Annotated in this window: 99 protein-coding genes and 1 pseudogene (2 of these 100 cut by a window edge); 39 read left to right on the forward strand and 61 right to left on the reverse strand. The window is 71.5% G+C overall.

Translation table 11 applies throughout. The features are described from left to right. The 6 genes from ACIRB1_RS01770 to ACIRB1_RS01795 form a co-directional block, all read right to left on the reverse strand. A protein-coding gene (locus ACIRB1_RS01770) for an alanine--tRNA ligase-related protein (RefSeq protein ID WP_403464200.1) crosses the window boundary here: on the reverse strand, window positions 1-790 show its 5' portion. The gene continues 341 nt to the left of window position 1, outside the view; the window shows 790 of its 1,131 coding nt (coding positions 1-790); it begins with the start codon at window positions 788-790; its stop codon lies off the left edge, out of view. A 116-nt stretch (window positions 791-906) separates the two neighbouring features. Continuing rightward, window positions 907-1,839 carry a lysophospholipid acyltransferase family protein gene (locus tag ACIRB1_RS01775; RefSeq protein ID WP_403464201.1) on the reverse strand — a complete coding sequence of 311 codons (933 nt, stop codon included), beginning with the start codon at window positions 1,837-1,839 and terminating at the stop codon, window positions 907-909. Then, window positions 1,839-2,612 (reverse strand): GNAT family N-acyltransferase, encoded by a 774-nt coding sequence (locus tag ACIRB1_RS01780; RefSeq protein ID WP_352181299.1) that lies wholly within the window; start codon window positions 2,610-2,612, stop codon window positions 1,839-1,841. Before ACIRB1_RS01780 ends, ACIRB1_RS01775 begins: the two co-directional genes overlap by 1 nt. Window positions 2,613-2,826: 214 nt before the next feature. Then, on the reverse strand, window positions 2,827-3,576 hold the full coding sequence (locus ACIRB1_RS01785; protein WP_352181298.1) for a succinate dehydrogenase/fumarate reductase iron-sulfur subunit: 750 nt from the start codon (window positions 3,574-3,576) through the stop codon (window positions 2,827-2,829). Continuing rightward, window positions 3,573-5,525, reverse strand: a complete 1,953-nt coding sequence (locus ACIRB1_RS01790; protein WP_403464203.1) for a fumarate reductase/succinate dehydrogenase flavoprotein subunit — start codon at window positions 5,523-5,525, stop codon at window positions 3,573-3,575. The genes ACIRB1_RS01785 and ACIRB1_RS01790 overlap by 4 nt, the downstream gene beginning before the upstream one ends. 1 nt (window position 5,526) lies before the next feature. After that, window positions 5,527-6,198, reverse strand: a complete 672-nt coding sequence (locus ACIRB1_RS01795; RefSeq protein WP_403464878.1) for a succinate dehydrogenase — start codon at window positions 6,196-6,198, stop codon at window positions 5,527-5,529. A gap of 119 nt (window positions 6,199-6,317) precedes the next feature. Between ACIRB1_RS01795 and ACIRB1_RS01800 the strand changes: the two genes are divergently transcribed. Further along, a complete protein-coding gene (locus ACIRB1_RS01800) occupies window positions 6,318-7,199 on the forward strand; it encodes a LysR family transcriptional regulator (protein WP_403464204.1) in 882 nt (293 codons plus the stop codon). A 271-nt stretch (window positions 7,200-7,470) separates the two neighbouring features. Here ACIRB1_RS01800 and ACIRB1_RS01805 read toward each other — a convergent pair whose 3' ends face one another. The 5 genes from ACIRB1_RS01805 to ACIRB1_RS01825 all read right to left on the reverse strand — a co-directional run bounded on the left by ACIRB1_RS01805 (window position 7,471) and on the right by ACIRB1_RS01825 (window position 13,136). Continuing rightward, window positions 7,471-8,250: an SDR family NAD(P)-dependent oxidoreductase gene (locus ACIRB1_RS01805; RefSeq protein WP_403464205.1), complete on the reverse strand. Its 780-nt coding sequence runs from the start codon at window positions 8,248-8,250 to the stop codon at window positions 7,471-7,473. A gap of 85 nt (window positions 8,251-8,335) precedes the next feature. Next, a complete protein-coding gene (locus tag ACIRB1_RS01810; RefSeq protein WP_403464206.1) occupies window positions 8,336-8,731 on the reverse strand; it encodes a DUF4440 domain-containing protein in 396 nt (131 codons plus the stop codon). 50 nt (window positions 8,732-8,781) lie between these two features. After that, entirely contained in the window at window positions 8,782-10,917 is a 2,136-nt protein-coding gene (locus ACIRB1_RS01815; protein ID WP_352181293.1) for an EAL domain-containing protein, read from the reverse strand. After that, the gene (locus ACIRB1_RS01820) at window positions 10,914-11,726 is read right to left on the reverse strand and encodes an SAM-dependent methyltransferase (RefSeq protein WP_403464208.1); all 813 of its coding nucleotides are present in this window, start codon (window positions 11,724-11,726) and stop codon (window positions 10,914-10,916) included. Before ACIRB1_RS01820 ends, ACIRB1_RS01815 begins: the two co-directional genes overlap by 4 nt. 450 nt (window positions 11,727-12,176) lie before the next feature. Then, a complete protein-coding gene (locus ACIRB1_RS01825; protein ID WP_403464209.1) occupies window positions 12,177-13,136 on the reverse strand; it encodes an SCO0930 family lipoprotein in 960 nt (319 codons plus the stop codon). Window positions 13,137-13,896: 760 nt separating this feature from the next. Here ACIRB1_RS01825 and ACIRB1_RS01830 point away from each other — a divergent pair. The 3 genes from ACIRB1_RS01830 to ACIRB1_RS01840 all read left to right on the forward strand — a co-directional run bounded on the left by ACIRB1_RS01830 (window position 13,897) and on the right by ACIRB1_RS01840 (window position 15,578). After that, a complete protein-coding gene (locus ACIRB1_RS01830; protein ID WP_403464210.1) occupies window positions 13,897-14,025 on the forward strand; it encodes a hypothetical protein in 129 nt (42 codons plus the stop codon). A 16-nt stretch (window positions 14,026-14,041) separates the two neighbouring features. Continuing rightward, window positions 14,042-14,806: a DUF4239 domain-containing protein gene (locus ACIRB1_RS01835; protein WP_403464212.1), complete on the forward strand. Its 765-nt coding sequence runs from the start codon at window positions 14,042-14,044 to the stop codon at window positions 14,804-14,806. Between the two features lie 223 nt (window positions 14,807-15,029). Then, on the forward strand, window positions 15,030-15,578 hold the full coding sequence (locus tag ACIRB1_RS01840) for a hypothetical protein (RefSeq protein WP_403464214.1): 549 nt from the start codon (window positions 15,030-15,032) through the stop codon (window positions 15,576-15,578). A 95-nt stretch (window positions 15,579-15,673) separates the two neighbouring features. On the opposite strand, the gene ACIRB1_RS01845 is transcribed toward ACIRB1_RS01840, so the two are convergent. Continuing rightward, window positions 15,674-16,180: a hypothetical protein gene (locus tag ACIRB1_RS01845; RefSeq protein WP_352181287.1), complete on the reverse strand. Its 507-nt coding sequence runs from the start codon at window positions 16,178-16,180 to the stop codon at window positions 15,674-15,676. A 332-nt stretch (window positions 16,181-16,512) separates the two neighbouring features. On the opposite strand from ACIRB1_RS01845, the gene ACIRB1_RS01850 reads away from it, so the two are divergent. Next, on the forward strand, window positions 16,513-17,181 hold the full coding sequence (locus ACIRB1_RS01850; RefSeq protein WP_403464216.1) for a class F sortase: 669 nt from the start codon (window positions 16,513-16,515) through the stop codon (window positions 17,179-17,181). 36 nt (window positions 17,182-17,217) lie between these two features. Here ACIRB1_RS01850 and ACIRB1_RS01855 read toward each other — a convergent pair whose 3' ends face one another. Together ACIRB1_RS01855 and ACIRB1_RS01860 are read right to left on the reverse strand one after the other, a co-directional pair. Continuing rightward, complete coding sequence (locus tag ACIRB1_RS01855) at window positions 17,218-18,060, reverse strand: polysaccharide deacetylase family protein (RefSeq protein WP_403464217.1); 843 nt, start codon at window positions 18,058-18,060, stop codon at window positions 17,218-17,220. Window positions 18,061-18,151: 91 nt separating this feature from the next. Further along, a pseudogene (locus ACIRB1_RS01860) lies at window positions 18,152-18,259 on the reverse strand (amino acid--tRNA ligase-related protein); the annotation flags it as partial. Window positions 18,260-18,418: 159 nt separating this feature from the next. Between ACIRB1_RS01860 and ACIRB1_RS01865 the strand changes: the two are divergent. Further along, window positions 18,419-18,880 (forward strand): universal stress protein, encoded by a 462-nt coding sequence (locus tag ACIRB1_RS01865; protein ID WP_352181283.1) that lies wholly within the window; start codon window positions 18,419-18,421, stop codon window positions 18,878-18,880. A 25-nt stretch (window positions 18,881-18,905) separates the two neighbouring features. Here the strand turns inward: ACIRB1_RS01865 and ACIRB1_RS01870 are convergent, their stop codons facing one another. Next, entirely contained in the window at window positions 18,906-19,721 is an 816-nt protein-coding gene (locus tag ACIRB1_RS01870) for an alpha/beta hydrolase (RefSeq protein WP_352181282.1), read from the reverse strand. A gap of 57 nt (window positions 19,722-19,778) precedes the next feature. On the opposite strand from ACIRB1_RS01870, the gene ACIRB1_RS01875 reads away from it, so the two are divergent. After that, window positions 19,779-20,267: a MarR family winged helix-turn-helix transcriptional regulator gene (locus ACIRB1_RS01875; protein WP_403464219.1), complete on the forward strand. Its 489-nt coding sequence runs from the start codon at window positions 19,779-19,781 to the stop codon at window positions 20,265-20,267. Window positions 20,268-20,276: 9 nt separating this feature from the next. Here the strand turns inward: ACIRB1_RS01875 and ACIRB1_RS01880 are convergent, their stop codons facing one another. Next, the gene (locus tag ACIRB1_RS01880) at window positions 20,277-21,416 is read right to left on the reverse strand and encodes a CapA family protein (RefSeq protein WP_403464220.1); all 1,140 of its coding nucleotides are present in this window, start codon (window positions 21,414-21,416) and stop codon (window positions 20,277-20,279) included. 223 nt (window positions 21,417-21,639) lie between these two features. Here ACIRB1_RS01880 and ACIRB1_RS01885 point away from each other — a divergent pair, with 223 nt between their 5' ends. From ACIRB1_RS01885 to ACIRB1_RS01895, 3 genes are all read left to right on the forward strand, one after another. Then, on the forward strand, window positions 21,640-22,185 hold the full coding sequence (locus ACIRB1_RS01885) for a sigma-70 family RNA polymerase sigma factor (protein WP_352181279.1): 546 nt from the start codon (window positions 21,640-21,642) through the stop codon (window positions 22,183-22,185). Between the two features lie 156 nt (window positions 22,186-22,341). Next, entirely contained in the window at window positions 22,342-22,857 is a 516-nt protein-coding gene (locus ACIRB1_RS01890; RefSeq protein ID WP_352181278.1) for a hypothetical protein, read from the forward strand. A 141-nt stretch (window positions 22,858-22,998) separates the two neighbouring features. After that, a complete protein-coding gene (locus tag ACIRB1_RS01895; RefSeq protein WP_352181277.1) occupies window positions 22,999-23,649 on the forward strand; it encodes a zf-HC2 domain-containing protein in 651 nt (216 codons plus the stop codon). On the opposite strand, the gene ACIRB1_RS01900 is transcribed toward ACIRB1_RS01895, so the two are convergent. Further along, window positions 23,636-24,457: a helix-turn-helix transcriptional regulator gene (locus tag ACIRB1_RS01900; RefSeq protein ID WP_403464222.1), complete on the reverse strand. Its 822-nt coding sequence runs from the start codon at window positions 24,455-24,457 to the stop codon at window positions 23,636-23,638. The genes ACIRB1_RS01895 and ACIRB1_RS01900 overlap by 14 nt on opposite strands. Before the next feature lie 127 nt (window positions 24,458-24,584). Here ACIRB1_RS01900 and ACIRB1_RS01905 point away from each other — a divergent pair, with 127 nt between their 5' ends. Further along, a complete protein-coding gene (locus ACIRB1_RS01905; RefSeq protein WP_403464223.1) occupies window positions 24,585-25,301 on the forward strand; it encodes an SDR family oxidoreductase in 717 nt (238 codons plus the stop codon). On the opposite strand, the gene ACIRB1_RS01910 is transcribed toward ACIRB1_RS01905, so the two are convergent. The 3 genes from ACIRB1_RS01910 to ACIRB1_RS01920 form a co-directional block, all read right to left on the reverse strand. Then, on the reverse strand, window positions 25,302-26,165 hold the full coding sequence (locus ACIRB1_RS01910; RefSeq protein WP_403464224.1) for an Fpg/Nei family DNA glycosylase: 864 nt from the start codon (window positions 26,163-26,165) through the stop codon (window positions 25,302-25,304). A 74-nt stretch (window positions 26,166-26,239) separates the two neighbouring features. Continuing rightward, the gene (locus ACIRB1_RS01915) at window positions 26,240-28,315 is read right to left on the reverse strand and encodes a SpoIIE family protein phosphatase (RefSeq protein ID WP_352181273.1); all 2,076 of its coding nucleotides are present in this window, start codon (window positions 28,313-28,315) and stop codon (window positions 26,240-26,242) included. Between the two features lie 94 nt (window positions 28,316-28,409). Further along, on the reverse strand, window positions 28,410-29,819 hold the full coding sequence (locus ACIRB1_RS01920; protein ID WP_403464226.1) for a DUF6777 domain-containing protein: 1,410 nt from the start codon (window positions 29,817-29,819) through the stop codon (window positions 28,410-28,412). Between the two features lie 136 nt (window positions 29,820-29,955). On the opposite strand from ACIRB1_RS01920, the gene ACIRB1_RS01925 reads away from it, so the two are divergent. Next, on the forward strand, window positions 29,956-31,377 hold the full coding sequence (locus ACIRB1_RS01925; protein ID WP_403464227.1) for a lipase maturation factor family protein: 1,422 nt from the start codon (window positions 29,956-29,958) through the stop codon (window positions 31,375-31,377). Here the strand turns inward: ACIRB1_RS01925 and ACIRB1_RS01930 are convergent. From ACIRB1_RS01930 to ACIRB1_RS01965, 8 genes are all read right to left on the reverse strand, one after another. Next, a complete protein-coding gene (locus ACIRB1_RS01930; RefSeq protein WP_403464228.1) occupies window positions 31,365-32,204 on the reverse strand; it encodes an amidohydrolase family protein in 840 nt (279 codons plus the stop codon). The genes ACIRB1_RS01925 and ACIRB1_RS01930 overlap by 13 nt on opposite strands. Beyond that, entirely contained in the window at window positions 32,201-32,515 is a 315-nt protein-coding gene (locus ACIRB1_RS01935; RefSeq protein WP_328931550.1) for an L-rhamnose mutarotase, read from the reverse strand. Before ACIRB1_RS01935 ends, ACIRB1_RS01930 begins: the two co-directional genes overlap by 4 nt. Next, window positions 32,512-33,501: an aldo/keto reductase gene (locus tag ACIRB1_RS01940; RefSeq protein WP_403464229.1), complete on the reverse strand. Its 990-nt coding sequence runs from the start codon at window positions 33,499-33,501 to the stop codon at window positions 32,512-32,514. The genes ACIRB1_RS01935 and ACIRB1_RS01940 overlap by 4 nt, the downstream gene beginning before the upstream one ends. Continuing rightward, the gene (locus tag ACIRB1_RS01945; protein WP_403464231.1) at window positions 33,498-34,253 is read right to left on the reverse strand and encodes an SDR family NAD(P)-dependent oxidoreductase; all 756 of its coding nucleotides are present in this window, start codon (window positions 34,251-34,253) and stop codon (window positions 33,498-33,500) included. Before ACIRB1_RS01945 ends, ACIRB1_RS01940 begins: the two co-directional genes overlap by 4 nt. Beyond that, a complete protein-coding gene (locus ACIRB1_RS01950) occupies window positions 34,250-35,590 on the reverse strand; it encodes an L-fuconate dehydratase (RefSeq protein ID WP_352181267.1) in 1,341 nt (446 codons plus the stop codon). The genes ACIRB1_RS01945 and ACIRB1_RS01950 overlap by 4 nt, the downstream gene beginning before the upstream one ends. 61 nt (window positions 35,591-35,651) lie before the next feature. Next, window positions 35,652-36,680 carry an ABC transporter permease gene (locus tag ACIRB1_RS01955; protein ID WP_352181266.1) on the reverse strand — a complete coding sequence of 343 codons (1,029 nt, stop codon included), beginning with the start codon at window positions 36,678-36,680 and terminating at the stop codon, window positions 35,652-35,654. Continuing rightward, window positions 36,673-38,166, reverse strand: coding sequence for a sugar ABC transporter ATP-binding protein (locus ACIRB1_RS01960; protein WP_403464234.1), 1,494 nt, complete (start codon window positions 38,164-38,166; stop codon window positions 36,673-36,675). Before ACIRB1_RS01960 ends, ACIRB1_RS01955 begins: the two co-directional genes overlap by 8 nt. Then, window positions 38,163-39,248: a sugar ABC transporter substrate-binding protein gene (locus tag ACIRB1_RS01965; protein ID WP_403464235.1), complete on the reverse strand. Its 1,086-nt coding sequence runs from the start codon at window positions 39,246-39,248 to the stop codon at window positions 38,163-38,165. The genes ACIRB1_RS01960 and ACIRB1_RS01965 overlap by 4 nt, the downstream gene beginning before the upstream one ends. Window positions 39,249-39,411: 163 nt before the next feature. Here ACIRB1_RS01965 and ACIRB1_RS01970 point away from each other — a divergent pair, with 163 nt between their 5' ends. The 4 genes from ACIRB1_RS01970 to ACIRB1_RS01985 all read left to right on the forward strand — a co-directional run bounded on the left by ACIRB1_RS01970 (window position 39,412) and on the right by ACIRB1_RS01985 (window position 45,234). Then, a complete protein-coding gene (locus ACIRB1_RS01970) occupies window positions 39,412-40,140 on the forward strand; it encodes a FadR/GntR family transcriptional regulator (RefSeq protein ID WP_403464236.1) in 729 nt (242 codons plus the stop codon). Window positions 40,141-40,203: 63 nt separating this feature from the next. Further along, window positions 40,204-40,674: a hypothetical protein gene (locus ACIRB1_RS01975; protein WP_403464237.1), complete on the forward strand. Its 471-nt coding sequence runs from the start codon at window positions 40,204-40,206 to the stop codon at window positions 40,672-40,674. A 7-nt stretch (window positions 40,675-40,681) separates the two neighbouring features. Further along, window positions 40,682-43,558, forward strand: a complete 2,877-nt coding sequence (locus ACIRB1_RS01980) for a hypothetical protein (RefSeq protein WP_403464239.1) — start codon at window positions 40,682-40,684, stop codon at window positions 43,556-43,558. 494 nt (window positions 43,559-44,052) lie between these two features. Next, window positions 44,053-45,234, forward strand: coding sequence for a WD40 repeat domain-containing protein (locus ACIRB1_RS01985; RefSeq protein ID WP_403464879.1), 1,182 nt, complete (start codon window positions 44,053-44,055; stop codon window positions 45,232-45,234). Here ACIRB1_RS01985 and ACIRB1_RS01990 read toward each other — a convergent pair. The 6 genes from ACIRB1_RS01990 to ACIRB1_RS02015 form a co-directional block, all read right to left on the reverse strand. After that, complete coding sequence (locus tag ACIRB1_RS01990) at window positions 45,198-45,806, reverse strand: hypothetical protein (protein WP_403464240.1); 609 nt, start codon at window positions 45,804-45,806, stop codon at window positions 45,198-45,200. The genes ACIRB1_RS01985 and ACIRB1_RS01990 overlap by 37 nt on opposite strands. A 297-nt stretch (window positions 45,807-46,103) precedes the next feature. After that, window positions 46,104-49,121: an alpha-mannosidase gene (locus ACIRB1_RS01995; RefSeq protein WP_403464241.1), complete on the reverse strand. Its 3,018-nt coding sequence runs from the start codon at window positions 49,119-49,121 to the stop codon at window positions 46,104-46,106. Window positions 49,122-49,348: 227 nt separating this feature from the next. Next, on the reverse strand, window positions 49,349-50,593 hold the full coding sequence (locus ACIRB1_RS02000) for a glycosyl hydrolase (protein ID WP_403464880.1): 1,245 nt from the start codon (window positions 50,591-50,593) through the stop codon (window positions 49,349-49,351). A gap of 54 nt (window positions 50,594-50,647) precedes the next feature. Continuing rightward, window positions 50,648-51,550, reverse strand: coding sequence for a carbohydrate ABC transporter permease (locus ACIRB1_RS02005; protein ID WP_403464242.1), 903 nt, complete (start codon window positions 51,548-51,550; stop codon window positions 50,648-50,650). Next, window positions 51,547-52,434 (reverse strand): sugar ABC transporter permease, encoded by an 888-nt coding sequence (locus tag ACIRB1_RS02010; RefSeq protein WP_352181257.1) that lies wholly within the window; start codon window positions 52,432-52,434, stop codon window positions 51,547-51,549. The genes ACIRB1_RS02005 and ACIRB1_RS02010 overlap by 4 nt, the downstream gene beginning before the upstream one ends. Window positions 52,435-52,441: 7 nt before the next feature. Then, window positions 52,442-53,734 (reverse strand): ABC transporter substrate-binding protein, encoded by a 1,293-nt coding sequence (locus ACIRB1_RS02015; RefSeq protein WP_403464243.1) that lies wholly within the window; start codon window positions 53,732-53,734, stop codon window positions 52,442-52,444. Window positions 53,735-54,005: 271 nt separating this feature from the next. Here ACIRB1_RS02015 and ACIRB1_RS02020 point away from each other — a divergent pair, with 271 nt between their 5' ends. Further along, complete coding sequence (locus ACIRB1_RS02020) at window positions 54,006-55,013, forward strand: LacI family DNA-binding transcriptional regulator (RefSeq protein WP_403464881.1); 1,008 nt, start codon at window positions 54,006-54,008, stop codon at window positions 55,011-55,013. A gap of 70 nt (window positions 55,014-55,083) precedes the next feature. Continuing rightward, on the forward strand, window positions 55,084-55,887 hold the full coding sequence (locus ACIRB1_RS02025; RefSeq protein WP_403464244.1) for an SAM-dependent methyltransferase: 804 nt from the start codon (window positions 55,084-55,086) through the stop codon (window positions 55,885-55,887). 77 nt (window positions 55,888-55,964) lie between these two features. On the opposite strand, the gene ACIRB1_RS02030 is transcribed toward ACIRB1_RS02025, so the two are convergent. After that, on the reverse strand, window positions 55,965-56,513 hold the full coding sequence (locus tag ACIRB1_RS02030) for an ATP-binding protein (RefSeq protein ID WP_403464246.1): 549 nt from the start codon (window positions 56,511-56,513) through the stop codon (window positions 55,965-55,967). A gap of 213 nt (window positions 56,514-56,726) precedes the next feature. Between ACIRB1_RS02030 and ACIRB1_RS02035 the strand changes: the two genes are divergently transcribed. Then, window positions 56,727-56,978: a DUF397 domain-containing protein gene (locus tag ACIRB1_RS02035; RefSeq protein ID WP_352181253.1), complete on the forward strand. Its 252-nt coding sequence runs from the start codon at window positions 56,727-56,729 to the stop codon at window positions 56,976-56,978. Window positions 56,979-57,137: 159 nt separating this feature from the next. Beyond that, entirely contained in the window at window positions 57,138-58,043 is a 906-nt protein-coding gene (locus ACIRB1_RS02040) for a helix-turn-helix domain-containing protein (RefSeq protein ID WP_403464248.1), read from the forward strand. A 21-nt stretch (window positions 58,044-58,064) separates the two neighbouring features. Here ACIRB1_RS02040 and ACIRB1_RS02045 read toward each other — a convergent pair whose 3' ends face one another. Continuing rightward, window positions 58,065-59,615, reverse strand: a complete 1,551-nt coding sequence (locus ACIRB1_RS02045) for an alpha-L-fucosidase (protein ID WP_403464249.1) — start codon at window positions 59,613-59,615, stop codon at window positions 58,065-58,067. Window positions 59,616-59,639: 24 nt separating this feature from the next. After that, complete coding sequence (locus ACIRB1_RS02050; RefSeq protein ID WP_403464250.1) at window positions 59,640-61,505, reverse strand: family 20 glycosylhydrolase; 1,866 nt, start codon at window positions 61,503-61,505, stop codon at window positions 59,640-59,642. A 327-nt stretch (window positions 61,506-61,832) separates the two neighbouring features. Here ACIRB1_RS02050 and ACIRB1_RS02055 point away from each other — a divergent pair, with 327 nt between their 5' ends. Next, window positions 61,833-63,179 (forward strand): amidase, encoded by a 1,347-nt coding sequence (locus tag ACIRB1_RS02055; RefSeq protein WP_403464252.1) that lies wholly within the window; start codon window positions 61,833-61,835, stop codon window positions 63,177-63,179. A gap of 16 nt (window positions 63,180-63,195) precedes the next feature. On the opposite strand, the gene ACIRB1_RS02060 is transcribed toward ACIRB1_RS02055, so the two are convergent. After that, the gene (locus tag ACIRB1_RS02060; protein ID WP_352181248.1) at window positions 63,196-63,678 is read right to left on the reverse strand and encodes an N-acetyltransferase; all 483 of its coding nucleotides are present in this window, start codon (window positions 63,676-63,678) and stop codon (window positions 63,196-63,198) included. 54 nt (window positions 63,679-63,732) lie between these two features. Further along, window positions 63,733-63,906 (reverse strand): hypothetical protein, encoded by a 174-nt coding sequence (locus ACIRB1_RS02065; protein WP_019057549.1) that lies wholly within the window; start codon window positions 63,904-63,906, stop codon window positions 63,733-63,735. Between the two features lie 478 nt (window positions 63,907-64,384). On the opposite strand from ACIRB1_RS02065, the gene ACIRB1_RS02070 reads away from it, so the two are divergent. Beyond that, window positions 64,385-64,960 (forward strand): HD domain-containing protein, encoded by a 576-nt coding sequence (locus ACIRB1_RS02070; protein WP_403464253.1) that lies wholly within the window; start codon window positions 64,385-64,387, stop codon window positions 64,958-64,960. A 25-nt stretch (window positions 64,961-64,985) separates the two neighbouring features. Continuing rightward, window positions 64,986-65,801: an SDR family oxidoreductase gene (locus ACIRB1_RS02075; RefSeq protein WP_403464255.1), complete on the forward strand. Its 816-nt coding sequence runs from the start codon at window positions 64,986-64,988 to the stop codon at window positions 65,799-65,801. A 13-nt stretch (window positions 65,802-65,814) separates the two neighbouring features. On the opposite strand, the gene ACIRB1_RS02080 is transcribed toward ACIRB1_RS02075, so the two are convergent. From ACIRB1_RS02080 to ACIRB1_RS02115, 8 genes are all read right to left on the reverse strand, one after another. Beyond that, entirely contained in the window at window positions 65,815-66,048 is a 234-nt protein-coding gene (locus ACIRB1_RS02080) for a hypothetical protein (protein ID WP_352181245.1), read from the reverse strand. A 73-nt stretch (window positions 66,049-66,121) separates the two neighbouring features. Then, window positions 66,122-67,615 (reverse strand): SDR family NAD(P)-dependent oxidoreductase, encoded by a 1,494-nt coding sequence (locus tag ACIRB1_RS02085; RefSeq protein WP_403464256.1) that lies wholly within the window; start codon window positions 67,613-67,615, stop codon window positions 66,122-66,124. Between the two features lie 105 nt (window positions 67,616-67,720). Continuing rightward, entirely contained in the window at window positions 67,721-69,046 is a 1,326-nt protein-coding gene (locus tag ACIRB1_RS02090; RefSeq protein ID WP_403464257.1) for a wax ester/triacylglycerol synthase family O-acyltransferase, read from the reverse strand. A 155-nt stretch (window positions 69,047-69,201) separates the two neighbouring features. Then, window positions 69,202-71,517, reverse strand: coding sequence for a GH92 family glycosyl hydrolase (locus tag ACIRB1_RS02095; RefSeq protein ID WP_403464258.1), 2,316 nt, complete (start codon window positions 71,515-71,517; stop codon window positions 69,202-69,204). Between the two features lie 29 nt (window positions 71,518-71,546). Continuing rightward, a complete protein-coding gene (locus ACIRB1_RS02100; RefSeq protein WP_403464259.1) occupies window positions 71,547-74,162 on the reverse strand; it encodes a PA14 domain-containing protein in 2,616 nt (871 codons plus the stop codon). 178 nt (window positions 74,163-74,340) lie between these two features. Continuing rightward, window positions 74,341-75,561, reverse strand: coding sequence for a glucose-1-phosphate adenylyltransferase (gene glgC / locus ACIRB1_RS02105; protein ID WP_352181240.1), 1,221 nt, complete (start codon window positions 75,559-75,561; stop codon window positions 74,341-74,343). Window positions 75,562-75,613: 52 nt separating this feature from the next. Continuing rightward, complete coding sequence (gene glgA / locus ACIRB1_RS02110) at window positions 75,614-76,765, reverse strand: glycogen synthase (protein ID WP_352181239.1); 1,152 nt, start codon at window positions 76,763-76,765, stop codon at window positions 75,614-75,616. A gap of 39 nt (window positions 76,766-76,804) precedes the next feature. After that, complete coding sequence (locus tag ACIRB1_RS02115; protein WP_352181238.1) at window positions 76,805-77,542, reverse strand: (2Fe-2S)-binding protein; 738 nt, start codon at window positions 77,540-77,542, stop codon at window positions 76,805-76,807. A 227-nt stretch (window positions 77,543-77,769) separates the two neighbouring features. Here ACIRB1_RS02115 and ACIRB1_RS02120 point away from each other — a divergent pair, with 227 nt between their 5' ends. Next, window positions 77,770-78,915: a DMT family transporter gene (locus tag ACIRB1_RS02120; RefSeq protein WP_403464261.1), complete on the forward strand. Its 1,146-nt coding sequence runs from the start codon at window positions 77,770-77,772 to the stop codon at window positions 78,913-78,915. On the opposite strand, the gene ACIRB1_RS02125 is transcribed toward ACIRB1_RS02120, so the two are convergent. Next, complete coding sequence (locus tag ACIRB1_RS02125; protein WP_403464262.1) at window positions 78,905-80,125, reverse strand: transglycosylase family protein; 1,221 nt, start codon at window positions 80,123-80,125, stop codon at window positions 78,905-78,907. The two genes, ACIRB1_RS02120 and ACIRB1_RS02125, sit on opposite strands and share 11 nt — an antisense overlap. Before the next feature lie 318 nt (window positions 80,126-80,443). Between ACIRB1_RS02125 and gndA the strand changes: the two genes are divergently transcribed. Continuing rightward, window positions 80,444-81,883 carry an NADP-dependent phosphogluconate dehydrogenase gene (gndA, locus tag ACIRB1_RS02130; protein WP_403464263.1) on the forward strand — a complete coding sequence of 480 codons (1,440 nt, stop codon included), beginning with the start codon at window positions 80,444-80,446 and terminating at the stop codon, window positions 81,881-81,883. Window positions 81,884-81,956: 73 nt separating this feature from the next. On the opposite strand, the gene ACIRB1_RS02135 is transcribed toward gndA, so the two are convergent. Together ACIRB1_RS02135 and ACIRB1_RS02140 are read right to left on the reverse strand one after the other, a co-directional pair. Continuing rightward, on the reverse strand, window positions 81,957-82,310 hold the full coding sequence (locus ACIRB1_RS02135) for a VOC family protein (protein WP_384283987.1): 354 nt from the start codon (window positions 82,308-82,310) through the stop codon (window positions 81,957-81,959). A gap of 484 nt (window positions 82,311-82,794) precedes the next feature. Beyond that, window positions 82,795-83,139 (reverse strand): GNAT family N-acetyltransferase, encoded by a 345-nt coding sequence (locus ACIRB1_RS02140; protein ID WP_352181233.1) that lies wholly within the window; start codon window positions 83,137-83,139, stop codon window positions 82,795-82,797. 260 nt (window positions 83,140-83,399) lie between these two features. Here ACIRB1_RS02140 and ACIRB1_RS02145 point away from each other — a divergent pair, with 260 nt between their 5' ends. Beyond that, window positions 83,400-84,851: a purine-cytosine permease family protein gene (locus tag ACIRB1_RS02145; RefSeq protein WP_403464264.1), complete on the forward strand. Its 1,452-nt coding sequence runs from the start codon at window positions 83,400-83,402 to the stop codon at window positions 84,849-84,851. A 6-nt stretch (window positions 84,852-84,857) separates the two neighbouring features. On the opposite strand, the gene ACIRB1_RS02150 is transcribed toward ACIRB1_RS02145, so the two are convergent. After that, a complete protein-coding gene (locus ACIRB1_RS02150; RefSeq protein ID WP_403464882.1) occupies window positions 84,858-86,762 on the reverse strand; it encodes an ABC transporter ATP-binding protein in 1,905 nt (634 codons plus the stop codon). 162 nt (window positions 86,763-86,924) lie between these two features. On the opposite strand from ACIRB1_RS02150, the gene ACIRB1_RS02155 reads away from it, so the two are divergent. The 3 genes from ACIRB1_RS02155 to ACIRB1_RS02165 all read left to right on the forward strand — a co-directional run bounded on the left by ACIRB1_RS02155 (window position 86,925) and on the right by ACIRB1_RS02165 (window position 91,743). Beyond that, a complete protein-coding gene (locus tag ACIRB1_RS02155) occupies window positions 86,925-87,857 on the forward strand; it encodes a YbhN family protein (protein ID WP_403464265.1) in 933 nt (310 codons plus the stop codon). Between the two features lie 389 nt (window positions 87,858-88,246). After that, on the forward strand, window positions 88,247-89,359 hold the full coding sequence (locus ACIRB1_RS02160; protein ID WP_352181229.1) for a mechanosensitive ion channel family protein: 1,113 nt from the start codon (window positions 88,247-88,249) through the stop codon (window positions 89,357-89,359). A 164-nt stretch (window positions 89,360-89,523) separates the two neighbouring features. Continuing rightward, a complete protein-coding gene (locus ACIRB1_RS02165; protein ID WP_352181228.1) occupies window positions 89,524-91,743 on the forward strand; it encodes an NADP-dependent isocitrate dehydrogenase in 2,220 nt (739 codons plus the stop codon). A gap of 80 nt (window positions 91,744-91,823) precedes the next feature. On the opposite strand, the gene ACIRB1_RS02170 is transcribed toward ACIRB1_RS02165, so the two are convergent. Continuing rightward, complete coding sequence (locus tag ACIRB1_RS02170) at window positions 91,824-92,165, reverse strand: DUF5713 family protein (RefSeq protein ID WP_403464266.1); 342 nt, start codon at window positions 92,163-92,165, stop codon at window positions 91,824-91,826. A gap of 84 nt (window positions 92,166-92,249) precedes the next feature. On the opposite strand from ACIRB1_RS02170, the gene ACIRB1_RS02175 reads away from it, so the two are divergent. Beyond that, window positions 92,250-93,062 carry an N-formylglutamate amidohydrolase gene (locus ACIRB1_RS02175; protein ID WP_403464267.1) on the forward strand — a complete coding sequence of 271 codons (813 nt, stop codon included), beginning with the start codon at window positions 92,250-92,252 and terminating at the stop codon, window positions 93,060-93,062. Window positions 93,063-93,128: 66 nt separating this feature from the next. Next, window positions 93,129-94,352 (forward strand): cytochrome P450, encoded by a 1,224-nt coding sequence (locus tag ACIRB1_RS02180; RefSeq protein ID WP_403464268.1) that lies wholly within the window; start codon window positions 93,129-93,131, stop codon window positions 94,350-94,352. 64 nt (window positions 94,353-94,416) lie between these two features. Here the strand turns inward: ACIRB1_RS02180 and ACIRB1_RS02185 are convergent, their stop codons facing one another. Genes ACIRB1_RS02185 through ACIRB1_RS02195 form a run of 3 tightly spaced genes read right to left on the reverse strand, consistent with a single transcriptional unit; the run spans window position 94,417 to window position 97,036 of the window. Then, complete coding sequence (locus tag ACIRB1_RS02185; protein WP_403464269.1) at window positions 94,417-94,968, reverse strand: hypothetical protein; 552 nt, start codon at window positions 94,966-94,968, stop codon at window positions 94,417-94,419. Continuing rightward, on the reverse strand, window positions 94,965-95,603 hold the full coding sequence (locus ACIRB1_RS02190) for a sigma-70 family RNA polymerase sigma factor (RefSeq protein ID WP_352181223.1): 639 nt from the start codon (window positions 95,601-95,603) through the stop codon (window positions 94,965-94,967). The genes ACIRB1_RS02185 and ACIRB1_RS02190 overlap by 4 nt, the downstream gene beginning before the upstream one ends. Then, window positions 95,600-97,036 (reverse strand): S8/S53 family peptidase, encoded by a 1,437-nt coding sequence (locus ACIRB1_RS02195; protein ID WP_403464270.1) that lies wholly within the window; start codon window positions 97,034-97,036, stop codon window positions 95,600-95,602. Before ACIRB1_RS02195 ends, ACIRB1_RS02190 begins: the two co-directional genes overlap by 4 nt. Before the next feature lie 110 nt (window positions 97,037-97,146). On the opposite strand from ACIRB1_RS02195, the gene ACIRB1_RS02200 reads away from it, so the two are divergent. Next, window positions 97,147-99,750 (forward strand): CHAT domain-containing tetratricopeptide repeat protein, encoded by a 2,604-nt coding sequence (locus ACIRB1_RS02200; RefSeq protein ID WP_352181221.1) that lies wholly within the window; start codon window positions 97,147-97,149, stop codon window positions 99,748-99,750. 117 nt (window positions 99,751-99,867) lie between these two features. On the opposite strand, the gene ACIRB1_RS02205 is transcribed toward ACIRB1_RS02200, so the two are convergent. Continuing rightward, window positions 99,868-101,775 carry a LuxR C-terminal-related transcriptional regulator gene (locus ACIRB1_RS02205; protein WP_352181220.1) on the reverse strand — a complete coding sequence of 636 codons (1,908 nt, stop codon included), beginning with the start codon at window positions 101,773-101,775 and terminating at the stop codon, window positions 99,868-99,870. A 97-nt stretch (window positions 101,776-101,872) separates the two neighbouring features. Between ACIRB1_RS02205 and ACIRB1_RS02210 the strand changes: the two genes are divergently transcribed. Further along, window positions 101,873-102,970 carry a M12 family metallopeptidase gene (locus ACIRB1_RS02210; protein WP_352181219.1) on the forward strand — a complete coding sequence of 366 codons (1,098 nt, stop codon included), beginning with the start codon at window positions 101,873-101,875 and terminating at the stop codon, window positions 102,968-102,970. Window positions 102,971-103,115: 145 nt separating this feature from the next. Here ACIRB1_RS02210 and ACIRB1_RS02215 read toward each other — a convergent pair whose 3' ends face one another. Next, window positions 103,116-104,000, reverse strand: coding sequence for a rhodanese-like domain-containing protein (locus ACIRB1_RS02215; protein WP_352181218.1), 885 nt, complete (start codon window positions 103,998-104,000; stop codon window positions 103,116-103,118). A gap of 387 nt (window positions 104,001-104,387) precedes the next feature. On the opposite strand from ACIRB1_RS02215, the gene ACIRB1_RS02220 reads away from it, so the two are divergent. From ACIRB1_RS02220 to ACIRB1_RS02240, 5 genes are all read left to right on the forward strand, one after another. Next, window positions 104,388-105,308 carry an ABC transporter substrate-binding protein gene (locus ACIRB1_RS02220; protein WP_352181217.1) on the forward strand — a complete coding sequence of 307 codons (921 nt, stop codon included), beginning with the start codon at window positions 104,388-104,390 and terminating at the stop codon, window positions 105,306-105,308. A 129-nt stretch (window positions 105,309-105,437) separates the two neighbouring features. Further along, window positions 105,438-106,466, forward strand: coding sequence for an ABC transporter substrate-binding protein (locus ACIRB1_RS02225; protein ID WP_403464271.1), 1,029 nt, complete (start codon window positions 105,438-105,440; stop codon window positions 106,464-106,466). Next, on the forward strand, window positions 106,463-107,236 hold the full coding sequence (locus tag ACIRB1_RS02230) for an ABC transporter permease (protein ID WP_403464272.1): 774 nt from the start codon (window positions 106,463-106,465) through the stop codon (window positions 107,234-107,236). The genes ACIRB1_RS02225 and ACIRB1_RS02230 overlap by 4 nt, the downstream gene beginning before the upstream one ends. Further along, window positions 107,233-107,994 carry an ABC transporter ATP-binding protein gene (locus ACIRB1_RS02235; protein ID WP_352181214.1) on the forward strand — a complete coding sequence of 254 codons (762 nt, stop codon included), beginning with the start codon at window positions 107,233-107,235 and terminating at the stop codon, window positions 107,992-107,994. Before ACIRB1_RS02230 ends, ACIRB1_RS02235 begins: the two co-directional genes overlap by 4 nt. Continuing rightward, window positions 107,991-109,055: a phosphotransferase enzyme family protein gene (locus ACIRB1_RS02240; RefSeq protein ID WP_403464273.1), complete on the forward strand. Its 1,065-nt coding sequence runs from the start codon at window positions 107,991-107,993 to the stop codon at window positions 109,053-109,055. The genes ACIRB1_RS02235 and ACIRB1_RS02240 overlap by 4 nt, the downstream gene beginning before the upstream one ends. On the opposite strand, the gene ACIRB1_RS02245 is transcribed toward ACIRB1_RS02240, so the two are convergent. Beyond that, window positions 109,052-109,501 carry a GNAT family N-acetyltransferase gene (locus tag ACIRB1_RS02245; RefSeq protein WP_352181212.1) on the reverse strand — a complete coding sequence of 150 codons (450 nt, stop codon included), beginning with the start codon at window positions 109,499-109,501 and terminating at the stop codon, window positions 109,052-109,054. The genes ACIRB1_RS02240 and ACIRB1_RS02245 overlap by 4 nt on opposite strands. 47 nt (window positions 109,502-109,548) lie before the next feature. Here ACIRB1_RS02245 and ACIRB1_RS02250 point away from each other — a divergent pair, with 47 nt between their 5' ends. After that, window positions 109,549-109,923 carry a hypothetical protein gene (locus ACIRB1_RS02250; RefSeq protein WP_403464274.1) on the forward strand — a complete coding sequence of 125 codons (375 nt, stop codon included), beginning with the start codon at window positions 109,549-109,551 and terminating at the stop codon, window positions 109,921-109,923. Here ACIRB1_RS02250 and ACIRB1_RS02255 read toward each other — a convergent pair. The 3 genes in view from ACIRB1_RS02255 to ACIRB1_RS02265 are tightly spaced (at most 15 nt apart) and all read right to left on the reverse strand, a layout consistent with a single transcriptional unit that may run on beyond the window. Next, window positions 109,902-111,035 carry an LLM class flavin-dependent oxidoreductase gene (locus tag ACIRB1_RS02255; protein ID WP_403464275.1) on the reverse strand — a complete coding sequence of 378 codons (1,134 nt, stop codon included), beginning with the start codon at window positions 111,033-111,035 and terminating at the stop codon, window positions 109,902-109,904. The two genes, ACIRB1_RS02250 and ACIRB1_RS02255, sit on opposite strands and share 22 nt — an antisense overlap. 15 nt (window positions 111,036-111,050) lie before the next feature. Next, window positions 111,051-112,130: an LLM class flavin-dependent oxidoreductase gene (locus ACIRB1_RS02260; protein WP_352181209.1), complete on the reverse strand. Its 1,080-nt coding sequence runs from the start codon at window positions 112,128-112,130 to the stop codon at window positions 111,051-111,053. Next, window positions 112,127-113,064, reverse strand: the 3' portion of a protein-coding gene (locus ACIRB1_RS02265) for an NtaA/DmoA family FMN-dependent monooxygenase (RefSeq protein WP_352181208.1). Its footprint extends 436 nt past the window's final position; the window shows 938 of its 1,374 coding nt (coding positions 437-1,374); its start codon lies beyond the right edge, outside the window; its stop codon occupies window positions 112,127-112,129. The genes ACIRB1_RS02260 and ACIRB1_RS02265 overlap by 4 nt, the downstream gene beginning before the upstream one ends.

Genomic DNA, 113,064 nt, shown 5'->3' on the forward strand with positions numbered 1-113,064 from the left:
CACAGACGACCCGCAGGGACCGCTCGTCCAGGTCCCACAGCGTCGGCAGGACCCGCATCCACGGCTCGAACACATCCGTGTCATAGACCGACCGGCACCCCTGAAGGACGGACGCCAGCCGCTCCAAGCCCATCCCCGTGTCGACGTTGACCTGCCGCAGCGGAACCAGCCCACCGTCCTCGCCCCGCTCCAGCCGCATGTGCACGTGGTTCCAGATCTCCACCCACCGCGGATCACCGGTCGGACTGCCCTCGGGCGGCCCGTCCCCGGTCCAGTAGAAGATCTCCGAGTCGGGCCCGCACGGCCCCACCGGCCCGTTGGACCACCAGTTCTCGTCCCGGGTCGACTCGACCGGCACACCCAACTCCCGCCAGATGCCCAGCGATTCGAGGTCGGGGCCGACCTGTTCGTCACCGCCGAAGACAGTGGCGTAGAGCTTCTCGCGCGGGATTCCGAAGCCGTCCCGCAGCAGTTCGTACCCCCACCGCAGGCTCTGCGGATGGCTGTAGTCGCCCAACGACCATGAGCCGAGCATGTCGAACACGGTGAGATGGGTGAGGTCGCCGATCTCGTCGAGGTCCGTCGTCCGCAGACAGCGTTGGACGTTGACCAGCCGCCGTCCCTGCGGATGCGGGCGCCCCTTGAGGTACGGCGTGAGCGGGTGCATGCCGGACGTGGTGAAGAGGACCGGGTCCGACGGCGGCGGCAGGAGCGAGCTCCCGGTGATCGGCTCGTGCCCGCGTTCGCGGTAGAAGTCGAGGAACGTACGGACGATGTCGTCGGTGTTCATGGCGGTGAGTCCTTCGGGTCGGGTGGGGACCGGAAGGGACCGCGGGGAGCGTACGAGGGGACTGGAAACGACACACCCGGCGGTCCGTTTCCGGCCGCCGGGAGAGGTCGGTGAGGTCAGGCGTCGGCAGCCGGCGAGTTGGTCGCTCGCGCGGTCGCGGTGCCGGTGTGCCTGATGGTCCTCATGGACGCAACGCTAACAGGACGCCTGCGGCCCGTCCTGCGGATTTTCACCGGGGTCTGCGCCACCGACGTGCAGTGGTCCCGGTGCGGGGACCGGCCCGGCACCACGGCCTGCGCCGCCTGGGCGAGGGAGCGGCGGTCGGGGTGGCTGCCGGGCAATATGGTCGGCCCCACCTCCACCTCGGCGACGAGCCCGCGCGTCGACACCACCCGCCACACCGAGGTGAGCAGGGAGTCGCTGCCGACGAAGGCGGGGGCGGTGCTGGCGGTGCCGTCGGTCAGGTAGTGCAGGCCGACCGGCTGGACGGGGACTCCGGCGTCCAGCGCGGCCTGGAAGACGGCCCGCCGGAAGTGCCCCTGGGCCCGGCCGCACCAGGTGCTGCCCTCGGGGAAGACGGCGACCGCTCCCCCGGCGCGCAGGGCGCCCGCGATGGAGGCGACCGTCTCCGGGAGGGCGCGCAGCCGGTCGCGGTCGATGAACAGGGCGCCGCTGCCCGCGGTCAGGGTCCCGGCGACGGGCCAGTGCCGGATCTCCGCCTTGGCCAGCATGCGGGCGGGGCGTACGGCGGCCAGCAGCGGGATGTCGAGCCACGAGATGTGGTTGGCGACCAGGAGCAGTCCGCCGGTGGGGGTGGTGGTGCCGGTGATGCGGAGCCGGATGCCGGCGGACCGGACGATCGTCCGGCACCACCAGCGCACCGCCACGGCGGGAATCCGCTTGCCGACGGGGGTGAGCGCGGCCCCGGCGGCCACCACGACCAGGACGGTCACGAAGCGCAGCACGGCGCGCGGTACGGCCGTGACGGACCCCTTCGACTCGATGCACGACCTGGGGGTGCAGGGCGCGCTGGGCAGCCAGACGCTCATCACGCCGGGACGAGCGAGAGGAAGTGCCGCAGATAGCGCGGGTTGACCCGGCGCATCGACAGCAGGACGTACAGGTCGGCGACCCCGAAGTCCGGGTCGTGGGCGGGCTCGCCGCAGACCCAGGCGCCGAGGCGGACGTAGCCGCGCAGCAGCGGCGGGAGTTCGACGCGGCCGGCGGGGCGGGTGACGCCTTCGGCGCTCCAGGGCAGCAGCGGGCGTACCCGGAACTCCTCGGGGGCGAGGTGCTTGGCGCTGACCCGGTCCCAGGTGCCGGCGGCGAGGGCGCCGCCGTCGGCGAGCGGGATGGAGCAGCAGCCGGCGAGCCAGTCGTGGCCGCGGTCGACCATGTAGCGGGCTATGCCGGCCCAGATGAGGCCGATGACGGTGCCGTCGCGGTGGTCGGGGTGGACGCAGGAGCGGCCGACCTCGACGAGGCCCGGGCGGATCGAGTCGAGGGGGGCGAGGTCGAACTCGCTCTCCGAGTAGAGCCGTCCGGCGACGGCGGCGCGCTCGGGCGGCAGTAGCCGGTAGGTGCCGACCACCTGCCCGGTGACCGTGTCGCGGACGAGGAGGTGGTCGCAGTGGGCGTCGAAGGCGTCGACGTCCAGGCCGGGCTGGGGGCTGGACAGGTGGGCGCCCATCTCCCCGGCGAAGACGTCGTGCCGCAGCCGCTGCGCTGCACGCACCTCGTCCTCGTCACGGGCGAGCGTGACGGTGTAGCGGGTGGGCGCGGCGGGCTGCGGGGGACGGTCGAGCGTGGATACGCCGGTCATGGCTCTCTCCTGGTCACGGGCCGGGGACGGCTCGGCGGCGAGCGGAGCCGCCTTACCTGTTGTGCCGACGCCGGCTGTCCGTGGCGTGACCCGCGAAGAGAGAGACGATGTGGGGTTGTTGAATGCCAGGGGTGCTTGGCGGAGCCGGGGTTGAGCACCACTCCGGCTCCGCCCGTCCGCACCCTGCCGGCGAACGTTCGGTGAGCTGGGACGTCTAGCGCTTGGCCACCTTGCGCGTCGCCCGCAGCCACTCCTTGTTCATCCCGGTGATGGACACCAGCGGGATGCCCTTGGGGCAGGCGGTGGCGCATTCGCCGGCCAGCGTGCAGCCGCCGAAGCCTTCCTCGTCCATCTGCGCGACCATGTCGAGGACGCGCGTCTCGCGCTCGGGGGCGCCCTGCGGGAGGACGTTGAGGTGGTTGATCTTGGCGGAGGTGAACAGCATCGCCGCACCGTTCGGGCAGGCCGCCACACACGCCCCGCAGCCGATGCACTCGGCATGCTCGAAGGCGAAGTCGGCATCCGGTTTCGGAACCGGGGTCGCGTGGGCCTCGGGCGCGGCGCCGGTGGGGGCGGTGATGTAGCCGCCGGCCTGGATGATCCGGTCGAAGGCCGAGCGGTCCACCACGAGGTCCTTGACGACCGGGAAGGCGGAGGCGCGCCACGGTTCGATGTCGATCGTGTCGCCGTCCTCGAAGGACCGCATGTGGAGCTGGCAGGTGGTGGTGCGCTCCGGGCCGTGGGCGTCGCCGTTGATGACGAGTGAGCAGGCACCGCAGATGCCCTCGCGGCAGTCGTGGTCGAAGGCGACCGGGTCCTCGCCCTTGAGGATGAGTTCCTCGTTGAGGGTGTCGAGCATCTCCAGGAACGACATGTCCGTGGAGATTCCGTCCACCTGGTAGGTGGACATGGCGCCTTCGGCGTCGGCGTTCTTCTGCCGCCAGACGCGCAGGGTGAGCTTCATGCGTAGCTCCGCTGAGTGGGGTGGACGTACTCGAAGACCAGGTCTTCCTTGTGCAGTACGGGAGCTGAGCCCGTACCGGTGAACTCCCAGGCGGCCGCGTAGCTGAACTCCTCGTCCCTGCGCTCCGCTTCGCCGTCCGGGGTCTGGGACTCCTCGCGGAAGTGGCCGCCGCAGGACTCGGCGCGGTTGAGTGCGTCGAGGCACATCAGCTCGGCGAGTTCGAGGTAGTCGACGATGCGGTTCGCCTTCTCCAGCGACTGGTTGAACTCCTCGCCGGTGCCCGGGACCTTGATCCGCCGCCAGAACTCCTCGCGGATCTGCGGGATGCGTTCCAGGGCCTTGCGCAGTCCGCTGTCGGTGCGGGCCATGCCGCAGAACTCCCACATGAGTTCGCCGAGTTCGCGGTGGAAGGAGTCGGGGGTGCGGTCGCCGTCCACCGCGAGGAGCAGGTTGAGCCGGTCCTCGGTCTCCGCCAACACCTGTTGTACGACGGGGTGCTGGACGCCGATGTCCTCGTGTCCGGGGTTTCGCGCGAGGTAGTCGTTGATGGTCGCCGGGAGGACGAAGTAGCCGTCGGCGAGACCCTGCATCAGGGCGGAGGCGCCGAGGCGGTTGGCGCCGTGGTCGGAGAAGTTGGCCTCGCCGATCGCGAACAGGCCCGGGACCGTGGTCTGGAGGTCGTAGTCGACCCAGAGGCCGCCCATCGTGTAGTGCACGGCCGGGTAGATCCGCATGGGGACCGTGTACGGGTCCTCGGCGGTGATCCGGGCGTACATGTCGAAGAGGTTGCCGTACTTCTCCTCGACGGCCTTGCGGCCCAGCCGCCCGATGGCGTCGGCGAAGTCGAGGTAGACGCCCTGTCCGCCGGGGCCGACGCCGCGCCCCTCGTCGCACACGTTCTTCGCGGCGCGGGAGGCGATGTCGCGGGGCACGAGGTTGCCGAAGGACGGGTAGATGCGCTCCAGGTAGTAGTCGCGCTCGGCCTCGGGGATCTCGTTCGGCGGGCGCCGGTCGCCCTTCGCCTTCGGCACCCAGATACGGCCGTCGTTGCGCAACGACTCGCTCATCAGGGTGAGTTTGGACTGGTGGTCGCCGGTGCGCGGGATGCAGGTGGGGTGGATCTGGGTGAAGCACGGGTTGGCGAAGAGCGCGCCGCGCCGGTGGGCGCGCCAGACCGCGGTGGCGTTGGAGTTCATGGCGTTCGTCGACAGGTAGAAGACGTTGCCGTAGCCGCCGCTGGCGAGGACGACGGCGTCCGCGAAGTAGGTGTCGACGCGGCCCGTGATCAGGTCGCGGGCGACGATCCCCCGGGCCTTCCCGTCGATGACGATCAGGTCGAGCATCTCGGTGCGCGGGTGCATCTCGATGTTCCCGGCGGCGATCTGCCGGGACAGGGCCTGGTAGGCGCCGAGGAGGAGCTGCTGCCCTGTCTGGCCGCGGGCGTAGAAGGTGCGGGAGACCTGGACGCCGCCGAAGGAGCGGGTGTCGAGGAGGCCGCCGTACTCGCGGGCGAAGGGCACGCCCTGCGCGACGCACTGGTCGATGATCTCGACCGAGATCTGCGCGAGGCGGTGGACGTTGGACTCGCGGGCCCTGAAGTCGCCGCCCTTGACGGTGTCGTAGAAGAGGCGGTGGACGGAGTCGCCGTCGTTGCGGTAGTTCTTCGCCGCGTTGATGCCGCCCTGGGCGGCGATCGAGTGGGCGCGGCGCGGGGAGTCCTGGTAGCAGAACTGGACGACGTGGTAGCCCTGTTCGGCCAGCGTGGCGCCCGCGGAGCCGCCGGCGAGGCCGGTGCCGACGACGATCACCGTGTGTTTGCGCCGGTTGGCGGGGTTGACGAGTCTGGCCTCGAAACGGCGGGTGTCCCAGCGCTCGTTAACGGGTCCTGTGGGGGCCTTGGTGTCGGTGACGGGTTCCCCCGTCGTGAAGTCCGCGTATTCAAGGGTCATTTCAGCTCACCACTCCGGTCATGACGCCCACGGGTACGGCGATGAAGCCGGCCGTGAGCAGCAGCGCGAGGACATTGGCGATCGTCTTCAGGGCGCGGTCGCGGCTGCGGCTGCCCGCGCCGAGGGTCTGGGCGGCGCTCCAGAAGCCGTGCCGGATGTGCAGGCCGAGGGCGAGCATCGCGACGATGTAGATGGTGTCGCCGTACCAGGTGGAGAAGGTGTCCACGACGTTCTGGTACGGGTGGCCCTGCTGGAAGCCGCCGGAGTGCACGGTGCCGGTGGTCAGGTCGAGGATGTGCCAGACGATGAACAGCGCCAGGATGATGCCGCCCCAGCGCATGGTGCGGGTGGCGTAGGTCGCCCGGGGTTTCCTGTGCACGTACTTGCTGGGGCGCGCCTTGATGTCGCGGCGGCTGAGCTGGTACGCGGAGACGACGTGGGCGACCACGGCGACGACCAGCGCGACGCGGATCAGCCAGAGGGTCCACTCGTAGTGCATGAAGGGTTCGCCGACGGTGCGCAGCCAGTGGGCGTAGTGGTTGAACTCGCCCGCGCCGAAGAAGATCTTCAGGTTGCCGATCATGTGGACGACCAGGTACAGCAGCATGATCAGGCCGCTGACCGCCATCACTGTCTTCTTGCCGACGGAGCTGTCCCACACCGTGCGCGCCATCGACGGCCGTCGGTCCGTCCGCGTTGCCAGAGCCATGTCTACGGACGTTAGGCGCCCGGGGCCGATCGGTCCAAGACATGGTCTGCCTGGTTTCCATAGCCTGGGGCTATCGTGGGTGGATGCAGTTCACGCAGCTCCAGTACTTCGTGGCGGTCGCCGAGACCCGGCACTTCACCCGGGCCGCCGATCTCGTCCATGTCGCCCAGCCGTCGCTGTCCCAGCAGATCAAGGCGCTGGAGCGGGAGCTGGGCGCGGATCTGTTCCTGCGGGCCCGGGGCAACATCACGCTCACCGACGCCGGCGAGGCGCTGCTGCCGCTGGCCCGGCGCATCCTGGCCGACGCGGACACGGCCCGGCACGAGGTGCAGGAACTGGCCCAGCTCCGCAGCGGCCGGATCAGGCTGGGCGCGACCCCGAGCCTCTGCACGGGCCTCCTCCCGGACGTCCTGCGCGCCTTCCACGACCGCTATCCCGGCATCCGGCTGCTGATCGAGGAGGGCGGCTCCCACGACCTGGTACGCGAACTCGCGCGCGGGGCGCTGGACCTGGCGCTGGTGGTCCTGCCGCTGCCCACCCCCTCACCGGCGTTGACGACGGTGGAACTGCTGCGCGAGGACCTGGTCGTCGTCTCCTCCCCCGAGGCACCGGCCCCCGGCCGCGGCCGGACGGTACGCATCGCCGACCTGGAGAGCGAACGCCTCGTGATGTTCCGCCACGGCTACGACCTCCGCGAACTCACCGTCGCCGCCTGCCGCGCCGAGGGCTTCGAACCGGACTTCGCGGTCGAGGGCGGCGAGATGGACGCGGTCCTCGGCTTCGTCCGCGCGGGCCTCGGGGTGGCCGTCGTCCCCCGCATGGTCGCGACGAAGTCCGGGCGCGGCCTGCGGGTGACGCCGCTGGCGCGGCCCGGGCTGCATCGGACCATCGCCCTCGCGCATCGCAGCGATGTGGCTCCGCCGAGGGCTGCGCGGGAGTTGCAGCGGATGTTGTTGGAGCGGTGAGGGGGGCGGGCGTTGGGGGGCGCGGGTGGGGTGGTCGGCGAGCGCGTCCCGGAGGGCCGGGGCGGCCGTGAGCGGGGCGCAGCCGTGAATTGCCGTGACCCGGGAAGCGGGACGCGGGGGTGTTCACCTCGGCCGCGGCGGGTGTCCCGCAGCGAGTGCCGCTGCCGTCGCCCACACCCGGAACGTGTGCGACGGCGGGGCGGCTGACCGCGAGGGCCGGGGGCGTCGGCGCCGCGCCCCGGACCCTCAGGTCAGCCGGGTGCTCGCCGCGTCACCAGGTCGGGATCAACCCGCCGTCGATCACCACGTCCGTGCCGGTCAGGTTGGCCGCTCGGGCGCCGGCGAGGAACAGGACCACGTCGGCGATCTCGGCGGGTCGGGAGAAGCGGCCGGTGACCGTGGTGGCCGAGGCCTGGGCCACGATCTGCTCCGGGGTGAGGCCGGCGGCGGCCGAGACCGTCGCGGCGACGCCGGTGCCGCCCAGCCACAGGTCCGTCTCGACCGGGCCGGGGCTGACCGTGTTGACGCGGATGCCCTTCGGGCCGACCTCCTTGGACAGGGCCTTGGAGAACGCGACCAGGGCGGCCTTGCCCGCGCTGTAGTCGATGACCAGCGGGTCGGGCAGGGTGGCGTTGACCGAGCCGATCGTGACGATGGAGCCCTGTCCGGCGGAAAGCATCAGGGGCAGGGCGGCGCGGGTGACGCGTACCGCCGTGAGGAGGTTCAGGTCGAGGGTGCGCGCCCAGTCCTCGTCGGTCACCGAGAGGAAGCCGCCGGTGCGCGGCGGTGCCGTACCGACGTTGTTCACCAGGATGTCCACGCGGCCGTCCGCCGCCTCGATCAGCCGCTCGGCCGCACCCGGTTCCGCGAGGTCCACCGGCACCCAGGTGACGGAACCCTCCTTGACCAGCGCGTCCAGCCCCTCGGTCGTCGTACGGGACCCGGCGACGACGCTCGCCCCCGCCCCGGCCAGCGCCTGGGCGACGGCCAGCCCGATGCCCTTGCTGGCGCCTGTCACCACGGCGGTCCTGCCCTGTAGTTCGGTACTCATCGAGCCCAACTCCTTCGGTGAGACGCGGGACGCCGTGCGGCCGCCTTGGGGGCATCCTCCCCCGCCTGCGCCTCCGGCACAGGTCCTACTCGATGTCCGGCGGCACCGGCGTCCCCTGGTGGTAGAACATCCGCCAGCCCGTCTCCTCGTCGCGCTTGCGCCACAGGGAGGTGCGGCGGGCCCTGCGGCCGGCGAAGTCGGTCTCGTAGCGGAGCTGCACCAGGCCCGGGGCCAGGACCATGCCCGTGATGCCCGACGGGGCGTAGCGGGGACCGTCCGCCGCGCTGCCCGCGTGCTCGGGGAGCCACGCGAGCATGTGCTCGTACGTGTAGTGCCTCCCCGAGGCGCCGATCTCGACGTACTCGGGGTCCAGCAGCCGGACGGCCTCGCCGCGGGAGGCGCGGACGGCCGGGTCCAGAAGGGCCAGTTCGCCCGCGATCGCTTCGTTCACGGCGTCCGACGCGTGCGCTTCGTCATTCATGCGCACATGATCACCCTCGAACCCGGGCCTCCCGCAAGCGACTTACGGCCTCATCCGGTCGCGTCCACCAGCGCCAGGTCGTGCAGCCGCTCCGGCGGGCCGGGGCGGGCGTAGTACCAGCCCTGGGCCGTGTCGCAGCCCAGTATGCGGAGCTGCTCGGCCTGCGCGCCGGTCTCGACGCCCTCGACCGTCACCGCGAGGTCCAGGCTGTGGGCGAGGGAGACGATCCCCTCGACGATCTTGAGGTCGACGGGGTCGGCCGGGAACTGCTGCATGCTCTGGGTGAAGGAGCGGTCCAGCTTGAGGATGCTCACCGGCAGCCGGCGGAGGTTGGCGAGGTTCGAGTAGCCGGTGCCGAAGTCGTCCAGGGCGATGTCGACGCCCATCTCGGCGAGCCGCCGCAGCGGCTTCAGCAGGTCGTCGTCGGCGCCGATCAGCGCGGACTCCGTGACCTCCAGGCAGAGCGCGTCCGGGGCGACGCCGGTGCGCTCCAGGATGTCGACGGTGTCCTGGACCAGGCCGGGGTGGGTGAGCTGGCAGGGCGAGAGGTTGACGTTGATGCGCAGGGGGACGCCGTCGCCGTAGGCCTCACGCCAGGCGCGGGCCTGGCGGACGGACTGTTCGAGGACCCAGCGGCCCAACGGGACGATCAGGCCGGTGTGTTCGGCGAGCGGGATGAAGCGGTCGGGGCCCAGGACGCCGTGCTGCGGGTGCAGCCAGCGGACGAGGGCCTCGGCGCCGCGCACGCTGCCGTCGCCGAGGTGGACCAGCGGCTGGTACTCGATGAAGAACTCGTTGCGGTCGAGGGCCGCGGGCAGTGCGGTGGTCAGGCCGTGGCGGGTGATCGCTCGGGCGTCGGCCTCCGGGTCCGCGAGTTCGAAGCGGTTGCCGCCCGCGGACTTGGCCCGGTACATCGTGATGTCGGCGCTGCGCAGCACCTCCGCCGGGCCGCGCTCGCCGGCGGGGCCCTCGACGATGCCGATGGAGCCGCGCACGGTGAGGTCACGGCCGTCGATGCTGACTGGGGTGATCAGCGCGTTCATGATGCGGCCCGCGAGTTCGTCGACCTCGCGCTCGGTGTCGGGTCCCGTGGTCAGCGCGACGAACTCGTCGCCGCCGAGCCGGGCGACCATCTCGCCGGGTGCCGTCGCGCAGGACTGGAGCCGGTCGGCGACCTCGACCAGGAGCCGGTCGCCGGCCGCGTGGCCGAGGCTGTCGTTGATGGTCTTGAAGCCGTCGAGGTCGAGGTAGCACAGGCCGAACCGCTGGTTGTTGCCCGCGCCGAGCGCCTTCTCCAGGCGCTCGAAGAACAGGGTGCGGTTCGGGAGGCCGGTGAGCGCGTCGTGGGTCGCCTCGTAGCGCAGCCGCAGGTTCAGCAGCCGCCGCTCGGTGGTGTCCTCCATGAGGGCGAGCTGGTACTGCGGGTTGCCGTCGGCGTCGCGCAGCAGGGAGACCGTGAGGTTGGTCCACAGGACCGTTCCGTCGGGCCGGTAGAACGCCTTCTCCACGTGGTAGTGCTCGCGCTCGCCGCGGACGAGCTCGTCGTAGAGCGTCCAGGTCTGGGGCGCGTCGTCCGGGTGGGTCCACTCGCGGACGTTGCGGCCGCCCATGGTCTGGTCGGAGATGCCGAACATGCGCAGCAGCGCGCCGTTGACCTGGAGGATGTTGCCTTCGAGGTCGGCCATGCCGATTCCTATGGCCGCGCCCTCGAAGACCGCGCGGAAGCGGGCCTCGGTCGCGTGCAGGGCCTGTGCGACGACGCCCTGGGCCTGGAGGGCGGCCACGGAGATGGCCTCCTGCTCGGCCAGTGTGCGTTCGCGGAGTTCCTGGGCGAACCCGGCGGCCATCGCGTGCTGGAGGCGGGCCGAGCGGATCCGCAGGTCCTCCGGGGAGCCGTCGCCGCCGCAGTAGAGGACCAGGTAGGCGTCCACGCACTCCAGGGTGCGGGTGAGGGCGTCGGGGTCGGTGCAGTGGGCGGCGACGAGGGCGGCGCCGACGGCCTTGCCCTCCTCGGCCTCGAAGGTCCTGGCCCGCAGCGCCTCGCTCAACCGCCGCGCCAGCGGCAGGAGCAGCTCCTCGAACTCGGGCCGGGTCAGCGAGGTCGAGGTCGCCGGGAACACCGCCCGGCTCCAGATGGTCGCGAACCTGCGCAGTCTGCCCTCCGGCCCGTCCGGCTCCGCGATCACGCCGTGCGTCCTACGCCGGCGAATCCCGAGAAGGAATACGGATCTTCGTCCTCCGGTGCGGTGTCCGGCCGCCAGTCCGGCATCGGCACCAGTCCGGGTTCCACCATGTCGTACCCCTCGAAGAACCGCGCGATCTCGTCGCGCGAGCGCATGATCAGCGGATTGCGAATGTCCTTGTACACGTCCACCGCGCCCTCCGCCCGCTCGGGTGGCAACGGGATTCCCTCGTACGAGGCATGGGTCAGGATGAGCAGGCTGCCGGGCGCGAGCGCCTCGCGCAGCTGGGCCACCGCTCCGTACGGGTCGTCCGCGTCTTCCACGAAGTGCAGTATGGCAACGAGAAGGAGGGCCACTGGCCGATTCAGGTCGATCAGCGCCCGCACCTCGGGGCTCGCCAGGATCTCCTGCGGCTTGCGGAGATCGGCGGCGACGACGTCGGCCGTCGCGTTGTCCGAGAGGACGGCCTGGCTGTGCGCGACCGCCACCGGGTCGTGGTCGACGTACATCACATGGGCGCCGGGGCTGGCCTTCTGGGCGACCTCGTGGACGTTTCCGAAGGTGGGAATTCCGGAGCCGATGTCGAGGAACTGGGTGATGCCCTCGGCGGCCGCGAATCGGACCGCGCGGCGCATGAACGCCCGGTTCGCCTGCATGATCTTGGGAAGTCCCGGGAGGAACTCCATGGCCTTGCGGGCCGCCTCCCGGTCGACCTCGAAGTTGTGCGAACCGCCCAGGTAGTAGTCGTAGATACGCGAAACGCTCGGCACCGAGATGTCGATGCTCCGTGGTGCCCAGGCGGGACGCTCCATGTATCTCTCCAAGGCGTAGGCGATCCGGTGTTCGAGCTGAGGCTACTGATCGCCCGCCAAAGGGTCGAGCGGAAACGGAAATTGACCATCCGTTCCCGATGATTGCCCCTGGCACGTGCCGAATTGATGTGCGGGGACACGCGGAGAAGCGCGGAGAATGCCGGAATTGGCGTTGGGAATAGGGCCTGTCCGGCGGATCGGATCGCAGGAGACCTGGGGCGCCTCATCAACGCGGCAGATGTGCGTGCCACGCCCCGCGTCTGCGACAGGAGCCGTCGGACAGGCCCTGAGCCAAAGCGGTCCGCCCCCTCCGTGCGGTGCGGAGGGGGCGGACCCGGGGTCGTACGCGCTTGCTGTGTTGTTCGGCACTCTCTTCGCTTGCCCGCGTCCCTCCCTTCCGCGTCTCGGTTGCCGAGTGGGCGGGGCGATCGAACCCTGGGGAGGTTCTCGCTACTCCGCGGGCGCGCCGACCGGCTTGCCTTCAGGGGAGACGGCGTACCAAGTGCCGCCCACGCCCTGACCGTTGGTCTGTCCGGCGGCCGTGTCACCGGAGAAGGTGTAGATGGGCCAGCAGTTGACGGTCATCTGCTTGACGCCGTCGGGGCGGGTGAAGCCCATGAGGCCCTTCTTCTGCACACCCTTGGTGTCGTTCGCCGAGACGATGCCGACGGCCGGCCACTTGTCCGCGCAGGCGCCGAGGCAGTTGGAGACCGACTTCGGCCATGCCTTGTCCTTGAGGAAGCGGTAGACCGTGTGGCCGTTCTTGTCGACGACGATGTCACCGAGCTTGGCGTCCTTGCGGACGGAGAGGCCGGGCAGCGAGGAGAGGGTCGCCTTCTTGCCGTCGGGGGCGAGCGCGTACCACTTGCCGCCCACGCCCTGGCCGTTGACGTCACCGGCGTTGACGTCCTTGGCGTAGCGGTAGGCGGGCCAGCCGCCGATGGTCAGCTGCTTGGTGCCGTCGGTGCGGGTCACCTCGCCGAGGAGGGACTTGTCGATGCCGGCACCGGCGGTGGCGTCGCCGGCGGGGACCGGCGGCCAGGCGGTGGCGCAGTCGCCGTCGCAGTTGGACTTGGGGGGATTGGCCGTGTCGGCGTCGAAACGGTAGAGGGTGAGGCCCGCGCCGTCGCTCAACACCTTGCCGAGATCGGGGTTGTTGGCAACGTTCAGCTGGCCCGCGGGCTCCGCGGCGGCGGCCTGCTGGCCGTCGGCGCCGTAGCCGTTGCCGGCACCGGTGCTGGGGCTCGCCGTGGCACCGACGCTGCCGTAACCCCCGGCCGCCGCCGTGGCACCGACATTCTGGGCCGCGGAGGAAGGAGTGGCCACATTCCCCGAACCGCACGCCGCCGTCAACGCCATGACGGACACGGCCGTCGCCGCGAGTGAGGCGCTCCGCCAGGAGGTCTTCATCGTCAACTCCCCATAATCACCTGGATGTTGCAGCGCCCGTCTGTGCCGCCGCACGGTCCTAGGTACGGGTGGGGACCACGGAAGTGTTCAACCGGCGCACAAATTTCTTTCCGACACCTGTGACGCACGCACGCCGGCTCGTATGCGCGTGCGCATCCGGCGGCGGCCGACGATCGGTTCGTCAAACCGTCGCACCATGGCATCCACTCCTTCGGGGCATTCCCCGCGCGCACCGGCGCGCCCCGGCCCGCGAGGCCTCATGATCTCCGTCGTGCATGGACCCGAACCGACCCGAACCGCCCTCGCCGCAAGGGTGTTGACCCTGGTGACGCTGACGTGGCTGCTGACGGGAGCTCCGGCGGGCCTGGCAGCGGCCGACGCGTGCGCGTACGCCTCGACGGGGCCGGACGGCACGGAGGCGGTGGCGGTCGCGGGCGGCGACTCCTGGCCGATCCCCCCGGGCTGCCGGAAACCGACCCCGCCGCCCTGCCCCTCGCCGACACCCACCCCGCCGCCACCGCCACCACCCCCGCCCAAGCCGAGTCCACCGCCCCCGCCGAAACCCACCCCGACGCCGAAACCGACCCCGAAGCCCCGGCCCACGCCGAAACCCGTGCCGCCGCCCGCCCCGGCGCCTCGCCCGGCACCGCCGGCCCCGCGGGTCCGGCCGGCCCCGGCTCCGACCCCCACGCCCACACCCACACCCACCCCGACTCCGAAGCCTTCGCCCAGGCCCAGCCCGCATCCCTCGGCGTCCCCGGTGAGTTATCCGAAGTACCACGCCCAGCCGCGCCAACGGCCGACACCCGGCCGGACCTCGCCGGTCGTCTACGTCCTGCTCATCACCGTGCCCGCGGTGATCGCCATCGTCGCGCTGCGTCCGCGCTGATCCCCGGAGGAACCTCTTGTCGGAATGGCTTGTTCTCGTCCTCGCGATGGCGGCGGCCTGTGTGGTCGTCGTCATCGTCACCTTCGTGCGCGAACGCACGGCGTCCGAGGACGAGGACCCCAGCGAGACCCCGGACGTCATCGAGTACATGACGATGTGGATCGGCGTGGTGTACGCCATCGTCCTGGGCCTCGCGATCGCCGGTGTCTGGGAGGCCCGCAGCGCCGCCCAGGACCATGTGCAGGCGGAGGCACAGGCGCTGCACGAGATCTCGGAGCGGGTGCGGGCGTATCCCGCCGACCAACGCGACCGGGTCCGGGCCGACGTCGACGCCTACGTCTCACAGGTCGTCAACGTCGAGTGGAAGACGATGGCGGACCACGAGAAGCTCACCCAGCGGGGCACCGACCTCCTGGAGCGCATCCGCGCGGACGTCACGGACTACCAGCCGAAGACGGACTTCCAGGCACAGGCCTACCAGCCGCTCGTCGACCAGGTCGGCGCCCTGGACCAGGCGCGCAACGCCCGTCAGGACTCCACCGGGGCGACCATGCCCTCGGTGGTGTGGTTCGGGCTGCTCGCCGGAGCGGTGATCACCATCGGCATGGTCTTCGCGCTACAGATCAGGCGTACGACACGGGAGCTGATCCTCGCCGGGCTGTTCTCGGCGCTGATCGCCTTCCTGCTCTTCCTGATCTGGGACTTCGACGCGCCGTACAGCCGGGGCATCACGGCCTCGGCGCAGCCGTTCCTGAACCTCTTCCCGCACATCAAGGACTGACGGCCCCTCATCCGGAGCCACCCGCCGGGGGACGTCCGCCACGCCGGGGACGTCCCCCGGTCGCACGCACGGTGTCCCCTGTGCGGCCCACACGGTTGCCCCATTCGCGCGACTGAGATCGCGGGAGCGCACACATGTTCCTAGCGTTTCGGTCATCGAGGTGCATTTACGGCGCTAGCGGAAAAGGTCCGCTGCTGCTCCTCGGGGACCCGGAGGAATCACCATGCGCGCGATACGCGTCGCCTCGGCCGCACTGCTGGGCATCAGCGCCCTCGCCCTCTCGGCGCCGGTCGCCGCCGCGAAGGGCGACGGCAACCACAACATCACGCCGTTCGGCTTCACCGTCCTGCCCTCGACGATCGCGGCCGGCGGCCAGGTGACCCTGCAACTCGACCGCGACCGGGGCGGTTGCAGGGGCTCCGCGACGGTCTCCTCCGGGGTCTTCGACACCGTGCGGATCCCACCGGGGCAGTCCTCGGCGACGGCGATGGTCGACTGGGACGCCAGGCCGGGCGCGGTGTACCAGGTGACGTTCACGTGTGACGGCGCGAGCGGCTCCACGGGTCTGACCATCGCGTCGGGCCGCACCAACAACAACATCCAGCCGCTTCAGCCGGCCCAGCAGATTCCGCGCGGGGTCCACGCGGGTGAGGGCGGCAGCATCGCCGGCTTCGACCTCAAGGAGCTCGGCATCGGCGCGGCTCTCATCGCGGGCTCGGTGGGAGCGGCGTACCACTTCTCCCGCCGCCGGACCGGCGAGGACGGCGCCTGACCGCTCCGCCACCCGCACAGGCCTTCGCCCCGGAACCCGCGAGGTTCCGGGGCGAAGGCCTGTTCATGTGCGCCTGAACTCCGAAGGGGAGGAGGTCAGATCCCGCGCTCGGTGCGGCGGCGCATCCAGAAGACCCCGCCGCCCACGACGGCAGCGGCGACCAGGCCGCCGCCGATCGCCATGTCGGTCGGCGTCGCCCCGGCGCTGCTGCTGCCGCCGAGTCCGCCGCGGACACCGCCGATGACGGTGTAGGCGTCGTCACGGGTGAGCGAGGAGCCGTTGGAGCAGCGGACCGTGATGCTGTACGAGCCCGGGGTGGCCGACCGGCTGATCCGGGCCGTGCCGCTGGACGTCGTACCGGAGCCGCCGAGCAGGGACAGGTTGGCGGGGCGTTCGAACCCCGGTGAGGTGGCCATGGCGTTGCCGCCGCTGAAGCAGCCGTCGACCGTGACGGTGAGCTGTCCGCCGCGGGCGATCACGCTGGGCAGGGCGACGATGTTGCTGGGGCTGGCGCCCATGCCGTCCGCGACGGCCACCGGGGCGGCGAGCCCCAGGACGGCCACCGCGGCACCGGCGGCAGCCAGGGCACGAGTTGTACGCATGTCATCCTCCGCGGAAGGCGCCCCGGGACCCGTCCCCGGTCGATCGGCGAGAAAACGCCTCCCAGACAGACCCTCAGATGCCGTGCACGCGCCCGCATTTCGAGAATGGTCCGTCCTGGTGAGAGGACACACCCGGGGGAAAGCACACAATCGGATATTGCCGCAGGTCACACACCGTCAGAAAATTCCTGTGACGGCCAACTCATATGGCGCACATAAGGATGCCCGGGCCACCCGTTCGCCCTTTCCCCGTCGCCGGTTCCGGCTTCGGGACTTAGCGTTCTCATATGCGCGATTGACGTGGCGACGGCCGCGTCGAGAGGGGATGGCGAATGTCTGCGTCCGAGCTGTCCGAGCTGGAAGAGGAGGAGCGGCAGAGGAAGCGCGCCCCGTGGGGAGTGATAGCGCTTGTTCTGCTGACCGGTCTCGCGCTCATTCGGAATGGTTCGGGGGAGTTCGACGTCGGGCCGCCCCAGCCGGCGACGGCGGCGGCCGCGGACGCCCGCACCGCCCGGAGCACGTTCGGCAAGGTTCCGGCCCCGCTGCCGTACTCCGTGCCCGACCGGGTGCGGATTCCCGCGATCCGGGTCGACGCCCCCGTCCTGCCGGTGGGCCTGGACGCGGACGGCTGGGTCGGCGCTCCGCCGCCGGAGGACCCGAATCTGGCGGGCTGGTTCACCGGCGCGGTCTCCCCCGGCGAAAAGGGCACCGCGGTCGTCGTCGGCCATGTCGACAACAAAATGGGCCCCGCCGTGTTCTACGGACTCGGGGCCCTCAAGAAGGGAAATCGCGTCGAGGTCGCGCGCAAGGACGGAAAGACCGCCGTGTTCGAGATCTACGGCATCGAGGTCTTCGAGAAGAAGGACTTCCCCGGCGACCGCGTGTACGCGTCGAAGGGAACTCCGGAACTCCGCGTCATCACCTGCGGCGGCGGTTTCTCCAAGCAGAACGGCTACAACGGGAACGTCGTCGTCTTCGCCCGCCTGGTCGAGGTCCGCTGAGCGTTCCCGGCCGGGCGGGCGAGGTCCTGTCGTCCGTCAGACGGTGGTGCGGCGGCGGGGCAGGGCCATGTGGTAGCCGGAGTCGAGGAGGTGCGGCAGGTATCGGCGCAGCGCCTTCACGCTCTGGGTCCGGTCGCCCCCGGCGTCGTGCGAGAGCACCACGACGCCGGGGGCCGCGCCGTCCTCCACCGCGTTGACGATGTGGCGGACGCCGGGGGTGTCCCAGTCGAGGGTGTCGACGGTCCACGCGAGGGGTTCCATGCCCATCTCGGAGCCGAGCTGGAAGGCGGCCCGGTTCCAGGCGCCGTAGGGGGCGCGGAACCACTGGGGGCGTTCGCCGTAGGCGTCCTCGATGACGTCGCTGGTGCGTTCCATCTCGGAGCGGATCTGACGCCTGGTCATCTTGGTGAGCAGCGGGTGGGACCAGGTGTGGTTCCCGACGACGTGGCCCTCGTCGGACATGCGGGCCAGCAGGTCCCGGTTCCAGTCGGCCATCTCGCCGCAGACGAAGAACGTGGCGCGGACGTCGTACTCGGCGAGGGTGTCGAGGATGTGCGGGGTGTAGCGGGGGTCGGGTCCGTCGTCGAAGGTCAGGAGCATGGTGTTGCCGCGTCCGGACATGCGCAGGAACGGTTCGTGCCGCACCGGGACCCGGGCGGGGGCGGCGTGGGGTGCGCCGTAGCCGGCCACGGGCCGGAGGCGGTAGGAGGAGGGGGTGCGCCCGAGGCGCGGCGGGGGCCCGGCAGCGGGGGCGACGGTCCGGACCGGGGCGTCGTCCGAGAGTCCGGAGTACAGCAGACCGGCGGTGCCGGCCGCGCCGACGGCGGCGGCGCCGGCGAGCAGGGCCCGTCGGCGCGTGAGCAACTGATCCTTCTTCATGACTCATCAGTCGCCCGTGCGGGACCCGGCGCCCCACGGCAACACCGGTGCGGCGGCAGGAAAACACCCGCCCGGCCCAGCGCCGGCGCGCTCAGCGGCGCCGGACGAGGGGGAACGGCAGGATCTCACGGATCGTCAGGCCGGTGACGAACATGACGAGCCGGTCGACGCCGATGCCGAGTCCGCCGGTGGGCGGCAAGCCGGTGCCGGGCGGTCGTATCGGGCCCTTGGTGGCCTTGGTCCTGGCGGCCCTCGCGGTGGCAGTCATGCTTCCGACTGTAGGAAGAGGGTGGGCGGCGCGCCCGTCGGGCGCTCCCGGGCGGGTTCGGGACCTGGGGATTCCGATAGCCTCACGGCCGTGACGGAACAGCACTCAACTCAGTTCGAGCGGGGCACGGACGGGCCCAAGGTGATCGTGGCCGGAGTGGACGGCTCCGACTCCTCGCTCCGGGCCGCGTCCTATGCGGCGGGCCTGGCCAGGCGTCAGGGCGCGCTCCTCGCCCTCGTGTACGTGCAGCCGGTCCTGGCGGCCGGGGCGGCCATGGGGGCACCGGTCGCCGACACCACCGACGAGATCGCCGAGAACCTCGTCGCCCAGATCCGCCACGAGACCGAGCGCGTGAAGGAGATATTCGACATCCGCTGGGAGTTCCACACGTTCCGCGGCGATCCCTACGGCGGCCTGGTGAAGGCGGCCGACGAGCTCAAGGCCGACGCGGTCGTCGTGGGCGCCTCCGAACAGGCCGGCCACCGGATCGTCGGGTCGGTCGCGGTGCGGTTGGTGAAGGCGGGGCGGTGGCCGGTGACGGTGGTGCCGTAGACGGCGTGGAGATCGCCGGGAGCTGTCAGAGGGAGCTCAGGAACTGCCCGAGGATGGTGTTGAACTCCTCGGGCTTCTCCATGTTCGGGTAGTGGCCGACGCCCTCGACGGTCGTGGCGCGGCCGTTCGGGACGGTGTCGACGAGGCGGTCCGCCATGGCGATGCTGTCGGGCCAGTCGACGGCGCCGTGGATGGCCAGTACCGGTACGTCCAGCCGCGGGACCCGGGGCCACGGGTCGCCCAGGGGCACGTACCAGTCCTTCTCGCCCGGGGTGTGCTTCGCGATGGTGTGGGCGGTCAGGGCGCGCAGGCGTCGCAGGACCGAGGGGTCGACCTCGTCCGGTGTGCGGTGCGGGCCGGCCACGCCCTCCGTGAACCGGTCGAGCCAGCCCTCGATGTCGCCGGCGGCGAGGAGCCGGCCGGCGCGGGCGGTGTGTGCCAGCAGCTCGGGGTCCTTGTACTCGAACGCGCTGGTCCCGCCGCCGCTGACGACGAGCGCGCGGACCAGTTCGGGGGACTCCAGCGCGGTGTCGGTGGCGACGCCCGCGCCCATGGAGAGGCCGACGAGGACGGCGGGGCCGAGGTCGAGGTGGCGCAGGAGGGCCGTGAGGTCGTCGGCCCAGCGGAAGGGTGCGCTCGCGTTGGCGGAGAAGCCGTGGCCCCGGATGTCGGGGGCGATGACGCGGAAGCGGGCGGCGAGCGCCGGTATCTGGTCGTCGAAGACGCGGTGGTCGGCGAAGCCGGAGTGGAGGAGGACCACGGGGTCGCCGGAGCCCACGTCACGGTAGGCGAGGTCCCCGTCGGCAGATGCGAAGAAGCTCAGTTCCGAAGCAGCTGTCATGACAACCAAGGTGTCATCTTGACCGGAGTTTCGCAACCCAGGTGTCATGATGTGCTCGTGAACGACTCCGCCCCCGCACCCGACCCGGCCGCCCTCTCCCCCGACGAACTCGGCCACCGCCTCACCGAGGTGTTCGACCTGGTCGGCCCGCTCTACCGGCGCGCGGCGCGCAAGGTCGAGCAGGCCGAACCGGTCGAGGGCGTGTCCGCGGGCGTGCGCGCCGTCCTGAACCTGCTGCGCCTGCACGGACCCATGACGGTCCCTCAGATGGGCCGCGACCAGGCGCTGAGCCGGCAGTTCGTGCAGCGCATGGTCAACGACGCGGCGGCGCACGGCTGGGTCGAGAGCGTCCCGAACCCGGCACACCAGCGGTCCTCCCTGATCCGGCTCACCGACACCGGCCGCTCGACCATCACCGCCGTGCTGGGCCGCGAGCACTACCTGATGCGCCAGGTCGGCGGCGGGCTGACGGATGCCGAGGTCAGCGCGTGCGCGAAGGTGCTCACCCGGATGCTGGAGACCTTCGCGCACGTCGACGTCGACTGATCCCCTGGGCTACTTCCCCATCACCAGCCCGTCCTTCGCCGCGCCCCGGCTCAGCGCCACCTCGCGGATCCGGTCGCGGTCGCCGGTCAGGTCGGCGCCCTGGCCGATCGCCTGGCCGATGTCGACGACCCGGCCCGCGTCGATGTCGAACAGCTGCGGGACGAACTCCGCCTTCGTCACCTCCCAGCGCCCTCCGTGCCGGGCGGGCGGCACGAACGTGAAGCGGCCGAGGGTGCTCAGGTTGCCGCCGGGGTCCTGGGTGCCCGCGTTGTCGTACATCTCGCCGGTGATCTGGTCGCCGAGCCCGTAGACCACCCAGGTGCCGTTGACCTTCTCGTACGGCTGCGGGGCGTGGGCCTGGGTGCCGAGGATCAGGTCGATGTCGGGGCGGCCGCCGGTGCGGGCGGCGGTGAGTTCCCTGGCCAGCGCGAGCTGTTGGGGGTCCGGGGCCTGCTGACCTGCCGTGCCCCAGCGCAGGGAGACGACGACCACGTCGGCGCCGGCCCGGCGGGCGGCCCGGGCGTCGGCGAGGACACGGGCGGGGTCGACGAGGTTGACGGCCCAGGGCTCGGCCGGCGGGAGCGGGACACCGTTCGTGTCGGCGGTGTACGCGAGGTGGGCGACCTTCGCCGGACCGGCGCGCAGCAGCGTGACCGCGCGCGCCTCGGCGTCGGTGCGCGCCGTCCCCGCGTGCCGTACGCCCGCGCGGTCGAGGGCGTCGAGGGTGCGCTGGATGCCGGCGGGACCGGCGTCGAGACTGTGGTCGGACGCGGTGGAGCAGCTGTCGTAGCCGGTCGCGGCGAGGCCCTGCGCCTCCTCGGGCGGGGACATGAGGCTCGCGGGACCGGCGGGGTCGCCGTACCCGTTCTCGATGTGACACAGCGCCAGATCGGCGTGGGAGACGAGGGGTTGGACGGCGGCGAGCATCGGCCGGAAGTCGTAGCCGGTGCCGCCCGCGTCGAAGCGGGCCCGGTCGAGGACGGCGCTGTGCGGGAGGATGTCCCCGGCGGCGACGAGGGTGAAGCCGCGGGCGGCGGGGGGCGCCGGGCGGCCGGTCGCCCCTGAGTCGTGGTGCTGGGCCTGACAGGCGGCGGCCGCGGTGAGGACGCCGGCGAGGGCAACGGCCACCTGCTGTCTGCGTGCGATCATCACTTCACCCCACTGTGGTCATATTTACCCACCAATAGGTATGAACTTCACCGGCCCCGCAAACGACTTCCGGCCCCTGATGACCCGTCCGGTGTGCGCGGGCGGCGGATCACCGGGGAGCGCGGACCGTTCGTCGCACCGTTCGTCGACGCGATCGACCGTCCGCCGCAAGCCCCTCGTGCGCCCCCTGTCCCCGGGCCGCCCCCTGCGATGCCATACGGCCATGACGGCCGGACCCACGCTCAGAGACGGAACGACCGCCGAGCACGAGCTCGCCGCACTCCAGCGCGAGCACGGCAGGCCGCTCTTCGCGCTGCTGCTCCGGCTCTGCGACGGCGACCGCCAGCGCGCCGAGGACCTCGTCCAGGAGACCCTCGTCCGCGCCTGGCAGCACCCCGAGGCGCTGCGCGCCGACGACTTCGAGTCCGTCCGCCCCTGGCTGCTGACGGTGGGCCGGCGGCTCGCCATCGACGCGCGCCGGGCCCGGCAGGCGCGACCCCCCGAGGTCGGGGACGCGGTGCTGGAGAACGCCCGCGTCTGCGCCGATCACGCGGAACGGTCGGCGGCGACGCTCGATGTGCGGGAGGCTGTGAAGACACTCACTCCGGAGCACCGTGAAGTCCTGGTGCTCGTGTACTTCCAGGGGGCGAGTGTGGCGGAGGCCGCGGCGGCACTCGGGATTCCGCCCGGTACGGTGAAGTCCCGCGCGTTCTACGCCCTGCGTGCCCTGCGCCGGGTGTTGCCGGGTTACGCGGCCGACCTGCGGTGAAACCAATCCATTGGTCAAACCTCCGTAAAGCGCCTTGCTCAGCACCCCTGTTGAGTAATCGGCTGTCCTCATCCGTGTTCCGGACTGGGGGGCGCGGGGTTCCTCAGGGAGCCCCGCGCCGGGCGACGCGCACGCACCGGAGGAAGGCAGGAAGGGATGCTGCACAGAGGTCAAGAGAGCACGGACGGCACCGGTGGCGGTGAACTCACCGTCCCCATGGCCTGGTTGTACGCCGAGTACATCGCCGACGAGTTGCTGCGGACCGGCGACCTGATGCCGCCGACGTCCTTCGAGTTCCGTGCGGGACGGGACGCGCTGGCGCTGACCATCTTCCTGTCCGACACGGACGGCGAGCTGTCCGGAATCCGGGTGGTGACCCAGCTGGAGACCTGGCTTTCGCTGACGGCGTACGACCAGCCGTGGCAGGACTGGGTCGGAGAACGTATGTCCAGGTTGACGGCCGAGACACGCGAAGCCGGTGTGGACTCACCGGACTTGGCGCTGGCGGAGGCGGCCTGGCGGTGGCTGGAGGAGACCGAGCTGCTCGCACCGGATCTGGACGCGGTGCCGGGAGGCGGTCCGGTGACCGGTGAGGACGACGGACCGAAGGTCTGGACGCCCGCCTGGCGACTGGGTCTGCCGCTCGGCCATCTCGCCATCCATCTTTTTTGAAACAGGACCAATCCGCGGGCCAGGCCGCTCCGAACCCGTAGGTGGCGATTCTGTGTGTGCCTTGAGTGATTCGGCTGGCTGGTGCGTACCGATGGGAGCAAGGAGTAACCCCACCCGCACCTAACGGCACGAGGATTCGGCATGAGGTCCCTGGAAAGGCATCGCGACGTCGGCGCGTACGCGCTAGGCGTGCTGGACGAGGCGGACGCCTTCCGCTTCGAGGATCACCTCATGGAGTGCACCAGTTGCGCGGCTCATGTGACCGAATTCGGTCCCGCCTCACGGCAGTTGATGCTGTACCGGCGTGCGACGCCGCGCTCTGTGCACCCCATGGCACAACCCGGCCCGCGCCTGCTGGACCGGTTGCTCGGCGAGGTGACCTCGCGTCGGCGGGCCGGACGGCGGCGGTTTCTGTACGCCCTGGCCGCGTCCGTGGTCCTCGCCGTGGGCGGGCCCGCGGTGGCGACCCTGGTCGGGCACGGCGACGGGGCCGTACAACTCACCGCGACCGACGCGAAGTCGGGCGTGTGGGCGCAGATCACGGCCGCCGACGAGAACTACGGCAGTGATGTGTCCCTCAAGATCAAGGACGGCGCGGGACCGCGCTCGTGCCGTCTCGTGGTGGTCGGCCGCGACGGTTCCGAGCAGACCGTGACCAGTTGGAACGTCCCCGCGCACGACGCGACGATGATCACGATGCAGGGTGGCGCGGCGATGCACCCCACCGAGATCGACCACTACGACGTGCGGACCGAGGACGGCCGGCAGCTGGTGCGGCTCACCTCGCACTGACGTCCCGCTCCCCGCCCGCCAGTTGGCGCAGGGCCCGCGCGGAGGGGGTTCCCGGGTCCGCGGTGACGAAGACGACCTGCTGGTCGTCGTGCGGGACGGTGAGCACATCGCAGTTCACCCGCAGGCGGCCCGCCTCCGGGTGGGTCAGGGTCTTGGTGCGATGCCCCGGGGCGTGCACCGGACCGGTCGCCCAGATCTCCCTGAACTCCTCGCTGCCGGCGCGCAGTTCGGCCAGCAGCCGGGCGAGCGCCGGGTCGTGCGGATAGCGGTCGGCGGCGCGCCGCAGCCGGGACACCACGATGGCGCCGAACTCCTCCGCGCTGGAACTCTCCGGCGGCTGCCCGAGGAACCGCCGGCGCGCCAGGTTCGGCCGCGCGTCGAAGTCGCCGCCGAACACGGCGGCGGCCAGCGGGTTCCCGGCGATGACGTCGTAGGTGGCGTCCGTGACGATGGCCGCCGTGTCCGGGATCCGGCGCAGCAGCGCCGCCACCTGCGGGCGCACGGTCCGCACCGGCGCGGCGAGCGGGGTCACCTGTGTCCCCGCCAGCCGGAACAGATGGGTCCGCTCGGCCGGGGTCAGCCGGAACACGCCGCTGAGGGCGTCGAGAACGCGGGGCGAGGGGCGGGGCCCGCGCGCCTGTTCGAGGCGGGCGTAGTAGTCGACGGACATGTGGGCCAGCTCGGCGACCTCTTCCCGCCGCAGCCCGAGGGTTCGCCGGGACGTTCCACCGGGCAGCCCCACATCGGCGGGCACCAGCAGCTCCCGCCGCCCCCGCAGAAACCGGGCGAGCTCTTGCCTACCGGTCACGGTGTCTCCTTCCCACAGCCTTCCGAGGGCCGCCCGGATGTTCTCCGGCGGCTCTCCGGCCGCTCTCCGGCTGACAGGGATCGGTTGTCCCTGGTTCGGCGGCCCCGGCTGCGGAATCGTCGTCCCCATGAACGATTCCACAGCACTCGTCACAGGGGCCAACAAAGGCATCGGCAAGGAAATTGCCCGTCTGCTGATCGCCGAGGGATTCACCGTCCACGTCGGCTCGCGCGACGCGGGCCGGGGCGAGAGGACGGTGGCGGAACTGGGCGGCGGCGCCCGGCTGCTGACCCTCGACGTCACGGACGCGCACAGCATCGCGGCGGCGGCACGACAGGTGGACGCCCTGGACGTCCTGGTCAACAACGCGGGGATCATGGCCGGCGGCGACCCCGCGCCGGAGGCGGACCTCGACGACTTCCGCCGTACCTACGAGACGAACGTCTTCGGCGTCCTGGCCGTCACCAACGCCTTCCTCCCCGCCCTGCGCCGCTCCCCGCACCCCCGCATCGTGAACGTGTCCAGCGGCACCGGCTCCCTGACCTGGAGCGCCGACCCGGACCGCGAGTTCGCCCGCCACGCCGGCGCGGGCGCCGCGTACCGCTCCTCCAAGTCGGCCCTCAACGCCCTGACCCTCTTCTACGCCCAGTCCCTCGCGGCGGAAGGCTTCAAGGTGAACGCCCTGGCCCCCGGCCTCCGCGCGACCGACCTCAACGAACGGGCCGCCGCGAGCGACGGGGACCCGGCGGAGGCGGCGCGGGGTGCGGTGGACCTGGCGCTGCTGCCGGACGACGGGCCGACGGGGCGGTTCATGTCGTGGGACGGGACCCCGGTGCCCTGGTAGCTACTTGAGCAGTTTCGACATCCGCCGGTCCGCCAGCGGCTTGCCGCCCGTCTGGCAGGTCGGGCAGTACTGGAGGGAGGAGTCGCTGAAGGAGACCTCCCGGATGGTGTCGCCGCAGACCGGGCACGGTTCGCCGGTGCGGCCGTGGACGCGCAGGCCGCTCTTCTTCTCCGCCTTCAGCCGGCCCGCCGCCACGCCTCGGGAGCGTTCGACGGCTTCCGTCAGCGTGGTGCGCAGCGCCGTGTAGAGCGTGTGCGTCTCGGCCGGGGTCAGGGACGACGCCAGTTTGAACGGGGACATCTTCGCGGCGTGCAGGATCTCGTCGCTGTACGCGTTGCCGACCCCGGCGATCAGGGTCTGGTCGCGCAGGGCGCCCTTGAGCTGGCGGCGTTCGTCCTTGAGCAGGCCGGTGAAGGCCTGCTCGTCGAAGTCGTCGGCGAGGGGGTCGGGGCCGAGGCGGGCGACGCCCGGGACCTCCTGCGGGTCGGCGACGACGTACACCGCGAGGCGCTTCTGCGTGCCCGCCTCCGTGAGGTCGAAGCCCTCGCCGGTCTCCAGGGCCACACGGAGCGCCAGCGGGCCCTTGCCGGGGCGGGGCGGGCCGTCCGGGAGGCGGTCCTTCCAGTGCAGCCAGCCCGCGCGGGCCAGGTGGGTCACGAAGTGCGGGCCGCCGTCCGTCTCGACGTCCAGGAACTTGCCGTGCCGGTGCACGGCCACCACCTCGTGTCCCTCCAGCGCGGTGAGCGGAGGGTCGTACGTCTTCAGGACGCTGATGGCGACGGGCAGCACCCGTACGATCTCGTGGCCGACGAGGTGTTCGGTCAGGAAGTCCTTCAGCGCTTCGACCTCGGGGAGTTCCGGCATACGTCCAGGGTGCCATCAGGGACGCCCGGGGTCAGCTCCGGTCCGTCCCGTACCGGCCTCCGGGACCCGGACGGTCAGCTCGGGTCCGGCACCAGGAACTCGCACCACACGCACTTGCCGCTCCCCCGCGCCTCCACGCCCCACACGTCCGTGAGCAGGTCGACGAGGAGCAGCCCGCGCCCCGAGACCCCGCTCTCGCCCGCCTCGCGCCGGCGCGGGAGGGCGCTGGAGGAGTCCTCGACCTCGACCCGCAGCCTGCGTTCCGTGCCGTTGAAGACCCTGAGGGTGACGATCGCGGAGCCCTCGGTGTGCATCAGCGCGTTGGTGATCAGCTCGTCGGCGACCAGCTCGACCTCGTCGGACCGCTCGCCCACGCCCCACGCGCGGACCGCCGCCCGGATCATGTGCCGCGCCTCGGTGAGGGCCTCGGCGTCACCCGGACCCACATGCTGCTGGAGCCGCCCGCCGGACTGCGGCGCGTCGAGCCCGCGCCGGCGCAGCAGGAGCAGCGCCACGTCGTCCTCGCCGCCGCGCTCCTCGGCCACGTCGATGAGCAGATCGGCCAGGTCGCGCACGTCGTCGGGCCCGGAGGCGATGAGCGCGGCGAGGGTCTGCATGCCGTCGTCGAGGTCGGCGCCGGGCTGTTCGACGAGGCCGTCGGTGCACAGCAACAGGGTCTCGCCCGGGTCGAGTTCGATGGTCGAGACGGGATATTCGAGGCGCCCGAACTCGGCGGAGAGCCCGAGCGGCAGCCCGCCCACGACGGTCATCCTGCGGGACGTCCCGTCCAACTGCCGGACCAGCGGGTCGATATGACCGGCCCGGACCACCTGCACCACTCCGGTCGACAGGTCGACCTCGGCGTAGAGGCAGGTGGCGAAGCGCTCGGTGTCGAGTTCGTGGAGGAAGACGGACGCGCGGGCCATCACGGTGGCCGGGGTGTGCCCCTCGGCCGCGTACGCCTTGAGGACGATGCGCAGTTGCCCCATGACGGCGGCGGCGTGCGTGTCGTGCCCCTGGACGTCGCCGATGACCGCGCCGACCCGCCCGCCCGGCAGCGGGATCAGGTCGTACCAGTCACCGCCGATGTCCCGCCCGAGCTTCGCGGACCGGTACCGGACGGCGACGTCGGCGCCCGGCACGCTGGGGATCGCACGGGGCAGCATCGCCTGCTGGAGGCCCTGCGCGAGGTCCTTCTCCTGCTCGTAGAGCATCGCGCGCTGCATGCTCTGCGCGATGCTGCTGCCCAGCGCGACGAGCACGTTCCGCTCGTCCACCGAGAAACTGCGCCGGTCGTTGTAGAGCAGGCCCATCGCCCCGATCGGCCGCCCCTGCGCGATCAGCGGCAGATACGCGGCGGCCGTGATGTGCAGCTCCGTGATGTGCGGCCACAGCAGCGGGTACCGCTCGGCGAACTCCTCCGGGGACTCGATGAACGCCGGGGCCAGGGTCCGTACGACCTCCCCCATCGGGTACGGCTCGTCGATCCGGGTGACCTCGGTGCCGGGCACGAAGCTGCCCTCTGGCCCCTCCGCGACCAGCCGGATGCGCCCGGCCTCGACCAGGCCCATGACCAGGCTGGTCGCGCCGAGGTGGACGAGACCGTGGGTGTCCTTGAGGACGTCGATGACGTCCTGGACGGTCCGGGCGTGCGCGAGGGCGGCGGTGGTGAGCTGCACGACGTTGGTCTGCCGGCGCAGCGCCGCGTCCTGGGCGGCCTGTTCCCGGCGGGCCGCGCTCTCGGCGAGTTCCCGTGTGGCGTCCCGGACGATGCCGATGATCCGGCGGGGGCGGCCCGTCTCGTCGCGCCGGATGTAGCCCTGGGTGTGGGTCCAGCGCAGGGTGCCGTCGCGCAGCCGCACCCGGAAGTAGGCGCCGTAGTTCTCGCTGCCGTCCTTCATGGCCTGGGAGACGAGCCCGTCGAGCCGGTAGCCCTCCGGCGGCGGGACCCGGATCGCCAGCGTCTCGGGGTGTCCGTCGTATTCGTCGGGGCGCAGGTCGAAGACCTCGTGGGCCTGGGCGTCCATGTGGAACAGGCCGTTGTCCAGGTCCCAGTCGAAGCTGCCCATGCGGTTGAGCGCCAGGATCGGGTCCGGGTGGGCGGGCCAGTCGTCCGGGAGTGACAGGGCGCTCGCTCCCCGATCAACCATGCGGCCCACCTTGCCAGGATTCGCCCGATTCTTCGACTTGTCCGACTGCTCCGGTCTTCAACGTGTCCCACTGTTCCGGCGACACCCGGCGCGCTCAGCCGCCGAAGACGCTCGTCGGGCTGTCGAAGATGCTGCCGGTGGTGGTGTCGTCGGGGATCAGCCCGCCGCCGTCGGGCAGGTCGGGGGTCTCCGGGACGGACGGCGGTCCGATCTCGTCCGACGCGTCCTGATCCTGGGACGGTTCCGGTACGACCGTCCCGGCGCCCGGGGTGGCGCCGCGCTGCGACGGGGTGAGCGTGGTGCCGGGCGGACTGGTCGTCGGGGTGGCCGTGACGGTGGCGGCGGGGCAGTCCGCGGCACCGGGGGACGCGGGCGCGTCGCCGGGCCCGCCCGGGGTGACCGTGACGGTCGGGGTCACGCAGTCGGGGGCGGTGGGACGGTCGCCGGGCGACACGCTCTCGTCCCTCGGCGAGGGGCTCGTGCCGTCGCCGGGGCTCCGGGAGGCACTGGCGCTGTCGCTCGGACTGTCACTCGCACTGTCGCCAGGGCTGCTGCTCGGGCTGCTGCTCGGCCTCCGCGAGGGGCTCGTGCTGGTGCCGGGCGACACAGCGGACCCGCTGTCGTGCGGTCGCGGAGACGGCCGGGTGTGCGACGGCGTAGGCGTCGGCAAAGCGTGCGGCGGCCGGGGCACGGCATGGTCGTGATGCGGTCCGCGATGCCCGAGGGGCCGTTCGATCCAGGTGTTGTCGACGATATTGATGATCGTGATGTTGGTGATCACCTGGGGCGCGGGCCTCACCACGACCACCTCGGCGGGCCGGAACCCGGACCAGGCCCGGCCGCCGCCGCTCCCGACGGAGCCCTGACCCGCCCCGCCCGCCTTGAGCGGGTTGCCACAGGCGCAGCGGACCCGGGGCACGCCCCGGTTGTCCACGAGGACGGCGGTGCCCGTCTGGAGGACCGACTGGAACCCGGTCACCCGCGCGTCATGGAACCCGTGGTTGGTGACCCGGGTGTCCGCGCGCAGCACGACCGAGGTCAGTCCGCGCAGATAGCCGGGGACGTCGCCCGGCGAGATGCCCTCGGCCTGCGCGAAGGCGCGGGCCTTGGCCCGGTCGGCGGTGAGATAGGAGATCTGCCGCTCGACGTCACAGCTGCCGGTCCGCGCGGTGCCGCCGTAGAGGCCGGGCGTGGCGCCGGAGACGGCACGCGGGGGGCCCGTCGGCGTGGACGCGGTCCGCGCGGGTGTGGACTGCGCGGGAGTCGACCGCCCGGGTGTGGACTGCGCAGGTGTGGACTGCGGCGTTCGGGTGACCCGTGGCGGTGAGCTCGCGGCGGTCGCCGTGGAGTCCGTGAACGGGTCGGGGCCCTGTGCCGCGACGGGCTGGAGGAAGACCGCGCCGCTCGACTTCGTGTCCTTGCCGCCGTCGCCGCCGCAGCCGGCGACGAGGAGTGCCGCCGACAGCGCGCAGGCCGCGGTGATGGTTCCGGTGGATGTGCGCACCAGGTTCTCCCGCCTCAAGCCGGGTGATTCGCGACTATTGTCTGCTTCACTCACTTGGGTTACGCAACCGGAGGCATGGAACACGGAGAGTGAGACCCGTTTCAGGCGCGCCGACGGAGGGAGGAACACCCCGGTCATGGGATGGTTCACCGCACCCGACTATTGGCTGAGCCGGCTGGTCTTCCAGCGGGCCCTGGCCGGCGTCTACCTGGTCGCGTTCCTGACGGCGGCCGTGCAGTTCCGCGCGTTGTTCGGCGAACGCGGCATGCTGCCGGTCCCCCGCTTCGTCGCCCGCGCCCCGTTCCGCCGGGCCCCGAGCGTCTTCCAACTCCACTACACCGACCGCTTCTTCGCGGCCTGCGCGTGGACGGGCTGCGCCGTGTCGGCAGCCCTTGCGGCCGGACTCGACTCCCACCTGCCGCTCTGGGCCGCGATGTTGCTCTGGGCGGTCCCCTGGGTCCTCTACCTGTCGATCGTCAACGTGGGCCAGACCTGGTACGGGTTCGGCTGGGAGTCACTGCTCCTGGAGGTCGGCTTCCTGGCCGTCTTCCTGGGCAACGACACGGTGGCCCCGCCGGTCGTGGTGCTGTTCCTGCTCCGCTGGGTCCTGTTCCGGGTGGAGTTCGGCGCGGGCCTGATCAAGATCCGGGGCGACGCGTGCTGGCGAAAGCTGACGTGCCTGGACTTCCACCACGAGACACAGCCGATACCGGGCCCGCTGAGCTGGTTCTTCCACCACCTCCCCCGCCCACTGCACCGGATCGAGGTGGCCGCCAACCACGTCACCCAACTCCTCGTCCCCGTGCTCCTGTTCACCCCTCAGCCGGTCGCGACGGCCGCCGCGTCCCTGATGATCGCGACGCAGCTGTGGCTGGTCCTGTCCGGCAACTTCTCCTGGCTGAACTGGATCACCATCGTGCTGGCCGTCTCCGCGGTCAGGTTCCCGCACACACCACCGCCCACGGCCGACCCGCCCCTCTGGTACGAGGTCACGATCATCGCCGTCGCGGCCCTCCTCCTCTGGCTGAGCCACCGCCCGGTCCGCAACATGGTCTCCCGCCGCCAGATCATGAACCGCTCCTTCGACCCGCTCCATCTGGTCAACACCTACGGCGCGTTCGGCACCGTCGGCCGCATCCGCCACGAGGTGGTGGTCGAGGGCACGGCCGACGCCGTACCCCACGAGGAATCCGGCTGGCGGGAGTACGAGTTCAGGGGCAAGCCGGGCGATCCCCGCCGCTGGCCGCGCCAGTTCGCGCCCTACCACCTGCGGCTGGACTGGATGATGTGGTTCGCGGCCCTCTCCCCCGGCTACGCCGAGCCATGGTTCGGCGCCCTGGTGGAACGCCTCCTGGAGAACGACCGCGACACCCTACGGCTCCTGCGCCGCTCGCCGTTCCCGCCCGACACTCCCCCGCGCTACATCCGCGCCCGTCTCTTCCGCTACCGCTACACGACCTGGCGGGAGTTGAGGGAGACGGGCGCGTGCTGGGAGCGGACGTTCGTACGGGAGTATCTGCCGCCGACACGGCTCGCCAGGGCGGCTCAGAGGCCGTAGACGCGCGTGGCGGTGCCCTCGAAGACCTCGGCGCGTTCGGCCGCGCCGAGTGCGCGGGTCAACTCCCGTGCCGCGTCGGCGACCTGGCCGTAGGTCGCGGCCAGGGTGCACACCGGCCAGTCGGAGCCGAACATCAGGCGGCTCGGGCCGAAGGCGTCGAGCGCGGTGTCCGTGTAGGGCCGGAGGTCCTCCGTGCGCCAGGTCTTCCAGTCGGCCTCGGTGACCAGGCCGGAGAGTTTGCCGTACGCGTTGGGGAGCGCGGCCAGGGCACGGACGGAGGTCGCCCAGGGCTCCTGGTGGCCCGAGGCGATGGGGGGTTTGCCCAAGTGGTCGAGGACGAAGGTGAGCTGGGGCAGGGACTTGGCGGCCTCGACGGCGGCCGGGAGCTGGTGCGGCAGGACGACCAGGTCGTGGACGAGTCCGGCGTCGGCCAGGGCGGTGAGGCCGCGGCGGACGTCCGGGCGCAGCAGCCAGTTCGGGTCGGGCTCGCTCTGCACCTGGTGGCGGATGCCCTTCAGGTAGTGGCCGCCGGGGAGTTCGCGGAGGCGGGCGAGTTCGTCGGCGATGTCGGGGCGGGTGAGGTCGGTCCAGCCGACGACTCCGGCGATCAGGTCGTGCGTGTCGGCGAGGGCGAGGAACTCGGGGGTCTCCTCGGCCACGGTGACCGTCTGCACGAGGACGGTCCGGTCGACGCCGGCCGCGCGGGCCTCGGGTGCGAGGTCGGCGACGGTGAAGTCCCGGCGCAGCGGCTGGAGTTCGGGTCCGGTGATCCAGTCCTGGTCGCGGACCGAGAGGTCCCAGACGTGATGGTGGGCGTCGACCGTCATGGCAGCTCCCACACGACGGGCAGGCCGGCGTCGGCCCCCTGGCTGGAGTAGTCGTGGACCACGTCGAGGAGCTGGGTCATGCGGGCCTGCCAGGCGACGTTCACCGGGAGCTGGTCCAGCTCGGCGAGGAGTCGGGCGTAGTCGTCGCAGTCCAGGACGTGGAAGAGGTCGGTGCCGCTGCGCCAGATCGTCCAGGAGGTGGCACCGGCGGCGCGGATCGCTGCGGTGAGTTCCTCGGGGACCTCGCGGTGGGCGTCCTCGTAGGCGGCGATCCGGTCGGCGCGGACCTTGGTGTGCAGGGCCACTCTCATGACGGCTCCTCCGTGGGGATCGGGGCGTCGGTGGACAACAGCCCCGTGTCCCGCAGTTCCTGCCAGAAACCGGCGGGCACGGGTGTGGCGAACTGCCGGGCGCAGTCCAGCACTTCGGCCTCCGAACGGGCGCCGACCAGGACACTCGCCACGGCCGGGTGGGCCGCGCAGAAGGCGAGGGCGGCGGCACGCAGGGTGATGCCGTGGCGCTCGGCCACCGCCTTCATCCGCAGGGCGCGGTCCAGCAACTCGCGTGGAGCCTGGGCGTAGTTGTACGTCGCGTCGGGCTTCGGGTCCGCCAGCAGACCGGAGTTGAAGGCCCCGCCGATCACCACCGACGTGCCGCGCGCCACCGCGGCCGGGAGCAGTTCGGCGAGCGCGCTCTGGTCGAGCAGCGTGTAGCGCCCGGCGCACAGCACCACGTCCACGTCCGTGTCCTGGACGAACCGGGTCAGCATCCCGGCCTGGTTCATGCCCGCGCCGATCGCTCCGACGACACCCTCCTGGCGGAGTTTCTCCAGCGCCGGATAGCCCTCGCGGAAGGCTTGTTCGGCGTGGTCGTCGGGGTCGTGGAGGTAGACGATGTCGACACGGTCGAGGCCGAGCCGTTCGAGGCCGGCGTCCAGGGTGCGGCGTATCCCGTCGGCGCTGAAATCCCAGACCCGGCGCCGCTCGGCGGGCACGGCGAACCCGTTGGCGAGGTCGTCGCCGGTCACCGTCTCCACCCGTTCCAGTCGCCGTCCGACCTTGGTGGAGATCGCGTACGACGACCGCGGGTGCTCGCGCAGCGCCGCGCCGAGCCGTCGCTCGGACAGGCCGAGGCCGTAGTGCGGTGCGGTGTCGAAGTAGCGAATCCCCTGCTGCCAGGCCGTGTTGACGGCCTGGTGTGCCTGGTCGTCGCTCACCTCGGTGTACAGGTTGGCGATCGCGGCCCCGCCGAAGCCCAGCCCGCTGAGCTCGACCCCACTGCCGCCGAGGGCGCTCACCGGCCCACCGGCCGCAGCCGCAGCCCCTGCATGCCGCCGTCCACGGCGAGGGAGGTGCCGGTGGTGGCGCCGGACAGCGGGCTCGCCAGGTAGGCGATGGCGCCCGCGACTTCGGCCGCCTCGACGAGGCGTCCCGAGGGCTGGCGGGCGGCGAGGGCGGCGCGTTCGGCGGCCGGGTCGGACGCCGAGTCGAGGAGGCGGCCGACCCAAGGGGTGTCCGCCGTACCGGGGTTGACGCAGTTGACGCGGATGCCCTCGCGGAGGTGGTCGGCGGCCATGGCGAGGGTGAGGGAGTACACGGCGCCCTTCGTGGCGCTGTACAGGGCGCGTTGGGGCAGTCCCGCGGTGGCCGCGATGGAGCAGGTGTTGACGATCGCCGCGTGGGCCGACTCGCGCAGGTGCGGGAGGGCCGCGCGGGCGACGCGGACCATGCCGATGACGTTGACGTCCAGGACCCGGTGCCACTCCTCGTCGTCGTTGTCCTCGACGGTGCCCTGGGCGCCGATGCCCGCGTTGTTGACGACCACGTCGAGTCCGCCGAGGTCGGTGACGGCGGCGGCGACGGCCCGGCGGACGGAGGCGTCGTCGGTGACGTCGGCGCGGTAGCCGAGCAGCGGCTTCTCGACGGAGGAGGGGTCGAGGTCGAGCACGGCGACCGAAGCGCCGCGCTCGGCGAGGAGTTCGGCGGTGGCCCGGCCGATGCCGGAGGCGCCGCCGGTGACCAGGGCCCTGATCCCCTGGAAGTCGGTCATGCCGCGTGTCCCTTCTGCCGGTCGAGGTCGGCGGCCCAGAAGGTGCCGCCGGGGAACGTGTACCGCGCGATCGACTCGGGCCGCATGGCGGCGGAGAAACCGGGCGCGGTGGGTGCCCTGTAATGACCCTCGCTGATCACCACCGGATCGAGGAAGTGGTCGTGCAGATGATCGACGTACTCGATGACGCGGTCGTCGGTGGTGCCCGCGACGGCGAGGTAGTCGAACATCGAGAGGTGCTGGACGAGTTCGCACAGGCCGACGCCGCCCGCGTGCGGGCAGACGGGGACGCCGAACTTGGCGGCGAGCAGCAGGATCGCCAGGTTCTCGTTGACGCCGCCGACGCGGGCCGCGTCTATCTGGAGGATGTCGAGGGCGCCCGCCTGGAGCAACTGCTTGAAGACGATGCGGTTCTGGACGTGTTCGCCGGTGGCGACCTTGACCGGGGCGACGGCGGCGCGGATGGTGGCGTGGCCCAACACGTCGTCGGGGCTGGTGGGTTCCTCGATCCAGTACGGGTCGAACCCGGCGAGCGCCTTGGTCCAGCGGATCGCCTCGGCCACGTCCCAGCGCTGGTTGGCGTCGATCGCCATGCGGATGTCGGGTCCGACGACCGAACGGGCCACCCGGCAGCGGCGGATGTCGTCGTCGAGGTCGGCTCCGACCTTCAGCTTGATCTGCCGGAAGCCGTCCGCGACGGCCTGCGCGGCGAGCCGGGTGAGCTTCTCGTCGTCGTAGCCGAGCCATCCGGCGGAGGTGGTGTAGGCGGGGAAGCCGCGCTCCAGCAGGGTGTTCCTGCGGCCTTCCGCGCCAGCCCTGCCGCGGCGCAGGATGTCGAGGGCCTCGTCCGGGGTGAGGGCGTCGGTGATGTATCTGAAGTCGATCTGGCTGACGAGCCATTCGGGGTCGGCGTCGGCGAGGAGCTGCCAGAGCGGTTTGCCGGCGCGCTTGGCGGTGAGGTCCCAGGCCGCGTTGACCACGGCGCCGATCGCCATGTGCATCACGCCCTTCTCGGGCCCCAGCCAGCGGAGTTGGCTGTCGCCGATCAGCTCGCGGTTCAACGTCCCCGGGTCCGCGCAGAGTTCGTCGACGGACCGGCCGATCACATGGTCCCGCAGCGCGTCGATCGCGGCGACCTGGACATCGTTGCCCCGCCCGATGGTGAAGGAGAACCCGTGCCCCTCGTGCCCGTCGGCCGCGTCGGTGCGCAGCACGACGTACGCGGCCGAGTAGTCGGGGTCCGGGTTCATCGCGTCGGAGCCGTCCAGCTCGCGCGAGGTGGGGAAGCGGATGTCGTAGGTGTCGACCGCGGTGACGCGGGCGGGGGTCGGGGACACGGAGGGCCTTTCGGTCGGGGACAGGTTTCCGGTGCCGTGCGGGTGCCGGAGGCCGGTGGGGTCAGTCCTGGGCGCGGCCGGTGGTGACGCGGGCGATCATCAGGGCGACCAGGATGATCCCGCCGTAGATGGCCTGGATCCAGAAGGACGGGACCTGGGCGAGGGTGAGCAGGTTCTGCACGACTCCCAGCAGGAGGACGCCCGTCAGGGCGCCGAACATGGTGCCCTTGCCGCCGTCGAGGCTGATGCCGCCGATGACGGCCGCCGCCATGACGGTGAAGATCATGTTGTTGCCCTGGTTGGCGCTGATCGCGCCGACGTAGCCGGTCTGCATGATGCCGCCCACCGAGGCGAGGACGCCGGCGACGACGGAGACGCCGAGCAGCATGCGGTCGACGCGGATGCCGGCCGCGCGGGCCGCCTCCTGGTTGCCGCCGATCGCGTAGAGGGCGCGGCCGACGCGGTGGTACTTGAGCACGAATCCGGCGATCGCGAAGCAGACCGCGGCCAGCCACACCGACATCGGGACGCTGAGGAAGGTGGTGGTGGCCAGGGTGAAGAAGGAGTCGGGCATGCCGAACAGCGTCTTGCCCTTGGTGGCGCCGACCAGCAGCCCGCGCAGCACGATCAGCATGGCGAGGGTGACGATGAAGGCGTTGAGCTTGAACTTCACCACGAGGATGCCGTTGAAGGCGCCGATGATCCCGCCCACGACGAGGACGGCGACGAGGGCGAGCGGGGCCGCCCACTCGGTGCCCCAGCCGGACTCGGCGGCCGGCAGGACCAGCAGGGCGCCGATGGCGGGCGCGATGCCGACCACCGACTCCAGCGACAGGTCGATCTTGCCGGTGATGAGGATCAGCGACTCGGCGAGGACCACCATCGCGAGGGCGGCGGAGGCGCCCAGGATGGAGATCAGGTTCCGTTCGGTGAGGAACGAGTCGTTGACGATCGCGCCGAGCACGAGGAGTACCAACAGGGCTGGTACGAGGGCGAGTTCACGGGCCCGGCGGAGCAGGACCGTCCGGGCCGAGCGCGCCCCCGCGGTGCGGGGGGCGGTGGGCGCCGGGGCCGCCTTGGTGTCAGCCATGGTCCACTCCTTCGATGGAGGCGATCAGCTCGTGGTCGCGCCAGCCCGCCGGGTGCTCGGCGACGACACGGCCGTGGAAGAGGACGAGGACGCGGTCGCAGCGCCGCAGGTCGTCGAGTTCGTCGGAGACGACGAGCACGGCGGTGCCGTCGTCGCGGGCGCTGTCCATGCGGGCGAGCAGTGACTCCTTGGACTTCACGTCGACGCCCGCGGTGGGGTTGATGAGGACCAGCAGCCTGGGGTCGGAGGCGAGCGCGCGGGCCATGACGACCTTCTGCGCGTTGCCGCCGGACAGGTCGGAGACGGGCTGTTCGGGGCCCTCGGTGTGGATGTCGAGCCGGTCGATCAGCTCGGTGGCGAACGCGCGCTTGCGCTCGCCGCCGACGAACCCGAAGCGGCCGAGCCGGTCCAGGACCGTCATCGTGGCGTTGTCGCCGATGGACATGCCGAAGACCAGTCCCTGTCCGTGCCGGTCGCGCGGCACACAGCCGACCCCGGCCTTTAGTGAGGCCTGCACATCCCCGAACGGCAGCTTCTCACCGTCGAGTTGAGCGGTTCCGCCGGTCGGTGTGTACAGCCCGGTGAAGGACTCGGCCAGCTCTATCTTGCCGCTGCCGCTCGACCCGGCGAGGCCGACGACCTCGCCCTCGCGGACGGTGAGGTCGACGTTCTCGTACGCGTCGGAGGTGAGCCCGTGCGCCTCCAGGAGGACGGGCGCCTCGGTGTCCAACTCCCTCAGCTGGACGTCGAGTTCGTCGATGGACTCCCCCGCCATGGCCTCCACGAGCGCCCGGCGGGGGAGTTCGGCGACCGGTGCGGTCGTGATCCAGCGCGCGTCGCGCAGCACGGTGACCGTCTGGCACACCTCGTACACCTCCTGGAGGTGGTGCGAGATGAACAGGAAGGTGACGCCGGACTCCTGGAGCGCCCGCATGCGGGTGAAGAGCCGCTCGATCTCCCGGTTGTCGAGCTGGGCGGTCGGTTCGTCGAGGACGATGAACCGGGCGCCGAAGCTCAACGCCCGTGCGATCTCCACCATTTGGCGGTCCTCGACCTTGAGGTCGGCGGTGCGCGCCTCGGGGTCGACGCGCACGTCCCAGGTGTCGAGGAGTTCGGCGGCCTCCGTGCGGAGCCTGCGCCAGCTGATGACACCGCCCCGGGACTGCGGCTGCCGGTTGATGAAGAGGTTCTCGGCGACCGTCAACTCGGGTACCACGGTGGGCTTCTGGTAGACGCACGCGACCTTGGCGCGCCAGGCGTCTCGGTCGGTGAGCGGGGGCGCGGGCTCGCCGTCGAAGCGGACCGTGCCCTCGTCGGGGGCCTGGAGTCCGGTGAGGACGGTGACGAGGGTGGACTTGCCCGCGCCGTTGCGGCCGACGAGGGCGTGGGACTCGCCGGGCAGCACGGTCAGCCGGCCGTCGGCGAGGGCGACGGTCGGGCCGTACCGCTTGACGATGCCCCGCGCCTCAACAAGTGGGGTACTCATTTGACCGTGTTGCCCCAGAGCTTGGGGTCGTCGACGTTGTCCTTCGTGACCAGGGGCGCGGGGAGCTGGTCCTCCAGGATGCCGCTGGGCAGCTTGACGATCGTGGAGTCGTGGTCGGTGGGGCCGGGCTTGAAGGTCTTCCCCGCCATCGCGGCCTTGATGTAGTACATGCCGTACTTGGCGTAGGCGTCGGCCGGCTGGGAGACGGTGGCGTCGATCTCGCCCTTGCGGATCGCGTCGAACTCCTGCGGGATGCCGTCGTTCGAGACGATCGTGATGTGCCCGGCCTGGCCCGCCTTCTTCAACAGGCCCTTGGACTTGAGGGTTTGCAGCGTGGGCGCGAGGTAGACGCCGCCCGCCTGCATGTAGATGCCCTTGATGTCGGGGTTGGCGTTGAGCAGTGTGTCGAGCTTCGAGGCCGCGGTGTCGGACTCCCACTTGGCGGGGATCTCCAGGACCTTGAGCTTCGGGTACTTCTTCTTGACGCAGGCCCTGAACGCCTGTGACCGGTCACGGCCGTTGACCGAGGCGAGGTCGCCCATGATCTGCACGACCTTGCCGCTGGTGATGTGCGCCCCGAGGTAGTCGCAGGCCTTCGCGCCGTACGCGACGTTGTCGGCGCGCACGACCATCGCGACCTTGCCCTTGTCGGGCGCCACGTCGACCGCGACGACCGGCACGCCCTTGCGGTCGGCCTGGTCGAGGCCGGCTTCGATGGCGGCGCTGTCCAGCGGGGCGACGACCAGGCCCTTGACGCCCTGGTTCAGCTCGTTGTTGATGTCGGTGATCTGCTGCGAGGGGTCGCTGTTGGAGTTGACCGTCTTCAGTGCCTGCACACCTTCGGACTTCGCCATCTTCGGCACGTAGTCGTTGTACGACTGCCAGAACGGCGAGGTCAGCAGGGGCAGGACCACCCCGACCTTGCCCGTGCCGCCCCCGCCGGCGCTGGACGCGCCGGTGTCCTTGGTGCTGCCGCACGCCGTGAGCGCGAGGGTGCCGCACGCGGCCGCCGCCGTCGCACGCACCGCCCACGCGGTCAGTCGTCTGCCTTGCCGTCCGTTCCGCACAGTGCTGCCGGCCATCTGTCGGGCTCCTCATCGAGCGTGATCGAGCAGTTGCCGGAATATTTATCAGACCACTTCGGCCCTACAACACCCTCAGGAGCCAAATTTTCGCGGTTTCGAGCCGTAGTGGTCGGACCACATCTGTGAATAGACTGCGCGGACCGGCGACAGGAGGAGTGGCGTGGACGAGATCCTGCCGAGCGAGACGGAACCGGAGGCCGCCGTGCCGAAGGGCACGGTGACGCAGCGCGCCATCGACTCGATCAAGGCCCTGATCGGCGAGGGCCGCCTCGAACCGGGCCAGCGGCTGCCCACCGAGCGCGACCTCGCGGCCCAACTGGGCATCTCCCGCAGCTCGATGCGCGAGGCGATCCGCGCGCTCACGGTGCTGGGCGTCCTGGAGGCACGGCACGGTTCGGGCATCTACGTCACGCGGCTGGAGGCCGGCGACCTGCTGGAGACCTTCGGTGTCGTCGCCGATCTCTCGCGCGGCCCGCAGCTGGTCGAACTCCTCGAAGTCCGCCGCATCCTGGAGTCGACGGCGACCGCCCTGGCCGCCGCCCGGATCACCCCGGACCAGCTGGCCGAGGTCGAGAAGCACCTCACGGCGATGAACGCCACCGACGACCCCGAGGAGATCCTCGCCCACGATCTCGCCTTCCACCGCGAGATCGCCGCCGCCGCGGGAAACGACACCATGGCCGCGATCCTGGAGGGCCTGTCGTCCCGCACGTTCCGGGCCCGGGTCTGGCGCGGCTACCAGGAGGAGGGTGCCTTCGCCCGCACCCGCCGCGAACACTCCGCGATCCACCGGGCGTTGGTCGCCCGCGACCCGGAGGCGGCCCGCGCGGCGGCGGCCTCGCACGTGGGCGAGGTAGAGGTGTGGCTCAGGATGCAGCTGGGGTCCTGACCGTCACCCGTACGGCCACCGTGCCCGCGGAAACCCCCTCACGACCGGCGCCCAGGTCCTACCATGACCGTCTCGCCAGGGGGACGAGGGCACGTACGGGGGACGGCGATGGACGGCACGGTGGAAGTGGTCCTGTCCGTGACGGGTGAGGAGTCCGCGTACCTGCGGGCGACCGAACTCCGCGATCTGTGGCAGTACTTGACGGACCGTCCGGAACTCCGGGGACGCGTCACCAGACACACGACGGACGAGACGGACACGGGTCGTCTGGGCCCGCTGACCGACGCACTGGTCGCCGCGCTCGAACCGGGCGGCGCCTTCACGGTCCTCGCCGGAGCCGTCGTGGCCTGGATCAAGTTCCGGCCTCGCACCGAGTCGATCAGGCTCACCGTCCGCCGCCCGGACGGCAGTTGCGTGGAGATCGAGCTGAAACGGCAGCAGGCGAAGGAGTACGACGCCGTCGACAGGATGGTCCGGGCGGCCCTCCAGCCGCCACCGGACCCCTCGACCGCCGCCTCGGACCACGCCGGGTGAGCCCGGCATGGGCGCCCCGTCCGACCCCGTACGCCGGCTGTTCCTGGGCTACGAGGGGACACGCGCGGTCGTCGTGTCCGCCTCCCCGCCCGACGGCAGCGCCGACTTCCCGTACCGCCCGTCGGTGCACCGCTCCGCCGACACACTGGCCCGGCTCCTGGTCGAGCGCTGCGGTCTCGCCCCGGACCGGCTCCTGCGGCTGACGGACCCAAGGCGCCCCGACGACGTCCTCGGACCGGTCGGACGCCTCGCCCGGGAGGCCTCGGGCGGCCTGCTCCTGCACTACGTGGGACACGGGGTGCAGGCACCTCGCCGCCGGGACGACTCCCTTCTCCTGGTGACCGCGGACGCGGCACGCCTGACGTACGGCAGTCCCTCGCTCGGCAACACGGCGCTCCGGTTCGAGGAGCTGATGAGCGCGCTGGAGCCGGTCGGTGACGCGCCTCTGATCGTCGTACTGGACTGCTGCTTCTCCGGACTCCCGCTCAGCACCGGGGAGTTCGCCGGGAGCAGGCTGCATGCGCTGGCCGGGCGGGCGGGGCGGCCGAGTCTGCTGCTGACCTCGGCGGACGACGAGCAGCAGGCCCACGCGCCCGGCGGCGCCGACCACACGGCCTTCACCGGGGACGTCATCCGCTTCCTCGACGGCGGCGCCTCCCCCGGGCATCCGCTGCTGACCGTCGGCCATCTCCTCGACCACACGCGACGCCCCCGCCCCGAGGGCCGGTCGGTGTCCACCCCGCAGTCGTCCGCCCACAACCGCGTCGAGCGCATCGTCCTCGCCCCCAACTCCGCCTGGACAGCGGCCGATCCGGGCCAGGACGGCGACTGCGAGGCCGCCGACTACGGCCACCCCGAGTGCCCCTATCCCGGCCTCGCGCCGTTCGACTCGTCCGGCGTCCAGTGGTTCTTCGGTCGTACGGCCGAGGTCGACACCCTCGTCCGGCGGGTCGTCGCCCGGCGCGGTCAGGGGCCGTTGCTCCTCACCGGGGCCTCCGGCATCGGCAAGACCTCCCTTCTGCGGGCCGGGCTGCTGCCCGCGCTCGCGGTGGGCAACGTCGCTCCGGAGACGAGGAGTTGGCACCAGCTGACCCTGACCCCCACGGACCGTCCGCTCCAGGCACTGGCCGGCGCCGTCCTGGAACGGGACGCCGGACCAGCCGAAGTGGACAACCTGGCCCGGCGGTTGGCGGCCGACCCGCACACGCTGGTCGAGGCGCTCCGGGTCCGGGCCGAGCGGCTCGACGCACAGCACGTCCCGGCCCACCACCTGGTGGTCGTGGACCAGGCGGAGGAGATGTTCCGGTACAGGGACGACACCGGGACGGCCGCCGGGAAGGCGGAACGGGATGCCTTCGTCGCCTGCCTGATCGCCGCCTCCGTGACAGCCGAGGGTCCTTTGACAGAGGCACCGGCAAGTGTCGTCCTGTCCGTGCAGCACAGTGACCTCGGCGCGCTGTTGCCCTACGAGTCCCTGGAGCCGGCGCTGACACCGGGTGCCGGCCTGTTCGTCGTACGGCCCCTCGCCGCACGCCATGTGGACGAGGTGATCACCGGTCCGGCGCGCGCGGCGGGGCACGTCATCAGCGCCGGGCTGCTCGCCCGGCTACGGGCCGACGTGGCGCTGCACCGGGAGGCGCGGGCCGACTTCGACAGCGGTGTCCTGCCCCTGCTGTCGCACGCCCTGCGCGGCACCTGGGAGGAGCACCGCGGCCGTACGCTGCGCACTGCGGACTACGCGCGCACCGGGGGTCTCGGCCGTTCCATCGCCCATGCCGCCGACGCTTTCTACGAGAGCCTGACCAGTGACGAGGACCGCAGGACGGCCAGGGAGATCCTGGTCGAACTCGTGCACTGGACAGGCGAGACGGAGCAGACCGTCAAGCGGCTCCGCACGGAGGTGCTCGGCTCGTACTTCCCCGCCGACCGGCAGCGCGCCTTCCGCACCGTGCTCGGTCTGCTGAAGCAGCACCGCCTGGTCACCGAGGACGAACACCACGTCCAGCTCGTCCACCGTTCCCTGCTGATGAACTGGGCCGCACTGGAGCAGTGGGTGGAGCAACTCCACGACGGCGAACCGCTGTTGCGGCTGCGGCTGGAGCGGACCGCGGCCGACTGGGAGGAGCAGCGGGCCGACCGACTGCTGTGGCTGGGGCAGGAGTTGGCGAGCGCGCGGGACTGGGCGAACCGCCAACAGGGTCGGATCAACAGCACCGTTCAGGATTTCCTGGCCGCGTCCGCCGAGTACGAGCGGCGGCGCAGGGTGCGCCAAAGGGTGGTCTCCGGGCTGGTGGTGCTCGCCGTCCTGATCGCCTCGGGCGCCGGTTTCGGCTTCAAGGCGCTCCAGGCGGACTGGCAGCGGCAACGGGAGCGGTCCGTCCGGACCCTGCTCGCCGACGCCGGGTCGGCGCGTGCCACCGACCCCGCGCTGGCAGCCCAACTCGCCCTCGCCGCCTACCGGATCGAGCGCACCGACGCCACACGGGACGCCGTACTGACCGCCGCCTCCACCCGCTCCTCGGTCCAACTCACCGCGCGGGGGCCGGACATCACCTCACTGTCCTTCGACCGCACGGGGACCCGTCTGGTAGCCGCCGGTGCCGGACACGTGCGGATGTGGCCCGTCGACAGCGGCGGCCCGGCCGGACCGCCCACGCGCCTCTCCGGCACGAGCGGCACGAACCTCGCCGTGTTCCGCCCGACGGCAGGGCACTCGCCCTCACCACACGGGACGGGTCCACCCGCGAGGGCATGGTCCAGGCCCACGTGGCCCTGCGCCCCACGTCCACCGCCGCACACCCCACCGGACAGGCGGTCACCGGTGTCTTCAACGCGCCCGTCATGGGCCTGGCGTTCCGCCCCGACGGCCGCCGGCTCGCCCTGAATCTCTACCCCGGGTTCACCCTGGTCCTCGACACCACCCACGGCACCTCCGTGCCCGTCGCCTGGCCGCACACGCTCATCGCCGGCGACTCCGCGCCCATCGTCTACGGCGGCAAGGGCCGATGGCTGGCGGTCGGCGCCCAGAACGGCAACGTCGTCGTCCTGGACGCGACCACCCCGCGCCCCGCGCTGCTGAGACTCCACCAGGCCGACAGTCCCGTCAGCGCACTGGCCGTGAACCCCGCCGGGACGCTCCTGCTCGCCGGCCACCGGAACGGAACGGTGTCGCGCTGGCGGATCGGCGACGACGGCAGGACCTCGGTCGCGCTCCCCCACCGGACCTCGCTCACGGGCAAGGGCCCGGTGGTCGGCCTCGCCTTCACGGCCGACGGCCGGGAGTGGGCGGTCGCCTACCGCGACACCGGCGTACGCGTCTTCGGCACGGGCGACGACCGGCTGACCGCGCGGGTGAGCACCGCCGACCCTCTCACCGCGATGGCCGTCTCCCCGGACGGCCGCGCCCTCGCCACCGCCTCCGGCCCCCGGCTCGCGCTCCACCGCCTGCCCGATCCGCTGGCCCGCACCCAGCCGGGCGGCCTGACCGCACTCGCGGTCCGCCCCGACGGCGCCCTGATCGCGGGCGGCGGACGCACCGGTCCCGTCTCCCTCTGGTCCCCGGGCCCGGACCGTTCGCTACGGCCCGTCGGCGCCCTTTCCCACGGCGGTGCTCGTCCGGGCACGCTCAACGCCCTCGCCTTCGGCGGCCGGGACGGTGCGCTGCTGGCCGGCGGGTTCGGCTCCGGCACGGTGCTGCTCTGGAGACCCACCCGCTCCGACGCCCCGGTAGCGCGGCTCGTGACCCGGTCGTCCGAGCTGGCCGTCTCCCTTGCCCTGAGCCGGGACGGCACCCTGCTGGCCGCGGGCACACCGGACGGCCGGGTCTACCTCTGGAACCTGTCGGACCCCGAGCACATCGCTGACCCGACCGGCGTCGACGGCCACTCCGGCGCGGTCACGGGACTCTCGTTCCTGGGCGGTACGCATCGCCTGGCCATCGGCTCGGACGACGGCGCGGTGGACGTCTGGAGCCTGACGGACTGGACCCTGCCCGCCCTGGACCTCAAGCTCGCGGGCACCGGCTCGAAGACCGGCCGCGCGCTGGCGGCGAGCGCGGACGGGACGGTGCTGGCGGCGGCGGGAGAGCGTGGCTCGGTGACGGTCTGGAGCCTGAGCGCCGGTGCCGCCCGGTCGACCGCCCACCTCGACGCGGACACCGGCGCAGGCTCCGGCTCCGGCGATGTCGTCGCCCTGGCCCTCGGGGTGGGCACCCGCCCCGGCTCCCCGCTCCTCGCGGCACTCGGCGACGACGGCGCCGTACGGCTGTGGGAGTCCCGGCAGCCGGGGATGTGGACCGGGAAGGGGACCGTGGGCGGTGGCGAGGACCGCGCCACGGCCCTCGCGGCCGCGTCCGCCGCGGGCCCGGATCTGGTGACGGCGACCGGCGACGGACGGCTCCAACGGTGGTTCGTGGACGCCAACTCGGCCGCCGCCCAGGTGTGTTCGGCCCGTGGCGCGTCGACGACCGCGCGGCTGTGGCGGACGGCGTTCCCCGCCGGCCCGCCCTGCCGCTCCGACGGCGGTCAGCGCCCGGCGACGGCGTCGTCCACCTTGCGGTAGGCGACCTCGGCGATGTGCTGGGCGACGTCCGAGTCGGCCGCCTCACCGAAGGTCATGATCGCGAGGCTGATCACGATGCCCCGGGGATGCAGCAGATAGACCAGGTCGGTGTTCTGGCGGAGCCCGTAGGCCGACGTCTCCACCCGCCCCGCCACCGTGCGCTCGCCGATCGCCGGGAACGCCAACGGGCTCATGTCACCGGTGAGTTCACCCGCGACCAGCCGATGGCAGTCCCGGAAGACGTCCGCCTCCAGCTCCACCTCCTCGCGCGCGTCCTCGATCCTGCGCGGGGTGAGCACCTCGTACACCAGCGACACGGGCTGGAACCGCTGCAACCTCGCGTCCACGGACGGCTGTAGCGGCGGCTTCCGGTACGCGTTCACGCGGTCCATCGCCGCGCACCCCGTCGAACCGGCGGAGGTCGCGGGCGCCGAGGCGGGCGGGGCAAGGGACTTGGAGAAGCCCTCCAGGTCGGCGGCGACGAGGAGGGCGGAGGTGAGGTGCAGCGGGGTGCCGGAGATCAACACCGTCGGTGTTGCCGTCGGTGTTCCCGTCACCGGTGTCGTCGCCATGCCCGAGGATTCCCTTGCCGGCGGGTCCACGGACGGGACGTGACCCCCTCGCGAGCACGCGGCCAGCGCCAGCGAACCGGCCACCGCCGCGCACATCAACCCCCGGCGCATGGTGTCTCCCCCGCGCCATTCCCCCGGCCCGCCGGTCGTGGTCCCCGACAGCACCTGGCGCGAGTCGAGACGATACGCACCGAAAAGGGCGCCCACCATCGATTCCGCCGGATTGTCCGCGGCACACGGGCCGTGCGTCCAACATCACCGCCCGTGTGCGCGACACTCCTCGGCGTACGGCCCGCCTCAGCTCCGCCGCAGCCTGAGGGTCCGCAACTCGAAGGGCCGCAGGGCCAGTTGGATGTGGTCCCCGTCCCACTCGGGCGCGGCCGCGTCGGCCGACGGCCGCTCCAGCAGGTCTACGGCCTCCACGGCGTCGAACGCGAAGCCCACCGTCAGGGTCGCCTTGGCCCGTCCCCCGTGCGCCTCGTGGAAGCGGACCACGACGTCACCGCTCCCGTCGTCGGCCAGCTTCACCGCGGTGACGACGACCGCGTCCCGGTCCACGCTCACCAGCGGCGCGACCTCCTGCCCTCCCTCGACCCGCCGCTCCGGCAGGTTGATTCGCCACCCCTCGCGCACCGCGTCGCCGATGCCCGCGCCGGGCACCAGCGCGTGCCGGAAGCGGTGGACGCCCTGGTCGGTCTCGGGGTCGGGGAAGCGCGGGGCGCGGAGCAGGGAGACGCGGACCGTGGTGGTCGTGCCCTTGTCGCCGTCGCCGCGGACGGTACGGGTCACGTCGTGGCCGTACGTCGAGTCGTTGACGACGGCGACGCCCCAGCCGGGTTCCTCAAGGTGGACGAAGCGGTGGTTGCAGGCCTCGAACTTGGCGGCCTCCCATGAGGTGTTGGTGTGCGTGGGCCGGTGGAAGTGCCCGAACTGGGTTTCGGACGCGTACCGTTCGGCGTGCACGTCCAGGGGGAAGGCGAGCTTCAGGAACTTCTCGGTCTCGTGCCAGTCCACCTCGGTGTCGATGAGCAGCCGCCGCTCACCGGGCGCGAGGGACAGCACCTGGGTGACCCGGGACGCGCCGAAGGACCGTACGATCCGCACGGCGTTGTCGGCCTCCGCCACGACCTCCTCCGCGTCGGTGAGGTCGGTGACGGTGTTGCGGTAGAACTCGTCGACGTCCCAGGCGTCCCACATGTTCGGGAAGTCCGGGTGGAGTTGGAGCAGGTTCGCGGCCCGGCCGGGGGCGATCGTCTCGCGCTCGGCCTCGATGTCGTAGGCGGAGACGACCAGGCCCCGGGCGTCGATCTCGACGCGCAGGAGTCCGTTCTCCAGCACGTGCCCGCCGCCGACCCGGGTCGCGAGTGCCGTCTCGCCCTGGACGGCCGGGGTCCGCGCGCCGCCCGCGAGGACGCCTTCGCGGCTGTGCGGCGCGGAGTTGAAGAGGAGGGGGGTCGTGCCCTCCCCCGCCAGGGCGCGCTGGGCCGCGTCGATGACGGCGTTCAGCTCCGAGGCGGTCCGCTCGTAGGTGCGGCGGGCCTCGCGGTGGACCCAGGCGATGGAGGAGCCGGGCAGGATGTCGTGGAACTGGTGGAGCAGGACCGTCTTCCAGATCCGGTCCAAGTCCTCGTACGGGTAGGGGAATCCGGTCCGTACGGCGGCCGTCGCCGCCCACAGTTCCGCCTCGCGCAGGAGGTGTTCGCTGCGGCGGTTGCCCTGCTTGGTCTTGGCCTGGCTGGTGAGGGTGGCGCGGTGCAGTTCGAGATACAACTCGCCGACCCAGACGGGGGGTTCGGGGTATTCGGCCTCGGCCTTCTCGAAGAACTCCTTCGGGGTCTCCCAGACCACGGACGCCGAGCCTTCGAGGTCGTGCAGCCGGGCCGCCTTGGCGACCATCTCGCGGGTGGTGCCGCCGCCTCCGTCGCCCCAGCCGGTGGGCGCGAGGGAGTGGCGGGCGACGCCCTTGTCCTTGAAGTTGCGTGCCGCGTGGGCGATCTCGCGGCCCTGCATGGAGCAGTTGTAGGTGTCGACGGGCGGGAAGTGGGTGAAGATCCGGGTGCCGTCGATGCCCTCCCAACGGAAGGTGTGGTGCGGGAACTTGTTCGTCTGCGACCAGGAGATCTTCTGTGTCAGCAGCCACTTGGAGCCCGCGGCCTTGATGATCTGCGGGAGTCCGGCGGCGAAGCCGAAGGTGTCGGGCAGCCAGGCCTCCTCGTTCTCGATGCCGAACTCGTCGAGGAAGAACCGCTTCCCGTGCACGAACTGCCGGGCCATCGCCTCCGAACCCGGCATGTTGGTGTCCGACTCGACCCACATGCCACCGGCCGGCACGAACCGCCCGTCCGCCACCGCCTTCTTGACCCGCGCCCACACCTCGGGCCGGTGCTCCTTCACCCAAGCCCACTGCTGGGCCTGCGACATGGCGAAGACGAAGTCGGGCTCGTCCTCAAGGAGGGCCGTCATGTTGGAGGTGGTGCGCGCGACCTTGCGGACCGTCTCGCGCAGCGGCCACAGCCATGCCGAGTCGATGTGCGCGTGTCCGATGGCGCTGATGCGGTGCGCGGACGGGACGGCGGGCGAGGCGAGGACGGCGGCCAGCTGTGAACGGGCGTGCTCCGCCGTGCCGTTGACGTCCTGGAGGTCCACGGCGTCGAGCGCCTTCTCGATCGCCCGCAGCAGGTCCCAGCGGCGCGCGGAGTCCACCGGCAGCTCGGCCATCAGCTCTCCGAGGACCTCCAGGTCGAGGACGAGGTTCCAGACGTTCTCGTCGAGGACGGCGAGGTCCATGCGGGTCAGCGTGTACTGCGGCTCGCTGCCCGCGGTCTCCTTGTCGCCCAACTGGGTGGGCAGGAACGGGTGGTAGTCCAGGACCACCGGGTTGGACGCGGCCTCGATGTGCAGCCGCACCTCCTCGCCGCCGGCGACGGGGGCGCCGATCCTGACCCACTGGTTGCGCGGGTTGAGGCCCTTCACGGGGGTGCCGTCGGGCCGGTAGACGAGGCCCTCGCACTGGAAGCCGGGCATGTTCTCGTCGAAGCCGAGGTCGAGCAGCGCCTCGACGGTCTTCCCGGCCCACTCCTGGGGGACGGTCCCGGTGACGCGGAACCAGCTGGTGCCCCAGGGAGCGCCCCACCGGGCACCCACCGCGATCGGTTCGGGTGTGCCCGCGAGCCCCTCGGCCACGGGCACCGGCTCGTCGGGCGCGTGCCAGACGGCCACCTCCAGCGGCACGGACTCGGGATACACGGCGGGACGGATGCGCTCTTCGAGGACGCGCTTGAGGCGGGCTTCGACCAGGCTGCGGTCGTCATGCATGCGGGGTGCTCCGTAGCTCGGTTGCGGGTGGGGTCAGGGGTGCTGCCAAGCGGGTGTTACCAGGCGTAGGTGACGGTCACGGGGGCCGACGCTGTGTAGAGCTCCCCTGTCGCGCGCGGTTCGAACCTCGTCTCCCGGGGCGGCGCAGGCGGTCGTGGGGAGTCGGGGCAGCCGGGTGGCCGCGGCTCCGGCGATGAGCGCGGTGCGTCGGGTGGGTTGTCCGGGGTTCACGCGCCGGTGCCTCCTTGTGGGGTGGGAAGTACCTGGCCGGGAGTGACGACTTCGGTGATGCCGCGCGCGCCGAGGTGTTCCTTGTCGTCCGCGCGCACGTCGAGGACGGTCGTCGGACGGGCGCCGTCGGCGACGAGCCGGAAGTAGGCGTCGAAGACCGGTCCGCCCGGAGCGCAGCCCGAGCGGACCGACGGATCGGCGGGCACGACGAGGGCCGTGGTGCGGGTGGCGGGCGTGTACGCGGGCTCGCGGGCCGCCTCGGCAAGGACCAGAGCGATGTCCTTGGCCTGCCGGTAGTTGGTCAACAGGCCGAGCCCGTATTCGAGTTCGGGGAAGTCGGCGAGGTCGCGGGAGACGTCGTGCGAGCACCACCAGGTGATGCCCCACAGGTCGGGGCAGTCGAGGGCGTTGGCGATCGTCGCGGAGGCGAAGCCGGCCGCGTGCTCGGCGGGGACGAGCGGTTGCGGGGCGCCGACCTCCTGGAGCCACACGGGCCGGTGCGGTTCCCCGGCCCACGCCTTGCTCAGCTCGATCAGGTACGCGGCGTGGTGCTCTGAAGGGACCGAACTCCGGCCGTGGCGTTGGGCGGTGCCGTTGAAGACCCAGGAGTGCACGGCGGTCATCGCGCCGTGCCGGGCGGCCTGCGCCGGGGTGAACGGCATGTCGTCCTGGTACCAGGTCGCGTCGTACTCGGCGTGCAGATGCGGCTTGCCGGGCGCCCCCTCCGCGCAGGCCGCGAGCATCCGCGTCAGCCAGGCGTCGATCTGGTCCTCCGTCGCCCGGTCGGGGTCCGGATGCGGGCCGGCCGAGAACTGGTTGACCTCGTTGCCGAGGGTCATGCCGACGAAGTGGGGGTGGTCGGCGAGGGCGGCGGCGAGCGTGCGCAGGTAGGCGGCCTGGCCGTCGAGGACGTCCGGGTCGGTGAAGAGGTTGCGCCGGTGCCAGGTGCGGGTCCAGGCGGGCAGGTAGTCGAAGCTGCTCAAGTGCCCTTGCAGGCCGTCCACGTTGACGTCGAGCCCGCGCTCACCGGCCGCGTCGACCAGCTCGACCAGCTGTTCCACGGCCTTCGTCCGGATCAGGGTCCGGTTGGGCTGGAAGTACGGCCAGAGCGGGAAGACGCGGATGTGGTCGAGGCCCAGCTCGGCGATCGAGTCGAGGTCGGCGCGTACGGAGTCGAGGTCGAAGTCGAGCCAGTGGTGGAACCACCCTTGGCTGGGCGTGTAGTTGACGCCGAAGCGCACGGCAGAAGACATCGGGTTCCTGGTTCTGTAGTGCGTACCTGAATGCGGTGTACGTCAGCCCTTGACGGCGCCTTCGCCCACGCCCCGGAAGAAGTACCGCTGGAGACAGGCGAAGAGGGCGATCAGTGGTGCCACGGCGATGACCGTGCCGGCGGCGACCAGGCGTTCGTCGTTGGCGAAGGTGCCGTGCAGATAGTTGAGGCCGATGGTGAGAGTGAACTTGGACGGGTCGCTGAGCACGATGAGCGGCCACAGGAAGTCGTCCCAGGCACCCATGAAGGCGAAGATCGCGACGACGGCGATGGTGCCCTTCACGGACGGCAGCGCGATCCGCAGGAACCGCTGCCACACGTTGGCGCCGTCGACGAAGGCCGCTTCCTCTATCTCGTAGGGGAGGTTGAGGAAGGCGTTGCGCATCAGCAGGACGTTCATAGCGCCGATGCAGCCGGGGAGGACCACGCCGATCAGGGTGTTGTTCAGGCCCAGCTCCCGCATGGTGGTGAACTGGGCGATGATGATGCCCTCCACCGGCACGAGCACCGCGAGGATGAAGACGAGGGTGGCGACGCGGCGGCCCCGGTAGCGCAGCCGGGCCAGCGCATAGCCCGCGAGGGCCGAACCGACGCAGTTCGTCACGACGTTGCCGGCGGCGACCTTCAGCGAGTTGAAGGCGTAGTCCCAGACGGGGATGGTGTCGGCGACCCGCTTGTAGTTGTGCAGCGTGGGGTGTTCGGGCAGGAAGGTCGGGGGCGAGCTGTAGATGTCCTCGGTCGGGCCCTTGAGCGAGGTGGAGAGCTGCCACACGAAGGGGCCGACGGTGATGGCGAGAACGATCAGCAACAGGACGTAGCGCAGGGCGAGTTCCCAGACGCGGATGCGGCGGCCGTGCTCGTCGGTGATGCGGGGTTCGCGAACAGCCGTCTCCTGGACGGGCCGTGTGCGCTCGATGACGCTCAAGCGTCCTCCTTCCGGTCGGCCCGCAGCACGAGCAGCATCAGAGCGACGGTGACGACGAAGACGACGACCGAGAGCGCGGACGCGTAGCCGACCCGGCCGGTGAGGCCGGTGCCGGTGCGCTGCACGAGCATCACGAGGGTGGTGTCCTCGCCGGCCGGTCCGCCGCTGGGGCCCGCCATCAGGTAGACCTCGGAGAACACCTTGAAGGCGGCGACCGAGGACAGGGCCCCGACGAGGACCATGGTGGAGCGGACGGCGGGCACGGTCACCGTGAAGAAGCGGCGCACCGCACCCGCGCCGTCCACCGAGGCGGCCTCGTGCAGTTCGCGCGGGACGCCGGCGAGCGCCGCCAGGTAAATGATCATGTAGTAGCCGAGGCCCTTCCAGACCGTGACCGCCATGGCGCTCAGCAGCAGCAGCCACTGGTCGCTGAGGAACCCGACCTTGCCGACCCCGATCGTCTCCAACAGCGAGTTGACCAGGCCGCGTTCGTCCAGCAGCCACACCCAGATCAGTCCGACGACGACGATCGAGGCGACGACAGGGGTGTAGAACGCGGACCGGAAGAAGGTGATGCCGGGGATGTTCTTCTGCACCAACAGGGCGAGCAGCAGCGGGAGTACGACGAGTGCGGGCACCACCCCGACGATGTACAGGGTGCTGTTGCGCAGGCCGGTCCAGAACATGTCGTCGTGCCACAGCTCGCGGAAGTTGGCGAAGCCCACGAAGTGGCCGGGGATCAGGGTGCGCCGGTCCGTGAAGGAGTTGATCACGGTGGAGGCGAAGGGGTAGAGCACGAAGGCGCCGACGATCAGCAGCCCGGGTGCGGCGAACAGCCAGGGGCTGGTGGGCAGTTGGCGCCGCACGCGGGACACGTCGGCCATGGCTTCCTCAGCCCTCCTGCTGGAGCAGCGTGTCGCACGCCTTGACAGCGTTGTCGAGAGCCGTCTTGGGGCTCTCCTTGCCCTGAAGCGCCTTGGCGACCTCGTTGCGCAGCGCGGTCTTCATCTGCTCGCTGAACAGCACCGGCGTGTAATTGACCGCGCTCTTCAGGGACTTGGCGGCGGCGATCCGCACCCGCGTCTCGTCGGTGCCGTCCTCCTTGGTGAAGTACGGGTCGTCGAGGGAACCGGCGGTGCTCGGGAAGATGGCGACCTTCTTCGCGAACGACATCTGCTGCTCGGCGTCGGTGACGTAGTGCGCGAAGGCGACGGCGGCGGGCGTGTGCTTGGTCCTGGAGTTCACCATCACACCCATCACGTACATGTTGACGTGGCCGGTGCTGGTGATCTGGTCGGTGATGCCGATGTTCTTGTACAGGGTCGGTGCCTGCTTCTTGAAGTTGTCGAGGTCCAGTGCGCTGCCGGGGTTCATGGCGACGGCGCCGGTGAGGAACTTCTTGCCGGACGACTCGGGGGTGGCGGTGAGCGCCTGCGGGTCCAGGGCCTTCGCGTCGTACAACTCCTTGTACTTGGTGAGGAGTTGTACGCCCTTCGCGTCGTTGAAGGCGAAGGCGGTGCCGGCTTTGTTCATCAGCTCGACGCCGTAGCGGCCGAAGTCCTCGACGGTGGGGACGTTGGCGAGGGTGGCGACCTTGCCGTCGGTCTTCTTCGCCAGCTGGAGGGCCTGGGCGAAGAGTTCGTCGTACGTCTTCGGCGGCTGGTCGGCGTTGAGTCCGGCCTGCTTGAAGAGGGACTTGTTGTAGAAGAGGGGGCCGGTGTTGAGGTACCAGGGGAAGGCGTAGGTGCCGGTCATGCCCGGTATCTCGTGGCTGGCCCACGCGCCGGGCAGGTACTCGCTCCGGTACTTCGCGGCCGACTTGTCGAGGTCGAGTGCGAGGCCCGCCTTGGCGAGCGGGGCGACGAGGTCCGGGGAGACGTTGACGACGTCGGGCAGGGTGCCGCCGGCGGCGTCCGCGCTGATCTTGTCGGCGTAGCCCTCGGCGGGCTGGTCGATCCACTTCACGTGGGTGCCGGGGTACTGCTTCTCGAAGCCGGAGATCACGCCCTCGAAGTACGACTTGAAGTTGGCGCGGAGGTTCCAGGTCTGGAAGGTGATGTCGCCTTCGACCTTGCCCGAGGCGTCGGTCGAACCACCATCGTCTCCCCCGGAACCGCAGGCGCTCAGCGGCATGAGGACTACGGCGGCGGCAGCGGCGGCGAAGGCTCTGCGGGAGATGCGCACGGCGAGTGGCTCCTTTGCCGGTGGGGTTGGCTGATCGTGCCGGGGCAGACCTTGCACGGTGTTCACGGGGCTCGTCAATGGATTCCACTCAGCTAAATTCATTAGTTGGCCTGATCCGGACAACGTCACTGGTCAGCGAGGTGTGTTCGCATTCTTGCGGTGGATCACTAATGCGCTTTAGGGTGTGTGGACTCAAGCGCATTAGTGCGCGGCACCGACGGAATGGAGACCGGGCTTGTCAGGCAAGCGGTCGCCCGCGCGCCGGCCGACGATGAAGGACATCGCGCAGCGCGCCGGCGTGTCCGAGAGCGCGGTCTCCTTCGCGCTGAACGGCCGGCCCGGCGTCTCCGAGATCACCCGCGACCGGGTGCGCCGGGTCGCGGAGCAACTGGGCTGGCGGCCCAGCACGGCGGCACGGGCGCTGTCCGGCGAGGGCGCGGCGACGGTCGGTTTCGTGCTGGCCCGCCCCGCGGAGACCCTCGGCGTCGACTCGTTCTTCCTCCAGCTCGTCTCGGGCATCCAGGAGGTGCTGGCCGAGCGTCATCTCGGTCTGCTCTTCCAGATGGCCGAGGACGTCGACGACGAGTGCGCGGTCTACCGCCGCTGGTGGGCCGAACACCGTGTGGACGGCGTCCTGGTGGCCGATCCGCGCACCGCCGACCCGCGGCCCGACCTCCTTGAGGAACTCGGCCTGCCCGCCGTGGTGATCGGCGGCGCGCCCGACGAACACCACCCCGGGCTGTCGACGGTGTGGGCCGACGACGCGGGCGCGATGGCGTCGGTCGTCGACGAGTTGTACGCGCGCGGTCACCGCCGTATCGCGCACATCGCGGGACTGCCCGGCCTCGCGCACACCGAGCGCCGCATCCGCGCCCTGCGCGCCGAGGCCGCCCGCCGCGGGCTGACCGAGGTCCACTCGGTGACCACCGACTACTCGGACGCGGCGGGCGCCGCCGTCACCCGCCGGATCCTCGACGTCGCCTCTCCCCCCACGGCGTTGATCTACGACAACGACGTGATGGCCGTCGCCGGAGTGGCCGCCGCGGCCGAACTCGGCCGCTCCGTACCGGCGGACGTGTCGGTGGTCGCCTGGGAGGACTCCGCGCTGTGCCGCATGGTCCGGCCGTGGCTGTCGGCGCTGTCCCGGGACAGCGTGGAGTTCGGGCGCACGGCGGCACGGGAGTTGACGGCTCTGCTGGACGGCGGTCCGGCGCGCACGGTGCGGGTGCCGGTGCCGCGACTGATCGAGCGGGACAGCACGGGTCCCGCGCGGGCCTGAGTGTGCCGTAGCTCCCGGTTCGAGTCCGAATCGCCGGACACCGCCGGGTACTTCGTGTGAGGCTTTGCCCATGACCTCCGAAGACCCGCTGGCCGACCGGCTCCAGCTCGACCGGCCGCACTCCGCCCGTGTGTGGAACTTCCTCCTGGGCGGCAAGGACAACTACGCCGCGGACCGCGAGGCCGGCGAAATGATCGTCCAGATGTTCCCGGACATCGCGCTCCTCGCCCGCCTCCAACGCCGGTTCCTGGTAAAGGCGGTGCGCTACCTCGCCGAGGAGGCGGGCATCCGCCAGTTCCTCGACATCGGGACGGGCCTGCCCACCGTCGACAACACGCACGAGGTCGCGCAGCGCATCGCGCCCGAGAGCCGCATCGTGTACGTCGACAACGACCCGCTGGTGCTGGTGCACGCGCAGGCGCTGCTCACCAGCACCCCGGAAGGCGCCTGCGCCTACCTCGAAGCGGATGTGCGCGATCCCGAGCGGATTCTCGAAGTCGCCGCGAAGACACTGGACTTCAGCCGGCCGATCGCGTTGACGATGCTCGGCATCCTGGGCCAGATCCCGGACTCGGACGAGCCCGAGGCCGTCGTGAGCCGTTTCCTGGAAGCCCTGCCGCCGGGCAGCTACCTGGCGCTGAGCGACGGCACGGACACCAACGCCGCGCTGAACCAGGCGATTTCGGTGTACAACGCCAACTCCGCCAGCTCCTACCACCTGCGCGGCCCCGAGCGGATCGAGGCGTTCTTCACGGGCCTGGAGGTCATCGAGCCCGGCATCGTGCCCACCTCGCAGTGGCACCCGGAGCCCGTCGACGTGGGCCGTGACCCGTCCGACGTGGACGCGATCTGCGGGATCGGCCGCAAGACCTGAGCGACAACACGCGTGAGGGGCACCGGAGTCACCGGTGCCCCTCTTCGCTGTGGGTCTCTGCGGGCCGACGCCCGGCGTCAGATCCGGAACAGCGCCCAGACCGTCTTCCCGCCGCTCGCCCGCAGGCACCAGCCCCACGACTCGCTCAGCGCGGACACCACTTGGAGCCCGCGCCCGGATTCCGCGAACTCGTCGGGGTGACCCTCCACGGGTACGCGGTCACTGTCGTCGGTCACGGCGCACACCGCGTACGGCAGCCGGTCCCACACCGCGACCCACAGTGAAGGCTGGGGCTCGGCAAGGGAGTTGGGCGCCCGGCCGTAGCGCAGCGCGTTGCTCACCAGCTCCGACACGGTGACCGCCACGTCGTCGAGGACTTCGTCGCCGGTCCGGTCGGCCAGTGTCGTGCGCGTGAACTCCCGTGCCACATGGGCGGATCGGGGCAGCGGCGGCACGACCAGGACGGAACAGAGCGCGGGGTCGCGCCCGTCCCCGGCGGCGGGGACCAGGGTGATGGTCCGTCCCGGCTCGGGCGGGCCGGCCTGATCGACGGCCCGGCACAGCCACTCCCAAGTCCCCTCGATCCGCAGGGTGTCGACCGGTCGTACGACTTGCTCTGCGGACATCGCGACCCCTGAGACCCCTGGGAAGAGAACAACTGCGCGGCTGAACCTGTCCGGAGCATCGTCCTCCGGCTGCCCCTGCGAACGCAAGTGCATCGGCAATTGCCGCTGCAATTGCAGACGATCTTGCAAGCGGTCCGGGTGAGGGCTATCGTCCTCGGCACCACCAAGGGATGCAATGGAAGCTGCAATTGCATCCGATCTTCCGGGGGAGCGATGAGGCGTCAGATCGAGCACGAGAACGGCATGTCGGCGACTCTGCTGAGCGGCGCCCAGTGGCGCAAGAGCCACCACAGCAACCCCGAGGGCAACTGCGTCGAACTGGCCGCGCTCTCCGACGGTCATGTCGCCGTACGCAACTCGCGCCATCCCGAAGGTCCGGCGCTCGTCTACACCAGCGCCGAGATCTCCGCGTTCGTCCGCGGTGTGAAGGACGGCGACTTCGACGGCCTACTCCCCGGCCGCTGAGGTCAGGCGAACCCGCGGACTTGCCGGAAGGTGCCGGACACAGGCCGGCACCTTCCGGCTCCTCACTCCCCGCAGTTATCCGGAACCTCGGTGCTACGATCCTCTTTTGAGTCCCGAAAACTTGCGGACGGTGTCGGCGCGACCGCCGAGGGGATGAACATGACGTCAGCTCAACCGGAATACGCTCCCTCGGGTTCGGATGTCCTGAGCCTTCAGCGCGGCGGTCCGACCGTCCAGCGCATCATGCTGGGCACCCGCCTGCGCCGCCTGCGGGAGTCCCTCAACATCACCCGGGACACGGCCGCTTCGGCGATACGCGCCTCCGACGCCAAGCTCTGCCGGATGGAACTGGGCCGCGTCGGCTTCAAGGAGCGTGACGTCGCCGACCTGTTGACCCTGTACGGCCTCCAGGACCCGGACGTGCGCCAGGAGTTCCTGGACTCGGCCCGCCGCGCCAACGAACCCGGCTGGTGGCGTGCGTACGGCGACGCCTTCCCGACCTGGTTCGAGCAGCACCTGGGTCTGGAGGAGGCCACCTCCCTGATCCGCACGTACGAAGTCCAGTTCATCCCCGGCCTGTTGCAGACCGCCGCGTACGCCGAGGCCGTCATCCGGCTCGGGCGTCCCGTCGACACCCCGGACTCGATCCAGCGCCGCGTCGAACTCCGCATGACCCGGCAGGAGTTGCTCACCAGGCCCGGTGCGCCGAAGCTCTGGGTCGTGGTGGACGAGGCCGCGCTGCGCCGTCCGCTCGGCGGGACGGAGGTGATGCGCGGGCAGCTGCGCCATCTCATCGAGACCTCGGCGCTGCCGAACGTCACGCTTCAGGTGCTGCCGTTCCACGTGGGCGGCCATGCCGCCGCCGGCGGTCCGATCACCGTGCTGCGCTTCCCGGTGCCGGACCTGCCGGACATCGTCTATCTCGAACAGCTCACCAGCGCCCTCTACTTGGACAAGCCCGACGAGGTCGACCGTTACCTCGCGGTCATGGACCGGCTGAGCCTGGTGGCCTCGCCGGCCCCCGAGTCGGTGGAGTTCCTGGAGAAGCTCCTCAAGGACATGTGAGGACGGGCGGGCCCCGGCCGCTCAGACCCGCGACCGGTACAGCCCGAACTCCGCGATCCTCACGGTGTCCCGGGCCGCCGTCACCCGGACCCGCCACCGCCGGGCGCGCACCGGCGCGGCCAGCAGCAGGATGCGGCTCGCGCCGATCGTCCCGGCACGGGTGACCTCCGTCCACGCCCCGCCGATGTACGCCTCGACGACGAAAGCCTCAACCTGCTGGCCGTGGCGGGCGGTGTCCTCCGCCAACCGGACGCGGTCCACGGCCCGTTCGGTACCGAGGTCGACGGTGACCCGGCCGGGCGCGAGCGTCGTCCGGGCACCGCGCGCCAGGTCCTCGGGCAGCTCCCGGTCCACCCGCTCACGGAACTCCCGCAGGCGTGCCACGTCCCGGGCCGCCAGCACGCCGTCCGTGTCCGGCGGCACATTGAGCAGCAGCACCGCGTTGCGGCCGACCGACCCGAAGTAGATGCCGATCAATTCGTCGACGCTCTTGGGGAGTTGGTCCGGGTGGTAGAACCAGCCGTCGTGGATCGACACATCGCACTCGGCGGGCCACCACTGGAGGTAGTCGGTGTCCGGCAGCGCCGAGACGAGTGCGCTCCGGCTGCCCTCGTCGGGGGTGTCGTACGACAACGCCCAGTCGGTGCGCCCGTACTGCTCCTCCTTCACCGGCAGGACGCTCCACTCGTCCTCCCGCGCGGTGCCGCCCTCGTTGCCGACCCACCGCACGTCCGGTCCCGTCACGGCGATCGCCGCGTCCGGAGCCAGTGATCCGACCAGCGTGTACCAGCTGTCCCAGTCGTAGTCCTCGACCTGGCCGGGCGGGATGCGGCCCTGGGCGCCGTCGAACCAGACCTCGTCGATCGGACCGTACTCGGTCAGCACTTCGTAGAGGGTGTTGAGCATGTGGGCGCCGTAGTCGGTGGCGTCCAGGGTGAAGAAGGCGTCCGGGGAGCGGTCGTCGCCGTCGACGAGGGCCGGGATCGTGCGGGCGGTGCGGGCACTGCCGTTGGCGTAGACGCCATGGAGGTACTGGTTCTCGTCGGCGGGCGAGAGATAGACGCCGGCCTTGAGGCCGTACCGCCGCATGCTGTCGGCGAAGGCACGCAGTACGTCGCCCTGACCCGCACGCCAACTGCTGTACGCGACCGTGTGGTCGGTGTAGCGGGAGGGGTAGAGGACGAAGCCGTCGTGGTGCTTGACGGTGAGGATGGCGAGCTGGAAGCCGCCGTCGCGCAGGGCGCGGGCCCACTGATCGGTGTCGAGGCCGGCCGGCTGGAACACGTCCGGGTCCTCGTCGCCGGTCCCCCACTCCAGGCCGGTGAAGGTGTTCACGCCGAAGTGCAGGAACGCGGTCCGCTCCAGCCGCTGCCAGGCCACCTGCCGTGCGGTGGGCCGGACGCGGGAGGCCTTGCGGACGAGGTCGGCCTCGGTGTCGTCGGGGCTGACGGGGATGCGATAACGGGAGTCGGCGGACGGGGGCCGGGGTGCCGCGAGGGCGGAATCCGTGGCGGCACCGGTCGCGGCGAGCGCGGTGGCCGAGAGGACGAAGAGGCGCCGGGAGAGGGCCATGGGGGGTGGGACTCCTCTGGTCGGTCAGTGGGCGGTCAGGTGCCAGACGGCGGGCCGTTGCTGGTCAGGCGGGTACTGCACGAGGCCGCCGTCGTCCGCGACGCTCAGCGCCATCCGTGTGATGGCGTTCACGAGCCGGTAGCCGCCCGCCGCGGACTCCACCTCCCAGCGCTGCATGGTGTTCGTGGCGGCGCAGGGCTGCGGAGTCGCCGAGACTCCGGGCTGGAGCGGCACGTTGAGGGTGAGCTTGCCGCCCCGCACCTCGAGGCAGCCGTCGGCGGTCCGCACGGTCGCGTAGCCGTCCGGGGTGCGCTGCACGGTGGCGTCGAAGGAGGTGCCGCCCGCCGTCCGGAAGGTGTATGTCCCGTCCGCGACCGGCACCCGGGTCAGGTCCCGCCGTCCGGGTGCGTGCCCGACTGCCGTGCCCCGTGCGGTGAATGCCGCGTACGTGGCGTCGGGATGCGGGTCGCCCCAGGTGACCTGGGCGAGGTGGCGGAGGGCGGGCTCGGTGTCGGCCGTGACCTCGTTCTCGGTCTCGCCGCGGCCGTTGTCGGGCCAGAGGCTGATCTTCGCGCCGGTGACGCCGTCGCTGGAGGTGAGCTTCTCGCCCTCGAAGCTGCGCGGGTCCCAGCTCTGGTCGTAGAGCGCCTCGGTGTCGCTGTGGAAGCCGCCGCGGACGAGGTAGAGGGAGTAGGCCGCGTTCATCAACGGGTAGCCCTGGGCGATGAGTTCGCTGGGTTTCTCGGTGACGTCGAGCCAGTGCTCGACCGTCGTGCCGGGCGCCACCGGGACGGTGTGGGCGCCGGTGAGTCCGTCGTTCCAGATGCGCAGCTTCCTGCCCTTGCTCGCGGCGTACGCCTGGACGCGGTTGATGAAGTCGATGTAGGCGTCCTGCGGGGTGGCGTTCGCGCCGTACTTCTCCTGGGCGTAGCGCAGCATCTGCGGGTACTTGGAGTAGTCGGAGCCGAGCATGTACTCATCGGCGCCCATGTGCCAGGACGACGCGGTGAAGACCCGCGCGTACTCGTCCATCAGGCTCGTGTAGTAGGCGAAGGCCGCCGGTTGCGTGACGTCGAGCCGGGCGGGCTGCTTGGTGCCGTCGCTGTCGGTGAGCTGGAGATCGGGGCGGTTCTCTATCCACGGGTCCATGTGGCCCGGGGAGTTGATCTCCGGGATGATCTCGACGTGGTACTTGTCGCCGAGCGCGACGAGGCGGCGCATCTCGTCCGGGGTGTAGTAGCCCCAGGTGTTCGCCTCGGGGTGCGCGGCGCTCTTCACCTTGAGTTCCAGGAGCAGTTGATCGAGCTTGTGGTACGCCATCTCGCGCACCAGGTTCTCCAGCCAGGGCAGGGAGATGTGGACGTAGCAGGCGCAGACGCCGACTCCGCGTTCCTTGTAGCGCGGGATGTCGACCGTGCGTCCCGCGGGGATGTGGTCGCCCTGCGCGAGGAGTTGGAGGAGGGACCGGGTGCCGTAGAAGGCGCCGGTCTCGGTCGCGCCGGTCACCGACAGCCGCGCTCCCGACCGGAGTTCGTAGCCCTGCGCGCCCAGCGAACGCCGGGTGGAACGGACATGGATCACGATGTCGCCGGGCCGGTCGGCACCGCCGCCGCGCACCACGGGCACCGCTCCGTGACCGGCCGCCTTCAGGTCGTCGGCGAGGGTGTCGGCGACCCTGCGCTCGCTCATGCTGTCGGCCACGAGCCGGGTCCCGGGACGGAAGTCGTAACTCCCGCTTTCCGGTGTCCAGTTGGAGAGTGCGGGCACGGTGACCGGCACCGCCCGCTCCTGCCGCGCCCCGGCCGCCGACGCGGGTGCCGGTACCGCGAGCAGTGCGCACACCGCCACGAAGCCGATGAACCGGAACCGTCTCTTCCTGCGCTCAGCCATGCCACTCCACCGGTCGCGAATGATCGGACGACTGATGATTGGACCGCGCTTTGGGGCTGTCAATGGGCACTGGGAGCAGCCCGGTTGGGCCATTGATCGGATGACCAGCAGGTCAGTCGGCACCCTCCCGGTACCGGCCCGCGAAAAGTCCAACAAGACGGCCCCGAATGTCCAAGACCGGCGGCCCTCGGTGTCCCACCGCCAGCGGCCCTGGTCGCCCCGACCGATGGCCCCGGGAATTCCCCACCTGGTCACCCCTCGACGCACCGGCCCGCCCGAGGCACAGTTCTCCCTACATACTCGCGAGTAGTGAGAAGGAGCGCGCCCGTGACCAGCTGGGTCGGCCGTACCGCCGTCGAGATCGCCACCGCCGTACAGGAGAAGCGGGTCACGCCGCGTGAGGTGGTGGCCGAGCATCTCGCGCGGATCGAGCGGCTGGACGGGCGGGTCGGGGCGTTCCGGGTGGTGCGGGCGGAGGCGGCGCTCGCGGAGGCCGACGCGGTGGGCGCGCGGGAGGACCTGGCCCACCTGCCCCTGGCGGGCGTGCCGGTGGCCGTCAAGGACAACCTCCCGGTGACCGGCGAGTCCAACCGGGTCGGGTCCGCCGCGGCCCCGGACACCCCCGCCGACCACGACCACGTCACCGTGGCCCGGCTGCGGGCGGCGGGCGCGATCGTCGTGGGCCTCACCAACGTGCCCGAGCTGTGCATCTTCGGCACGACCGAGGGCGTGCACGGGACCTCCCGCAACCCCTGGGACACCACCCGCACCGCGGGAGGTTCATCGGGCGGCAGTGCGGCCGCCGTGGCCGCGGGCATGGTGCCGATCGCGCTCGGCAACGACGGCATGGGCTCGCTGCGCATCCCGGCGGCCAACTGCGGCCTGGTCACGATCAAGCCGGGGTCCGGGGTCGTACCGGCCGGCATCGGTGACGGCGACTGGTTCGGAATGTCCGAGAACGGACCCCTGGCGACGACCGTCGAGGACGCCCGGCTGATGTTTTCGGTCATCGCGGACATCGAGGTCGTGCGCCCCGACGGGCCGACCCCCCGGAAGATCGCCGCCTCGGTGCGCAGCCCGCTCACGGGAGTGGCCATCAGCAAGCCGTATACAACCGCCGTACGGGAGGCGGCCGGGCTGCTGAAGGGGGCCGGGCACACCGTGCGGCGGGCCGATCCGCCGTATCCGCTCTCCCTGAGCACGACCTCGCTCGCGCACTGGACGGCGGGCACGTCGGTGGACGCGGCGGGGCTTGACCCGCGGAAGCTGACGCGGCGGAGCCGGGTGCACGCGGCGATCGGGCGGCGGTTCGTGGCGGGCGTCCGTACCGGCAGGGCCCGGGAGCAGCTGCGCGAGCGCCTGGCGCCGTTCTTCGCCGAGCACGACATCCTGCTGACGGCCGCGCTGGCCCGCCGCTCCCCCAAGGCCGGGCCGTGGCACGAGCGCGGCTGGCTGCGGAACGTGCTGGCGAACACCAACTACTCGCCGATGACGCCCCCGTGGAACCTCACCGGCTGGCCCGCGATGTCGGTCCCGTTCGGCACCCTGCCCTCCGGGGCGCCCTGCGCCGTACAGCTGGTGGGGCGGCCGGGTACGGAGGCGGCGCTGCTGGAGGTGGCCGAGGAGCTGGAGAAGCTGCGGCCGTGGCAGCGGACCGCGCCGCTGGACGCGTAGGTGTCGCCAGGCGTCCCTACAGGGCGCGGTGCATGACGTGCAGGCCGACGCGGCCGTCGCGGGGATGGTCGTAGGCGTCGGGCACCGTGCCCAGGATCGTGAAGCCGAGGGAGAGCCAGAGGCCGACGGCGGGGTTGGTCTCGACGACGGCGTTGAAGACCATGCCGCGGAAGCCCTGGTCGCGGGCGGCGGTGAGGATGTGTTCGGCGAGGGCGCGGCCGATACCGCGGCCGCCGTGGTCGGGGTCGACCATGAAGCCGGCGTTGGCGATGCGGTCGGCGGGGCCGCCGTAGTTCGGGGTGACGTAGGCCGAGCCGACGACCGTGCCGGTCTCGTCCTCGGCGACATATACGCGCTTCGGGGGGCTCGTCCACAGGGCCCGGGCCGCCTCCTCGGAGGTGTCCCGGGCCCAGGTGTAGGTGTCGCCGGCGGCGACGATCCGGTGCCAGAAAGGCCAGATCCGGGGCCAGTCGTCGGCCTCGGCTTCTCTGATCAGCATGGGCGCGATCCTGCCACGCCCATGCTGTCGGCGATCGCGAAGGGTCCTGTGGGGTCAGTCCACGCTGGGCAGGATGTGGGGCTCGGCGAGGTCGTCCTCGTAGCCCGCGAGTCGGATGGGGGCGGACCGTGCCCACACGGCCAGGCTGCCGAGCTCGTCGGACCGGCGGCCCGCACGCTCCGTGTGTTCCTTGGGGCGTTGCTCGCGATTCGTCTTCTCCGGTGTCACCGCGCACTCCTTATGTGTCGGGTCACCCTCGGGGCGCACCGGCCGGTCATCGGTCCGGTACCTGGCCCGCTCGGGCGTGGGTTCAAGGCAGTTCGGACGCGGTGGCGCCGGTTACTCGTGTGAGAGCAGGCCAGTGTGACCGGCTTGCCCCGGGACGGACCATGGGTGTGGGTGGGACCCCTTGTCGCTGTCCGTCCGCCTCAGGTTAACCAAATGAGCGGGCCGCCGCTCGATGGGGCCGAAAACATGGTGTAACCATTGCAAGTCTCCCCGTGTTCTTCGGCCATGACCTGAACCGGTTTGTTACATCATGCGCGGTTTGATGACCCCCCGCATGGCTGAGGCCCGCGCACACCCGAGCGAGAACATGACCTACGTCACTCAAGGCGTCGCGCAGTTCAGGTCCCGTTGGCTGTGCCGAAAGCTCGCCATGATCCCCTGGGGTTCCGCACAGGCTGTCTCGCGGGAGGACTGACGCATGGAGTTGCGCAGCGTCGAGGAGCTGATGGATCTGCTGTACGCCTGTCGGGGCGCCTGGGACACCCCCGACCGGAGCGGTGACCCGGTCGATCTGCACGACCACGCGTTGCAGACGGCCGCGTTGCTGCGCCGAAGCCGCCCGGCCGACAAGGAACTTCAGGTGGCCGGCCTGGTCCACGACATCGGGCATCTGCTGCGGCCCGGCGACGACGCCGGGCACGCGGACCACGCGGCGGACGCCGTCCGCGCCCTCCTCGGCCGGCGCGTCGCCCGGCTCGTCCATCTGCACGTGCCCGCGAAGCGCTACCTCGCCACCTCGTCCCCGGACCGCGACCTCTCCGCCCAGAGCGCCCTGACCCTGCGCGCGCAGGGCGGCCCGATGTCCCCCGCCGAGGCCGCCGCCTTCGAAGGCGACCCGCTCGCCGAGGACGCGGTCACCCTGCGCCAGGCCGACGACGCGGCCAAGGTCGTCGGCCTCGACGCGGGAGTCCTGGAGGACTGGCGCACGGTCCTGGGCATCGTCGCCGCACGGAACTCACATACCCCCAACTCCCGTCTGGGGGCTGTCGACTGACGGTCCGTCATGAGATCGTACGGCGATGACGTCGTCGTACGGTCTGCGGGGCCGGGCCGTTCTGGTCACCGGCGGCACGCGCGGGATCGGGCGTGCCGTGGCCGAGGCGTTCGCCGGGGCCGGGGCGCTGGTGTGCGTGAGCGCGCGGGACGCCGGTGAGGTGGCGCGTACCGCCGAGGAGCTGGGCGGGGTCGGCCTGGCCGGGGACGTCGCCGACCCGGACCATCCGCGGAAGCTGACCGCGTACGCGCTGCGGGCCTTCGGGCGGATCGACGTGCTCGTGAACAACGCGGCGACGAACCAGCCGTACGGCCCGCTGATGGAGGCCGATCCGGACGCGTGGCGGACGGCGTTCACGGTGAACGTCGAGGCGCCGCTGCGGCTGGTGCAGTGCGTGTGGCGGGCGTGGATGCGCGAGCACGGGGGCGCGGTGGTCAACGTGTGCACGGAGGGCGCCGGGCATGTCGGGCCGAACGTGGGGGCGTACTCCACCAGCAAGGCGGCCCTGCTGCACCTCACCCAGCAGCTCGCCGGTGAACTCGCGCCCGGGGTGCGGGTCAACTCCGTCTCCCCCGGGCTCGTCCGCACCGGGATGGCCCGGTTCGTGTGGGAGCCGGGCGAGACGGAACTCGCCGCCGGCCTGCCCCTCGGCCGGATCGGCGAGCCGGCCGACATCGCCCGGGCCGTGCTGTGGCTGGCCTCCGACCAGGCCGAGTGGATCACGGGCGCGGAGCTGCTGGTGGACGGCGGGACGCGGGTCAGGGCGGCGCACACCTCCGGGGGCTCCGGTGGATACGCCGTCCATGACCGGCTGAGGTCGGGCCGGCCGCCTCAGCTGTGACCGCCCGGGTCCCTCACGGGAACAGGGCGATCCCCACGAGGATCAGCAGCACGATCCCGGCGACGAGCGCCGCGGTGGCCCATGTGCCCCGGTGTTTCACCGTGGTCGTGGAGCCGCCGCCGCGCGGCCGGTCCTCCGGTAGTACGCGGTGGGCCGGGCGGTCGCTCGCGTAGAACTCGTCGTCGGTCGGATAGTGGTTGCGCGGGTCGTCGAAGGCCCTCGGATCGACGCCGTGTGTACTGGCCATGAGAACTCCTCGCGCGGTCCTCACCAGGGCCGGGACCCCGACCGGCGACCGGGCCCGCGTCCGGGGTGGCGGGTTACCACTTGCCGGGCGCGTAGTCCTTCAGGAAGACGCCGTACAGGTCCTCGCCCTGCTCGCCGCGCACAATCGGATCGTAAACCCGCGCCGCGCCGTCGACCAGGTCGAGCGGTGCGTGGAAGCCCTCCTCGGCGAGGCGGAGCTTGTCGTAGTGGGGGCGTTCGTCGGTGATCCAGCCGGTGTCGACCGAGGTCATGAGGATGCCGTCGCTCTGGAACATCTCCTGGCCGCTGGTGCGGGTCACCATGTTCATCGCGGCCTTGGCGGCGTTGGTGTTGGGGTGTCCGGCGCCCTTGTAGCCGCGGCCGAAGACGCCCTCCATGGCGGAGACGTTGACGATGTACGCGCGTCCGCTGGCCGCGGACTTCGCGGCGGCGGCCATGGCCGGGCGGAGCTTGCTGATCAGGATGAACGGCGCGGTGTAGTTGCACAGCTGGGTCTCCAGCAGCTCCACCGGGGAGATCTGCTCGATGGTCTGCACCCAGGTGTTGGTGTCGACGACGTCGGGGACCAGGCCGCCGGCGTCGATGGCGGTGCCGTCGAGGTGCCGGGCGACGCTGGCGTTGCCCGCGACCAGCGCGAGGTCGGCGACCTGCTGGGCGTCGAGGCCGCTGATGCCGACGGGCAGCGCGGCGAGGCCGTCGACCGCGCCGGAGCCGAAGGCGCCGATGACGTGGTGGGCGGGGAGCTCACCGGCGGGCAGCGGCGCGCTCTCGCCGTCCACGAGGGCGGCGTACGCGGAGGGCAGCCGCCGTACGGTCTGGGTCGCGTTGTTGATGAGGATGTCCAGGGGGCCCGCCTCGGCGACCTGGTCGGCGAGGGCCACGGCCTGGGCCGGGTCGCGCAGGTCGATGCCGACGACCTCCAGGCGGTGCAGCCAGTCCGCGGAGTCGTCCATGGCCTTGAAACGGCGGATGGCGTCCTTCGGGAACCGCGTGGTGATCGTGGTGTGGGCGCCGTCGCGCAGCAGCCGCAGCGCGATGTACATGCCGATCTTGGCGCGACCGCCGGTGAGCAGGGCCCGCTTGCCGGTGAGGTCGGCGTGGTCGTCGCGCTTCTCGCGGTTCAGGCGGGCGCAGTCGGGACAGAGCTGGTGGTAGAAGTAGTCGACTTCCACGTACCGGGTCTTGCAGGTGTAGCAGGAGCGCGGGCGCTGGAGTATCCCGGCGATCCGGCCCTCCTCCGTCACCGACGACGGGAGGAGGCCCTCGGTCTCGTCGTCGATGCGCTGGGCGGAGCCGGTCGCGGTGGCCTCGGTGACCGCCTTGTCGTGGGCGGTCTTCGCGGCCCGGCGCTCCTGGCGGCGGCGCTGCTTGACGCTGCGGTAGATGCCCGCGGTGGCGCGGCGGACGGCGATCGCGTCGGGGTGGTCGACGTCGATCTTCTCCAGTTCGTCGAGCACGCCGAGGCAGACGGCCAGCCGCTCGGGGTCGATGCCGGGCCCGTACACGACCTCGTCCGGGGTCATCGAGCCGTCCTCTGTCACCGTCATCGCGCTGCCGTTTCCTTGGGTCATCCGCGGCGCCGCTCGATCGCGCACACCGTCGAACCGGGAATTTTACGGAGCGCCGGGCCGCAGCACCAAACCCGCTCCAGGTCACGACCCGCAGGCGGTGATGAGCGTCTCCACCTCCTCGGTGAGCGCACGGGCGAACACGTCGAGATCGGGTACGGCCTCGGCGTCGGCGACGAGGCCGTAGTGGACCTGTCCGCGGAACGTCGAGACGGCGACCGCGAGGGACTGGCCGCGGGCCAGCGGGGCGAACGGGAAGACCGCCGTGACGGGGTTGCCGCCGAGCTTCAGGCCGATGCCGGGGAGCGGGACGCTGGTGACGAGGATGTCGAACCAGAGCCGGGCGGCCTGCGCGGCGAGGGGTCCGCCGAGACGGTGGCCGAGCGCGGGGACGTGGTCGGCGAGGAGGGCGACGGCACCGGCGCCCCGGTTGGGGCCGGCGTCCTTGTTGCGGTCCATGGCGGCGCGCACGGAGTCGAGCCGGGCGAGGGGGTCCGGGTCGTCGACGGGCAGCCGTATCAGATAGCCGGAGAGCCGGTTGCCCTGTGGCTGCGCGGAGCGCGGGCGGCGTTTGGAGACGGGGATGAGGGCGCGGGGCGCGACGCCCTCGCTGCCGTCGCCGCGTGCGTCGAGCCAGCGGCGCAGGGCGCCCGCGACGACCGCGATGAGCACGTCGTTGACGGTGCCGCCGACCACTTTGCGGACGCGGTGCACATCGTCGAGGTCGATGACGACCCCTGCGGTGCGGCGGGTGCCCGAGGGCTCGGCGGCCAGGGCCGAGGACGAGCGGACGTCCAGGGTGGAGCGGGCGACGGATGCCCCGATGTCGAGGGCCCGCCCGACGTCGGACAGGGCGCCGCGGACCAGGTCCGGCAGCCTGCGCACGTCGGGGACGCGTCCGCGCGGGGGTTCGGCGGGGCGCGGTCGGCGCTCGGGCAGGTCCATCGGGTCGAGGATCGCGGCGGCGAGGGTCAGCGCCCGCAGTCCGTCGGCCAGGGCGTGGTGGAACTTGAACAGCACGGCGAAGGAGACGCCGTCCTGGCCGGGCAGCACATGCGCTTCCCACGGGGGCCGGCCGCGCTCCAGCGGGCGTTCCATGAGCCGGCCGGCGTCTTCCTGGAAGTCGGCGGTCGGGGCGTGCAGCCGGACGTGGTGGAGCGGGTCGAAGTCCGGGTCGGCCTCGCGGGTGGCGCTCCCGAAGGACAGCGACAGTGGCTGCCACACGTCCCGGATGCGCATCCGCAGCCCGGGGACGGCGGCGGCGCGGGCGGCGAGGAGGTCGGCGGCGTGGGCTCCCGCGGTCGGCGAGTGCGCCGAGAAGACGCCGAGTGCGCCCAGGTGCATCGGGTTCAGGTCGGACTCGATGTTCCAGAACGCAAGGTCGAGAGGAGCGAGCAGGTCAGAAGTCAATTGCTTGCCTCGCGTCGACTAGGGGTGAACCAGCAGTCAAGCGCCGCCAGGCGATTACGGTCAAGTACGATCAAGCTACACACAGTTAACGGCAGGTTAAGTCGTGCCCCGGTCCCGCCCCTCTGGGAGGGGCGGGACGCTGGGGACACACGGGATCACTTCAGCGCGGGTGGCGCCGCCTGGGGTGACGTACCCCACTCCGACGGGTGCGGGCCGACCGTGAAGGCCAGCGACCGTACGGAGCGGAGTGCGCCGGTCGTCAGATAGGTCAGGTCGTACGACGTCCCGTCCGTCCGGGCGCCCTGGATGTAGCGGTCGGTCGCCGAGGTGCCGGGCGCCTTGATGGTGAGGGCGCCGTGCGGGTAGTAGCGCCGGTCCAGGGTCAGGTCGACCCGGTCGAAGACGGGTGTGGACAGGCCCCAGGTGTCGTAGCCGGGCTGCACCGGGAAGATCCCGATCGACGACAGGACGTTCCAGGCGGACATCGTGCCCAGGTCGTCGTTGCCGGTCATGCCGGTCGGGCCGTCCGTGAAGAGGGTCAGCGCGGCGTGGACGACGTCGGTCGTCTTCCACGGCTGGCCGGTGGACAGGTAGGTGTACGGGGCGATGAGGTCGGGCTCGTTCTGCGGGTTGTACTTGTCCGCGTTGTAGTAGTCGTACGGCCCGTTGACCCACACCTCGCGCGCGGTCTTCGCCGGGTCGGCCAGCAGCCGGTCGTAGGCGAAGAAGGAGTCGAGCCGGGCGTTGGCCGCCTGCCGGCCGCCGATGAGGTCGACCATGCCGGGCAGGTCCTGCGGCACCAGCCACTGGTACTGCCAGGACGTGCCCTCGTGGAAGCCCTCGCTCTGCGCGGGGTCGGCCGGGCCGACGAAGGCGCCGGAGGCGTCGCGGGCGCGGAAGAAGCCGGTCGAGGGGTCGAAGACGGTGCGGTAGTTCTGGGCGCGGGCCGCATAGCGCGCGGCGTCGGCGCCGTGTCCGAGATCGCGGGCCATCTGGCCGAGCATGGCGTCCGACAGCGCGTACTCCAGGGTGGCCGAGGCCCCGTGGTCGTAGTCCGAGTCACCGGGCTTCGCGTGCGGGCGGTCCTTGAGGTACGGCGCGAACCCGTTGGCGAGGTACTCCCTGTTCGCCTCCCGGCCCACGGCCGCGGAGTCGGTGGGCGGCACGCCGTCGGCGTTCTGCTTCAGCGCCCGGTACGCGCGCTCCTCGTAGCCCTTCAACAGGCCCTGCTGGTAGGCGTTGGTGAGGAACGGGGTGACCGGGTCGCCGGTCATGATGTTCGTCTCGACCGTGCCGTAGCCCCACTTGGGAAGCCAGCCGCTCTCCTCGTCGATCTTGATCACGGAGATCGCCATGTCGCGGGCCTCGCGGGGTGCGAGCAGGGCGAGGAGCTGGGACTGGGTGCGGTAGGTGTCCCACAGGGACCAGTTCTGGTAGTACGTGAAGTCCCGTGCCCGGTGGACCTGTTGGTCCCAGCCGGTGTAGCGGCCGTCGGCGTCGCTGCCGATGTTGGGGGCGAGGAAGGACCGGTACAGGGACGAGTAGAAGGTCCGGCGCAGACTGTCGGAACCGCCCTGCGCGCGCACGTCGTCGAGCCGGTCCTCCCAGGCCCGTTGGGCGCGGTGGCGTACCGCGTCGAAGGAACTCCCGCCCTCCGCGCGGAGGTTGACGGCCGCGCCGTGCGCGTCGACGTACGACAGGGCCGTGGTCGCCTCGACCGTACGGTCCCTGGTCGTGTCGAAGCGGACGTACGCGCCGCCGCTTCCGCTCTTCGAACCGGCGGTCACCGTCGAGCCGTTCCAGGTGCCGTACGTGGTGAAGGGCCGGTCGAAGTGCGTCACCGTGTAGACCGTGTACGGCTTGGTGTCCTGGCAGAAGCCGCGCCCGGTGATGGAGGTGCGCACGGTGCGGTTGTCGAGGACCTCGACCTTCGAGGTGACCCCGGAGTGCAGCGACTGGGCCGCGTTGAGCAGGACGTTGGCCTTGTCGGTGGCCGGGAAGGTGTAGCGCTGGACGCCGGTGCGGGCGGTCGCGGTGAGTTCGGCCTCGATGCCCGTCTTCAGGCCGACCTGGTAGTAGCCGGGACTCGCGTGCTCGTCGTCGTGGCCGAACTCGGCCGCGTACTGGGCGTAGTCCGTCTGCGTCACGTCTCCGGTCGTGGGCAGTACGGGCAGGTCGCCGCCCAGCCCGCAGCCGACGCCGGAGAGGTGCACGAGGGAGAAGCCGCGGATGTGGTTCTGGGAGTAGTCGTAGCCGGTGTTGTGCCCGGTGTCCGGCGAGAACTGCACCATGCCGAAGGGCACGGCGGCGCCGGGATAGGTGTTGCCGTCGTTCTCGGTACCGATGAACGGGTTGACCAGGTCGGTGAGTCGACCATGAACAGGGGATTCGGCCACGGCGGGGACGGCGAACAGCGCGGACGCTGCCACCGCCCCCGCCATGCCCAGGCGCAGGCGCCGGGTCCATCTCATGCGGGTGGGCCTCCAGTGGACGGAAGGGGTCAGGTCGTGGGGCAGTTGGCGGGGGTCGCCCGCGAGGCGTCGCGGATCAGGGCCTGCTGGGCGGCCTTCACCCGCTGCGCGTCCGGCTTGAGCACCCGGCGGTCGTAGGTCATCAGGCCGTTCAACTCGCCCTCGACATCGGATATCTGGGTGTAGACGGCGCCGTTGCTCCCCTGGCAGGCCAGGGCGTGCACCTCGGCGAGCTTGGTGAGGTAGTCGTCGGTGTAGGCGGCCGGGTCGACGTCGACGTACGACTGCTGGACCGACCAGGCGTGACCCGGCACCGCGAGCCCGAGACCGCCGTACTCGCCGCTCACCAAGGCGCGTCGACCGTCCGGATGGGGCGGCAGGGCCGGGCTGGGATAGCCGTGTTCGTCGATGATGTCGCCGGTGCCGCCGTCGACGCCGAGGTTGATGCCGGACATGCTGTTGACGAGCCGGGTCGGGTCCCAGGCCTTCGCCTGGTCGGCGATGCGGGCCTCGTCGTACTGGCCCCAGCCCTCGTTGAACGTCACCCACATGACGACGGACGGGCTGCTGATGTGCTCGTCGATCATCTGCTTCATCTCGCGCTCGTACTCGGCGCGGGCGGCGGCCGACGGGTTCACCCCGGCGGTCATCGCGGGCATGTCCTGCCACACCATGAGGCCGAGCCTGTCGGCCCAGTAGAACCAGCGGTCGGGCTCGACCTTGATGTGCTTGCGCACGGCGTTGAAGCCCAACTCCTTGTGGACCCTGAGGTCATGGGCCAGCGCCTGGTCGGTCGGTGCCGTGTAGAGACCGTCCGGCCAGAAGCCCTGGTCGAGCGTGGCCATCATGAAGACGGGCTTGCCGTTGAGGACCGTGCGCGGGACGCCGTTCACCTTCTCCACGGCGATGGAGCGCATCCCGAAGTAGCTGCCGACGCGGTCCTTGCCGACGGTGACCTTGAGGTCGTAGAGGAACGGGTCGTCGGGTGACCACAGGCGTGGGTTCTTCAGGGTCAGGGTCAGCGGGCCGCCGGTGCGGCCGTGTGCCGTGGCCACCTCGCGCTTTCCGTCGTACGCCGTCGCCGTGATCGGTACGCCGGCGCGAACTCCCTTCGCCTCGACGGTGAGCCGGCTCTTGGCGACGTCGGGGGTGAGTTTGAGGGAGTCGACGTGGTCGGTGGCGACCGGTTCCATCCACACCGTCTGCCAGATGCCCGAGGTCGGGGTGTACCAGATGCCGCTCGGGTCGAGGCGCTGCTTGCCGACCGGGGGGTTCTCGCCGTCGGCCGCGTCGGTGGGGTCGTAGACGCCGACGATCAGTTCCTGGGTGCGGCCTGGCTTCAGGGCGTCGGTGACGTCGGCGCCGAACTTGTCGTAGCCGCCCTGGTGTTCGGTGACCTTGGTGCCGTTGACGTAGACCTCGGCGCGCCAGTCGACGGCGCCGAAGTTGAGCATCAGGCGCTTGCCCGAGCCGATCCTCCAGTCGGCGGGGACGGTGAAGGTGCGGCGGTACCACATGCGGTCCTCGTGGCGTTCGAGGCCCGAGAGCTGGGACTCCACCGGGTACGGGACGAGGATGCGCTCGGCGAGGTTTCTGCCGACCGGTGGCCGCTCCCCCGCCGTGGCCGCGGCGAACTGCCAACTGCCGTTGAGGTTGCGCCAGTCGGTGCGGGTGAGCTGTGGGCGCGGGTACTCGGGGAGGGCGTTGTGCGGGCCCACCTGGTCGGCCCACTGGGTGCGCAGTTCGTAGGTGGAGTGGTTCGGGCCGGTGCTCCAGAAGCCGTTGATAACGTTGCCATCGGCCGAGGAGAGGCCGGCGTCGCCGTCGTAGCGGATGTCCGCGGTGCCGGATGCGGTGCCGGTCTTGTTGCCCACGACGGGCTGGGTGAGCGGGATCAGCAGGGTCCGCGGGTCGGCCGGGTCCAACGTGGCTGTTCCCAGCGGCCACTTGGCGCCGCCGATCACCGCTTCGAGGTGGTCGGTCAGGTCGGCGGGGGGTGCGGCGAGGGGCTGGGCGAAGTCGAGTTTCAGGGTGCGGCCGGTGCTGGTGACCGTGGCGGCGATGGCGCCGTCGTAGTCGTAGCCGTCGGGGAGCCGGAAGGCCGACTGCGGGATGGCCACCTTGGTGCCTCCGGGTTCGGTCCAGCGCACGTGGAGGTTGGAGCCGCCGTAGTGCTCGAAGTACTCGACCTTGATGTCGTAGGCCGTGCCGGCGGTCAACTCGACGGGGGCGGCGGTCTGTTCGGTGTCCCAGTCGTCGACCCAGTGGTCGATGACGAGCTGTCCGCCGATCCAGAGGCGGAAGCCGTTGTCGCCGATGATCGAGAAGGTGTGGGGGCCGGTCTTCGCCGGGATGACCTTGCCGGTCCAGCGGACGCTGACGTCGTCGGACCGGCCGGTGGTGAAGGCGAGCCGGGGTTCGAGGTTGTCGAAGTCGAGGTTCGGGTCGACGCCGGTGGCCTTGAGGTCGGCGAAGTCGAAGGCGCCGGGGGCGGACTGGGTGTAGTACTCGCCCTTCAGGCCGTGGATCTCGGCGGGGGCGTCGGCCGCGGCGGCGTTCGCGGCGGGGAGGGCGGCCAGCCCGGCGATGCCGAGGGCCAGGGCGAGCAGTAGCGCGAGTCGGTCTCTGAGTCGTCTGATGCGCACGGAGGAACCTCCATAACAACGTTGTCATGGGCAGCAGTTGGCATGACAACACGGATTCCGCGTCCCGTCCAGGCCATGACAAGCACCGGGTGGGGCGGGGACCCGGCGGCCACCCGGACGCGGCTCAGCCCCGGTGCGGCCGCGCGGCACCGGGGCTCCGAACCGCCACCACGCGCGGTTATGTGACCAGTTGGTTCTTCCCGAGGGCGATGACGCCCCCCTTGGAGACCGTGTACAGGTCGGCGTCCCGCTCCGGGTTGACGCCGATCGTCGCGCCCGGCGGTACCTCGACGTTCTTGTCCAGGACGGCGCCCCGAACCACCGCGCCCCGGCCGATGTGGACGTTGTCGTGCAGGATCGAGCCCTGGACCACCGCCCCCGGGTCGACCACCACACCCGGCGAGAGGACGGACCGGGTGACCTGGCCGCGGATCAGGCAGCCGGAGCTGATGATCGACTCGCTGGCCATGCCACCGGCGTTGAAGCGGGCCGGGGAGAGCTGGCCGGAGTGGGTGTAGATGGGCCAGTTGCGGTTGTAGAGGTTGAAGGCGGGGCGCTCGGCGATGAGGTCCATGTGGGCGTCGTAATAGGCGTCCAGGGTGCCGACGTCCCGCCAGTAGCCCTGGTCGCGGCTGGTCTCGCCGGGGACGTGGTTGGCGCTGAAGTCGTACAGGGCGGCCTCGCCCCGGTCGGTGAGCGCGGGCAGTATCGACCCGCCCATGTCGTGCACGGAGTCGCTCTCCTCCGCGTCCCGCTGGAGCGCCTCTATCAGCGCCTTGGTGGTGAAGATGTAGTTGCCCATCGACGCGTACACGCACTCCGGGTCGTCCACCAGACCCGGCGGATCGGCGGGCTTCTCCAGGAAGCGCTCGACCGTCTGGCCGTCCGAACCCGGGGTGATCACACCGAACTGCGAGGACTCGGCGCGCGGGACCCGGATGCCGGCCACGGTGACGCCCGCGCCGCTCTCCATGTGCTGGGCGAGCATCTGCCGGGGGTCCATGCGGTACACGTGATCGGCTCCGAACACCGCGACGTACTCGGGGCGTTCGTCGTAGATCAGGTTCAGCGACTGAAGGATCGCGTCCGCGCTGCCGAGGTACCAGCGCGGGCCCAGGCGCTGCTGGGCCGGGACCGGTGTGACGTAGTTGCCGAGCAGGCTCGACATGCGCCACGTGGTGGTGATGTGCCGGTCCAGTGAATGCGACTTGTACTGCGTGAGGACGCAGATGCGCAGAATGTCTGCGTTGACGAGATTGGACAGCACGAAGTCCACGAGGCGGTACGTGCCGCCGAAGGTGACCGCGGGTTTGGCCCGGTCGGCGGTCAGGGGCATCAGCCGCTTGCCCTCACCGCCCGCCAGTACGATCCCGAGCACCGAAGGTCCGCCACGACGCATGGCCGCTCCCCTCACCCTGATATGACCCCAGCCTGCCCCTGAGCAGCGCGCACTAAGCCTGTTTGGCGATCTCCGCGTAGAGCCGCGCGGTGCGCAGCGCCACGGCGTCCCAGCCGAACTCGCCCACCGCGCGCTCCCGCCCGGCCTCGCCCATCCGTTTCGCGGTCTCCGGGTCGGCGAGCACGGAGTCGAGAGCCCGCGCGAGGCCGGCCTCGAAGTCGTCGTCCACCGGCACCAGGAGCCCCGTCTCCCCGTGTGCCACCACTTCGGGGATGCCCCCGACGCGGGAGGCGACCACGGCCGTGCCGCAGGCCATCGCCTCCAGGTTCACGATCCCCAGGGGTTCGTACACCGAGGGGCAGGCGAACACGGTGGCGTGGGTGAGGAGTTGGATCACTTCCGGGCGGGGCAGCATCTGCGGTATCCAGTGGACGCCCGCGCGGACGCGGCTCAGCTCCTCGAAGAGTTCGCGGAACTCGCGGTCGATCTCCGGGGTGTCCGGCGCGCCCGCGCACAGCACGACCTGGGCGGCCGGGTCGATGTCCCGCACGGCGCGCAGCAGATGGGGCACGCCCTTCTGACGCGTGATGCGGCCCACGAACAGCACGTAGGGGCGGTCGGGGTCGATGCCGAGCCGGGTGAGGACGTCCGTGCCGTGGTCGGGACGGTAGAGCGTGGTGTCGATGCCGTTGTGGACCACCCGCACCTTCGCCGGGTCCAGCGCCGGGTAGCAGGTGAGGATGTCCTCGCGCATGGCGCCCGACACGGCGATGACACCGTCGGCGGCCTCGATCGCGGTGCGCTCGGCCCAGCTGGAGAGGGCGTAGCCGCCGCCGAGCTGCTCGGCCTTCCAGGGGCGCAGCGGCTCCAGCGAGTGCGCGGTCATCACGTGGGGGATGCCGTGGAGCAGCTTGGCGAAGTGGCCGGCCAGGTTGGCGTACCAGGTGTGGGAGTGGACGAGTTCGCGGCCTTCGAGGGCGGCGGCCATGGAGAGGTCCACGGAGAAGGTCCGCAGGGCGTCGTTGGCGCCGTCGAGGGTGGGCCAGGAGCGGTGGCGTACGACGCCCTCGGTGCGGCCCTCACCCCAGCAGTGCACGTCGAGGTCGACCAGGGGCCTCAACTCCCGGGCGAGGAACTCGACATGGACGCCCGCGCCGCCGTACACATCCGGCGGGTACTCCCGGGTCAGCAGTCCCACTCGCACCCGAAACCCCTTGTTCTCGGCGGCAGATTGCCCTCATGGTCACCCAGAAGCCGCGTTCGGGGAAGAGCCCGGCGGTCGTGTGAAGCAGCAGTCCCCGCACACCCCGCCACCGGGAATCCGATAGTAGAGGCAGCAACTCCGGCGCCGGAAGGAGCTGTCGGTGAACGCTCCGGTGCCGGCGAGGAGCGGGTGGGCGAAGAGTTCCCCGGTCAGGGCACGCGCGCGCGTGGCGACGTCCGTACGGCCACGCGCGCGTGCCCAGCGCTCCAGTTCCCGGGCCGTGCCCGCGAGCGCGGAGGCCGCGTTGCCCCACAGGAGTCCTGCGGCCGTGCGGTGGCGGGCCGCCAGGGCCGTGACCAGCGGTTCCAGGTGGGCGTGGAGGACGGTGTCCGCGAGGGTCGCGGCGTCGCCGGGCAGGGGGCGCACCTCGGCCAGCCACAGGTCGTCCGGGGCGCTCGCTTCGGCGTCCCAGTGCAGCAGGCGCGGGTCGAGGTCGGGGACACGGCCGTAGAGGACGGCGCTGCCGAGCGCCACCGACCACAGCCGGGCCGCGAGACCCTGCTGGGCGATCGAGGCGGCGATCCGCGGCTCGGGGGCGTGGATGCGTTCCGCGACGACATGGACGCGAAAAGTCAGTGGATCTCCGTAAACATCCGATGCCGGGTTTTCGTAGGCCCGCGCGAGCGTCGGCAGCGGGCCGTGCGGGGCTCCGCCCGTGCGTAGTACGAAGTAGCCGCCGAGTGGGCGGAGCGCGGCGAGTTCGGGGTCGAGATCCACGAACAGCAGTAGTACCAAGGCTCTCGGGGGCTTCCCCCAGGGGGTGTCGCCCGGTGTCACCCACCTTGGGGAGGACAACGGGCCTTTCGTACTCCATCGGCAGTACTACCCAATCGGTGCTCAGGTACGACGACGGGAAGAACATCGCACGGGATCGTGTTGGGTATGAAAGCCGACCGTTCGACGCGTGGTGCCAGAGGTGCCCGCCTGACGCAGAGGAGCTGCCAATGAGCGCCCTCGCGTTGTCCATCCTGCTGTCGCTCGTCTCCGCCGTGGCGTACGCCGGCGGGGCGATCGTGCAGGAGCGCGTCGCGGTGTCCTCCCCCGAGCAGGAGTACGCGCCGCTGCGCCGCCCCAGCTGGTGGGCGGCGGTCGGACTGAACGGCACCGGCGGTCTGCTGCACGTGGTGGCGCTGGCCTACGGCCCGCTGAGCCTGGTGCAGCCGCTGGGTGCCCTGACGATCGTGTTCGCGCTGCCGATGGCGGCGCTCTTCGTCGGCCGCAGGGCCGGGTCCACCGCCTGGCGCGGCGCGATCATGGCGACGATCGGTCTGGCGGGTCTGCTGTCCCTGGTCGGCGCGTCCGACAGCCACTCGCTGAGCACCGCCCAGCGGGTGTCCGTCGCCGTGTTCACCGGCGCGGTGGTCGTGACCCTGATGATCGCGGGCCGCGCGGCACACCGGCACCCGGCGGTGCGCAGCGTGCTGCTGGCGACCGCGTCCGGCATCGCCTTCGGCATGTCCTCGGTGTTCACGAAGACGGTGACGGTCGACTGGGACGACAGCGCGGTCTCCGCGTCCGACATCCCGTTCCTGGCCGTGATAGCGGTGTTCGCCGTCGCCGGTCTGATGCTCTCGCAGGCGTCCTACCGGGGCGCGGGCCTCGCGGCCCCGCTGGCGGTCCTGACGGTGGTGAACCCGGTGGTGGCGGCCGCGGTCGGCATCACGATGTTCGGCGAGACCTTCCGCTACGGCACGACGGGCACCCTCCTCGCCCTGGCCGCCGGAGTGGTCGCCGCGGGCGGTCTGATCCTGCTGACCACGGAGCGGCTGGAGAAGACGGTGCCGCCCGACACCGCCGCGGCTCCGCTCGCGCCCTCGCCCGTCGAGGAGTTGCTCGACGCCCTCCCTGGCCAGCCCGTCGACGTGAGCGTGAACGTCGGCGCGCCGGACACGGACATCACCGCCGGCATCTCGGGCGACGGGATCCTGGTCCCGGCCCGGACGGCGGGTCCGGCCGGCGAGGGTTACGGAACCGCGGAGCCGACCGGCTCCGATGAGGCGGAGGCGGTCGGCTACTTCGGCCCGTTCCACGCCGGCCTGTACGTGATGCTCCCGGTGCCCGGCCGGCACCGGGAGCGCGTCAAATCCTGACCCCGCCGGCCCGCAGATAGGCGAGCGGGTCGATGTCGGTACCGAAGCCGGGCCCCGTCCGCACCTCGAAGTGCAGATGCGGGCCCGTGGTGTTCCCGGTGGACCCCGACCGCCCGATGCGCTGCCCCTCGCCGACGGACTGGCCGTCCCGCACGGAGATCGCGGACAGGTGCGCGTACTGCGAGTACCGCCCGTCGGCGTGCCGGATCACCACCTGGTATCCGTACGAGCCCGCCCACCCGGCGCTGACGACTGTCCCGGGCTCGATGGCCTTCACCGAAGTGCCGGTGGGGACGAGGAAGTCGACGCCCGTGTGGTAGCCCTTCGACCAGTGCGAGCCCTCCGCGTGGTAGGCGGTGCCGATGGGCGCGTCGACGGGCGCGATCAGGGAACCGCCCGTCGACTTCTTGGTGGTCTTCTCGGCCGTGTGCGACGTGGCCTTCTTCTTATGGGACTTGGTGGCCGACGGCTTGGTGGCCGGTTTCGTCGTCGAGTGGGACGTCGGGTCGGCCTTGGCATGCAGGCTCAGCCGCTGTCCGGGCAGGATCAGGTCCGGGTCACTGCCCACGGTGGTGCGGTTCGCGGCGTAGAGCCCGTGCCAGCCGCCGTCGACCCGCTCGGCGTCGGCGATCCCGGACAGGGTGTCGCCGCGCACGACCGTGTACATCTCGGCGGTGCCCGCGCGGGACTGCGGGGTGGTCTGCGGCTGGACGTCCTTCACGGACCGCTTGACCGCGGTCTGCTTCCTGCCCTCGGCCTTGCTCTTGTGCGCCGCGGTGCTCTCGGTCTTCGTGCCCCCGACGTGGATGTCGGGGGTGCCGCCGCCCCGGGTGAGCCCGGCACGCACCGAGCACACCGGCCAGGCGCCGGGACCCTGGCCCTTGAGCACCTTCTCCGCGACGGCGATCTGCTGGTCCCGGGTGGCCAGGTCGGCGCGGCGCGCGTACGCCGTACCGCCGTAGGCCTCCCAGGTGGACTGGGTGAACTGGAGCCCGCCGTAATACCCGTTGCCGGTGTTGATGCTCCAGTCGCCGCTGGACTCGCAGGCGGCGACCTTGTTCCAGGTGCTCACATCGGCCGCCTGGGCGGTGCCGGCGCCCGCGCCGACGAGCGGGATCGCGATGCCCGCGCCGCCCGCCGTGACCGTGAGCAGCGAGGCCCGGTTGATCCTGTTCGGCTGATACCGGCGGTGCCGGCCGCGTACGGCCATGGAGAATCCCCCTCGACATGCGTCAGGAGGGCCAAAAGTAAGCGCCCCGAACAGGCCATGACAAGGTGGCAACCGGCCGCTCTGGGGCTCAAGTGACCGGTATTCCACGCCCGTTGGAAACGGGTGGGGCAGGTGGGGTTGAGCGGGCGTTTCCGCGGAAGGAGCCCGGGAGGAACAGCGACACGAGGCGGACAACTCCGTACGGCCAGCACGTGCGGTCGGGGTACCGGCGGGCCAGGATGGTCGGTGGGGCAATACTGGCGAGCCCGACCGGTATCACCGATGTCAGGACCTTCCTGATCTTTAGGAGCCAACCGAATGAGCACATCAGCGCAGATCGGCGTCACGGGTCTCGCGGTCATGGGCCGCAACCTCGCCCGCAACTTCGCGCGCAACGGCTACACGGTCGCCGTGCACAACCGGACCGCGTCCCGCACCCGCGACTTGGTGGCGGAGTTCGGGAGCGAGGGCGACTTCATCGCGGCGGAGACGGCCAAGGACTTCGTGGCGGCCCTGGAGCGCCCGCGCCGTCTGGTCGTCATGGTGAAGGCCGGTGACCCGACGGACGCGGTGATCCAGGAGTTCGCCCCGCTCCTCGAACCGGGCGACATGATCATCGACGGCGGCAACGCGCACTTCGCGGACACCCGGCGCCGGGAGCGCGACCTGCGCGAACAGGGCATCCACTTCGTCGGCATGGGCGTCTCCGGCGGCGAGGAGGGCGCGCTGCACGGGCCGAGCATCATGCCGGGTGGCCCGAAGGAGTCGTACGACTCGCTCGGTCCCATGCTGGAGAAGATCTCCGCGAAGGCGAAGGACGGGGCGCCCTGTGTGACGCATGTGGGTCCCGACGGCGCGGGGCACTTCGTGAAGATGGTGCACAACGGCATCGAGTACGCCGACATGCAGCTGATCGGCGAGGCGTACCAGCTGCTGCGCGATGTGGCCGGGTACTCCCCCGCGCAGATCGCGGACATCTTCCGCACCTGGAACACGGGCCGGCTGGACTCCTACCTGATCGAGATCACCGCCGAGGTGCTGTCCCACGTGGACGAGGCCACCGGCAAGCCGTTCGTGGACGTCGTCGTCGACCAGGCGGAGCAGAAGGGCACCGGCCGCTGGACGGTCCAGATCGCCCTCGACCTCGGGGTCCCGGTCTCCGGCATCGCCGAGGCGGTCTTCGCCCGCTCCCTCTCCGGCCACGCGGCGCTGCGCGAGGCCTCACAGGGGCTGGCCGGACCCTCGGCCACCCCGCTGGGCGAGGCCGAGGCGGCGGCCTTCGCGGACCGGGTCGAGCAGGCGCTGTACGCGTCGAAGATCGTGTCGTACACGCAGGGCTTCCACGAGATCGCGGCGGGCAGCGAGGAGTACGACTGGAACGTCGACCTCGGCGCCGTCTCCTCGATCTGGCGCGGCGGTTGCATCATCCGCGCGGCCTTCCTCGACCGTATCCGCGCCGCGTACGACGCCCGCGCGGATCTGCCGAGCCTGCTGTCCGACAAGACGTTCGCGCAGGAGATCGCCGGGGCGCAGGACGACTGGCGCGAGGTCGTCGTCGCGGCCACCCGGCAGGGCGTCCCGACGCCCGGCTTCTCCGCGGCCCTCGCGTACTACGACGCACTGCGTGCCGAGCGGCTGCCCGCGGCGCTCACGCAGGGGCAGCGGGACTTCTTCGGGGCCCACACGTACCGCCGGGTGGACCGGGACGGGGCGTTCCACACGCTGTGGGGCGGGGACCGGTCGGAGGTCACGGCGTAGGGGTGTCGCCGGGCGGGGAGCGCGGGCTGTCCGGGACCCCTGGGGCGTGAGGCCCCGGGGTGTCGGAGTGCGGTCAGGCGGGTTGCCACAGTTCCAGGCGGTTGCCCTCGGGGTCGGTGACCCAGCCGAAGCGGCCGACGCCCTCCATGTCCTGCGTCTCCCCGGCCACGTCCGCTCCCTTGGCGCGCAGCTGCGCGAGCATCGCGTCGAGGTCGCGGACCCGGAAGTTGAGCATGGTCTGCTGGGTGCGGGACCCGAAGTAGTCGGTCCCGGACTCGAACGCCGCGAACACCGTCGGTCCGGCTTCCGGGTGCCACAGGCCGTGCTCGTCGGTGTCCAGACCGAGGCAGTCCCGGTACCACGCGCTGAGCGCCTCCGGGTCGGTGGCCCGCAGGAAGTATCCGCCGATTCCGAGTACACGTTCCATGGGGGCATCCTGCCAGGGGCGGGAGCGCGCCGCGTGGCGTACGCGGGGTGAGGGCGCGGAGGTACGGCCGAGCCGGGCAGGGATGGGCTGCCCGGCTCGTCGTGTCCGGTGCGCTGGTGAAGCGGGTCAGGTGAGCGGTGGACCCGGCTCCGGGGCCGGCACTGGTTCCGGACCGGGGCCCGGCGGGATCGGGGACGGGGAAGGGTCCGGGGTGGGCGGGGGACCCGGCGGGGGCGTGGGAAGCGGGACCGGGGGCTCCGGGTCGGGGACCGGCGTGGGGCCGGGGCCCGGAACGGGGGTCGGGCTCGGTGGTACCGGGTCGGGGTACGGCTGCGTCATCGTGTCCTCCAGCCAGTGGCGTTGTCGGCTCTGGACTACTCCCCCGCGTACCCCACACCCGTCCCGCCACTCACCCGAGTGGACTCACCCGGGCCCCGCCGAGACCCCGCGCCCCGACCCGACCCGACCCGCAAGCCGTGCCGGCCTAGAACCGCCCGGGATGCGCCCGAAGCCACTCCATCGCCGCCCGCCGCAACGCCGGGTCCGCGGCCGGTGCCTCGTCAGGATGGCGTTCCGCCCACTTGACGACGTAGGGGCAGAGCGGGGCGACGACGATGCCCTCGCGGGCCGCGATGCCGTAGAGCTCGCGGGCCAGGGAACCCGCGATGCCCTTTCCCTCGTGGGCCGGTTCCACGAGGGTGTGGACCGGGACGAGGGCGCGCGCGGGGTCTTCCAGGACGAAGTACTCGATGTGGCCCACGACTTCACCGTCGCCGACCGCCTCCAGGCGGCCCGCCGCCCGGTCGTCGCGGATCTCGATCTCGCTCATGGGCATCCTCCTGGTGCGATGGTCCGGCCGTACCGGCCACTTGAGCGTAACCGACGATGATCACCGGGTCGCCGGGGTCCCAGGGCGGTCGGGGACCCCATGGGACGCTCCTGCGCCGCGGCCCTTCCCTCCGGGCCGACGGAGCCGGCGGAGCCGGGGGGACACGGCCTCGAACAGTTGAAAGCTTCGGTTGCGGTTGCCCCGGCGCGTGCGGGGGATGAATGTGGCCACAGAGGCTGGAACAGCACCTGGGAGGCGCCGTGACCACCGCATCTGAGCCCCGGGTGTCGGGGCTGGAGATACGTTCCATCGACTACGTGCCCCTGAACGAGCGCCACGGCAAGCTGTGGCACCTCGGCCCCCTGTGGTTCATGTCGAACGCGCAGATCGCCACCCTCGCCGTCGGGCTGATCAGCATCACCGAGGGCGGCAACCTCATCTGGTCGCTCATCGCGATCGTCGCGGGCACCCTGCTCGGCACCTTCTTCATGGCCTTCCACTCGGCCCAGGGCCCGCAGCTCGGGCTGCCGCAGATGATCCAGTCGCGGCCCCAGTTCGGTTACGTGGGCGCCCTGTTGGTGTGGCTGTTCGCGTATGTGCAGTACGCGGGCTTCAACGTCTTCAACACGATCCTCGCCGGCGAGGCCCTGCACACCACGGTGCACGGCAACACCAAGATGTGGGTGGCCGTGGTCACGGTCGTCGGCTTCGTGATCGCGCTCGTGGGCTACGACATCATCCACAAGGCGGAGCAGTTCCTGACGTACAGCTTCCTGGTCGTCTTCGGGATCTTCACCGTGGGCGTGCTGGCGACCCTGCACTATCCGGCCGGCTCCTTCGACCTCGGCGGTTTCTCCTGGACGCCGTTCCTCGCGCAGTTCGGTGTGGTCGCGGGCTACCAGATCAGCTGGGCGATCTACGTCTCGGACTACTCGCGCTACCTCCCGCCGGACGTGACCGTCCGCAAGACCTTCTACTGGACCTACTTCGGTTCCGCGCTCGGCGGGGTCTGGCTGATGACGCTCGGTGCGCTGCTCGCCGCCTGGGCGGGCAAGGACTTCGACACGATCCGGTCGATCGACGCGGCGGGCGACAAGGTGTTCAGCGGCTTCGGCGCGATCGTCCTCCTCTTCGCCACCCTGGGCCTGGTCTCGGTGACCGCGCTGAACATGTACGGCGGTTCACTGACCCTGATCAGCGCCATCGACTCGTTCCGGAAGGTCCGGCCGACCGTGTCCGTCAGAGCGGTGACGATCGGCCTGACCGCCGCGCTCTCCCTCATCGGCGCGATGGCGGCGACCGCGAACTTCCTGACGAACTTCAACAACTTCCTGCTGCTGGTGCTCTATCTGTTCATCCCGTGGACCGCGGTCAACCTGATGGACTACTACGTGGTGCGCCGCGGCCACTACGCCATCGCCGAGATCTTCAACCCCCACGGCATCTACGGCCGTTGGGGCTGGCACGGGATCATCTCCTACCTGGTGGGCTTCGGCGCGATGGTGCCGTTCTTCTCCGTCGGCACCCTCTACGTCGGCCCGATCGCGGACGCCATGAACGGCGCCGACCTCTCCCTGTTCGTCGGACTGCCGGTCGCCGCGCTGCTGTACTGGTGGCTCAGCCGCTCGATCGACGTCGAGGCGGAGATCCGCGTGGCCGAGGCCGAGGCCGAGCAGTTGGAGCAGGCGGCGCGCCAACACCGCGAACCCTGACGCCCCTTACGCGGTCACCTCGTCACAACTCCGCTCCTGGACCGGTCCGATCTCCGGCTGCTTCTCGAACTGCGTGCGGTACAGCTCCGCGTATCGCCCGCCGGTGGCGAGGAGTTGGTCGTGCGTGCCGCGTTCCACGATCTGTCCCGCCTCGACGACGAGGATCTGGTCGGCGGAGCGCACGGTCGACAGCCGGTGCGCGATCACCACGGCGGTACGGCCCTGCAACGCCTCGGCCAGGGCCTCCTGGACGGCCGCCTCCGAGGTGTTGTCCAGGTGGGCGGTGGCCTCGTCGAGGATGACGACACGCTGGCGGGCCAGCAACAGCCGGGCGATGGTCATGCGTTGGCGCTCGCCGCCGGAGAGCCGGTAGCCGCGTTCCCCGACCACCGTGTCCAGGCCGTCGGGCAGCGACCGTACGAGGTCGTCGAGGCGGGAGCGGCGCAGCGCGTCCCACAACTCGTCCTCGGTGGCGGCGGGTTGGGCCAGCAGGAGGTTGGCGCGGACGGAGTCGTGGAAGAGGTGGCCGTCCTGGGTGACCATGCCGAGGGTGGCGCGCAGGGAGGCGGCGGTTAGGTCGCGGACGTCGACGCCGCCGACGCGTACGGCGCCTTCGTCGACGTCGTAGAGCCGGGGCAGGAGCTGGGCGACGGTGGACTTGCCGGCGCCGGAGGAGCCGACGAGGGCGACGGTCTGGCCGGGTTCGGCGCGGAAGGAGACGCCGTGCAGGACCTCGGCGCCGCCGCGGGTGTCGAGCGAGGCGACCTCTTCGAGTGAGGCGAGGGAGACCTTGTCGGCGGAGGGGTAGGCGAAGCGGACCTCGTCGAACTCGACGGCGACCGGGCCCTCGGGCACCTCGCGGGCGTCGGGCCTGTCCTCGATCAGCGGTTTCAGATCCAGCACCTCGAAGACGCGCTCGAAGCTGACGAGGGCGCTCATCACCTCGACGCGGGCTCCGGCGAGGGCGGTGAGCGGGGCGTAGAGGCGGGTCAGGAGCAGGGCGAGGGAGACGACCGCGCCCGGCTCCAGGGTGCCGTGCAGGGCGAACCAGCCGCCGAGGCCGTAGACGAGGGCGAGGGCCAGGGCGGAGACCAGGGTCAGGGAGGTGATGAAGACGGACTGGGCGGTGGCGGTGCGGACGCCGATGTCCCGGACGCGGCTCGCGCGGGCGGCGAACTCGACGGACTCCTCCTCGGGGCGGCCGAAGAGTTTGACGAGGGTGGCGCCGGGGGCGGAGAAGCGCTCGGTCATGCGGGTGCCCATCGCGGCGTTGAGTTCGGCCGCCTCGCGCTGCATACGGGCCATGCGGCTGCCCATCCGGCGGGCCGGGATCACGAACACCGGGAGCAGGACGAGCGCGAGCAGGGTGATCTGCCAGGACAGGGTGAGCATGACGACGAGGGTGAGCAGCAGGGTGACGACGTTGCTGACCACGCCGGACAGGGTGTTGCTGAACGCCCGCTGGGCGCCGATGACGTCGTTGTTGAGCCGGGAGACGAGCGCCCCGGTGCGGGTCCGGGTGAAGAACGCGACCGGCATGCGCTGCACATGGTCGAACACGGCCGTCCGCAGGTCGAGGATGAGCCCCTCCCCCAGCGCCGAGGAGAGCCGCCGGCCCAGGATGCCGAGGGCCGCCTCCGCGACCGCGATCAGCGCGATGAGCAGGGCCAGGCGGACGACGGTGCCCTCGTCGCCGCCCGACACGATCGCGTCGACGACGTGTCCGGCCAGGACGGGGGTCGCGACGGCCAGCAGTGCGGTCACCACCCCGAGCAGCACGAACCGTGCGATGGGGCGGCGGTGCGGTCGGGCGAACTCCGCGATGCGGCGCAGGGTGGCGCGCGCGAAGGGGCGGCGTTCCTGTTGGGCGGTCATGACGCTGTGCAGCTGGGTCCAGGCCGTGCTCTCCATGCTCATGGAAGAGACCGTAAGACCTCAAGCGTCATTGAGGTCAACGTATGGGGCGGATCCTTGGGCGGGACGGAGTGCGGGGGCTCGTGTAAGGGCGCGTGTAAGGAACTGTCCCCGCTGCCGCAACCCGCAGTTGTCGTGGCCTGGGGACCCTCTCGGGATGTGAGACATGTCCGCGTCCGGCAGATCCTGTGCCTGCTTCCGCTGCTCCTGGTCACCGTCGTCGCCGTCCAGCACCGCTCCGTACTCGTCGAGGGCTTCGGCCAGCTGCGGGCGGCCGAGTGGCCCTGGCTGGTGGCGGCGGCCGGTGCCACCTGTCTGACCTGGGTCGCCGCCGCCTTCACCCGGCAGGGTGCCGTGGTCGAACGGCTGCCCGCGCGGCGGCTGCTGGCCACGCAGTTCGCGGCGGGCGCCGCCAACCATCTGTTGCCCACGGGGCTCGGCGCGGGCGCGGTGAACCTGCGCTTCCTGACGGTGTGCGGCATCCCGCTCGCCCGTTCGTCGGCCGCGCTGGCCCTGTTCCTGCTCGCGGAGTCGATAGCCCGGGTGACTCTCCTCACCGGTCTGCTGATCGCCTTCCCCGACGCCCTGCGCCTCGGCACTCTCCTCCCCGCGGGAGCGGTCGGCCCCCTCCTCCTCGTCATCTGCGCGGCGCTGTGCGCGGCGGTCCTCGTCCTCGTCCTGGTACGGCGGCTGCGGACGGCGGTCCTGTCGTTCCTGCGTACGGCGTTCAGCGAGGCCCGTTCCGTGCACACGCGGCCGGCGCGGGCGCTCGCGCTGTGGGGCGGTTCGCTGGCGTTCCCCGCGTTGCAGGCGGCCGGACTCGTGGCCGTGGGGCGGGCGTTGAACCTGCCGGTGCCGCCCGCGCAGATGGCGCTGGCCTATCTGGCGGCGACGGTCGCGGTGGCGCTGGTGCCGACACCGGGCGGGATCGGCTCGGTGGAGGCCGCGTTGATCGTGGCGCTGGTGGCGGCGGGCGGACCGGTCGCGGTGGCCACGGCGGTGGTGCTGGCGTACCGGATCATCACCGTCTGGATCCCCATCATTCCGGGCGCGTTGACGCTCGGCGCCCTGGTCCGGTTGAGAGTCATCTGACTCCCGGCCCCCGCTCCGACGGCAGGCCGACCGCCCGGCTGTCCGCACCTCACCGCCCGGCGAGCGTCACCCGCACCGGCCCACCGCTCCTACAGCACCCCGACCGCGGCGGCCCACGGCTCCGACCGCGACCAGGCCGGACTGGCCGAACTGGCCGAACTGGCCGAGGGAATCGTCCGAAAGCCGTGCTCACAGCCCCGGACGGGGTACGAACTCGCCGTCCGGATACGGCAGGATGAGCGGTCGCGCCGGTGCGGTGAACCGTTCCGTCCGGTGCGACGGCAGTTCCGGCAATGCCCGCACTTCGAGCAGGTGGACAACGTGACGACTCTTCACATCCGGCCGTCGGTGGCCCTCTTCGCCGCCGTTTCCCTCCCCGGCGGTGACCGATGAACCGCACGCCGACCCTGGACGACTTCATGCTCGCCGGAACCGCGCTCGCGTGCGGCCTGCTGGCGGCGTTCCTGCTGCGGATACTGCTGCGCTGGCTCGGCAAGCACGCCGACCGCACCCGCTGGAGCGGCGACGACGTGCTGGTCGACGCGCTGCGCAGCGTGCTGCCGTGGTCGGCGGTCATCGGCAGCGCCGGGGTCGCCGGGGCGGTGCTGCCGCTGACGCACACGGTCCAGCACCAGGTGAACCAGACCCTCAAGGTGCTGATCATCCTGGCCGTGACGGTGGCGGCGGCCCGGGTGACGGCGGGACTGGTCCGGGCGGTCACCAACTCCCGTTCCGGGGTGGCCGGTTCGGCGACGATCTTCGTCAACATCACCCGGATACTGGTCCTCGCCATCGGCTTCCTGGTGATGCTCCAGACACTGGGCATCTCGATAGCGCCGCTGCTCACGGCACTCGGCGTCGGCGGTCTCGCCGTGGCGCTCGCCCTCCAGGACACGCTCGCCAACCTGTTCGCGGGCATCCACATCCTCGCCTCGAAGACCGTGCAGCCCGGCGACTACATCCGGCTGAGCAGCGGCGAGGAGGGGTACGTCGAGGACATCAACTGGCGTCAGACGACGGTACGGGCGCTCTCCAACAACCTCGTCGTGATACCCAACGGCCAGCTCGCCAAGACGAACATGACCAACTTCATGCGCCCCGAGCAGCAGTTGACGATCCTGGTGCAGGTGGGCGTCGGCTACGACAGCGACCTGGAGCATGTCGAGAAGGTGACCATGGAGGTCATCGCCGAGGTCATGACCGACATCACCGGCGCGATCCCGGAGCACGAGCCGGCGATCCGCTTCCACACCTTCGGCGACTCGCGGATCGGCTTCACGGTGATCCTGGGGGTCGGCGAGTTCAGCGACCAGTTCCGCATCAAGCACGAGTTCATCAAGCGCCTGCACAAGCGGTACCGCGACGAGGGCATCCGCATCCCGGCACCGACCCGCACGGTGGCACTCCACCAGGGGGCGCTGCCACCGGGGGCGGTCGCCATACCGCACCAGCGGGTCTCCGAGGACGAGCCGGGCGAGGTTCCCTCCACGCGAGTCGACTGACCCGACCGCTCGGGGCGGGCCGTCGCTCCGGTGCGACATCTCATGATCCGCTCCCGCCCGCGCGGCCGGGTGTTCGCGCGGTGCGGACGGACCGCTGTCGATCGGGACCCGAGCACGAGATATCTTGATGTCGAGCAATGTTGCAGACGTGGAGCGGAGCACCGGTGACTGACTCGACCATCATCTATACGCACACTGACGAGGCCCCGGCCCTGGCGACGTATTCCTTCCTGCCGGTGGTCCAGGCGTACGCCTCGCAGGCGGGTGTCGCCGTGACCACGCGGGACATCTCGCTGGCCGGGCGCATCATCGCCGTGTTCCCGGAGTACCTCACCGAGGACCAGCGGATCCCGGACGCCCTGCACGAGCTGGGCGAACTGGCGAAGACGCCCGAGGCCAACATCATCAAGCTGCCGAACATCTCGGCGTCCATCCCGCAGCTCAAGGCCGCCGTGGCCGAGCTCCAAGAGCAGGGCTACGCGCTGCCGAACTACCCGGACGACCCGAAGACCGACGAGGAGCGGGACATCCGGTCCCGCTACGACAAGGTCAAGGGCTCGGCCGTGAACCCGGTCCTGCGCGAGGGCAACTCCGACCGGCGCGCCCCCGCCTCGGTCAAGAACTACGCCAAGACCCACCCGCACCGCATGGGCGCCTGGTCCGCGGACTCGAAGACCAACGTGGCGACGATGGGCGAGAACGACTTCCGCTCCACCGAGAAGTCCACGACGATCTCCGAGGCCGGTTCGCTGCGCATCGAGCTGGTCGCCGAGGACGGCACCACCACCGTGCTGCGCGAGTCCGTACCCGTCCTCAAGGACGAGGTCGTCGACGCCTCCGTGCTGCACGTGGCCGAGCTGCGCTCCTTCCTCACCGCGCAGATCGCCCGCGCCAAGGCCGAGGGCATCCTGTTCTCCGTGCACCTCAAGGCCACGATGATGAAGGTCTCCGACCCGATCATCTTCGGCCACGTGGTCCGCGCCTTCTTCCCGAAGACCTTCGAGCAGTACGGCGCCACGCTCGCCGCCGCCGGTCTCTCCCCGAACGACGGTCTCGGCGGCATCCTCAAGGGCCTGGCCGCGCTGCCCGAGGGCGACGCGATCAAGGCGTCCTTCGAGGCGGAGATCGCCGAGGGCCCCGCGCTCGCGATGGTCGACTCCGACAAGGGCATCACCAACCTGCACGTGCCGTCCGACGTGATCGTCGACGCCTCGATGCCGGCCATGATCCGCACCTCCGGCCACATGTGGGGCCCGGACGGCGCCGAGGCCGACACCCTCGCGGTGCTCCCGGACTCCTCCTACTCCGGCGTCTACCAGGCGGTCCTCGACGACTGCCGTGCCAACGGCGCCTACGACCCCTCCACCATGGGCTCGGTGCCGAATGTCGGCCTCATGGCGCAGAAGGCCGAGGAGTACGGCTCGCACGACAAGACCTTCGAGGTCCCGGCCGCCGGTACGGTCCGCCTCGTCGACCAGGCCGGCGAGGTCGTCCTGGAGCAGGCGGTCGCCAAGGGCGACATCTTCCGCGCCTGCCAGACCAAGGACGCCCCGATCAAGGACTGGGTGAAGCTGGCCGTCACGCGCGCCCGCGCCACCGGCAGCCCGGCCGTGTTCTGGCTGGACGAGACCCGCGCGCACGACGCGCAGCTGATCGCCAAGGTCAACGCCTACCTGCCGGAGCACGACACCGAGGGCCTGGACATCCGGATCCTCGCCCCCGTCGAGGCCACCAAGCTGTCGGTGGAGCGCATCCGCCGCGGCGAGGACACCATCTCGGTCACCGGCAACGTGCTGCGCGACTACCTGACCGACCTCTTCCCCATCCTGGAGCTGGGCACCAGCGCCAAGATGCTGTCGGTCGTCCCGCTGATGGCGGGCGGCGGCCTCTTCGAGACGGGCGCCGGCGGCTCCGCCCCGAAGCACGTCCAGCAGCTGGTCAAGGAGAACTACCTGCGCTGGGACTCACTCGGTGAGTTCTTCGCGCTGGTCCCCTCCCTGGAGCAGTACGCGACGTTCACCGGCAACACCCGCGCGAAGGTCCTCGCCGACACCCTCGACCGCGCCACGGCGACCTTCCTCAACGAGGACAAGTCCCCGACCCGGCGCGTCGGCGGCATCGACAACCGCGGCAGCCACTTCTTCCTGTCCCTGTACTGGGCGCAGGAGCTGGCCGCGCAGACCGACGACGCGGACCTCGCGAAGGCGTTCGCGCCGCTCGCCGAGACCCTCGCGGGTGCCCAGGAGAAGATCGTCGAGGAGCTCGGCGCCGTGCAGGGCAGCCCGGCCGACATCGGCGGCTACTACCAGCCCGACCCGGCCAAGGCCGCGAAGGTCATGCGCCCGTCGACCACGTGGAACGACGCGCTGGCCTCCCTGAGCTGACGCAGACTCTCCGAGTCACTCCGCCCCGGCCGGGTTCCTCCCGGCCGGGGCGGCCGCGTTCACCCAGGGCAGCCGGCCGCTCACCAGTCCCGTACGGCGATCAGCTCCTCCACGTCCGCGTCCGCGAAGCCGTAGGCCTGGGCCACGAACCAGAAGTCCTCCGCTATCTCCTCACGCGCGACCGTCTCGATGTCGCTCCCGGCCGCCTCGAAGTCGTCCTGCAAGGCGTTGAACTCCTCGGTGGCGACCTCGGTGAGGGCGTACAGCGCGGCCAGGTCGGCGGGGCGCTCGGCCTCGATGCGCTCGCACAGGCGCAGCAGGACCGCCTTGCCGAGGTCGACGACGTGGTCGGGGTAGTACCCGTCCCGGTACAGCGCGCGCAGGAAGGCGTGCTCGGTGATCTGCTCGTTGCTGACGGGCATGGTGGTGCTCCCCCGGTCCGTGATCGTCGCTGCGGATACCTTGATCCTGCACCACGCCACTGACAACGCCTCCGGGAGCCGCCCGTGACCTCCTCCGCGCCGTCCTCCGGGCCGTCCTTCGAGCTGCTGCCCGGCGCCGCCGGCTCCCCCGTGATCCTCCATGTCCCGCACTCCGCACGGGAGATACCGGCCGACGTCCGCGCGGACATCCTGCTGGACGACCCGGCGCTGGCCCGCGAACTCGACCACATCACCGACAGCCACACCGCCCAGATCGCGGACGAGGCGGCACGCGCGTGTGCGGTGACCCCCTGGCGGTTCGTGAACCGGCTGTCCCGCCTGGTCGTCGATCCCGAGCGCTTCCCGGACGAGCGCGAGGAGATGCTCGCCGTCGGCATGGGCGCGGTCTACACCCGCACCACCCACCACGCCGACCTGCGCCCCGCGGACCACGACCCCGAGCCGCTCGTCGCACGCTATTTCCGCCCCTACGCCCGCGCCATGACGGACGCCGTCGCCGACCGCCTCGCCGCCACGGGCCGGGCCGTCGTCATCGATGTGCACTCCTACCCCGGCGCCCCACTCCCCTACGAACTCCACGGCACCGGCCCCCGCCCGGCCGTCTGCCTCGGCACCGACACCTTCCACACCCCGCCCGCACTCCTGTCGGCGGCCCGCGAGGCGTTCGCGGGGTGCGGGGAGATCGGGCTCGACAGTCCGTTAAGCGGTACGTACGTCCCGCTGGCGTACTACGGCAGGGAGCCCGCCGTCGGCGCCCTCATGGTGGAGATCCGCCGGGACACCTATATGGCCGAGCCCGGCGGGGCGCCGTCCGGCCCCGGCATCGCCCGGCTCGCCTCCGCGCTGACGGCGCTCGTGGACGCCGTGTCCGGATGACGCCGGGCCCTCCGGCTGGAGCACTCCCGCAGGACAGGCGGCCGGGGCCGTACGAGGGTGGGCAGCATGACCGAGGAGACCACCACGCTGACCGGCCAGGCCCCGCCCCCCGTCCGGGACTGGCCCCCGCTCGATCTGACCGGGACGGAGTTCGACCCGGTCCTCGCCGAGCTGATGCGCGAGGGCCCGCTGACCCGGATCCGGCTGCCGCACGGCGAGGGCTGGGCGTGGCTGGCGACCCGCTACGACGACGTGAAGATGATCACCAATGATCCGCGGTTCGGCCGCGCGGAGGTCACCACACGCCAAGTGACGCGCATGGCCCCGCACTTCAAGCCCCGCCCGGGGTCACTCGCGTTCGCCGACCAGCCCGACCACAACCGGCTGCGCAAGGCGATCGCGGGCGCCTTCACGGTCGGCGCGATGAAGCGGCTCCGGCCCCGCGCGCAGGCACTGCTCGACACGCTCGTCGACGCCGTCGTGGCGGACGGACCGCCCGCGGATCTGATCGAACGGGTCCTGGAGCCCTTCCCGATCGCCGTGGTCAGCGAGGTGATGGGGGTGCCGGACGCGGACCGTGAGCAGGTGCACGCCTGGACCCGGCAGATCATCTCCACGTCCGGCGGCGCCGAGGCCGCCGACCGCGCCAAGCAGGGCATGTACGCGTGGATCACGGACACGATCCGCGCCCGCGCCGACAGCGACGGCACCGACGTGTACTCCCTGCTGGGCGGTGCCGTGGCCCGGGGCGAGATCAGCGAAGAGGAAGCGTCCGGGGTGGCGGGGCCGTTGCAGATCGGCGGGGAGGCGGTCACCCACAACTGCGGCCAGATGCTGTACCTGATGCTCACCCGCCCCGACCTGCTGGAGCGTCTGCGCGCCCAACCCGAGTGCAGGGGCGCCGCGTTGGACGAACTCCTGCGGTTCATCCCGCACCGCTCGTCGGTCGGGCTGGCCCGGATCGCCCTGGAGGACGTCGAGTTGCACGGCCTGCGGATCAGCGCGGGCGATCCGGTCTACGTCTCCTACCTCGCCGCCAACCGCGACCCGGCCGTCTTCCCGGACCCCGACGTCATCGACGTGGACCGCGATCCCAACCCGCACCTGGCCCTCGGCAACGGCTCGCACTACTGCACCGGTGCCGTCCTGGCCCGCCTCCAGACCGAACTCCTCGTGGACACCCTGCTGGACCGGCTGCCCGGGCTCCGGCTCGCCGTCCCCGCCGAGGAGATCGTCTGGCGCCGGAAGACGATGATCCGGGGACCGCAGACACTGCCGGTGACCTGGTAGACCGGAGCGCGCACGGTGCGGTGCGTGGGGCCGGCGCTCCCACGCCCGCCCCGCGCACCGCGGTTCACGCCCGCAGCCACTCCGTGACGACGACCTCCCCGCCCGTGCGCAGCCGTAGCGCGAAGGGACCGGACGGGGGTGCGTCGCTGGTGAAGCGGCCCAGGGAGTCGGCCGTGAGGGTGGTGGGGCGCAGGGCCTGGGGGCCGCTCAGGACCTCGATGCCGGCCGACTGGGGTGGCATCACCTGGCCCATCAGGCCCTCGCTCGTCACCTCCACGTCGATGCTGAGGTCGCCCGCCGTGAAGGTCAGCATGCGGGGCACGTCCATGGCCCCTCTGACCGGGATCGCGTCGATGAGGGAGTCGAAGGTCAGCTCCGCGAGCCGGGCGTCCATGTCGTACAACGCGTAGGCGTCTATGGCGAGTTGACGCAGCTCGGCGGGGACCGGGTCCAGGATGGCGGCGGCCTGACGGAGCTCCTCCTCCAGGAGGCTGTCGTCGAACTCCCCGCCGTCGTCGCCCCCTTCGCCCTCGGGCCCGGTCAACTCCTCTTCGTCCAACGCGTCCTGGCCGAAGGTCTCGAACGGGTCGTAGCCGTCGTCGTGCATGCCGTTCACACCGCCCCCCGGGCGTCGAGTCGGGCCCGCAGCCGGCGCAGACAGCGCTGGCGCATCGGACCGATGCTGCCGACGGCGATACCCAGGCCGGCGGACACCTCCTGATAGCTGGGCGGCGGCGAGGCCATCAGCACCCGCAGCAACTGCCTGCACCGCTCGCCCAGTTCCTCGAACTCCTGCCACAGCCGCCGGATGCGCTCGGCGTCCGAGGCCGCCTCCTCCGAGTCGATCAGCGACTGCTCGGGGGTGCGCTCCTCGCTGATGCGGTCGAGGAGTTGGGGATCGTCCGTGGGCATGAGCCGCCGTAGGCTCTTGATGACCTTCAGGCATTCGTTGCGTGCCGTGCTGGCGAGCCAGGAGCCCGCCTTCTCGGGTTCGCGGATGCGCCGCAGGTGCTGGGCGAAGCGGAACCACACGGTCTGGTACACCTCGTGGCCGTCGGCGTCGGAGAGCCGGTGCGCGCGCACCACGGACCAGACCAGTGGGCTGAGCCCCTCCACGAGCGCCTTCCAGGCCGCCGCGTCGCCGTCGACGGCGGACTGGACGAGCGCGCCGACTTCTGCACGTTCCACGGTGCCACCCCTCGTGTACGGCATGTCATCGTACGCCGTGGAGGGGATGGTTCCGGCCGTCATGCCGGTGGGGAGAGCGGTGCGACGGGGACCGGGCGCCAGGTGGGTGGGCGCAGCGCCGGTACATGCGCCCCGCGCACTTCGGCGTACTCGGTGTTCCCCGTGAGGAGTTGGGTACGGGCCACGCGCGCGTCGGTCTCCTTGTTCGCGGTCATGAAGGCGGCGACCATGCCGGCGGCGACGGGTGCGGCGAACGAGGTGCCGCTCCAGCGCGCGAGCCCCTCGAAGGTCACCTGGTCCGGGTCGCCCGGCTCGGCGTCCCCTGCCTGGCTCAACACGCCCTTGTGGGCGGGCGATTGGCAGGTGCAGGAGTAGGTGAACCCGAACCGGCAGGCTTCGTAGGTGGTGTGCTGGTAGGCGTACGGCACGGGCGCCTCGAAGCCGGTGAGGGGGCCGACGAGCCGCTCGCCGGGGGCGTAGGCCTTGACCCAGGCGCCGTGGTTGCTGAAGCAGGCGCCGAACTCGCCGTCGCCGCGCAGCGCGCCGACCGAGAGGACGACGTCCTGGTAGTCGGGCAGGTCGGCGTAGGCGGCGGGCCAGAACGGGGTGGCGCTGGCGTTGTTGCCGGCCGCGGCGACGAGGAGGGTGCGCTGTCCACGCAGGGCCCGCATGAAGCCCTCGACACCGAGGAGTCCGTCGGTACGGCCGTTCGACGTGCCGGCGGAGAGGCTGATGACGTCGGGCCAGCCGTGCGCGTCGACGGCCGCGAACAGCGCCTCGCCGAAGTCCGATTCGAGGATGGCGCCCGCGTCGTTGAGGGTGTTGCGGACGGTGACCTCGGTGTTGGGCGAGACGGCCGCGACGAGTCCGGCGATGAACGTGCCGTGTCCTACGTACTGTTGGAGCACTCCCGCGTCGTCGGTCTCCCTGATCTGGGCGTCGCCCTGGACGTGGGCGAGCAGCGGGTAGGAGCGGTAGTCGTGCATGAGGCCGGTGTCGATGACGAGGACGCCCACGGCGGTGTCGGCGTCGTAACCGGCGTCCGCCGGGGCCGGGTTGGCGCCCTCGGCGAGCGGGGCGGGCACGGGCTCGTCGCCCGGGCAGGCGTTCACCGCGATCGACACCACGTGGTTGCGGCTGACCAGCCGGCGCCCGGCGCGGCCCTCGGGCTCGCGCAGGGCGCGCAGCGCGTTGGCCACGGCGTGGTCGCCGCTGCGGTCGCCGATGCCCGGGTCGCCGACCTGGATGCGGGTGATGCCGGAGCGGTTGGTCTCGGGACCCGCGCGGCGGACGGAGTCCTCGCTGAGTCCGGTGACCGCGGTGAAGTGCGTGCGGACGGTGTCCTCGACGAGACGGGCCTCCTCGCCGTCGCGGGCGAGCACGACGCCCTTCTCGTAGAAGAACTCGGCGGAGTCGTCCGGCCCCATCGCCAGGGGGACGTCAGGCATCGAGCGCTGGATCTGGTCGAACTGCTCGTGGAATCGCTGTGGCGCCATGGCGTGTTCCTCCCACTGCGGCGGCGGTCGTCAATCAGAGCCGCCGGACCGCTACTTGATACAGCACCAAACCTGTGAGGTCTTCACCTGGGGCCACTAGGATGCGCGGAGTGACTGCGGGAAGCGACTCGGTTCTCGAACTGCTGCCGATGGTGTTCGCGGCGCCGGGCGAGGCGCTGGCCGGTGCGCGGGAGGTCCTCGACGGCGATCCGACGCCGTTCCGGGCCTCCGTGGCGCATCATGTGATCGGCATCTGGCAACGGGACTTCGGCGACATCCGGCTCGCCCTGCACCATCTGCGGCGGGCCCGCGACCTGGCGACCCGCGCGGACTCGGCGGAGCGTGAGGCGGACGTCCTCGGCACGCTCGGCGTGGCCCTGGTGCACGCGGGCCGTACCCGGCAGGGCCTGGAGGCCTTCGAGCGGGGCATCGCGCGCGGCACGGGGCAGACCCGGGCGCGCGTGCTGTACCGGCGGGCCTACGTCTGGTGGGTGCTGGGCCGGCACCCCGAGGCACTGGAGGACGTACGACGGGCCATCGCCGTGCTGCGGCAGGCGGATGACGTGATCTGGATCGCGCGGGCGATCACCCTGCGCGCGACCGTGCATCTCGCGCTGGGTGCGGTGGACCGGGCCGACGCCGACTTCACGGCGGCCGAGCGGCTGTGGGAGACCACCGGCCAGGAGCACGACAAGGCGGACGCCGTGGAGAGCCGGGGCCTGGCCGCGTTCCGGTCGGGCGACATCCCGGTGGCGCTCCAACTCCTGGACGAGGCCGAGCAGATGTACGCCAAGCTGGCCACACCGACGTTCATGCTCACCATCCGCCGCTGCGAGGTGCTGATGAGCGCGGGTCTGGCCGGGGAGGCGCTGACGCACGCGGACGCGGCGGTCCGGCTGCTCGACGGCATCGGCGGACAGTCCACCCGCAAGGCCGAGTTGCTGCTCGTCGCCGCCCGCGCGGCCCGGCTCGCGGACGATCCGCACACGGCGATCGCCCGCGCGGCCGTGGCGGTACGGCTGTTCGCCGCGCAGCGCCGCACCTGGTGGGAGACGCACGCCCGACTGGTGCTGATCGAGGCCCGGTTGGCGGCCGGGCGGGCGTCGGGGCGGCTGGTGGCGGACGCGGCCTCGGTGGCCGACCGGCTGGCCGCGTTCGGCTCACCCTCCGCGCCGGAGGCGTCCCTTCTGGCGGGCCGGATCGCACTCGCCCTGGGCTGGACGGCGGACGCGGAACGGCACTTGGCGGTGGCCGCGCGCAGCAGACGCGGCGGGCCGCCGCTGGCCCGGATGACGGGCTGGGCGGCGCAGGCGCTGCGCGCGCAGGCGGCGGGCTCCGGTCGCGGTGTCCTGGAGGCGTGCCGACGCGGCCTCGACGTGCTCGACGATCACCGTACGACCCTGGGCGCCTCGGAGTTGAGGGCGCGGGCGACGGCACAGGGCGCGGAGCTGGCGGCCCTGGCCCAGCGGGCGAGCCTGGCGTCCGGCGGCCCGCGCCGCCTCCTGGTCTGGAGCGAACGCTGGCGGGCGACGGCCCTGTCCACCCCGCCGACCAGGCCCCCCTCCGACCCGACGCTGCTGAGCGGTCTGACGGCGTTCCGCGAGATCGCCGCCCGCGCGGAGGAGGCCCGCATGGAGGGCCACCCGATACCGGCCCTGGAGCGTGAACAGCGGCGCCTGGAACGGGAGATCCGCTTCCGCACCCTCCACATGCGCGGCGACGCCCCCGGCGAGGGCGACCGCTTCGACCCGGCTCGCCTGCTGGCACGGCTCGGGGAGGGCCGGCTCGTCGAACTCGCCGTGGTCGACGGCCGCGTGCACGTCCTGCTCTGCGGCGACGGCCGGGTCCGCCGCTTCGAGACGGGCCTGCTCGCGGACGCGATGGCCGAGGCGGAACACATCCAGGCGGGTCTACGGCGCCTGGCGCACCCCGGGGCGGAGGCGCGGCTCCCGGTGGTGGAGGCGGCGGGCCGTCACCTGGAGGAACTCCTCCTGGGCGAAGCGGCACGGCACTTGGGCTCAGGGCCTGTGGTGGTGGTCCCCCCGGGCCGACTCCACCGCGTCCCCTGGGCGTTGCTGCCCTCGCTGCGTGACCGCGTCCTCAGCGTGTCGCCGTCGGCGGGCAGTTGGCTGCGCGCGCTGGACACCGAACCGCCGTCGGGCGGCCGGCACGTCCTGGTGCGCGGCCCGGGTCTGGCGACCGGCGGCGCGGAGGTCCCGGATCTGGCCGACCAGTACGGCAGGCCCACGGTCCTGGAGCACGACGACGCCGAAGTCCCCCGGGTGCTGGCCGAGTTGGACGGCGCGACGCTGGCCCACATCGCGGCCCACGGCACGTTCCGTGCGGACAGTCCCCTGTTCTCCTCGCTTCGGATGGCCGACGGCCCGCTCATCGTCCACGACTTCGAGCGCCTCGCCCGCAGTCCGTACCGGATCATCCTCTCCAGCTGCGACACGGCCCGTTTCGCGTCGGTCGGCGCGGACGAACTCCTCGGCCTGGTCACGGCGTTGCTCCCCCTCGGCACGGCAGGTGTCATCGCGAGCAGCGCCCCGGTCAACGACGCGGCGGTCGTCCCCCTGATGCTGTCCCTCCACAAGGGCCTCAGCACCCGGCTGTCCCTGGCGGAGGCCCTGCGCGACGCCCGGGCCGCCCTGCCCGGGGACGCGATGCATCAGGCGACGGGGTGGGCGTTCTCGGCGTTCGGGGCCGCTTGAGCGGGGCGGGTGGGGAGAACGCGGGGCGGGTGGCGTCGCGGCCGGGTGGGACCGGGGACCGAGCCGGCCCGTGCACGGCGTGAGCAGCGGCGCGCATCCGCCCCGGTCGCATCCCGCTCACGCCGACTGTGCCGCTGGCAGTTCCACCAGCCAGGGCAGTGCGCCGCGGTCGCTCGCGCCGAGGCGGGCGTAGGCGCTGTAGAGGTGGTTGCCGACCGTGCGGACGGAGAGGGTGAGGCGGTCGGCGATCTGGCGGTTGCTGAGGCCCGCGGCGGCGAGGGTGACGATCTGGCGCTGGCGGGCGGTGAGTTCGCCGAGGACCAGGCCGGACAGGGCCGGGGTGCGGGCGCCCTGGCAGCGGCGGGCGAGGGCGACCGCGCGGGTGCGGGACATGCGGGCGGCGCGCGGGTCGCGGTGGGCGCGGACGGCCTGGGCGTGTGCCTCGGCGGCGAACAGCAGGAAGCCGCGCTGCTCCAGCTCCCCTGCCACCCGGTCCAGTGCGGGTCCGTCGCCGTCGACCAGCGCCTCCGCGTGCCGGGCGAGGACGGCCGGTCCGTCGCCGGGCAGCCGGGCGAGGCGGCCCGCGACGCGCTCGGGAGCGCCGAGGCGCACGGCGTCGTAGAGGACGTAGGCGGCGGGCCTGCCGTCCTCGACGGCGGCTGCGCGGAGTTCCTCGGCGTCCCCGCGCCGGCTCGGTGCCAGCGCCTCGGCCACGGTCGCGCGCGCCGACTCCACGTCGCCGCGGGCCGCCGCGAGCCAGCCGCCCGCGTCGTCGGACGCGGGGCCGGTCAGCGCCTCGTCGGCGGCCGGTACGTCACCGGACTGGGCGGCGGCCAGGGCGAGTTCGGCCGCGCAGGCCCGGTTGCCCGCGGCCTCCCGCAGTCCTTCGCGCGCCCAGGCCGCCGCCTCGCGCAGCTCGCCCCGCAGCCGCGCGAAGCGGGCGCGGACGGCCGCATACCCGGCCGGAACCGGTGCGCCCTCCGCGACCAGCCACTCCCCCACGGGCGTCGGCACCGGGCGTACGTCGGTCCGCTCGATGCGGTCGGTCAGCGCGGCCCGTTCGGCCGCGAGGGCCGGGGCGCACTGGTCCGGGGTGCGGGCCAGCCGCCGGGCCCGGAGCCGCCCGGCGGCGGCGCGCAGCGCGGGACCGTGCAGCGGGTGGCTGAGGCGGACTCCGCCCTGGTCGTCGACGTGGACCAGTGCCTCGGTCTCCAGGCGTTCGAGGACGTCGAGGTCGAAACCGTCCGGCGAGGACGCCAACGGCTCGGCGAACGCGAGGCGTTCGAGGATCTCGCGCTCCTCGGGGCCGGTGTGGTCGAGGACCCGCGCGGTGCGCTCGCGGACCGTCGCGGTGACCGGCACCGGGCCGTGCCACGCCCATTCGCCGGAGTCCGTGGCCCGGGTGAGCAGCCCGCGCTCGCGCACCGCGCCGAACAGGGCGCGCAGCAGCCGCAGATCACCCTGGCAGAGGCGGTCGAGCCGGTTCACGGTGAGGGCGTCCAGCGGGCCGCCCGCACCCGCCGCCAGCAACTGGGCCGTCTCCTCGCGGGGCAGCGGCTCCAGCGCGAGGCGCGGCAGCAACTCCCCTGTCCACAGGCGTGATACGGCGCCGGGCACGGGCTCGCCGTCGGCCACCACGACCACCAGGCGGGTCCGGGAGTGCACGGCGAGCTGGTGCACGAGCGCGGCCGAGGAGTCGTCGAGGAGATGCGCGTCGTCCACGACCAACAGCCGTACGCCGGAAAGGAGTTGGACCGCACGGTGCAGGGAGACACTTTCGGGGAGCAGGTGCGCGAACGCGGCGAAGGGCAGCCCGCGGGTCTCGGGGGTCCCGGTGACCTTGGCACAGTCGCCGCCCCGGACGGCCTCGGTCACGAGCCGGGTCTTGCCCCGGCCGGCCGGACCGGTCACCACGATGCCGTGCCGTCCGGCCGTCAACGAACCCCTGACCAGCTCCAGTTCGTCCTGCCGCCCGGTGAACGGCCAGGGCAGTTCCAGGGTCTTCGCGTCCTGTTCGAAAGTCATCACGCAGATATGAGTCCGGCTACTCAGCCCTGATACAGGGTGACTTGAGTAGCCCTCGACTCAGGCGCCCGGGAACGGTCGACGGCAATCTGGTCGCATGACCACCCGCTACTGCTCCCTCGCGCAGCAGCCGGCCCCGGAGTTCACACCGGGACTGGCCGCCGAGCGGCGCGGTGCGCTCATCGGCGGAAGCCGCATGTGGGTCAACGGGACGGTCCTGCACTACTACTTCTTCGACGCCGACAACGCGGCGGCCACCGACACGTCCGTCATCCCGGTCCCCGGGACCGGCGAGCGGCGGCGGGTTCCGTGGGCCGGTGCCAAGGAGCAGCAGGACGTCGTACGCGAGTGCTTCCGCGAGTGGCGGGGACTCGGGATCGGCGTCGACTTCGCGGAGGTCGGGGACCGTTCGGAGGCGGAGCTGCGCATCGGGTTCCAGCCCGGTGACGGCTCCTGGTCGGCGGTGGGCCGGGACGCGCTCACGGTCGGTCTGTCCGACCGCACCATGAACTTCGGCTGGGACCTGACCGCACCGGGACAGCGCGGTACGGCCCTGCACGAGATCGGGCACGCCCTGGGCATGCTGCACGAGCACCAGAGCCCGTTCGCCGGCATCCACTGGGACGACGAGGCCGTCTACGCCGAGCTGGCGGGCCCGCCGAACTTCTGGAGCCGGGACAGGACACGCTTCAACGTCCTGCGCAAGCTCGACCCGGACGAGGTCAACGGCTCCGTCTGGGACCCGCAGTCGATCATGGAGTACCCGTTCGCGCCGGGACTGATCCTGGAGCCGGAGGAGTACCGCACGGGCCTGCACCCGCACGGCAGCCTCTCCCCCCGCGACAAGGAGTTCGTCCTGCGCTGGTACCCGCCCGTCGGCCCTCCCCGGCCGGCCGGACTGGTGCCGTTCCGGTCGGCGCCGCTGCGCCTGGGTCCGGGTGAGCAGGCCGACTTCGCGATCGAGCCGACACAGACACGCGAGTACGCGGTCGGCTCCTTCGGGGACAGCGACACGGTCGTCGTGGTCTTCGAGGAACGGGACGGCGAACCGCGTTTCCTCGCCGGGCAGGACGACGGGGGCACGCCGCACAACGCCACACTCAAGGTCAGGCTCGTCAAGGGCCGCCGCTACTTCGTCCGTGTGCGTCTGTACTCCACGTGGGGTTCGGGGGAAACCGCGGTGATGTGCTGGTAACAGCATGGGTACAGCCGCATGCGGGCGGACGGACCACAAGTCCGGCGCCGGGGGAAGCGGCCGGAGTTCGTAGCCTTCGGGGGAGGGATACGAGCTCCGGCCACTCGCCATGTCCAACCCGGCCCGCGCTCACGCGAGTTGTGCGCTAGTCGCCCGACTCCATCGGCCGGGCGGGGTCCTTGGACCACTCCTCCAGTGAACCGTCGTACACGGACACGTCCGTACGGCCCAACAGGGTGAGCGCGAGTGCCGCGCCGGCCGCCGAGATGCCTCCGCCGCAGTAGAGGACGACCGGCGAGTCGTCGGTGCGGAGGACCGCGCCGACCCGTGCCGCCAGCTCCTCGGCGGGCAGCACGTGGCCGGACTCGTCGAGGAGAGAGCGGCCCGGAAGGCTGCGGCTCCCGGGGATGTGGCCGCGGCGGCTGTAGCGCGTGGGCGCGGACCCGTCGTAGCCGCCGGTGGGGAGGGCACACACGAGGGTGCCGGAGCGCTCGCCGCGGCTGATCGCGGCCACGTCCTCGATGCCGGACCACAGATCCGGGCGTACGACGGGCGTCACGGGCCGGACTTCCGGAACCGGGTCGACGTCGTCCCCGGAGGCCAGCGGGCGGCCCGCCGATACCCACGCTTCGAGACCGCCGTCCAGGACCGCGGCCGGTACACCGATCGCCCGGAGCATCCACCACAGCCGTGCCGCCCAGATGCCGCCGCCGCTGTCGTAGGAGACGACCTCGCCGCCCTCCCCCACGCCCAGTCGGGCCAGCGCGGCGGCAAGGTCCTCGGGGGTGGGCACGGCGAAGTGGTACGACGCCCCGTGGTCGGAGAGATCGCCGGTCAGGTCGGCGTGTCGCGAGCCGGGCAGGTGCCGCCGCGCCCACGCCTCGCGCCCGCTCGCGGAGCGGTAGTCGCCGTCCTCGCGGGGTGAGGGCAGCAGCGCGGTGGCGTCGAGGACGACCAAGCGGGGGTCGTCGAGGTGGGCGGCGAGCCAGGTGTCGTCGACCAGGGGGCCGGGCAGCAGGGAGGTGGTCATGGCGGGCGATCGTACGCCCGCAACCTGGGCGTCTCACGGCTCGGGCATGGCCATCTCGGATTCCGGACCCCGCTTGCACAGAATCCGGGTGGTGCGGTTATCGTTCGGCCATCTACGCGGGAGCCCCTACCCGGTTGGGCTGAGAGGGCGTCTGGGACCGGCTCGTCGAGAGTCCGGCCCCCATGGGGACGCCGACCGCACCACTCGCGCCTCAGCGCCCGCGTAGGAGTTCACGTGTCCGCAGCAGTCGAGCCTCAGCATCCGGTGATCAACACCCGTGCGCGCCGCTCCTGTTGTTGTCGCACGCTCTGATCCACCGCCGCCGCGCACCCCCTCCCCCTCTCCCTTCAGGCGCCGTCACGCCTGCGCACCTCCCGGAGCACCCCCATGCCGCACATACGGGTCATGCTGGACTATTTCCATCCGTGGCCGAATTCAGCCGGTCTGTACGTCGCCCGTGCCCGCCGCTGGTACGAGGAGGCCGGTCTGGATGTCGAGCTGGTGGTCCAGGATCCGGGACGAGGAGACACGCTGGAGTACCTGGCCCGGGGCGAGGTGGACTTCGGGATCTTCCCGCCGAACCGGCTGCTGACCCGGCGCGCGGAGCACGGCCAGCCGCTGATCGCCGTGTCCGCGATCAACCACCGGGGCCTGGAGGCGATCCAGACCACCACGTCGACCGGCATCACCCGCCCCCGCGACCTGGCGGGCCGCCGCATCGCCTTCAACCCCACTCCGCGCGGCCGGGCCATGGTGCGTCACCTGGTGGCGGCCGACGGCGGCGACCCGGACGCCGTGATCGGCGTGGACGCGGGCAGCCGGGAGCTGACCGTCGACGACATCGTGGCGGGCGAGGCGGACGCGACCTTCGGCAACTACTGGTCCTGGGACGCCCTGCGCGGCGATCTGCCCGAGGAGCAACGCCTCACCTGGCCGGTCGACGAGATCGGCGCTCCGCGCTACCACAGCTACCTGCTCGGCACGAACGAGGACCTGCTCGCCCAACGCCCGTCTCTCGTACGGGACTTCCTCGCCGTCACCGCACGCGGCTACACGGCCGCCGCCCAGGAGCCGGACGCCACGCTGGAGTTGCTGGAGCGGGTCATCCCGTACTTCCCGCGCCCGCTGATCGCCCGCTCCCTCGCCCTCATCGCGCCCACCTGGACGGACCCGGACGGCCGCTGGGGGGTCATCGACGAGAGCCGGATGGGCCCGTACGCGCACTGGCTCGCGGAGAACGGCGCGATCCCGGACGACCGCGACTGGGCGCGGTCGTTCACCAACGGCCTGCTGGACGTGGCCACATGAGAACCCTGGCCTGCCAGGCGAGGTCGCTGACCCGGCGGCTCGCCGTCGACTTCATGCGGGTGGGCAGCGCGCTGTGTCGGCCGTGACCGGACCGACCCGCCAGCCCTCCCACCCCTCGAAGGACCCGACATGCATCGCCGAACCGCCCTGTCCGCCATGGCCGCGACCGCGCTCCTCGCGGTCACCGGCTGCTCCGCCGACTCCACGGCCGCCACGAAGGACGGCACCACGACCGTCACCCTCGCCCTGGACTGGACGCCCAACACCAACCACACCGGCATCTACGTCGCCCAGGCCAAGGGCTGGTTCAAAGCCGCCGGGATCAACGTCAAGATCCTGCCGTACGGCTCGACCGCACCCGAGACGCTGATCGCCAACCACAAGGCGGACTTCGGCATTTCGTACCAGGAGGGTGTCACCACCGCCCGTGCGGCCGGACAGGACATCACCTCCGTCTACGCGGTGACGCAGAAGACCGACGTGACGATCGCGGTGCGCGCCGACCGGCACGACATCACCTCGCCGAAGGACCTCGACGGCAAGACGTACGCCGGTTTCGGCGCGCCGTACGAGAAGCCGCTGCTGCGGAGGGTGATCCAGAACGCGGGCGGCAAGGGCGAGTTCAAGCAGGTCACCCTCAACACCTCGGCGTACGCGGCGCTTTACGCGGGCCAGGCGGACTTCGCGATGCCGATGCCGACCTGGGAGGGCCTGGAAGCGAAGCTGAAGGGCAAGTCGCTCAAGAACTTCCAGCTGTCCGACTACGGCTTCCCCGCGATCTACTCGACGCTCATCGCGTCCTCGGACCAATTCCTCAGGAAGAACCCCGAGGTCGCGCGGAAATTCCTGACCGCCGTCGACAAGGGCTACCGCTACGCCGCCGAACACCCTGACCAGGCAGCCGACTTGCTCATCACCGCCAACAGGAGCGTGCTCACCAACACCGAGCTGGTGAAGGAGAGCGAGCGACTGCTCGCCAAGGAGTACTACAAGGGCGCGGACGGTTCCATCGGCACGCAGAGCGCCGCGCGCTGGCAGGCCTTCGCGGACTTCGAGTACACGGCGGGGCTGCTTGTCGACGCGAACGGCAAGAAGCTGACGGCCACCCCGAAGGCGTCGACGTTCTTCACCAACGCGTATCTTCCGGACGCCAAGTGAGACCTCTCCTGCGGTCGTTGTGGCCGCCGCTCCTCGTGCTGACCGTGGTCCTCGGCGGCTGGCAGCTGTACGTCACCGCCGCCGGCGTCGATCCCACGATGCTTCCCTCGCCCGCCCGGGTCGTGGAGCAGGGCTGGCTGAACCGCCAGGACCTGTGGGACCAGACGCTCCCCACCCTCCAGGAGACGCTGCTCGGCTTCGCGCTGTCGTTCGCGGCGGCCTGGCTGGTGGCCGTGCTCCTCGACTTCTCCTCGGCGGCCCGCCGGGGCCTGTACCCGCTGCTGGTCGCCTCGCAGACGATCCCGATCGTGGCCGTGGCACCGCTGCTGATCATCTGGTTCGGCTTCGGGCTGCTGCCGAAGATGCTGGTGGTGACGCTGACCACGTTCTTCCCGCTCGCCGCGAACCTCGCGGCCGGCTTCGCGGCGACCGACCGTGAGGCGATGCGGCTGCTGCGCTCGCTGGGCGCGGGCCGCCTGCGGACGTTCCGCCTGGTCCGGGTGCCGAGCGCGATGCCGTACTTCTTCGCCGGGCTGCGCGTGAGCATCACCTACGCCGTCGTCGGCGCCATGTTCGCCGAGTACGCGGGCGCGGAGGCGGGCCTCGGGATCTATATGCAGGCCCAGAAGAGCGCGTTCCGCACCGACTTGGTGTTCGCGGCGGTCGCGGTGACGGCCGCGCTGGGCATCGCCCTGTTCGGGGCGACCTATCTGCTGCAACGGCTGGTCCTGCCGTGGGAGCGGGCGTCGAAGGAGGACAAGGCGTCATGAGCGGTCTCCGTATCGAGGGCGTCGGCAAGTCCTTCGGCCCGCTTGAGGTCCTGCGCGACCTCGAACTCGCTGTGGAACCCGGCGAGTTCGCTGCCGTGATCGGCCCGAGCGGCAGCGGCAAGAGCACCCTCTTCAACCTGGTCTCCGGCCTGGACCGCCCCACGTCGGGCCGGGTCCTGGTGGAGGGCGAACCGGCCGGGGTGGAGTCCGGCAAGGTGGCGTACATGCCGCAGAAGGACCTGCTGTTCCCGTGGCGGACCGTGCTCGACAACACGGCACTGGGCCTTGAGGCGCGGGGAGTCGGGAAGAAGGAGGCGCGGCGCCGGGCCGACGCCCTCTTCCCGGACTTCGGCCTCGACGGCTTCCAGAAGGCGTACCCGTCGCAGCTCAGCGGCGGTATGCGGCAACGAGCGGCCCTGCTCCGTACGGTGGTGCTGGAGCGGCCCGTCCTCCTGCTGGACGAGCCGTTCGGCGCGCTGGACTCCCTCACCCGGACCGAGATGCAGCTGTGGCTGGCCGGCATGTGGCAGCGCCATCGCTGGACGGTCGTCCTGGTCACCCATGACATCCGCGAGGCGGTCCTGCTCGCGGACACGGTCCATGTCCTGTCCCCGCGCCCGGCCACGATCGTCGACCGCGTCGAGGTCCCGCTGGCCCGCCCGCGCGGCGCCGACGACTTCACGAACCCGGACTTCGCGTCGACCGAACGCCGCGTCCTGGACGCCCTGCGCGGTACAACGGCGGTGCGGACAGCATGAGTTCACTCCTCGCCCACGGCCTCGGCACCGACCCGGTCGAACCCGACTGGCCGCCCCTGACCGACGCCGAGGTCACCGACATCGTGGGCCCGGCCCGCGTGGTGTGGCGCAGCCCGCGCCCCCTGTCGGCGGCGGCCGTCGTGGAGCGGTCCGACCGCCGCCTCTTCGTGAAACGCCACCACACCTCCGTCCGCACCCCGGAGGGCCTGACCGAGGAACACTCCTTCCTACGACACCTGCGGCTGCGCGGCGCCCCGGTCGTCGAGGTGCTGGACCTGGCGACGCGCGGCGAGTGGACGTACGAGGTCCACTCGGCCGGAGCCGGCATCGACCTCTACCGCGACGCCCTGTCCTGGTCCCCGTTCCGCTCCCCGGCCCACGCGCGGGCCGCCGGCGAGGCGCTGGCCCGTCTGCACCTGGCGGCGGAGGGCTTCGACGCACCGCGCCGCCAAGTGCAGCCGCTGGTGGCGTCGTTCACCGTGTTCGCGTCCCCGGACCCCCGGACAGCGCTGGAGCGCTACGTCGACGAACGCCCCCAACTGGCGAAGGGGCTGGCGGACTTCCCGTGGCGGGAGGACACGCACCGCGTCCTACTCCCCCTCCATGAGCGTCTGGCCCCCCACCTCCCGGGCCTCACCCCCCTCTGGACCCACAACGACTGGCACGCCTCGAACCTCCTCTGGAACAAGGACGGTTCGGTGGCGACGGCCCTGGATTTCGGCATGAGCGACCGCACGACCGCCGTCCACGACCTGGCCACTGCCCTCGAACGCAACACGGTCCAGTGGCTCCGGCCCGGGTTCCCGGTCCGCGACGCCGACGCCGTCGCACTCCTGGAGGGCTATCAGTCGGTACGCCCGCTCACCCCGGCCGAGTCGAAGGCGCTCCCGGCCCTGCTCCCCCTGGTCCACGCCGAGTTCGCCCTCTCCGAACTGGGCTACTTCCACGGCGTCACCCGCTCGACGGAGAACACCCGTCTGGCGTACGAGTACTACGTGGGGCACGCGGAATGGTTCTCCGGGGAGAGCGGACGCCGTCTGCTGGACCTGGTGCGGCGCTAACCGACCGACAGCTCACGGGTGAAGACGACCCGGGGCACGCCCGCCCCGTCGTAGTCCTCGACCACCCGCGCGTCGAACCCGAGCGACCGATGAAAGGCGATCGACCCCTCATTGGTGACCGAGGTGATCGCCTTGAGACGAACGGCCCCCTGCCGCCCGGCAGCCTCGATGAACGCCCCGTAGAGCCTCCGCCCGAGCCCGATACCGCGCGCGTCGTCCCGGGTCGCCACCAGATGCACATACCCGAGCCGATCCGGCGTGACGAACCCGAAGATGTATCCGCGAATCCCGTCCCCGTCCCGAGCGACCAGACAGGTGGCCCCGAACTCCCGCACCATCGCGGAGAGATGAAGCGCACGCAGGTCACGGTCTCCCCAGTAGCGGGGGTGGTCCCTCAGGATCTGGTGGAGGTCGGTGACATCGGCGGGGACGATACGGACGGCCATGACATCGATCATGGCAGAGACCCCAGTACTCGAAGAGGAGACGGGACATGATCACGGGTTACGTGCTCGGTGAAAGCCTGCGCCCCGGCGCCGTGTTCGCGCCGCACGGCCTGCGCATCCGCAAGGTCGAGCGGACCGACGTGTCCGGCATCGCCACCGCGGGCCAGCCGGCCCTCTGGACGCTCGTCGAGTGGGAGGCCGAGGACGAGGACGCGGCCGGTCCGATCGCGGAGGCGCTCGCCGATGCTTTGGAGCCCGACCTCGGCTGGTACGCGGACTTCACGGTCGGGGACGAGCGGGTGGTCGTGTTCGCGGGAAAGGTGTTCCGGTATCGGCGCGGCGACGCAGCGGGCCGCGCCGAAGCCGTGGCGTACGGGCGGGCGGTGGGGACCCCCGAGCATCAGCTCGACTGGAAGGAGTGACCCCGGCGGTGCCATTCCCGGGCCAGGAGTTCGTAGGAGCGGACTCGGTCCTTGTGGTCGTGGGTGATGGTGGTGAGGAGCAACTCGTCGGCGCCGGTGGCCTCTTGGAGTTGTTCGAGGTGGTCGGCGACTCGGGTGGGTGAGCCGACGAACTGGGTGTCCACGCGGTCCTGGACCAGCGCGCGGTCCTCGTCGGTCCAGACGTGGGCGCGGGCCTCGTCCGGGGTGGGGAACTGGATGGCGCCCTCGGCCGTGCGGATGGAGCGCACCCACAGGCCGTAGCCGGTGGCGAGTTCGCGGGCCGTCTCGTCGTCCTCGGCCACGACGATGTCGGCCGAGACGCTGACGTACGGCTCGTCGAGGACGCCGGACGGCTGGAACGCGGCGCGGTAACCGTCCGCCGCCTCAAGGACGGTGGCCGGGCTGACGTGGTAATTCGCCGCGAAGCGAAGGCCGTTGCGGCCCGCGACCTCGGCGCTCGTGCCTCCGCTGCTGCCCAGGATCCACACCTGGACGTCGGCACCCTCGCCCGGTACGACGTGGGCCTCGACGCCCTCCGGTGAGCGGTAGGTGCCGGCCAGCAGGGCGAGGACGTCGTCGATCTGCTCGGCGTAGTCCTGGGACGTGGCACCGGGCAGCAGGAGCAGTTTGCGCTGAAGGGCGATCCTCGGTGAGCCGAGGAGGCGTTCGAAGGAGAAACGGGGCGGGATGCGCAGGCCGTTGGGGGCCCGGCCGTCGACGACCGGGGTCGCCCCCGGGAGCGGCGGCGAGGGACGGCCGCCGGAGCGGCCGAGGCCCAGGTCGAAGCGCCCGGGGTGCAGCGCGTCGATCAGGCCGAACTCCTCGACCGTGGACAGCGCGGTGCGGTGACCGAGCTGTACGGCGCCGGAGCCGAGCCGGATCGTGGAGGTCGCGGCGGCCGTCAGCGCCAGGACGACCGCGGGCGACGTGCCCGCGACGCCCGGGTTGAGGTGGTGCTCGGCGAACCAGTAGCGGGCGTATCCGAACTCCTCGGCCCTGCGCGCGAGTTCGATGGAGTTGCGCAGGGCCTCGGGCGCGGTGGAGCCGGAGGAGATCGGTACCAGGTCGAGGACGCCGAGGGGGATGGACATGGGCTCGCTCATTCCTCAGTGGCCGGCCGGTACGGGCCGGGGCAGGACCGGTCCCCACTCGAACGGCGGGTCCGGGATGTCCTTGCGCAGCACGGGAGTCACCGCCGACTGGAAGAGTTCGAGTGACGCCCGGTGCTGATGATCCGTCAACCCGCCGGCGTCCGCGTGGAGATGGAGCACGGTGTGCCCGAACTCCTCGTGGTAGCGGTGCACCTTGTCGATGACCTGCTGCGGGCTGCCGATGAGCGCGGAGCTGCGCTCGACGTAGTCCTCCAGGGTCTCGAAGACGACGGGCAGGCCCACCTGTTTCTGGAAGGCGAGGTTGCTCTCGAAGACGGGCCGGTAGGCGGCCAGCGCCTCCTGGGTGGTGGGCGCGACGTAGAGCCCCGCCGTGCCCGCGCCGACCGCGATGTCGGCCGGGTCGTGGCCGTAGTGCTCCCAGCGCTCACGGTAGTAACGGATCAACTCGGCATACGGCTCGATGGGGTTGGTCACGTTCGCGGAGAACAGCGGGTCGCCGTAGCGGGCGGCGAGGTCGACGCTCTCCCTGCTCGTCGCGCTGCCGTGCCAGACGCGGACGGGCTGCTGGTACGGCCGCGGCCACACCTCCGCGTCCTTGAGTTCGGGGCGGAAGCGGGTCTTCGCCGTCACCTTGTCCTGGCGCCAGAGCCGCCGGAACACCTCGTAGCTCTCGGCGTTGCGCTCCCACTGGTCCTCGGGCGTGACGTGGAACAGCTCACGCTGGGCCGTGCCGTTGCCCTTGCCGATGATCAGGTCGAGGCGTCCGCCGGAGAGATGGTCGAGCGTGGCGTAGTCCTCGTAGGCCCGGACGGGGTCCAGCAGACTCAGCGTGGTGACGGCCGTGAAGAGGCGGATGCGGCGGGTCAGCGCGGCGATGTGACTGAGGACCACCGTCGGCGAGGAGGAGATGAAGGGCCGTTCGTGCCGCTCCCCCACGCCGAACCCGTCGAAGCCCAACTCCTCGGCCAGCAGGGCGTTGTCGAGGACTTCGCGGAAGCGTTCGTGCGTCGGCTTCCGGACGCCGGTGACCGGGTCGGGGCGGTGGACGATGAGGGTGATCGCGAGGAACCTCACGAGGCCGCCCGTTCCTCGCGCACGTCGTCGGGGTGCGCCAGGCCGAGGTGGTCGCGCAGGGTCGGGCCCTCGTACTCGGTGCGGAAGACGCCCTGTTCCTGGAGGAGCGGGACGACCTTGTCAGCGAACGGGTCGAGGCCGGTCGGGGTGATGTGCGGGACGAGGATGAAGCCGTCGCTGGCATCGGCCTGCACGAAGTCGTTGATGGTTTTGGCGACGGTGGACGGGGAGCCGATGAAGGCCTGCCGGTTGCCGGTCTCGATGACCAGGTCGCGGATGGACCAGCCGTTCGCCTCCGCCAGCTCACGCCACTCGCGGGCGGTCGCCAACGGGTCGCGGTACATGCGGACTTGGGCCCGGCCCTTGGAGATGTGGTTGTCGCTGACGTCCGGGTCGATCTCGGGCAGCGGGCCGTCCGGGTCGTAGGACGACAGGTCCCGGTTCCAGACGAACTCCAGGTGCTTGATGGCCGTGGCGCCGCTGACCTGCTGGCGGCGCACCTCCTTCGCGAGGTCCTCGGCCTCGGCGTCGGTGTCGCCGAGGACGAAGGTCGCGGCCGGGAGGATGAGCAACTGGTCCGGCCTGCGGCCGTACTTGGCGAGGCGGGACTTGACGTCGGTGTAGAACGCCTGCCCCTGGTCGAGGGTGCTGTACCGGCTGAAGATGGCGTCCGCGCTGGACGCGGCGAACTCGCGGCCCTCGTCGGAGTCGCCCGCCTGGAAGATCACCGGGCGGCCCTGCGGGGAGCGCGGGACGTTGAACTGGCCCTGGATGTCGAAGTGCCGGCCCTGGTGGACGAAGGCGCCGGCCTTGGCGTCGCTCAGGAAGGTACCGGTCGCCTGGTCGGCGACGATCTCGTCGCCGTGCCAGGAGTCGAAGAGTTCCTGGGTGGTGGCCAGGAACTCCTTGGCCCGGGAGTAGCGCTCGTCCTGCG

The sequence above is a fragment of the Streptomyces sp. NPDC096013 genome (assembly GCF_044763565.1).
GTDB lineage: Bacteria > Actinomycetota > Actinomycetes > Streptomycetales > Streptomycetaceae > Streptomyces.

Bases quoted from the DNA above. Each gene is read 5' to 3' on its own strand.
- ACIRB1_RS01775 (WP_403464201.1), bottom strand. From the start codon at position 1,839: ATGAGCGTCTGGCTGCCCAGCGCGCCCTGCACCCCCAGGTCGTGCATC.
- ACIRB1_RS01780 (WP_352181299.1), bottom strand. From the start codon at position 2,612: ATGACCGGCGTATCCACGCTCGACCGTCCCCCGCAGCCCGCCGCGCCC.
- ACIRB1_RS01785 (WP_352181298.1), bottom strand. From the start codon at position 3,576: ATGAAGCTCACCCTGCGCGTCTGGCGGCAGAAGAACGCCGACGCCGAA.
- ACIRB1_RS01790 (WP_403464203.1), bottom strand. From the start codon at position 5,525: ATGACCCTTGAATACGCGGACTTCACGACGGGGGAACCCGTCACCGAC.
- ACIRB1_RS01795 (WP_403464878.1), bottom strand. From the start codon at position 6,198: ATGGCGCGCACGGTGTGGGACAGCTCCGTCGGCAAGAAGACAGTGATG.
- ACIRB1_RS01800 (WP_403464204.1), top strand. From the start codon at position 6,318: ATGCAGTTCACGCAGCTCCAGTACTTCGTGGCGGTCGCCGAGACCCGG.
- ACIRB1_RS01805 (WP_403464205.1), bottom strand. From the start codon at position 8,250: ATGAGTACCGAACTACAGGGCAGGACCGCCGTGGTGACAGGCGCCAGC.
- ACIRB1_RS01810 (WP_403464206.1), bottom strand. From the start codon at position 8,731: ATGAATGACGAAGCGCACGCGTCGGACGCCGTGAACGAAGCGATCGCG.
- ACIRB1_RS01820 (WP_403464208.1), bottom strand. From the start codon at position 11,726: ATGGAGCGTCCCGCCTGGGCACCACGGAGCATCGACATCTCGGTGCCG.
- ACIRB1_RS01825 (WP_403464209.1), bottom strand. From the start codon at position 13,136: ATGAAGACCTCCTGGCGGAGCGCCTCACTCGCGGCGACGGCCGTGTCC.
- ACIRB1_RS01840 (WP_403464214.1), top strand. From the start codon at position 15,030: ATGCGCGCGATACGCGTCGCCTCGGCCGCACTGCTGGGCATCAGCGCC.
- ACIRB1_RS01845 (WP_352181287.1), bottom strand. From the start codon at position 16,180: ATGCGTACAACTCGTGCCCTGGCTGCCGCCGGTGCCGCGGTGGCCGTC.
- ACIRB1_RS01850 (WP_403464216.1), top strand. From the start codon at position 16,513: ATGTCTGCGTCCGAGCTGTCCGAGCTGGAAGAGGAGGAGCGGCAGAGG.
- ACIRB1_RS01855 (WP_403464217.1), bottom strand. From the start codon at position 18,060: ATGAAGAAGGATCAGTTGCTCACGCGCCGACGGGCCCTGCTCGCCGGC.
- ACIRB1_RS01870 (WP_352181282.1), bottom strand. From the start codon at position 19,721: ATGACAGCTGCTTCGGAACTGAGCTTCTTCGCATCTGCCGACGGGGAC.
- ACIRB1_RS01880 (WP_403464220.1), bottom strand. From the start codon at position 21,416: ATGATCGCACGCAGACAGCAGGTGGCCGTTGCCCTCGCCGGCGTCCTC.
- ACIRB1_RS01885 (WP_352181279.1), top strand. From the start codon at position 21,640: ATGACGGCCGGACCCACGCTCAGAGACGGAACGACCGCCGAGCACGAG.
- ACIRB1_RS01890 (WP_352181278.1), top strand. From the start codon at position 22,342: ATGCTGCACAGAGGTCAAGAGAGCACGGACGGCACCGGTGGCGGTGAA.
- ACIRB1_RS01895 (WP_352181277.1), top strand. From the start codon at position 22,999: ATGAGGTCCCTGGAAAGGCATCGCGACGTCGGCGCGTACGCGCTAGGC.
- ACIRB1_RS01905 (WP_403464223.1), top strand. From the start codon at position 24,585: ATGAACGATTCCACAGCACTCGTCACAGGGGCCAACAAAGGCATCGGC.
- ACIRB1_RS01910 (WP_403464224.1), bottom strand. From the start codon at position 26,165: ATGCCGGAACTCCCCGAGGTCGAAGCGCTGAAGGACTTCCTGACCGAA.
- ACIRB1_RS01915 (WP_352181273.1), bottom strand. From the start codon at position 28,315: ATGGTTGATCGGGGAGCGAGCGCCCTGTCACTCCCGGACGACTGGCCC.
- ACIRB1_RS01925 (WP_403464227.1), top strand. From the start codon at position 29,956: ATGGGATGGTTCACCGCACCCGACTATTGGCTGAGCCGGCTGGTCTTC.
- ACIRB1_RS01930 (WP_403464228.1), bottom strand. From the start codon at position 32,204: ATGACGGTCGACGCCCACCATCACGTCTGGGACCTCTCGGTCCGCGAC.
- ACIRB1_RS01935 (WP_328931550.1), bottom strand. From the start codon at position 32,515: ATGAGAGTGGCCCTGCACACCAAGGTCCGCGCCGACCGGATCGCCGCC.
- ACIRB1_RS01945 (WP_403464231.1), bottom strand. From the start codon at position 34,253: ATGACCGACTTCCAGGGGATCAGGGCCCTGGTCACCGGCGGCGCCTCC.
- ACIRB1_RS01955 (WP_352181266.1), bottom strand. From the start codon at position 36,680: ATGGCTGACACCAAGGCGGCCCCGGCGCCCACCGCCCCCCGCACCGCG.
- ACIRB1_RS01960 (WP_403464234.1), bottom strand. From the start codon at position 38,166: ATGAGTACCCCACTTGTTGAGGCGCGGGGCATCGTCAAGCGGTACGGC.
- ACIRB1_RS01965 (WP_403464235.1), bottom strand. From the start codon at position 39,248: ATGGCCGGCAGCACTGTGCGGAACGGACGGCAAGGCAGACGACTGACC.
- ACIRB1_RS01975 (WP_403464237.1), top strand. From the start codon at position 40,204: ATGACCGTCTCGCCAGGGGGACGAGGGCACGTACGGGGGACGGCGATG.
- ACIRB1_RS01980 (WP_403464239.1), top strand. From the start codon at position 40,682: ATGGGCGCCCCGTCCGACCCCGTACGCCGGCTGTTCCTGGGCTACGAG.
- ACIRB1_RS01985 (WP_403464879.1), top strand. From the start codon at position 44,053: ATGGCCGTCTCCCCGGACGGCCGCGCCCTCGCCACCGCCTCCGGCCCC.
- ACIRB1_RS01990 (WP_403464240.1), bottom strand. From the start codon at position 45,806: ATGGCGACGACACCGGTGACGGGAACACCGACGGCAACACCGACGGTG.
- ACIRB1_RS01995 (WP_403464241.1), bottom strand. From the start codon at position 49,121: ATGCATGACGACCGCAGCCTGGTCGAAGCCCGCCTCAAGCGCGTCCTC.
- ACIRB1_RS02010 (WP_352181257.1), bottom strand. From the start codon at position 52,434: ATGGCCGACGTGTCCCGCGTGCGGCGCCAACTGCCCACCAGCCCCTGG.
- ACIRB1_RS02020 (WP_403464881.1), top strand. From the start codon at position 54,006: ATGAAGGACATCGCGCAGCGCGCCGGCGTGTCCGAGAGCGCGGTCTCC.
- ACIRB1_RS02025 (WP_403464244.1), top strand. From the start codon at position 55,084: ATGACCTCCGAAGACCCGCTGGCCGACCGGCTCCAGCTCGACCGGCCG.
- ACIRB1_RS02030 (WP_403464246.1), bottom strand. From the start codon at position 56,513: ATGTCCGCAGAGCAAGTCGTACGACCGGTCGACACCCTGCGGATCGAG.
- ACIRB1_RS02035 (WP_352181253.1), top strand. From the start codon at position 56,727: ATGAGGCGTCAGATCGAGCACGAGAACGGCATGTCGGCGACTCTGCTG.
- ACIRB1_RS02040 (WP_403464248.1), top strand. From the start codon at position 57,138: ATGACGTCAGCTCAACCGGAATACGCTCCCTCGGGTTCGGATGTCCTG.
- ACIRB1_RS02045 (WP_403464249.1), bottom strand. From the start codon at position 59,615: ATGGCCCTCTCCCGGCGCCTCTTCGTCCTCTCGGCCACCGCGCTCGCC.
- ACIRB1_RS02050 (WP_403464250.1), bottom strand. From the start codon at position 61,505: ATGGCTGAGCGCAGGAAGAGACGGTTCCGGTTCATCGGCTTCGTGGCG.
- ACIRB1_RS02060 (WP_352181248.1), bottom strand. From the start codon at position 63,678: ATGCTGATCAGAGAAGCCGAGGCCGACGACTGGCCCCGGATCTGGCCT.
- ACIRB1_RS02070 (WP_403464253.1), top strand. From the start codon at position 64,385: ATGGAGTTGCGCAGCGTCGAGGAGCTGATGGATCTGCTGTACGCCTGT.
- ACIRB1_RS02075 (WP_403464255.1), top strand. From the start codon at position 64,986: ATGACGTCGTCGTACGGTCTGCGGGGCCGGGCCGTTCTGGTCACCGGC.
- ACIRB1_RS02080 (WP_352181245.1), bottom strand. From the start codon at position 66,048: ATGGCCAGTACACACGGCGTCGATCCGAGGGCCTTCGACGACCCGCGC.
- ACIRB1_RS02085 (WP_403464256.1), bottom strand. From the start codon at position 67,615: ATGACGGTGACAGAGGACGGCTCGATGACCCCGGACGAGGTCGTGTAC.
- ACIRB1_RS02095 (WP_403464258.1), bottom strand. From the start codon at position 71,517: ATGAGATGGACCCGGCGCCTGCGCCTGGGCATGGCGGGGGCGGTGGCA.
- glgC (WP_352181240.1), bottom strand. From the start codon at position 75,561: ATGCGTCGTGGCGGACCTTCGGTGCTCGGGATCGTACTGGCGGGCGGT.
- ACIRB1_RS02120 (WP_403464261.1), top strand. From the start codon at position 77,770: ATGAGCGCCCTCGCGTTGTCCATCCTGCTGTCGCTCGTCTCCGCCGTG.
- ACIRB1_RS02125 (WP_403464262.1), bottom strand. From the start codon at position 80,125: ATGGCCGTACGCGGCCGGCACCGCCGGTATCAGCCGAACAGGATCAAC.
- gndA (WP_403464263.1), top strand. From the start codon at position 80,444: ATGAGCACATCAGCGCAGATCGGCGTCACGGGTCTCGCGGTCATGGGC.
- ACIRB1_RS02135 (WP_384283987.1), bottom strand. From the start codon at position 82,310: ATGGAACGTGTACTCGGAATCGGCGGATACTTCCTGCGGGCCACCGAC.
- ACIRB1_RS02140 (WP_352181233.1), bottom strand. From the start codon at position 83,139: ATGAGCGAGATCGAGATCCGCGACGACCGGGCGGCGGGCCGCCTGGAG.
- ACIRB1_RS02150 (WP_403464882.1), bottom strand. From the start codon at position 86,762: ATGGAGAGCACGGCCTGGACCCAGCTGCACAGCGTCATGACCGCCCAA.
- ACIRB1_RS02160 (WP_352181229.1), top strand. From the start codon at position 88,247: ATGAACCGCACGCCGACCCTGGACGACTTCATGCTCGCCGGAACCGCG.
- ACIRB1_RS02170 (WP_403464266.1), bottom strand. From the start codon at position 92,165: ATGCCCGTCAGCAACGAGCAGATCACCGAGCACGCCTTCCTGCGCGCG.
- ACIRB1_RS02180 (WP_403464268.1), top strand. From the start codon at position 93,129: ATGACCGAGGAGACCACCACGCTGACCGGCCAGGCCCCGCCCCCCGTC.
- ACIRB1_RS02190 (WP_352181223.1), bottom strand. From the start codon at position 95,603: ATGACGGCCGGAACCATCCCCTCCACGGCGTACGATGACATGCCGTAC.
- ACIRB1_RS02195 (WP_403464270.1), bottom strand. From the start codon at position 97,036: ATGGCGCCACAGCGATTCCACGAGCAGTTCGACCAGATCCAGCGCTCG.
- ACIRB1_RS02205 (WP_352181220.1), bottom strand. From the start codon at position 101,775: ATGACTTTCGAACAGGACGCGAAGACCCTGGAACTGCCCTGGCCGTTC.
- ACIRB1_RS02210 (WP_352181219.1), top strand. From the start codon at position 101,873: ATGACCACCCGCTACTGCTCCCTCGCGCAGCAGCCGGCCCCGGAGTTC.
- ACIRB1_RS02215 (WP_352181218.1), bottom strand. From the start codon at position 104,000: ATGACCACCTCCCTGCTGCCCGGCCCCCTGGTCGACGACACCTGGCTC.
- ACIRB1_RS02220 (WP_352181217.1), top strand. From the start codon at position 104,388: ATGCCGCACATACGGGTCATGCTGGACTATTTCCATCCGTGGCCGAAT.
- ACIRB1_RS02225 (WP_403464271.1), top strand. From the start codon at position 105,438: ATGCATCGCCGAACCGCCCTGTCCGCCATGGCCGCGACCGCGCTCCTC.
- ACIRB1_RS02235 (WP_352181214.1), top strand. From the start codon at position 107,233: ATGAGCGGTCTCCGTATCGAGGGCGTCGGCAAGTCCTTCGGCCCGCTT.
- ACIRB1_RS02240 (WP_403464273.1), top strand. From the start codon at position 107,991: ATGAGTTCACTCCTCGCCCACGGCCTCGGCACCGACCCGGTCGAACCC.
- ACIRB1_RS02245 (WP_352181212.1), bottom strand. From the start codon at position 109,501: ATGGCCGTCCGTATCGTCCCCGCCGATGTCACCGACCTCCACCAGATC.
- ACIRB1_RS02250 (WP_403464274.1), top strand. From the start codon at position 109,549: ATGATCACGGGTTACGTGCTCGGTGAAAGCCTGCGCCCCGGCGCCGTG.
- ACIRB1_RS02255 (WP_403464275.1), bottom strand. From the start codon at position 111,035: ATGTCCATCCCCCTCGGCGTCCTCGACCTGGTACCGATCTCCTCCGGC.